The 111,676-nt window shown below is 59.3% G+C and carries 113 protein-coding genes (2 of these 113 cut by a window edge); 59 read left to right on the top strand and 54 right to left on the bottom strand.

The features are described 5' to 3' along the window. Both PH558_RS02160 and PH558_RS02165 read right to left on the bottom strand, forming a co-directional pair. Positions 1-251, bottom strand: partial view of a coiled-coil domain-containing protein gene (locus tag PH558_RS02160; RefSeq protein WP_285201941.1) — the 5' portion only. 961 nt of this gene lie to the left of the window's left edge; the window shows 251 of its 1,212 coding nt (coding positions 1-251); its start codon is at positions 249-251; its stop codon lies off the left edge, out of view. Between the two features lie 186 nt (positions 252-437). Next, entirely contained in the window at positions 438-1,049 is a 612-nt protein-coding gene (locus PH558_RS02165; RefSeq protein WP_285201942.1) for a DUF1134 domain-containing protein, read from the bottom strand. A 301-nt stretch (positions 1,050-1,350) separates the two neighbouring features. Here PH558_RS02165 and chpT point away from each other — a divergent pair, with 301 nt between their 5' ends. Then, complete coding sequence (gene chpT, locus PH558_RS02170; protein ID WP_285201943.1) at positions 1,351-1,998, top strand: histidine phosphotransferase ChpT; 648 nt, start codon at positions 1,351-1,353, stop codon at positions 1,996-1,998. Positions 1,999-2,199: 201 nt separating this feature from the next. Next, positions 2,200-2,562, top strand: coding sequence for a response regulator (locus tag PH558_RS02175; protein ID WP_095435613.1), 363 nt, complete (start codon positions 2,200-2,202; stop codon positions 2,560-2,562). Between the two features lie 135 nt (positions 2,563-2,697). Here PH558_RS02175 and ctrA read toward each other — a convergent pair whose 3' ends face one another. Beyond that, complete coding sequence (gene ctrA, locus PH558_RS02180) at positions 2,698-3,399, bottom strand: response regulator transcription factor CtrA (RefSeq protein WP_069611718.1); 702 nt, start codon at positions 3,397-3,399, stop codon at positions 2,698-2,700. Between the two features lie 441 nt (positions 3,400-3,840). On the opposite strand from ctrA, the gene PH558_RS02185 reads away from it, so the two are divergent. Next, positions 3,841-4,197: a flagellar export protein FliJ gene (locus PH558_RS02185; RefSeq protein ID WP_095435612.1), complete on the top strand. Its 357-nt coding sequence runs from the start codon at positions 3,841-3,843 to the stop codon at positions 4,195-4,197. Positions 4,198-4,430: 233 nt separating this feature from the next. On the opposite strand, the gene PH558_RS02190 is transcribed toward PH558_RS02185, so the two are convergent. From PH558_RS02190 to cysQ, 3 genes are all read right to left on the bottom strand, one after another. After that, on the bottom strand, positions 4,431-4,712 hold the full coding sequence (locus PH558_RS02190) for a GNAT family N-acetyltransferase (RefSeq protein WP_285201944.1): 282 nt from the start codon (positions 4,710-4,712) through the stop codon (positions 4,431-4,433). 240 nt (positions 4,713-4,952) lie between these two features. Continuing rightward, entirely contained in the window at positions 4,953-5,228 is a 276-nt protein-coding gene (gene sciP / locus PH558_RS02195; RefSeq protein WP_004107124.1) for a CtrA inhibitor SciP, read from the bottom strand. A 299-nt stretch (positions 5,229-5,527) separates the two neighbouring features. Continuing rightward, positions 5,528-6,322, bottom strand: coding sequence for a 3'(2'),5'-bisphosphate nucleotidase CysQ (cysQ, locus tag PH558_RS02200; RefSeq protein WP_285201945.1), 795 nt, complete (start codon positions 6,320-6,322; stop codon positions 5,528-5,530). A gap of 329 nt (positions 6,323-6,651) precedes the next feature. Here cysQ and PH558_RS02205 point away from each other — a divergent pair, with 329 nt between their 5' ends. The 24 genes from PH558_RS02205 (at position 6,652) to ureG (ending at position 30,100) form a co-directional block, all read left to right on the top strand. After that, positions 6,652-7,905 (top strand): sarcosine oxidase subunit beta family protein, encoded by a 1,254-nt coding sequence (locus tag PH558_RS02205; protein ID WP_285201946.1) that lies wholly within the window; start codon positions 6,652-6,654, stop codon positions 7,903-7,905. Positions 7,906-7,918: 13 nt separating this feature from the next. After that, positions 7,919-8,194: a sarcosine oxidase subunit delta gene (locus PH558_RS02210; protein WP_285201947.1), complete on the top strand. Its 276-nt coding sequence runs from the start codon at positions 7,919-7,921 to the stop codon at positions 8,192-8,194. Continuing rightward, a complete protein-coding gene (locus tag PH558_RS02215; protein WP_285201948.1) occupies positions 8,191-11,148 on the top strand; it encodes a sarcosine oxidase subunit alpha family protein in 2,958 nt (985 codons plus the stop codon). Before PH558_RS02210 ends, PH558_RS02215 begins: the two co-directional genes overlap by 4 nt. 7 nt (positions 11,149-11,155) lie before the next feature. Then, positions 11,156-11,710, top strand: coding sequence for a sarcosine oxidase subunit gamma (locus PH558_RS02220; protein WP_285201949.1), 555 nt, complete (start codon positions 11,156-11,158; stop codon positions 11,708-11,710). A gap of 217 nt (positions 11,711-11,927) precedes the next feature. Further along, complete coding sequence (locus tag PH558_RS02225) at positions 11,928-14,354, top strand: GcvT family protein (protein WP_285201950.1); 2,427 nt, start codon at positions 11,928-11,930, stop codon at positions 14,352-14,354. 307 nt (positions 14,355-14,661) lie between these two features. Further along, on the top strand, positions 14,662-15,564 hold the full coding sequence (locus PH558_RS02230; protein WP_095435606.1) for a branched-chain amino acid ABC transporter permease: 903 nt from the start codon (positions 14,662-14,664) through the stop codon (positions 15,562-15,564). Positions 15,565-15,568: 4 nt separating this feature from the next. Then, positions 15,569-16,993 (top strand): high-affinity branched-chain amino acid ABC transporter permease LivM, encoded by a 1,425-nt coding sequence (gene livM / locus PH558_RS02235; RefSeq protein WP_095435605.1) that lies wholly within the window; start codon positions 15,569-15,571, stop codon positions 16,991-16,993. Continuing rightward, the gene (locus PH558_RS02240; protein WP_095435604.1) at positions 16,993-17,865 is read left to right on the top strand and encodes an ABC transporter ATP-binding protein; all 873 of its coding nucleotides are present in this window, start codon (positions 16,993-16,995) and stop codon (positions 17,863-17,865) included. Before livM ends, PH558_RS02240 begins: the two co-directional genes overlap by 1 nt. Next, positions 17,865-18,593 (top strand): ABC transporter ATP-binding protein, encoded by a 729-nt coding sequence (locus PH558_RS02245; RefSeq protein WP_069611708.1) that lies wholly within the window; start codon positions 17,865-17,867, stop codon positions 18,591-18,593. Before PH558_RS02240 ends, PH558_RS02245 begins: the two co-directional genes overlap by 1 nt. Positions 18,594-18,617: 24 nt before the next feature. Continuing rightward, the gene (locus PH558_RS02250) at positions 18,618-18,971 is read left to right on the top strand and encodes a DUF6867 family protein (RefSeq protein ID WP_095435603.1); all 354 of its coding nucleotides are present in this window, start codon (positions 18,618-18,620) and stop codon (positions 18,969-18,971) included. A gap of 186 nt (positions 18,972-19,157) precedes the next feature. Beyond that, on the top strand, positions 19,158-20,279 hold the full coding sequence (locus tag PH558_RS02255) for a branched-chain amino acid ABC transporter substrate-binding protein (protein WP_095435602.1): 1,122 nt from the start codon (positions 19,158-19,160) through the stop codon (positions 20,277-20,279). Between the two features lie 145 nt (positions 20,280-20,424). Continuing rightward, entirely contained in the window at positions 20,425-21,393 is a 969-nt protein-coding gene (locus PH558_RS02260) for a 2-hydroxyacid dehydrogenase (RefSeq protein WP_285201951.1), read from the top strand. A gap of 116 nt (positions 21,394-21,509) precedes the next feature. After that, complete coding sequence (locus tag PH558_RS02265) at positions 21,510-22,205, top strand: class I SAM-dependent methyltransferase (protein ID WP_285201952.1); 696 nt, start codon at positions 21,510-21,512, stop codon at positions 22,203-22,205. A 224-nt stretch (positions 22,206-22,429) separates the two neighbouring features. Next, a complete protein-coding gene (locus PH558_RS02270) occupies positions 22,430-23,251 on the top strand; it encodes an urease accessory protein UreD (protein ID WP_285201953.1) in 822 nt (273 codons plus the stop codon). A 31-nt stretch (positions 23,252-23,282) separates the two neighbouring features. Further along, positions 23,283-23,585, top strand: a complete 303-nt coding sequence (locus PH558_RS02275) for an urease subunit gamma (RefSeq protein WP_015340839.1) — start codon at positions 23,283-23,285, stop codon at positions 23,583-23,585. 7 nt (positions 23,586-23,592) lie between these two features. Further along, positions 23,593-23,847, top strand: a complete 255-nt coding sequence (locus tag PH558_RS02280) for a DUF1272 domain-containing protein (protein ID WP_113408153.1) — start codon at positions 23,593-23,595, stop codon at positions 23,845-23,847. Between the two features lie 10 nt (positions 23,848-23,857). Further along, positions 23,858-24,163 carry an urease subunit beta gene (locus tag PH558_RS02285; protein WP_113229972.1) on the top strand — a complete coding sequence of 102 codons (306 nt, stop codon included), beginning with the start codon at positions 23,858-23,860 and terminating at the stop codon, positions 24,161-24,163. A 15-nt stretch (positions 24,164-24,178) separates the two neighbouring features. Beyond that, positions 24,179-24,610, top strand: a complete 432-nt coding sequence (locus tag PH558_RS02290) for a lysozyme inhibitor LprI family protein (RefSeq protein WP_095436337.1) — start codon at positions 24,179-24,181, stop codon at positions 24,608-24,610. A gap of 17 nt (positions 24,611-24,627) precedes the next feature. Further along, positions 24,628-25,251, top strand: a complete 624-nt coding sequence (locus PH558_RS02295; protein ID WP_095435597.1) for a Urease operon accessory protein — start codon at positions 24,628-24,630, stop codon at positions 25,249-25,251. A 3-nt stretch (positions 25,252-25,254) separates the two neighbouring features. Beyond that, positions 25,255-26,967, top strand: coding sequence for an urease subunit alpha (gene ureC / locus PH558_RS02300; RefSeq protein ID WP_285201954.1), 1,713 nt, complete (start codon positions 25,255-25,257; stop codon positions 26,965-26,967). Positions 26,968-27,240: 273 nt separating this feature from the next. Continuing rightward, positions 27,241-28,101, top strand: a complete 861-nt coding sequence (locus tag PH558_RS02305; protein WP_285201955.1) for a GGDEF domain-containing protein — start codon at positions 27,241-27,243, stop codon at positions 28,099-28,101. A gap of 78 nt (positions 28,102-28,179) precedes the next feature. Next, positions 28,180-28,689, top strand: a complete 510-nt coding sequence (gene ureE, locus PH558_RS02310) for an urease accessory protein UreE (protein WP_285201956.1) — start codon at positions 28,180-28,182, stop codon at positions 28,687-28,689. 6 nt (positions 28,690-28,695) lie between these two features. Further along, on the top strand, positions 28,696-29,382 hold the full coding sequence (locus PH558_RS02315; protein ID WP_285202719.1) for an urease accessory protein UreF: 687 nt from the start codon (positions 28,696-28,698) through the stop codon (positions 29,380-29,382). Between the two features lie 106 nt (positions 29,383-29,488). Continuing rightward, a complete protein-coding gene (ureG, locus tag PH558_RS02320) occupies positions 29,489-30,100 on the top strand; it encodes an urease accessory protein UreG (protein WP_095435593.1) in 612 nt (203 codons plus the stop codon). A 38-nt stretch (positions 30,101-30,138) separates the two neighbouring features. On the opposite strand, the gene PH558_RS02325 is transcribed toward ureG, so the two are convergent. From PH558_RS02325 to PH558_RS02355, 7 genes are all read right to left on the bottom strand, one after another. Beyond that, positions 30,139-33,483 (bottom strand): efflux RND transporter permease subunit, encoded by a 3,345-nt coding sequence (locus PH558_RS02325; protein WP_095435592.1) that lies wholly within the window; start codon positions 33,481-33,483, stop codon positions 30,139-30,141. Positions 33,484-33,497: 14 nt separating this feature from the next. After that, complete coding sequence (locus PH558_RS02330; protein ID WP_095435591.1) at positions 33,498-34,688, bottom strand: efflux RND transporter periplasmic adaptor subunit; 1,191 nt, start codon at positions 34,686-34,688, stop codon at positions 33,498-33,500. Between the two features lie 490 nt (positions 34,689-35,178). Beyond that, positions 35,179-36,147, bottom strand: a complete 969-nt coding sequence (locus PH558_RS02335; protein ID WP_095435590.1) for an ABC transporter substrate-binding protein — start codon at positions 36,145-36,147, stop codon at positions 35,179-35,181. Between the two features lie 55 nt (positions 36,148-36,202). Continuing rightward, positions 36,203-37,336: an ABC transporter permease gene (locus tag PH558_RS02340; protein WP_095435589.1), complete on the bottom strand. Its 1,134-nt coding sequence runs from the start codon at positions 37,334-37,336 to the stop codon at positions 36,203-36,205. Continuing rightward, a complete protein-coding gene (locus PH558_RS02345) occupies positions 37,333-38,220 on the bottom strand; it encodes an ABC transporter permease (protein ID WP_095436336.1) in 888 nt (295 codons plus the stop codon). The genes PH558_RS02340 and PH558_RS02345 overlap by 4 nt, the downstream gene beginning before the upstream one ends. A 2-nt stretch (positions 38,221-38,222) precedes the next feature. Beyond that, on the bottom strand, positions 38,223-38,558 hold the full coding sequence (locus tag PH558_RS02350; protein ID WP_095435588.1) for a hypothetical protein: 336 nt from the start codon (positions 38,556-38,558) through the stop codon (positions 38,223-38,225). Between the two features lie 9 nt (positions 38,559-38,567). Continuing rightward, positions 38,568-39,359: an ABC transporter ATP-binding protein gene (locus tag PH558_RS02355; protein WP_095435587.1), complete on the bottom strand. Its 792-nt coding sequence runs from the start codon at positions 39,357-39,359 to the stop codon at positions 38,568-38,570. A 124-nt stretch (positions 39,360-39,483) separates the two neighbouring features. Between PH558_RS02355 and PH558_RS02360 the strand changes: the two genes are divergently transcribed. Beyond that, a complete protein-coding gene (locus PH558_RS02360) occupies positions 39,484-39,897 on the top strand; it encodes a cupin domain-containing protein (protein ID WP_285201957.1) in 414 nt (137 codons plus the stop codon). 132 nt (positions 39,898-40,029) lie between these two features. Here PH558_RS02360 and hydA read toward each other — a convergent pair whose 3' ends face one another. From hydA to PH558_RS02375, 3 genes are all read right to left on the bottom strand, one after another. Next, positions 40,030-41,484 (bottom strand): dihydropyrimidinase, encoded by a 1,455-nt coding sequence (gene hydA / locus PH558_RS02365; protein ID WP_285201958.1) that lies wholly within the window; start codon positions 41,482-41,484, stop codon positions 40,030-40,032. A gap of 208 nt (positions 41,485-41,692) precedes the next feature. Next, positions 41,693-42,211: an endonuclease domain-containing protein gene (locus tag PH558_RS02370; protein ID WP_285202720.1), complete on the bottom strand. Its 519-nt coding sequence runs from the start codon at positions 42,209-42,211 to the stop codon at positions 41,693-41,695. A 119-nt stretch (positions 42,212-42,330) separates the two neighbouring features. Beyond that, positions 42,331-43,584 (bottom strand): Zn-dependent hydrolase, encoded by a 1,254-nt coding sequence (locus PH558_RS02375; protein ID WP_285201959.1) that lies wholly within the window; start codon positions 43,582-43,584, stop codon positions 42,331-42,333. A gap of 309 nt (positions 43,585-43,893) precedes the next feature. Between PH558_RS02375 and PH558_RS02380 the strand changes: the two genes are divergently transcribed. Then, the gene (locus PH558_RS02380; protein ID WP_095435582.1) at positions 43,894-44,538 is read left to right on the top strand and encodes a TetR family transcriptional regulator C-terminal domain-containing protein; all 645 of its coding nucleotides are present in this window, start codon (positions 43,894-43,896) and stop codon (positions 44,536-44,538) included. 93 nt (positions 44,539-44,631) lie between these two features. Here the strand turns inward: PH558_RS02380 and preA are convergent, their stop codons facing one another. The 4 genes from preA to PH558_RS02400 all read right to left on the bottom strand — a co-directional run bounded on the left by preA (position 44,632) and on the right by PH558_RS02400 (position 49,771). Beyond that, positions 44,632-45,945: an NAD-dependent dihydropyrimidine dehydrogenase subunit PreA gene (gene preA, locus PH558_RS02385; protein WP_285201960.1), complete on the bottom strand. Its 1,314-nt coding sequence runs from the start codon at positions 45,943-45,945 to the stop codon at positions 44,632-44,634. Between the two features lie 13 nt (positions 45,946-45,958). Next, positions 45,959-47,317: an NAD(P)-dependent oxidoreductase gene (locus PH558_RS02390; protein ID WP_285201961.1), complete on the bottom strand. Its 1,359-nt coding sequence runs from the start codon at positions 47,315-47,317 to the stop codon at positions 45,959-45,961. A 480-nt stretch (positions 47,318-47,797) separates the two neighbouring features. Continuing rightward, positions 47,798-48,829 carry a sensor histidine kinase gene (locus PH558_RS02395; protein WP_285201962.1) on the bottom strand — a complete coding sequence of 344 codons (1,032 nt, stop codon included), beginning with the start codon at positions 48,827-48,829 and terminating at the stop codon, positions 47,798-47,800. 147 nt (positions 48,830-48,976) lie between these two features. Beyond that, positions 48,977-49,771, bottom strand: coding sequence for a response regulator (locus tag PH558_RS02400; RefSeq protein ID WP_095435578.1), 795 nt, complete (start codon positions 49,769-49,771; stop codon positions 48,977-48,979). A 252-nt stretch (positions 49,772-50,023) separates the two neighbouring features. Here PH558_RS02400 and PH558_RS02405 point away from each other — a divergent pair, with 252 nt between their 5' ends. Next, the gene (locus PH558_RS02405) at positions 50,024-50,230 is read left to right on the top strand and encodes a NepR family anti-sigma factor (protein WP_069611679.1); all 207 of its coding nucleotides are present in this window, start codon (positions 50,024-50,026) and stop codon (positions 50,228-50,230) included. An 11-nt stretch (positions 50,231-50,241) separates the two neighbouring features. After that, positions 50,242-50,793, top strand: a complete 552-nt coding sequence (locus tag PH558_RS02410; RefSeq protein WP_004107036.1) for an RNA polymerase sigma factor — start codon at positions 50,242-50,244, stop codon at positions 50,791-50,793. 96 nt (positions 50,794-50,889) lie between these two features. On the opposite strand, the gene PH558_RS02415 is transcribed toward PH558_RS02410, so the two are convergent. From PH558_RS02415 to hemP, 7 genes are all read right to left on the bottom strand, one after another. Next, entirely contained in the window at positions 50,890-51,294 is a 405-nt protein-coding gene (locus PH558_RS02415; RefSeq protein ID WP_285201963.1) for a hypothetical protein, read from the bottom strand. 9 nt (positions 51,295-51,303) lie between these two features. Next, a complete protein-coding gene (locus PH558_RS02420) occupies positions 51,304-51,654 on the bottom strand; it encodes a glycine zipper domain-containing protein (RefSeq protein ID WP_095436335.1) in 351 nt (116 codons plus the stop codon). Positions 51,655-51,816: 162 nt separating this feature from the next. Next, positions 51,817-52,608 (bottom strand): heme ABC transporter ATP-binding protein, encoded by a 792-nt coding sequence (locus tag PH558_RS02425; RefSeq protein WP_285201964.1) that lies wholly within the window; start codon positions 52,606-52,608, stop codon positions 51,817-51,819. A 7-nt stretch (positions 52,609-52,615) separates the two neighbouring features. Next, the gene (locus PH558_RS02430) at positions 52,616-53,707 is read right to left on the bottom strand and encodes a FecCD family ABC transporter permease (protein WP_483314127.1); all 1,092 of its coding nucleotides are present in this window, start codon (positions 53,705-53,707) and stop codon (positions 52,616-52,618) included. 19 nt (positions 53,708-53,726) lie between these two features. Then, complete coding sequence (locus PH558_RS02435) at positions 53,727-54,662, bottom strand: heme/hemin ABC transporter substrate-binding protein (protein WP_285201965.1); 936 nt, start codon at positions 54,660-54,662, stop codon at positions 53,727-53,729. A gap of 10 nt (positions 54,663-54,672) precedes the next feature. Continuing rightward, a complete protein-coding gene (locus PH558_RS02440; protein ID WP_285201966.1) occupies positions 54,673-55,728 on the bottom strand; it encodes a hemin-degrading factor in 1,056 nt (351 codons plus the stop codon). Positions 55,729-55,737: 9 nt separating this feature from the next. Next, positions 55,738-55,911: a hemin uptake protein HemP gene (gene hemP, locus PH558_RS02445; protein ID WP_285202723.1), complete on the bottom strand. Its 174-nt coding sequence runs from the start codon at positions 55,909-55,911 to the stop codon at positions 55,738-55,740. Between the two features lie 191 nt (positions 55,912-56,102). Here hemP and PH558_RS02450 point away from each other — a divergent pair, with 191 nt between their 5' ends. The 5 genes from PH558_RS02450 to hmuQ all read left to right on the top strand — a co-directional run bounded on the left by PH558_RS02450 (position 56,103) and on the right by hmuQ (position 58,935). Continuing rightward, positions 56,103-56,555, top strand: coding sequence for a hypothetical protein (locus PH558_RS02450; RefSeq protein WP_095436334.1), 453 nt, complete (start codon positions 56,103-56,105; stop codon positions 56,553-56,555). Positions 56,556-56,585: 30 nt separating this feature from the next. Beyond that, the gene (locus PH558_RS02455; protein ID WP_285201967.1) at positions 56,586-57,806 is read left to right on the top strand and encodes a TonB family protein; all 1,221 of its coding nucleotides are present in this window, start codon (positions 56,586-56,588) and stop codon (positions 57,804-57,806) included. A 122-nt stretch (positions 57,807-57,928) separates the two neighbouring features. Further along, positions 57,929-58,327, top strand: a complete 399-nt coding sequence (locus PH558_RS02460; RefSeq protein ID WP_095435572.1) for a DUF2325 domain-containing protein — start codon at positions 57,929-57,931, stop codon at positions 58,325-58,327. Continuing rightward, entirely contained in the window at positions 58,324-58,602 is a 279-nt protein-coding gene (locus tag PH558_RS02465) for a hypothetical protein (protein ID WP_285201968.1), read from the top strand. The genes PH558_RS02460 and PH558_RS02465 overlap by 4 nt, the downstream gene beginning before the upstream one ends. A gap of 18 nt (positions 58,603-58,620) precedes the next feature. Next, the gene (gene hmuQ / locus PH558_RS02470; RefSeq protein ID WP_113395443.1) at positions 58,621-58,935 is read left to right on the top strand and encodes a heme-degrading protein HmuQ; all 315 of its coding nucleotides are present in this window, start codon (positions 58,621-58,623) and stop codon (positions 58,933-58,935) included. A gap of 34 nt (positions 58,936-58,969) precedes the next feature. Here the strand turns inward: hmuQ and PH558_RS02475 are convergent, their stop codons facing one another. The 3 genes from PH558_RS02475 to PH558_RS02485 all read right to left on the bottom strand — a co-directional run bounded on the left by PH558_RS02475 (position 58,970) and on the right by PH558_RS02485 (position 60,877). Further along, positions 58,970-59,347, bottom strand: a complete 378-nt coding sequence (locus tag PH558_RS02475; RefSeq protein WP_285201969.1) for a DUF423 domain-containing protein — start codon at positions 59,345-59,347, stop codon at positions 58,970-58,972. A 7-nt stretch (positions 59,348-59,354) separates the two neighbouring features. Continuing rightward, entirely contained in the window at positions 59,355-59,744 is a 390-nt protein-coding gene (locus PH558_RS02480; RefSeq protein WP_285201970.1) for a group II truncated hemoglobin, read from the bottom strand. A gap of 89 nt (positions 59,745-59,833) precedes the next feature. Next, positions 59,834-60,877: a substrate-binding domain-containing protein gene (locus tag PH558_RS02485; protein ID WP_285201971.1), complete on the bottom strand. Its 1,044-nt coding sequence runs from the start codon at positions 60,875-60,877 to the stop codon at positions 59,834-59,836. Between the two features lie 136 nt (positions 60,878-61,013). Here PH558_RS02485 and PH558_RS02490 point away from each other — a divergent pair, with 136 nt between their 5' ends. The 14 genes from PH558_RS02490 (at position 61,014) to olsC (ending at position 74,567) form a co-directional block, all read left to right on the top strand. Then, the gene (locus tag PH558_RS02490) at positions 61,014-62,054 is read left to right on the top strand and encodes a Gfo/Idh/MocA family protein (RefSeq protein ID WP_285201972.1); all 1,041 of its coding nucleotides are present in this window, start codon (positions 61,014-61,016) and stop codon (positions 62,052-62,054) included. A gap of 7 nt (positions 62,055-62,061) precedes the next feature. Next, a complete protein-coding gene (locus PH558_RS02495; protein WP_285201973.1) occupies positions 62,062-62,955 on the top strand; it encodes a sugar phosphate isomerase/epimerase family protein in 894 nt (297 codons plus the stop codon). Between the two features lie 236 nt (positions 62,956-63,191). Further along, a complete protein-coding gene (locus tag PH558_RS02500) occupies positions 63,192-64,460 on the top strand; it encodes an ABC transporter substrate-binding protein (protein WP_285201974.1) in 1,269 nt (422 codons plus the stop codon). Between the two features lie 71 nt (positions 64,461-64,531). Then, a complete protein-coding gene (locus PH558_RS02505; protein WP_095435563.1) occupies positions 64,532-65,437 on the top strand; it encodes a carbohydrate ABC transporter permease in 906 nt (301 codons plus the stop codon). A gap of 1 nt (position 65,438) precedes the next feature. Then, complete coding sequence (locus tag PH558_RS02510) at positions 65,439-66,314, top strand: carbohydrate ABC transporter permease (RefSeq protein ID WP_095435562.1); 876 nt, start codon at positions 65,439-65,441, stop codon at positions 66,312-66,314. A 92-nt stretch (positions 66,315-66,406) separates the two neighbouring features. Continuing rightward, positions 66,407-67,495 (top strand): ABC transporter ATP-binding protein, encoded by a 1,089-nt coding sequence (locus tag PH558_RS02515; protein ID WP_095435561.1) that lies wholly within the window; start codon positions 66,407-66,409, stop codon positions 67,493-67,495. A gap of 94 nt (positions 67,496-67,589) precedes the next feature. After that, positions 67,590-68,153, top strand: coding sequence for a TetR/AcrR family transcriptional regulator (locus PH558_RS02520; protein ID WP_095435560.1), 564 nt, complete (start codon positions 67,590-67,592; stop codon positions 68,151-68,153). Between the two features lie 19 nt (positions 68,154-68,172). Next, positions 68,173-68,514, top strand: coding sequence for a DMT family transporter (locus PH558_RS02525; RefSeq protein ID WP_285173182.1), 342 nt, complete (start codon positions 68,173-68,175; stop codon positions 68,512-68,514). A gap of 164 nt (positions 68,515-68,678) precedes the next feature. Beyond that, positions 68,679-69,464: a ThuA domain-containing protein gene (locus tag PH558_RS02530; RefSeq protein WP_285201975.1), complete on the top strand. Its 786-nt coding sequence runs from the start codon at positions 68,679-68,681 to the stop codon at positions 69,462-69,464. Between the two features lie 8 nt (positions 69,465-69,472). Next, a complete protein-coding gene (locus tag PH558_RS02535) occupies positions 69,473-70,516 on the top strand; it encodes a Gfo/Idh/MocA family protein (RefSeq protein WP_095435557.1) in 1,044 nt (347 codons plus the stop codon). A gap of 41 nt (positions 70,517-70,557) precedes the next feature. After that, entirely contained in the window at positions 70,558-71,388 is an 831-nt protein-coding gene (locus tag PH558_RS02540; protein ID WP_285201976.1) for a class I SAM-dependent methyltransferase, read from the top strand. A 247-nt stretch (positions 71,389-71,635) separates the two neighbouring features. Beyond that, positions 71,636-73,006: a voltage-gated chloride channel family protein gene (locus PH558_RS02545; protein ID WP_285201977.1), complete on the top strand. Its 1,371-nt coding sequence runs from the start codon at positions 71,636-71,638 to the stop codon at positions 73,004-73,006. Between the two features lie 23 nt (positions 73,007-73,029). Beyond that, positions 73,030-73,419, top strand: a complete 390-nt coding sequence (gene crcB, locus PH558_RS02550) for a fluoride efflux transporter CrcB (protein ID WP_095436332.1) — start codon at positions 73,030-73,032, stop codon at positions 73,417-73,419. 302 nt (positions 73,420-73,721) lie between these two features. Then, a complete protein-coding gene (olsC, locus tag PH558_RS02555) occupies positions 73,722-74,567 on the top strand; it encodes an ornithine lipid ester-linked acyl 2-hydroxylase OlsC (protein WP_095435554.1) in 846 nt (281 codons plus the stop codon). An 80-nt stretch (positions 74,568-74,647) separates the two neighbouring features. On the opposite strand, the gene PH558_RS02560 is transcribed toward olsC, so the two are convergent. The 5 genes from PH558_RS02560 to olsE all read right to left on the bottom strand — a co-directional run bounded on the left by PH558_RS02560 (position 74,648) and on the right by olsE (position 82,953). Beyond that, on the bottom strand, positions 74,648-76,366 hold the full coding sequence (locus PH558_RS02560; RefSeq protein ID WP_095435553.1) for a flotillin family protein: 1,719 nt from the start codon (positions 76,364-76,366) through the stop codon (positions 74,648-74,650). Next, on the bottom strand, positions 76,363-77,016 hold the full coding sequence (locus PH558_RS02565; RefSeq protein ID WP_285201978.1) for an OB-fold-containig protein: 654 nt from the start codon (positions 77,014-77,016) through the stop codon (positions 76,363-76,365). The genes PH558_RS02560 and PH558_RS02565 overlap by 4 nt, the downstream gene beginning before the upstream one ends. 3 nt (positions 77,017-77,019) lie before the next feature. After that, positions 77,020-78,165 (bottom strand): PspA/IM30 family protein, encoded by a 1,146-nt coding sequence (locus PH558_RS02570; protein WP_285201979.1) that lies wholly within the window; start codon positions 78,163-78,165, stop codon positions 77,020-77,022. A 247-nt stretch (positions 78,166-78,412) separates the two neighbouring features. Then, positions 78,413-81,736, bottom strand: a complete 3,324-nt coding sequence (locus tag PH558_RS02575) for a thiamine pyrophosphate-dependent enzyme (protein ID WP_285201980.1) — start codon at positions 81,734-81,736, stop codon at positions 78,413-78,415. A 221-nt stretch (positions 81,737-81,957) separates the two neighbouring features. Further along, entirely contained in the window at positions 81,958-82,953 is a 996-nt protein-coding gene (olsE, locus tag PH558_RS02580) for an ornithine lipid hydroxylase OlsE (protein WP_285201981.1), read from the bottom strand. 130 nt (positions 82,954-83,083) lie between these two features. Here olsE and aac(6') point away from each other — a divergent pair, with 130 nt between their 5' ends. Continuing rightward, positions 83,084-83,524, top strand: coding sequence for an aminoglycoside 6'-N-acetyltransferase (aac(6'), locus tag PH558_RS02585; protein WP_285201982.1), 441 nt, complete (start codon positions 83,084-83,086; stop codon positions 83,522-83,524). 21 nt (positions 83,525-83,545) lie between these two features. Here aac(6') and PH558_RS02590 read toward each other — a convergent pair whose 3' ends face one another. Together PH558_RS02590 and PH558_RS02595 are read right to left on the bottom strand one after the other, a co-directional pair. Further along, positions 83,546-84,208 carry a GNAT family N-acetyltransferase gene (locus PH558_RS02590; protein WP_113408145.1) on the bottom strand — a complete coding sequence of 221 codons (663 nt, stop codon included), beginning with the start codon at positions 84,206-84,208 and terminating at the stop codon, positions 83,546-83,548. 29 nt (positions 84,209-84,237) lie between these two features. Beyond that, complete coding sequence (locus PH558_RS02595; RefSeq protein ID WP_113408144.1) at positions 84,238-84,921, bottom strand: pyridoxamine 5'-phosphate oxidase family protein; 684 nt, start codon at positions 84,919-84,921, stop codon at positions 84,238-84,240. Positions 84,922-85,015: 94 nt separating this feature from the next. Here PH558_RS02595 and pdxR point away from each other — a divergent pair, with 94 nt between their 5' ends. Next, on the top strand, positions 85,016-86,440 hold the full coding sequence (gene pdxR / locus PH558_RS02600) for a MocR-like pyridoxine biosynthesis transcription factor PdxR (protein ID WP_285201983.1): 1,425 nt from the start codon (positions 85,016-85,018) through the stop codon (positions 86,438-86,440). Here pdxR and PH558_RS02605 read toward each other — a convergent pair. After that, a complete protein-coding gene (locus PH558_RS02605) occupies positions 86,430-87,293 on the bottom strand; it encodes a helix-turn-helix domain-containing protein (RefSeq protein WP_095435544.1) in 864 nt (287 codons plus the stop codon). The two genes, pdxR and PH558_RS02605, sit on opposite strands and share 11 nt — an antisense overlap. A gap of 133 nt (positions 87,294-87,426) precedes the next feature. Here PH558_RS02605 and PH558_RS02610 point away from each other — a divergent pair, with 133 nt between their 5' ends. Then, positions 87,427-88,362 carry a phytanoyl-CoA dioxygenase family protein gene (locus PH558_RS02610; protein ID WP_285201984.1) on the top strand — a complete coding sequence of 312 codons (936 nt, stop codon included), beginning with the start codon at positions 87,427-87,429 and terminating at the stop codon, positions 88,360-88,362. 85 nt (positions 88,363-88,447) lie between these two features. On the opposite strand, the gene PH558_RS02615 is transcribed toward PH558_RS02610, so the two are convergent. The 5 genes from PH558_RS02615 to PH558_RS02635 form a co-directional block, all read right to left on the bottom strand. After that, positions 88,448-89,029, bottom strand: a complete 582-nt coding sequence (locus PH558_RS02615; RefSeq protein WP_285201985.1) for a histidine phosphatase family protein — start codon at positions 89,027-89,029, stop codon at positions 88,448-88,450. A gap of 131 nt (positions 89,030-89,160) precedes the next feature. Next, the gene (locus tag PH558_RS02620) at positions 89,161-89,367 is read right to left on the bottom strand and encodes a hypothetical protein (protein ID WP_285201986.1); all 207 of its coding nucleotides are present in this window, start codon (positions 89,365-89,367) and stop codon (positions 89,161-89,163) included. Further along, positions 89,364-90,110: a COG4280 domain-containing protein gene (locus PH558_RS02625; RefSeq protein WP_112415467.1), complete on the bottom strand. Its 747-nt coding sequence runs from the start codon at positions 90,108-90,110 to the stop codon at positions 89,364-89,366. The genes PH558_RS02620 and PH558_RS02625 overlap by 4 nt, the downstream gene beginning before the upstream one ends. Before the next feature lie 121 nt (positions 90,111-90,231). Beyond that, on the bottom strand, positions 90,232-91,131 hold the full coding sequence (locus PH558_RS02630; protein ID WP_285201987.1) for a MurR/RpiR family transcriptional regulator: 900 nt from the start codon (positions 91,129-91,131) through the stop codon (positions 90,232-90,234). A gap of 149 nt (positions 91,132-91,280) precedes the next feature. Beyond that, complete coding sequence (locus tag PH558_RS02635) at positions 91,281-92,318, bottom strand: LLM class flavin-dependent oxidoreductase (protein WP_285201988.1); 1,038 nt, start codon at positions 92,316-92,318, stop codon at positions 91,281-91,283. Between the two features lie 214 nt (positions 92,319-92,532). Here PH558_RS02635 and PH558_RS02640 point away from each other — a divergent pair, with 214 nt between their 5' ends. Next, positions 92,533-92,910 (top strand): cupin domain-containing protein, encoded by a 378-nt coding sequence (locus tag PH558_RS02640; protein WP_095435537.1) that lies wholly within the window; start codon positions 92,533-92,535, stop codon positions 92,908-92,910. Between the two features lie 57 nt (positions 92,911-92,967). Here the strand turns inward: PH558_RS02640 and PH558_RS02645 are convergent, their stop codons facing one another. Continuing rightward, on the bottom strand, positions 92,968-94,647 hold the full coding sequence (locus PH558_RS02645; RefSeq protein ID WP_113408138.1) for a phosphoethanolamine transferase: 1,680 nt from the start codon (positions 94,645-94,647) through the stop codon (positions 92,968-92,970). A 230-nt stretch (positions 94,648-94,877) separates the two neighbouring features. Between PH558_RS02645 and PH558_RS02650 the strand changes: the two genes are divergently transcribed. Beyond that, positions 94,878-95,264: a response regulator gene (locus tag PH558_RS02650; protein WP_095436331.1), complete on the top strand. Its 387-nt coding sequence runs from the start codon at positions 94,878-94,880 to the stop codon at positions 95,262-95,264. An 11-nt stretch (positions 95,265-95,275) separates the two neighbouring features. On the opposite strand, the gene PH558_RS02655 is transcribed toward PH558_RS02650, so the two are convergent. The 3 genes from PH558_RS02655 to PH558_RS02665 form a co-directional block, all read right to left on the bottom strand. Continuing rightward, the gene (locus PH558_RS02655; RefSeq protein WP_285201989.1) at positions 95,276-95,983 is read right to left on the bottom strand and encodes a phosphatase PAP2 family protein; all 708 of its coding nucleotides are present in this window, start codon (positions 95,981-95,983) and stop codon (positions 95,276-95,278) included. Between the two features lie 268 nt (positions 95,984-96,251). Beyond that, entirely contained in the window at positions 96,252-96,629 is a 378-nt protein-coding gene (locus tag PH558_RS02660) for a VOC family protein (RefSeq protein WP_285201990.1), read from the bottom strand. A 323-nt stretch (positions 96,630-96,952) separates the two neighbouring features. After that, the gene (locus PH558_RS02665; protein WP_285201991.1) at positions 96,953-98,353 is read right to left on the bottom strand and encodes an MFS transporter; all 1,401 of its coding nucleotides are present in this window, start codon (positions 98,351-98,353) and stop codon (positions 96,953-96,955) included. A gap of 120 nt (positions 98,354-98,473) precedes the next feature. On the opposite strand from PH558_RS02665, the gene PH558_RS02670 reads away from it, so the two are divergent. Together PH558_RS02670 and PH558_RS02675 are read left to right on the top strand one after the other, a co-directional pair. After that, on the top strand, positions 98,474-99,469 hold the full coding sequence (locus PH558_RS02670; protein ID WP_285201992.1) for a LysR family transcriptional regulator: 996 nt from the start codon (positions 98,474-98,476) through the stop codon (positions 99,467-99,469). Positions 99,470-99,488: 19 nt separating this feature from the next. Continuing rightward, positions 99,489-100,007 carry a GNAT family N-acetyltransferase gene (locus tag PH558_RS02675; RefSeq protein WP_285201993.1) on the top strand — a complete coding sequence of 173 codons (519 nt, stop codon included), beginning with the start codon at positions 99,489-99,491 and terminating at the stop codon, positions 100,005-100,007. On the opposite strand, the gene PH558_RS02680 is transcribed toward PH558_RS02675, so the two are convergent. Beyond that, positions 100,004-100,465, bottom strand: a complete 462-nt coding sequence (locus PH558_RS02680) for a cupin domain-containing protein (protein ID WP_113230043.1) — start codon at positions 100,463-100,465, stop codon at positions 100,004-100,006. The genes PH558_RS02675 and PH558_RS02680 overlap by 4 nt on opposite strands. Positions 100,466-100,854: 389 nt before the next feature. Between PH558_RS02680 and PH558_RS02685 the strand changes: the two genes are divergently transcribed. Next, positions 100,855-101,955, top strand: a complete 1,101-nt coding sequence (locus tag PH558_RS02685) for a porin (RefSeq protein ID WP_285201994.1) — start codon at positions 100,855-100,857, stop codon at positions 101,953-101,955. Positions 101,956-102,244: 289 nt separating this feature from the next. After that, positions 102,245-102,556 (top strand): hypothetical protein, encoded by a 312-nt coding sequence (locus PH558_RS02690; protein ID WP_285201996.1) that lies wholly within the window; start codon positions 102,245-102,247, stop codon positions 102,554-102,556. 409 nt (positions 102,557-102,965) lie between these two features. Here PH558_RS02690 and PH558_RS02695 read toward each other — a convergent pair whose 3' ends face one another. The 6 genes from PH558_RS02695 to PH558_RS02720 all read right to left on the bottom strand — a co-directional run. Next, on the bottom strand, positions 102,966-103,775 hold the full coding sequence (locus PH558_RS02695; protein WP_285202000.1) for a nuclease-related domain-containing protein: 810 nt from the start codon (positions 103,773-103,775) through the stop codon (positions 102,966-102,968). 88 nt (positions 103,776-103,863) lie between these two features. Next, positions 103,864-105,540 carry an ATP-dependent nuclease gene (locus PH558_RS02700; protein ID WP_285202004.1) on the bottom strand — a complete coding sequence of 559 codons (1,677 nt, stop codon included), beginning with the start codon at positions 105,538-105,540 and terminating at the stop codon, positions 103,864-103,866. Positions 105,541-106,058: 518 nt separating this feature from the next. Continuing rightward, complete coding sequence (locus PH558_RS02705; protein ID WP_285202007.1) at positions 106,059-106,607, bottom strand: DUF6538 domain-containing protein; 549 nt, start codon at positions 106,605-106,607, stop codon at positions 106,059-106,061. Between the two features lie 225 nt (positions 106,608-106,832). Beyond that, positions 106,833-108,398, bottom strand: a complete 1,566-nt coding sequence (locus tag PH558_RS02710; protein WP_285202008.1) for an AlbA family DNA-binding domain-containing protein — start codon at positions 108,396-108,398, stop codon at positions 106,833-106,835. Between the two features lie 53 nt (positions 108,399-108,451). Continuing rightward, positions 108,452-111,592 (bottom strand): type I restriction endonuclease subunit R, encoded by a 3,141-nt coding sequence (locus PH558_RS02715; protein WP_285202010.1) that lies wholly within the window; start codon positions 111,590-111,592, stop codon positions 108,452-108,454. Positions 111,593-111,640: 48 nt separating this feature from the next. Then, positions 111,641-111,676: the 3' portion of an SIR2 family protein gene (locus PH558_RS02720; RefSeq protein ID WP_285202012.1), read on the bottom strand. Its footprint extends 990 nt past the window's final position; only the last 36 of its 1,026 coding nucleotides appear in the window; its start codon lies beyond the right edge, outside the window; the stop codon is at positions 111,641-111,643.

Here is a 111,676-nt window from a genome sequence, read left to right on the forward strand (position 1 = left end):
TGGATCTGCAGCGCAACGGTCTTGTCGCGTTCCTGCGTCAGGGCATGTTCTGTCCGCGCGTTTTCAGCCGCAAAGAGTGCGCGCGCCATGTCCTTCTGCGCGCGCACTTCCTGCGGGCTCAAGGGCATCGTCGCCTTCAGGCGCTTTTCGGTGAACCAGACGATACGACGATGGATTGCCGGCGCGATGAGAAAGACCAGCAGAGCGGCCGTCAGAAAGCCCAATCCGAACAAGAGAGCAAATTGAATCACGACGCAGCCAGTATCCTGGAGTTATGTTCGATATCGATAAAATGATTAATCATGGGTTAGCCATGCGGGCAAGCGTTTAACGCGGATATGGTTTATCGGCCCGGTGCCGGTTTTGCGGAAAGAAAAGGCCCGCAACTGAAGCGGGCCAAGGCGTGTGCTGCTTGGGAGATCGTATCAGAAGTCAGTTCAGAAAGGATTCCAGGTCGGGTTCGGCGTGACTTTAAGATAGCCCATGTTGATGCCGAGGCGTGCGCCAAGGCCAGTGCGGATCGGAACGAGCACGATGTTGTTGTTCTTCAGGACGGTCATGCCGAAGCCGGCAACCACGAATGCCTGGCCGCTGACGCCGCCGAAGCGGGTGTAGACGCTGTTGATGCTCGGCAGATCATAGACCAGCATCATGACGCGGGTGCCCTGGCCGCCGTAGTCCAAGCCGAGCGAAGGTCCCTGCCAGTAAAGCGGATGCTCGCCGGCATTCTTGGTGTTGAGCTGGCCTTCACCATAGGTCAGGCCTGCCAGAAACGCGCCGGAGCCTTCCTGGCCGAGGATGTAGCCATTCGGCAGGCCATATTGCTGGAAGGCGCGCTCGACCACCTTAGCAAGACCGCCGCTGGTGGAGCCGAAGAAGGAGTGGCCGGCATCGACGATTTCCTGGGCCGAATATTGATTGGTGGGCGCGGCAGCGGCCTGACGGACCGGCAGCGTGAAACTCACAAATGCGACAATGGCCAGAATCAGGCCGAGGCCGAGCGTTCTGGTGCCGGGGCTTGGCATTCTCTTCAGGAATTCATAGCGCATGGAAGTCTTCCGTTCATCATGGTCGGTGCAACAGGGACGAATAGGCAACGCATTCGCCTGAATGCGCCATGCATGGCACGCCCCCATTTTCAGACCATTTCGCCCATCTCTCGCAGGACGAATCGCGTGCGAAAAAGTCTGATGGTGATGAACGCATTTTGCGTCGATGGTCTTAACAATCGGTTTACCAAATATGGTGTCATTATGGCGCGCGGTACACTGGCTGCGAAACCCTCGGGCAACCTTACCGTGGCAAGGTGGAACTACTCGCTTTGCCCTGTCAGCATTCAGGAGACAATGAATGTCGAAAAATCCCAACCTCACTCTGACCGGACCGGATCTGGCCGCGCTGCTGTGTAGCCGCGTCTGCCATGATGTGATTTCGCCGGTTGGGGCGATCAACAATGGCCTGGAGCTGCTCGACGAGGGTGGTGCCGACGCCGATGCGATGGATCTGATCCGCACCAGTGCGCTCAACGCGTCCGTCCGCCTCAAATTCGCGCGCCTTGCCTTTGGCGCGTCCGGTTCGGTCGGCGCCTCGATCGACACCGGCGAAGCGGAGCGGGCCGCCAAGGATTTCGCCGCCGCCGAGAAGAAGACCGAGGTCAGTTGGATCGGTCCGCGCGCGATCATCGCCAAGAACCGCGTGAAGCTGCTGCTCAATCTCTTCCTCGTTGCCTATGGCGCCATTCCGCGTGGCGGCAATATCGAGGTCACCCTTGAAAATCCCGAATTCGAGGCGAAGTTCACAATCACCGCCAAGGGGCGGCTGATGCGTGTGCCGCCGAAGTTCGCCGAGATTTGCTCCGGTACGCTGGAGGAAGCCGTCGACGCTCATTCGATCCAGCCCTATTACACGGTGCTTCTGGCCGAGGAGAGCGGCATGGAGCTTTCCTACAATGCGACGCCGGAGGAACTGACCTTCGTGGCGGCCATGGTTGCCCAATAGTAGGTCGATCTGTCGACGTTTTCGCCCGCAGTCGACCGTCGGCTGCGGGCTTATTTTTTCGTGTGTCGAAAATTCTGTGCAATCTTGGGGTTGTCCGCTCAATTGATAATGTAGCGGTAACGAATCCTTAGCTTGCTGCTCCTATCGTTTCAATTTGAAGCCGATGTCGGATGATGGCGGCTGATGCCAGGGAGCTCACACATGCAGCGGTTCATGATAACGGATACGTCGGATGTCGTACGCAAGGTCGGCAAACGGATCCTGTCCGAGCTGGATTTTCTCGTGAGCGAAGCCGGGGACGCCCGCGAAGCGTTGATGCGCTGCCAGGCCGAAATGCCTGACTATCTGATCGTCGATGCCGGAATGGAGGGGGCGCTCGAGTTCATCGCCAGTATCCGCGCGATGCCTGAAGGCAAGGACGTGAAGATCTATTACTGCGTCATCGAGGCCGATCTTCGCAAGCTGATGGCCGGGAAACGAGCCGGCGCGACCGATTTTCTGCTGAAGCCATTCGATCGCAAGATCCTGACGGCCATCTTCGGCAATCGTGCCGCGGCCGCCTAATTTCAACGGAACACATCGAAACAAGGATAGCCGCTCTTCGAGGCGGCTATTATTTTGCGCTGCGTTGAGGTCAACAAAAATCCCGCCTGAAAAGGCGGGATTTTTGTGTGTCGGCAGTAAAGGCGGGGAGGCGGCTCAGGCGCTTTCGGCGAAATCGCTGCTGTCGGGCTCGCGCAGCACGTAGCCGCGGCCCCACACGGTTTCGATGTAGTTGGCGCCGCCGGCGGCGTTGGCGAGCTTCTTGCGGAGCTTGCAGATGAAGACGTCGATGATCTTCAGTTCCGGCTCGTCCATGCCGCCATAGAGATGGTTGAGGAACATCTCCTTGGTGAGCGTCGTGCCCTTGCGCAGCGAGAGCAGCTCCAGCATCTGATATTCCTTGCCGGTCAGATGCACGCGCTGTCCGCCGACTTCGACGGTCTTGGCGTCGAGGTTGACGATGAGCTCGCCGGTCATGATCACTGACTGGGCATGGCCCTTGGAACGGCGGACGATAGCGTGGATGCGGGCGACCAGCTCATCCTTGTGGAAAGGCTTGGTCATATAGTCGTCGGCGCCGAAGCCGAGGCCGCGGACCTTGTCCTCGATGCCTGCCATGCCGGAGAGGATGAGGATCGGCGTCTTGACCTTCGAGAGGCGCAGCGTGCGCAGCACTTCGTAGCCGGACATGTCGGGAAGGTTGAGATCGAGAAGGATGATGTCGTAGTCGTAGAGCTTTCCGAGATCGACGCCTTCTTCACCGAGATCGGTGGTGTAGACGTTGAAACTTTCGGATTTGAGCATCAGCTCGATGCTCTGCGCTGTCGCGCTATCGTCTTCAATGAGTAGAACCCGCATAATTGTCCCCTTTACCGCCGCCGAAAGGTCGTCAGCCCCTTAACGCGATACCGATCAAATCACTGCTTGATTTGGAAGCTGCCATGCAATGGTTAACAAATTCTGATTCACTCTGGCAAGTCGTATCGAATTTATTAAATAATTTTTCCATTGCTCTGTTTTCCAATGACAATCAGTAAAATCGACTCCTAAAGTATTGCATTAACAACCAACGCCAAGTGATTCATCTGACTCACCAATGCCGACATGTCGAATTCCGACCACACCATTTACCGAGCCTTAAATCATTGCGCCTATCATTAACGATGCCCGTAAACGAAAGGTTACCAGCGGTAGGCTTTTATTAAGATCGCTGGAAATTTTTTTAACCAAGCCGTCTCAAAGCGGTTCGGCGAACGGGAATATCGAGAGCCGGGGTCTCGCATCACGGGAGTAATGCGTATGAAGTCACGTGAGAGCCTTGTTCGCCTGAAAGAGTTTCAGGTGAACGAAAAACGCCGTCAGCTGCAGCAGTTGCAGATGATGATGGCGGAATTTGACCGCATGACGAAGGAACTGGAAAGCCAGATCGTCGTCGAGGAGAAGAAGTCCGGCATTTCCGATCCGAGCCATTTTGCCTACCCGACCTTTGCCAAGGCTGCCCGTCAACGTGCGGACAATCTGCAGGTTTCGATCCGGGAGCTGCAGGTTCAGGAAGAGGCGCTGGAAAATTCGCTTGAGGAAATGCAGGCCGAATATGCCAAGGCCGCAGCGCTCGAAGAGCGTGATGGTTCGAGTCCGGCGCGGGCACGCGCCTGAGATCGCAATTCCGTCTTCTCCTTCGGATTAAGCATGATTGCGTTCCGGTACGGAGCTTATCTTCGGAATGCGAAGAGTATGACGGAAGAGCATGAAAGCTGCGCATGACTGGCCGTGATGGGGCCGGCCATGCGCAGCTTTTGCGTTTTCGAAGGTAATCCGACCGATTGGACGGATTGTGCCCCGCTTGGTCATGCGATGCGCGCATGCTGCCGTACTTAAAGCACCGCGTTTTAGAGATTGACGACGTCGCGCCAGTCATCATGGCGTTGTGCCTGCGCCTTGAAGAAGGGGCAGAGCGGGATGATTTTCCAGCCGCCGCGGCGCGCCTCTTCGACGGCGTGAAGCGCCAGCGCCTGGCCGACTCCCTTGCCACGCAGGGCATCCGGTACGCCGGTGTGATCGACGATGATCAGCTTGGGAGACGTGCGGGAAAAGGTCATCTCCGCCTCGTAGCCCTCGACCGTTGCAAAATAACGGCCGCCGGATGCATTGTTTTCGTCGCGGATATCCATGATTTTCTCCCTTGTCGCGTCTGATGCAACGAGGATTGCATGCGCTCCGGCGTCTGCCAACCGTCGAGATTGTTAACGGATCGTCTTCGTTTAGGTTGATGTCAAAATACGGACCTACCAAGCTCCTTACCGTTCGGCGGGCTAGACGCTAGGGGCGCACTTCAACAAATAATTCGGGCCTCCTTTTTCAGAAAAGAGGCCCGAACACAAAGTAGAATAAAGGTGGTGCTGTCGCTGCTGTCAGTGGCGATACTGCTGTATGCGGGTCGTCCGGAGGCCAGCCAGGCCATGGGTATTGATGGACGACTGCCAGGAGAGGAACTCTTCGACGGTCAACGTATAACGTTCGCAGGCTTCTTCCAAGCTGAGCAGACCACCACGCACGGCGGCGACAACCTCAGCTTTACGACGAATGACCCAGCGGCGCGTATTCGGCGGCGGAAGGTCTGCTATCGTCAGCGGGCTGCCATCGGGGCCGATGACATACTTCACTCGGGGACGTATCATTTCGGTCATTGGACTCTCTACACACACTCAAGACCACGTGTGGCACTCTAGCTTGCCACATTTAAAAATTGCCTAAGCACCTGGTAAGACTTTGCTAATAATTTTAATCAATGTGGCGAAGTGCTGATTTGCGTATGTTTCGCCTGAGAAAAATGCACAAAAGCCCCTGTTACTTCAGGGAAAATCGTATTCACTCTATGATTTTTCGTCAGTGAAAACTTACGCTTTCGGGCCGAAATTAGCCGGTCCGCTCCGCTACTCGCGCGTTCAAGAAAAGCTGCAGGAATTGTTTTTACTTGCAAATAAACTTACGCGGAGACGCCGTGCTTCTGTCCGCCCCAGCAGATGAAGTGCGGATTGGCGAAGTCGGCGTCCGCGCTCTGGTCGGTCTTGCCGTAGGTCAGAAGGCCACCCTCGGCCGTGACGGTCTTGCCGCCCGCCGCCCGCAATACCGCATCGCCGGCTGCCGTATCCCATTCCATGGTACGGCCGAAACGCGGATAAACATCGGCCTTGCCCTCGGCGAGCAGGCAGAATTTCAGCGACGAACCGATCGACGTGCAGCCGGAGACCGCATTGTCGGCGAGAAAACCTTCGGTTTTCGCATTGCTATTGCAGCGGCTGGCAAGCGCAGTCAGCTTGGCTGGCGGTTCACGCACCGCAATATTGACGCGGCTGGTAATGGCAAAATACTTGTCCACCATCAGCTTGCGCGCCCTGCCGGGCTCGCCGGTAAAGGCGACGCCGAGCGCCGGTGCGTAGACGATGCCGATGACGGGGATGCCGTCCTCGATATAGGCGATGTTGACGGTGAATTCATCACGATGCTCGATGAACTCTCGGGTGCCGTCGAGCGGGTCGACGAGAAAGAAGGCGCGGCCGCGGACATCCGGAATCTTGCCGGCTGAAACCTGCTCTTCGGCAATGGCCGGGATATGGGGAAAATCGCGCTCGAGGTGTCTGAGAATAACGTGTTCGGCCCGTTCGTCGGCCAGTGTTACGGGGCTCATGTCCTGCTTCAAGGCAACGGAATAGCCGGCACGATAGACCTCCAGGATGGCCTTTCCTGCTTCGAGCGCCGCCTTTTCGAATGTTGCAAGCATGTGCTTCTTCGTCTTCCGCGCGCTGTCCGCGCCTGAACTCTCCGGGGATATTATATATAAGAATATATAAGAAGTTGCGATTGCGAAGTTAAGACTTCCGATGCCCCGGCTTTCTTGGCCATAGCGCTTGCGCGAGGGTTTAGCAACAGCGGTCCGGAAAGACAGGCCTTTGGCCGGCCGGCCGTGTATTCCTTCCGCAGCAGATAGCGTCCATCGCTGCGCATTCGGAAAAGATCATGTTCTGTTTGCGAAGCTTTTTCGCTCTTTCGGGACTTGTCGTTTTTATTGCATATGCGAATGTGCGGCCGGGTAATGATCAGGATGAATGCATGCGTTATTCGGCTTATCAGCTTCTAAAACAGGCGTTTTCAGGCAATCGCCAGTGGCAGCCGGTGTGGCGGACGCCGGAGCCGAAAGCACATTATGACGTGATCATCGTCGGCGGCGGCGGACATGGCCTGGCAACGGCCTATTATCTCGCCAAGGAATTCGGCATTACCAATGTTGCAGTGCTGGAAAAGAGCTATATCGGCTCCGGCAATGTCGGCCGCAACACGACGATCATCCGTTCCAATTATCTGCTGCCCGGCAACGAGCCTTTCTACGAGTTCTCGATGAAGCTCTGGGAAGGGCTGGAACAGGACTTCAACTACAATGCCATGGTGTCCCAGCGCGGCATCGTCAACCTCTTTCATTCCGATGGCCAGCGCGATGCCTATGCCCGGCGCGGCAACGCCATGCGCATGCACGGTGTCGATGCGGAGCTTCTAAACCGCGAACAGGTTCGGCGGATGATGCCTTACCTCAATTTCGACCATGCGCGCTTTCCGATCCTTGGCGGCCTCCTGCAGCGGCGTGGCGGCACGGCGCGGCACGATGCGGTCGCCTGGGGTTATGCGCGCGGAGCCGACAGCCGCGGCGTCGATCTGATCCAGCAATGCGAAGTGCTCGGCATCCGCCGCGACGAGGGCGGTGCTGTAACGGGGGTCGAAACCAACCGCGGCTTCATCGGCTGCAACAAGCTGGCGCTTGCGGCCGCAGGTCATACGTCGATTCTCGGCAATATGGCCGGTCTGGAGCTCCCAATCGAAACGCATGTGCTGCAGGCTTTTGTTTCCGAAGGGCTGAAGCCTGTTATCGACAATGTCATCACCTATGGCGCGGGACACTTCTATATATCCCAGTCGGACAAGGGCGGCTTGGTCTTCGGCGCCGATATCGATTACTACAGCTCCTATGCGCAACGCGGCAATCTTTCGACCGTCGAGCATACGATGGAGGAGGGGGTGTCACTCATTCCCGGCCTGTCGCGCGTCCGCGTGCTGCGCACCTGGGGCGGCGTCATGGATATGAGCATGGACGGTTCGCCGATCATCGATCGGACGCCCATCGAAAATCTTTATCTGAACTGCGGCTGGAATTATGGCGGCTTCAAAGCGACGCCGGCCTCGGGCTTCTGCTTCGCGCATCTGATCGCCAAGAACGAGAGCCACGATGTCAGCCGCCTTCTGCGTCTTGATCGTTTCGAGCGCGGCTTTGCGATCGACGAAGGCGGCAAGGGTCCGCAGCCGAATCTGCATTGAGGGCACAATACCAATGGCAAGCTTGATCAACTGCCCGCATTGCGGCGTGCGACCTAAAGAAGAATTCTCTATTCGCGGCGCGTCCGTTGCCCGCCCGGCGCCGACGGCGCCGGATGAGGACTGGAACCGTTATGTCTTCATCCGCGACAACGAGCGCGGCCGGATTGAGGAATATTGGCACCATAGCACCGGATGCCGCCGCTGGCTGGTCGTCGACCGCAGCAATGTCACCCATGAGGTCTTTTCCGTTACCGATGCCGAGGACAAGGCGAAGGAGGCGGCGCGATGACGGCCTATCGTCTGTCGACCGGCGGCCTCGTCAATCGCAGCCGCCCCCTGTCCTTCCAGTTCGACGGCAAGGAAATGAAAGGGTTGGAAGGCGATACGCTCGCCGCCGCTCTGCTTGCCAACGACCAGCTGCTGGTTGGCCGCAGCTTCAAATATCACCGGCCGCGCGGTATCCTCACGGCCGGTTCGGCCGAGCCTAACGCGCTCGTCACCATCGGCAAGGATGGGCGCACCGAGCCGAATACGCGCGCCACTGTCGCCGAGCTCTATCAGGGCATGGCGGCTGTAAGCCAGAACCGCTGGCCGTCGCTGAAGCACGATTTCGGCTCGGTCAACAGCTTGCTCTCGCCCTTCCTCGGAGCCGGCTTCTACTACAAGACCTTCATGTGGCCCGCTGCCTTCTGGGAGAAGGTCTATGAGCCGATCATCCGGCGCGCCGCCGGCCTCGGCAAGGCGGTCATGCAGGCCGATCCGGACCGCTACGAGAAAGCCTGGGCGCATTGCGATTTGTTTGTGATCGGCTCCGGTCCGGCGGGCCTAATGGCGGCTCTGACCGCTGCCCGCGCCGGCTTGCGTGTCGTATTGGCGGATGAGGGTTTCCGGCTGGGCGGCTCGCTCTTGTCGGAAAAGCTGACGATCGGCGGCGCTTCCGCTGACGTTTTCGTGCAGGCGACCCTTGAGGAGCTGCAGAGCTTCGAGAACGTCACCTTGATGCCGCGCACGACCGTGTTCGGCTGGTATGACGGCAACGTTTTCGGTGCCGTCGAGAAGGTGCAGAAACATGTGGCGATGCCGTCGCCCGACTTGCCGGTCGAACGCCTCTGGCGCATCGCCGCCAAGCGCGCCATCCTCGCCTCGGGCGCGGAAGAGCGGCCGCTGGTGTTCGGCGGCAATGATCGCCCAGGCGTGATGATGGCCGGCGCCATGCGTAGCTATCTCAACCGCTATGGCGTGGTTGCCGGGCGGAAGGTAGCGGTCTTTACCAATGGCGGCTCCGGCTACAGAACTGCTGCCGACCTTGCCGCTGCAGGGGTCGAGATTTCGGCAATCCTCGATACGCGAGCCGCGGCGGCCGATGCTGCTCCTCAGGGCGTGCGCGTGATTCATGCGGCAACCATCCACGCGACGAAGGGTAAGTATCGCATCAGCGGCGTCATCGCCGATCGCGGCGGGCTCGATGAGCTGATTGCCTGCGATGCGCTGGCCATATCGGGCGGCTGGTCGCCGATCATCCATCTTGCCTGCCAGCGCGGCGCCAAGCCGGTCTGGTCGGACGAGATGCAGGCCTTCATGGCGCCGATCGTCTCCGGTGAGCTGGAGATTGCCGGTTCGGCTGCGGGCATCGAGAGCGTTTCCGGCTGTCTTGCCGATGGCGCACAGAAGGCGCGGGTGATTATCGAAAGCCTGGGCTGCACGGCTCATGCGGAAGATTTTCTTGAGGTTGAAGGCGAGTACGATCCATCTTTCGCGGCGATCTGGCATGTGCCAGGTGCCAAAGACAAAGCGTTCGTCGACTTTCAGAACGACGTCCACACTAAGGATCTTGGGCTCGCTTTGCGCGAAGGCTTCGGCCATGTGGAACATGCCAAGCGCTATACGACAAGCGGCATGGCGACGGATCAAGGCAAGCTCGGCAATGTCAACGCCGCCGGCATCATCGCCGGCATGCGCGGTGTCAGCCCGGCCGCCGTCGGCACCACGACATTCCGGCCGTTCTATACGCCGGTATCCTTTGGCGCACTGGCGGGAACCGCGCGCGACAAGCATGCGCAGCCGGTCAGGGAATCGCCGCTTCATGGATGGGCGAAGAAGAATGGCGCGGTCTTCGTCGAGGCTGGTCTCTGGTATCGCTCGTCCTGGTTCGCCCGGCCGGGCGAGAAAGGCTGGCGCGACAGCGTCGACCGCGAGGTGCTGAACGTCCGCAACAATGTCGGGATCTGCGACGTGTCGACGCTCGGCAAGATCGAGATTTTCGGCAAGGACGCGGCGGAGTTTCTCAACCGCCTCTATTCCAATGCCTTCCTTAAGCTGCCAATCGGCAAGGCGCGCTACGGTTTGATGCTGCGCGAAGATGGTATGGTTTTCGATGACGGCACGACGAGCCGGCTGACGCCCGACCACTTTTTCATGACGACCACGACGGCAATGGCCGGCGAGGTCATGACGCATATGGAATTCTGCGCCCAGACGCTTTGGCCGCTGCTGGACGTTCGCTTCGTGTCCTCGTCCGATCAGTGGGCGCAGATGGCGATTGCCGGCCCGAAGGCGCGGCTGGTGCTGGAGCAGATTGTCGAGGACGATATTTCCGACGCGTTCTTCCCGTTCCTTGCCGCTGCCGAAGTGATGCTGAAGGGCAGCCTCAGGGCGCGTCTGTTCCGCATCTCCTTCTCGGGCGAACTCGCCTATGAACTCGCGGTCCCGGCCGGCTACGGCGAGGCGGTCGCCGATGCCGTTATGGAAGCCGGCAAGGCGCATGGTATCTGCCCCTATGGCGTCGAAGCGCTCAACGTGCTGCGTATCGAGAAGGGGCACGTCACCCATAACGAGCTCGATGGCCGCACCACGCCTGACGATGTCGGGCTTGGCCGCATGATGTCGACGCAGAAGCCGGATTTCATCGGCAAGCGGCTGTCCACCCGCTTTGGTCTGACCGCCGCCGACCGCGGCCAGCTTGTGGGTCTGAAGCCGATCGATACGGCCAAGGAAATTCTCGCCGGAGCGCATATTTTGAAGGAGGGCGCGAGGCCTTCGACCGTGAACGATCAGGGGCATGTCTCTTCGGCGTGCTTCTCGCCGACGCTCGGTCATTCCATCGCGCTCGCTTTCCTGAAGTCCGGCCGGGAACGCATCGGCGAGCGCGTGGTCGTCTGGGACGGGTTGCGTGGCGAGGAAGTGGCGGCAGAGGTCTGCAGCCCCGTCTTCGTCGATCCCGACAACAAGAAGCTTTTGGGGTGATGGATCGATGAGCGTCGCGTTTCAGAACAGTCATGTGCTGGAAGATCATATTTCCGGCTTCGAAGCTGCCGCAAATCCGAATCATCTCGCCGTCGTGCGTCGTCCGGCGATTTTCTCCGTGCTCGCGAAGGCTGGCGATCAGAATGGCGTTCTGGCAAGCCTGAAGGCGCTGAAGGATGTATCGGTTCGCGATGTCGGGCCGAGGGAATGGTTCGTGGTGTCGGAGACGCTCGGTGCCGATAGCGTGGCACGAGATCTTTTCACGCTCGATCCCGCCCGGGCCTCCTTCTTCGAGCAGAGCGACGGTCGCGTGCTGTTGCGCATCTCAGGCCCGAGCGTTCGTCGCATCCTCGCCAAATGCGTGGCTGTCGATCTGCATCCGCAGGTTTTTGCCGAGGGGCAGTCTGCCAACATGCTGTGCTGCTATGTCAGCGCCAATGTTGCCCGCACCGGTCCGGATCGTTTCGAAATCATCGTGCCGCGCTCCTATGCGGGCAGCGTGTTCGAAGAGATCATGGAAATGGGACGGGAGTTCGCGCTCACGGCCGGCTTCGCCGACTGAAAATCCTGACGTTGCCGCACATGGAATGGCTTGCAGCCGGATTCCGTTGCTAATAGCAGATGGCGCGATCCGAACAATTGCGATGGCGCAAACAGACATATCGGTTTCGCAGTTCGGGCTATTTGGCCTATCGGATAGTCTCTAGGTTTCCTCTCAAATACGGTCGGTCGCGCGGGAAGACACCCGGCGGCTTCGTGCCGAAAACAGGGGATTCCCAATGAAAAGCCATGCCAAGGTCGTCGTCATCGGTGGCGGTGTCGTCGGATGTTCGGTGCTCTATCACCTGACGAAATTCGGCTGGACGGATGTGGTGCTGCTCGAGCGCTCCGAGCTGACATCCGGCTCGACCTGGCATGCCGCCGGCGGTATGCATACGATCAATGGCGATCCGAACGTTGCCAAGCTGCAGAAATATACGGTCGAGCTCTACAAGGAGATCGAGGAATATTCGGGCCAGGATATCGGCCTGCATCTGACCTCCGGACTGATGCTGGCGGCCACCCCGCAGCGCTTCGACTGGCTGAAATCCATTCTTGCCAAGGGCCGCTACAATGGTCTGGAGGCGGCGCTGCTGACGCCGAAGGAAGCGCATGAGATGATGCCGCTCCTCGATCCTGAACAGTTCGTCGGCGCTCTTTACGATCCCGTCGAAGGTCATCTCGATCCCTATGGCACCACGCATGCCTATGCTCGTTCGGCCAAGAAGAACGGCGCTGAAATCTACTTGCATACCAAGGTGGAAGAGCTGGTGCAGCGCGAGGATGGTTCCTGGCGTGTCATCACCAATCAGGGCGAGATCATCGCCGAGCATGTCGTCAACGCCGCCGGTCTCTGGGCGCGCGAAGTCGGCCGTATGGTCGGGCTGGAGCTGCCGGTGCTCGCGATGGAGCATATGTATCTCATCACCGAGGATATGCCCGAGGTCATCGACTTCAACAAGACGACGGGCAAGGAGCTCATGCACTGCGTCGACTTCGACGGCGAGATCTATCTGCGCCAGGAGCGGCAGGGCATGCTGATGGGCACCTATGAAAAGGCCTGCCGGCCATGGTCGCCGGTAACGACGCCCTGGGATTTCGGTCACGAACTGCTGGCCGAGGATATCGAGCGCATCACGCCGGAACTGGAAGTCGGCTTCCGCCATTTTCCGGCGTTCAACAATGCCGGCATCAAGAAGATCATCAACGGCCCCTTCACCTTCTCGCCTGATGGCAATCCGCTCGTCGGTCCCGTACGTGGCTTGAGGAACTACTGGTCGGCTTGCGCCGTCATGGCCGGCTTCAGCCAAGGCGGCGGTGTCGGTCTCGCGCTCGCCAACTGGATGATCTACGGCGATCCGGGCTTCGACGTCTTCGCCATGGACGTCTCCCGGTACGGCGATTATGCGACGCTCGCCTATACGAATGCCAAGGTACGCGAGAACTATGCCCGCCGCTTCTCGATCCGCTATCCCAACGAGGAGCTCCCGGCGGCACGTCCGCTGCTGACGACGCCGATCTACGACAAGTTGAAGCAAGCCGGCGGCGTATTCGGCGCCTATTATGGTCTCGAGCAGGCCCTGTGGTTCGCGCCGCAGGGTGAGGCCGACCAATTCTCCTGGCGCCGCTCCAACGACTTCGATGTCGTTGCCGCCGAAGCCAAGGCGGTGCGCGAGAGCGTCGGCCTGATGGAGACTTCGGGCTTTGCCAAGTATTCGGTGAAAGGACCGGGCGCGGAAGCCTTTCTCGACAAGCTGCTGACCTGCCGCATCCCGGCTATCGGCCGCATGACGCTGGCGCCGATGCTAAAGCATGATGGCAAGCTGATCGGCGATTTCACGCTGGCAAAGCTGGGCGAGGGGGATTTCCTTCTCATCGGCTCCGGCGTTGCCGAAGCCTATCATATGCGCTGGTTCGAAGGCCTGCTGCCGAAGGACGGTTCTGTCGAGCTCCAGGCGCTCGGGCTTTCGCTCCTCGGCCTTTCGATCGCCGGCCCGAATGCCCGCAAGTTGCTGCAGAAGCTGACCCATCAGGATTTCTCCACGGCCGCCTTCCCCTTCATGTCGATCCGCCGCATGGATATCGGCATGGCACCCGCCATCGTCGGCCGCGTCTCCTATACCGGTGACCTTGGCTACGAAATCTGGATGAAGCCGGAGCATCAGCGCTATATCTTTGATTTGCTGATGGAGGAAGGCGCCGAGTTCGGCATCCGGCTCTTTGGGTTGAGAGCGCTGAATGCTCTGCGCCTCGACAAATCCTACGGCAGCTGGGCGCGCGAATACCGGCCACTCTACGGGCCGCTCGAGGCTGGCCTCGACCGATTCGTGGCGCTGTCCAAAGAGGCTGATTTCATCGGCAAGGCGGCGGCTGCCAAGGAAAAGGCGGGGGGCGGCACATTGCGCCTGCGGACCTTCATCCTCTCGGCCAGGGATGCCGATGTCATCGGCGATGAGCCGATCTATCACAACGGTGCGGTCTGCGGCTGGGTGACGTCAGGCGGCTATGCGCACGCTTCCGGTCTTTCCGTCGCTGTAGGTTACGTGCCGAAGGAAATCGCCGACAAGGCGCAAGGCTGGTCGATCGAACTGCTCGGTGAGCTCTTGCCGGCAAGGCTGCAGGCCGAGCCGCTGTTCGATGCGGATGGTGCCAGGATGCGCGCGTAAAGTTGCGGTTCAGACGATCCCTATGGCAGGCCCGACGAGGCCTGCCTCTGACAAGAGCTCTTCAGAGTGCAGGCGCCGCTTGTCGGTTTTGGCTAATTTTGAGCCATAGCCTGCCGCTTTCGTGCCATTTTTGGTCGGATTCGCATCAGCGCACGGCGATTTGAAAAGAATTTGTCAATTTCTCGCCTTTTTGGCTTCACATTTCCTTCGAAACCAGTATGGAATCGCGGCCATAGGCCTCTAGAAGGAACCTAAAAAAGCAATAAGAGATGCGGTCGTATGACGCCGCATCCAGGGGAAATGATATATGGATTATTTTATCCAGCAGCTCTTAAACGGGCTGACTCTCGGGTCGATCTACGGCCTGATCGCCATTGGTTACACCATGGTTTACGGCATCATCGGCATGATCAATTTTGCCCACGGTGATGTTTTCATGCTTGGCGGCTTTGCCGCTCTCATCACCTATCTGGTTCTCGTTTCGCTCTTCGCCGGCCTGCCGGTCGCGATCATGCTGCTTGTCATGCTGATCGTCGCCATGCTGATGACGAGCCTGTGGAACTGGGTGATCGAGCGGGTGGCTTATCGACCGCTGCGCGGTTCGTTCCGCCTCGCGCCGCTGATCACGGCGATCGGCATGTCGATCGTTCTGTCGAACTTCATCCAGGTCGCACAGGGGCCGCGCAACAAGCCGATCCCGACGCTGGTGGGTGATGTCTACAACTTCGGCGGCGTCTCGCTGTCGCTGAAGCAGATCATCGTCTTCATCGTCACCGTGGTGCTGCTCGTCGCCTTCTGGTATATCGTCAACAAGACGGCGCTTGGGCGTGCTCAGCGGGCGACCGAACAGGATCGCAAGATGGCGGCACTGCTCGGCATCAATGTCGACCGCACCATCTCCATCACCTTCATCATGGGTGCCGCTCTCGCTGCTGTCGCCGGCACGATGTATCTGATGTATTATGGTGTTGCCAACTTCACGGACGGTTTCGTGCCGGGCGTCAAGGCTTTCACGGCAGCGGTTCTGGGCGGCATCGGCTCGCTTCCGGGCGCTGTTCTCGGCGGCCTGATGATCGGCTTCATCGAGTCCTTCTGGTCTGGCAATTTTCCCATCGCGTATAAGGATGTCGCCACTTACGGCATCCTTGCCTACGTGCTGATCTTCAAGCCGACGGGTATTCTCGGTCGGCCGGAAGTCGAAAAGGTATAACGCCATGGCAAATTCAAACTTCGTTGCAGGCAAGACCGCGCCCGGCCTTGTCCAGAAAGGGATTACGGACGCCTTCTGGACTGCGATCATCGCCTTCGGCATGTTCGTCCTCTATATCGGTCTCAAGACCGATCAGAATATGGACAACAAGCTGATCATCGTGCAGCGCTGGGGCCTTCTGGCAACCATCGTCGCGATCGCCGCTGTCGGCCGCTTCATCATGACGGTCTTCGTCCAGCCTTATCTGGCGGCGCGAAAGGCAGCCAGGGCCAAGGTCGTGCAGGTGGAGGGCGAGCCAAGCTTCGTCTCCAAGCATTTCAACAAGATTGCCCTTGTGCTTCTACTGATCTATCCGCTGGCGGCGGTGGCAATCCTCGGGCCGCAAGGCGCGCTGACCTATGTCGACAATTTCGGCATTCAGATCCTCATCTACGTCATGCTCGCCTGGGGTCTGAATATCGTCGTTGGCCTCGCCGGTCTGCTCGACTTAGGATATGTCGCCTTCTATGCGGTCGGCGCCTATTCCTATGCTCTGCTGTCGACGCATTTCGGCCTGTCCTTCTGGCTGCTTCTGCCGTTGTCGGGCATTCTTGCCGCGCTTTGGGGCATGATTCTGGGCTTTCCGGTGCTGCGTCTGCGGGGCGACTATCTGGCCATCGTCACGCTTGCCTTCGGTGAAATCATCCGCATCGTGCTGACCAACTGGACCGACGTGACGCAGGGAAGCTTCGGCATCTCCAACATCACCAAGGCATCGCTTTTTGGCCTGTATACCTTCGATATGAAGGACCCGCACAACTTCGTTCGCAGTTTCGGTCTGCCGATCTCGTCGGCCTGGTATAAGGTTTTTCTGTTCTACGTGATCCTGCTGCTCTGCATGCTGACTGCCTATGTCACCATCAGGCTGCGCCGCATGCCGATCGGACGTGCGTGGGAAGCGTTGCGTGAGGATGAAATCGCCTGCCGTTCGCTCGGCATCAATACGGTGACCACGAAGCTGACGGCTTTTGCCACCGGAGCCATGTTTGGCGGCTTTGCCGGCTCCTTCTTCGCGGCGCGTCAGGGCTTCGTCTCGCCGGAATCCTTCGTGTTCCTCGAATCCGCCGTGATCCTCGCGATCGTCGTCCTCGGCGGCATGGGGTCGTTGAAGGGCATCGCGATTGCCGCGATCGCCATGATTGGCGGCACCGAATTGCTGCGCAACATGAGCTTCCTCAAGACCGGGCTGGTCTTCGGCGATACGACGATCATTCCCGGTTTCGGCCCGGACTTCACACCGGAACTCTACCGCATGCTGATCTTCGGTCTTGCCATGGTGGTGGTGATGATCTTCAAGCCGCGCGGCTTTGTCGGTACGCGCGAGCCGACGGCTTTCCTCAAGGAGCGAAAAGCGGTTTCAGGCAGCTTCACCAAGGAGGGCCACGGCTGATGAACGCTGTGACCGCAAACCCCAACGACGTCCTCTTGAAGGTCGACCACCTGTCGATGAAGTTCGGCGGCCTGATGGCGATCAACGACTTCTCGTTCGAGGCCAAGCGTGGCGATATCACTGCGCTGATCGGGCCGAACGGCGCCGGCAAGACGACCGTGTTCAACTGCATCACCGGCTTCTACAAACCGACGATGGGCATGCTTACGCTGCAGCAGAAGAGCGGTAAGGAATATCTCCTTGAACGGCTGCCGGATTTCCGGATCACGCGCGAAGCCAAGGTGGCGCGTACCTTCCAGAATATCCGCCTGTTTTCGGGCCTTACGGTGCTCGAAAATCTGCTGGTGGCGCAGCACAACAAGCTGATGCGTGCCTCCGGCTACACGATCCTCGGCCTGCTCGGCATCGGTCCCTATCGTTCTGAGGCCAAGAATGCCATCGAACTTGCGCGCTTCTGGCTCGAAAAGGCCGATCTCATCGATCGCGCCGACGATCCTGCAGGCGATCTTCCTTACGGCGCGCAACGCCGCCTGGAAATCGCGCGCGCCATGTGCACGGGGCCGGAACTGCTTTGCCTGGACGAGCCGGCTGCCGGTCTCAATCCTCGCGAGTCCCTGGTCCTCAACGAATTCCTTCGCAGCATCCGCAAGGACACCGGCACATCGATCCTGCTGATCGAGCACGACATGTCCGTGGTCATGGAAATTTCCGACCATGTCATCGTGCTCGAATACGGGCAGAAGATCGCCGATGGCACGCCGGATGAGGTCAAGAATGATCCTCGCGTGATCGCCGCCTATCTGGGCGTTGAGGATGAGGAAGTGGAAGAGGTGATTGCCGAAGTCGAGCACCTCCAAGAGGGTGAACATTGATGGCGGGGCAACCACTTCTCAAAGTTGCGGGTGTCGAAACCTATTACGGCAATATCCGCGCTCTTGCCGGCGTCGATATCGAAGTCAATAGCGGTGAGATCGTCAGCCTGATCGGCGCAAACGGCGCCGGCAAATCGACGCTGATGATGACAATCTGCGGCAGCCCGCAGGCGCGCACCGGTTCGGTCACCTTCGACGGCCGCGATATCACGCGCATGCCGACGCATGAGATCGCGCGGCTTCGCATCGCGCAGTCGCCCGAGGGTCGGCGGATCTTTCCGCGCATGACCGTCTATGAAAACCTTCAGATGGGCGCGAGTCTCGACAAGCTCAAATATTTCAATGAGGACGTCGAGAAGATATTCACGCTCTTCCCGCGCCTGAAGGAGCGCCAGTCACAGCGGGGCGGAACGCTTTCGGGCGGCGAGCAGCAGATGCTGTCGATCGGCCGCGCACTGATGGCGCGTCCCAAGCTGCTGCTGCTCGACGAGCCGTCGCTTGGCCTGGCGCCGCTGATCGTCAAAGGCATTTTCGAGGCGATAAAGGTTCTGAACCAGACGCAGGGGCTGACCGTGTTCCTCGTCGAGCAGAACGCCTTTGCGGCGCTCAAGCTTTCCGACCGCGCCTATGTGATGGTCAATGGCCGGGTGACGATGAGCGGTTCCGGCAAGGAACTGCTCGCCAATCCGGAGGTGCGCGCCGCCTATCTCGAAGGCGGTCACCATTGAGTTTCGTTTCGCGGAGAATTTGAGATGCAGGGACTTCTCTTCGACACCGATACCGGCGGGCGCATGGTCATCCGCGCTGTTATCGTCATTCTCGGTTTCTGGACCGCATGGCGCGCTGGCCGCGCCGTTGCCTCCAGCTGGGAAACCTATCCGCTTGTCGTGATCTACAGCTTTCTGATCGGCCTTGGCCTGCAGTTTCTGCACCATGCGCTGTTCAATGGCCCGGTTTTTGACGTCACAATCTACATCATCGATGTCGTGCTTCTGCTTGTTTTTGCGACGGCGGGATACCGGTATCGACGTACCGATCAGATGGTGAATAATTATTACTGGCTCTATGAAAAGACCTCGGCCTTTTCCTGGAAGAAGAAGAATTGACAGTGCGCCTAAACTAGGCACAGTCTGCGTACAACCAAGAGCGTTACCCAGCCCCATAAAAACAGACGGGAACGGGCAGGGGTCATGCTTCCAGAGTTCGGAATGCAAGCGTTACCGGCGTGATGATTGGTGGGTATCGCGCAGGGCAGATCAAACGGAACCCGCTTAAAAATTGGGAGTAATAATATGAAGAAGTATCTTCTGTCGGCGGTGGCCTTGTCGGCGATGATCGCTTTCGGCGGCGTTGCGAAGGCCGACATTATCGTTGGCGTCGGTGGTCCGTTGACGGGCCCGAATGCTGCGTTTGGCGCGCAGCTTCAGAAGGGTGCAGAGCAGGCAGCAGCAGATATCAATGCGGCCGGCGGTATCAATGGCGAAAAAATCAAGATCGAACTCGGCGACGACGTCTCCGATGCCAAGCAGGGCGTTTCGGTCGCAAACAAGTTCGTCGCTGACGGTGTGAAGTTCGTTGTCGGTCACTTCAACTCGGGCGTTTCCATCCCGGCTTCGGAAGTCTACGCTGAAAACGGCATCCTGCAGATCACGCCCGCTTCGACGAACCCGAAGTTCACCGAACGCGGCCTGTGGAACACGTTCCGTACTTGCGGTCGCGACGACCAGCAGGGCGAAGTTGCCGGCAAGTATATCGCCGACAACTTCAAGGGCGCCAAGGTTGCCGTCGTTCACGACAAGACCCCGTATGGTCAGGGCCTGGCCGATGAAACCAAGAAGAACCTCAACGCCGCCGGCGTGACGGAAGTTCTTTATGAAGGCATCACCCCCGGTGACAAGGACTACTCGGCCCTGATCGCGAAGATGAAGCAGGCTGGCGTCGACTTCGTCTACTACGGCGGTCTGCACACGGAAGCTGGCCTCATCATGCGTCAGATGGCCGATCAGGGTGTGAAGGCTCACTTCATGTCGGGTGACGGTATCGTCTCGAACGAGCTGGCATCGATCGCCGGCGACGCTGTCGACGGCACGCTGATGACCTTCGCGCCGGATCCGCGCAAGAACCCGGCTTCCGCCGATCTCGTCGCCAAGTTCCGCGCTGCCGGCTACGAGCCGGAAGGCTATACGCTCTACTCCTACTCGGCTCTGCAGGTTATCGCTGCCGCCGCCAAGGCTGCCGGTTCCAACGATCCGATGGCCGTTGCTGACGCGCTGAAGGCAAAGGGTCCGTTCAAGACCGCTATCGGCGACCTGGGCTTCAACGCCAAGGGCGACATCACCCGTCCGGACTACGTGATGTACAAGTGGTCGAAGGGTTCCGACGGCAAGTACAACTACGCCGAAATTTCGAAGTAAACTTTGCGACGCCGGTTTCCGGCATCGGCAAGCTCAGGGAGCCCGGCCATCGGCCGGGCTTTTTCATATCTGCGATAGCGGTTCTCCATTTCCTTCATGCCGAAGCTGCTTTAAGTCTCCCCTGTATCGGCAGGAGGATCACAGCATGAGCAAACCCCGTATTCTCGTGACCCGGCGCTGGCCATCGGCGGTCGAGGCGGTGCTTTCGGAGCGTTTCGACACCGCTTTGAACAGGAATGACGCAGCACTCGATGCGGGGCAGCTGCGCGAGGCGCTGCTCACCTATGACGCTGTCCTGCCGACCGTTTCCGACAAGCTTCCGGCCGCGCTTTTCGAGGGAGCGATCCGCTCAAAGATCCTCGGTAATTTCGGTGTCGGCTTCAACCACATCGATATCGCTGCTGCCAAGGAAAAAGGCGTAGCCGTCACCAACACGCCAGGCGTGCTGACGGATTGCACGGCTGACATCGCCATGCTGCTGCTTCTTTCCGTTGCCCGACGCGGCGGCGAAGGTGAGCGGGAGGTCAGGGCCGGAGTCTGGACCGGCTGGCGGCCGACGCATCTCGTCGGCACCAAGGTGACGGGCAAGACTGTCGGCATCATCGGCTTCGGCCGTATCGGTCGTGCCTTCGCGCAGCGCTGTCACTTCGGCTTTGGCATGGATGTCGTCTTCTACAATCGTTCCGCCATCGATCCGATGGAAGCTTCGCGCTATGGCGCCATGCAATTGCAGACCGTCGAGGATGTTCTGGAAGTCTCCGACTTCGTCTCGCTGCACTGCCCGGGCGGCGCCGAGAACCGCCATCTGATGAACGCGGCCCGCCTTGCAGCCATGAAACCCGAGGCTTTCCTGATCAACACCGCAAGGGGGGATGTCGTCGACGAAGCGGCGCTGATTTCAGCACTGGAGCAGGGGACGATCCGCGGCGCCGGCCTTGACGTCTACGAGGCTGAACCGCATGTGCCCGAGCGGTTGAGGGCGATGGACAATGTCGTGCTGCTGCCGCATCTCGGCAGCGCCACAGAAGAGACACGTACGGCCATGGGCATGAAAGTCGTCGACAATATCGCCGCCTTCTTTGCCGGGCGGGAGCCGCCGGATCGCGTAGTCTAGGCAGAAACGCAGAAATCCAGACTGCGATAGGACGTTGCCGGACACGCATCCATGAGGTGGCGGCGTCAATCACTTGAAGTGCTGTCATATGTGCCGTTTTCCGGCAAGGAGGAACAGTGTCTGAGAATGACTATGATGCGTTCGCAGCCGCCTATCAGGCAGACAATGAGAACAATGCCTGGAATGCTTACTATGAGCGACCTGCAATTCTCTCGCTCGCCGGTGACGTTGCCGGACTTCGCGTTCTCGATGCGGGTTGCGGAGGCGGGGCTCATGGGGCCGCCCTCGTCGATCGGGGAGCGGTTCTGACCGGCGTCGATGCGAGCGCGGGCTTGCTCGAAATCGCGCGTCGCCGCCTGGAAGGGCGGGCGCGATTGTTGCTGGCCGATTTGAACGAGCGATTGCCTTTCGAAGACGGCGCTTTCGATTTGGTCATGGCGTCATTGGTCATGCACTATCTGCACGATTGGTCGCGGCCTCTTTCGGAGTTCAGGCGTGTCTTGTCCGATGGCGGCCGCCTGATTTTTTCGACGCATCATCCGTTCATGGATCATGATCCGGCCAGCGGGGAAAGCTATTTCGAGACCTATAATTTCAGCGAGACGTGGCACCGCGGCGGCAAGAACATCACCATGCGATTTTGGCACCGGCCGCTCCATGCCATGTTCGATGCGCTGAGATCGGCCGGATTTCGGATCGATGTCGTAAGCGAGCCGCAGCCGGATCCCAGGGGCAGCACTCTTTTCCCCGACGCATACAAGAGCCTGACGACCAAGCCGCGCTTCCTGTTCTTCTCGGCAGTGAAGGGGTAAATGCGCTTTGCAGGCAGAGCTTTCTGTAGACGGCTTCCGATACCTGTTCGACCCACTGAAATTTACCGCCTTTCTTTTCGGCATTTGATGAAAAATCCAGCTCATATGGCTGGTGTAGGGTCGATATCGCGCCGCGTCGAATAAGGCACAGGAATTGCTTGCATTTATTCCTTGCCGGGCTTCAATGGCCCGGGCTTGGCAAAGTGCAATGCGTGGAGAGGCTGATGGCAATGATGGCGGCAGGCACGAGACCGCAGAGGGCGCGGGGTCGCGGCCATCTTGCGGCGAAGTCGCTTGGCGGCCGCACGCGTCTGGCCGAGCTCTTCCAGGAGGGGGCAGCAAAGATCCGGCTGCCGGAAACCTTCGATCATTCGATGGAGGCAGTTATCATCAACACCGCCGGCGGTCTCACCGGCGGTGACCGGATGGATTGGAGCGTCGTTGCCGGGCCGGGCACGCGCATCGATGTAACGACACAGGCCTGCGAGAAAATCTACAAGGCTTCGATGGGTACGGCCGAGGTTGAAACTTCGATCAAGGTCGGTAGCGGTGCTCGAGTCGATTGGCTGCCGCAGGAGACCATCCTGTTCGATCGCGCCTCGCTTTCCCGTGCATTGAATGTCGAGCTTGACGAAGCGGCCGAATTCCTTGCCGTAGAGGCGATCTTGCTCGGCCGGAAAGCCATGGGCGAGGCGATGGAGCAGGGGCTGTTTCGCGATCGCTGGCGCATCCGCCGCGGCGGACGGCTGGTTCATGCCGAGGAGCTGCGTCTGGACGGCGATGTGGCTGCGTTGACGGCGAAAATGGCGGTGCTTGACGATCAGGTGGCCTTTGCGACCTTGCTCTATGTCGGCCCGCTGGCCGAAACCTATCTCGGCCGGATCAGGCCGCTCCTCGAAAACCATATGGCAGGCGCCAGCCACTGGGGCGAGAAGCTCGTCGTGCGGCTCGCCGCCGCCGATGGCTTCGCGCTCAGAAAAATTCTCATTCCGATCATTTCCGCCTTGCGCGACGGAGCGCCCGTGCCGAAAGTCTGGAATCTGTAAATTGAGCAAACAGCAATCACATAGGTAGGCGATGAACCTCACTCCGAGAGAAAAAGACAAGCTGCTGATTTCGATGGCGGCGATGGTGGCGCGGCGGCGGCTGGAGCGTGGCGTCAAGCTCAATCATCCCGAAGCCATCGCGCTGATCACGGATTTCGTGGTCGAAGGTGCGCGCGACGGCCGCCCGGTTGCCGAGCTGATGGAGACCGGCGCCCATGTCATCACCCGCGATCAGGTTATGGAGGGAGTTGCCGAGATGATCCATGATGTTCAGGTCGAGGCGACGTTCCCCGACGGCACCAAGCTCGTGACCGTCCACGAGCCCATCCGGTGAGGCTGAAATGCTGGAATTGAGACCCAATTGCGAATGCTGCGACAGGAATTTACCGCCGGATAGCGAAGAGGCGATGATCTGCACCTTCGAGTGCACCTTCTGCGCCAATTGTGCCAATACGGTGCTGGACGGTGTCTGCCCGAACTGTGGCGGTGACTTCGCGCGGCGTCCAATCCGCCCGGCAGCCTTGCTCGTCAAATATCCCGCTTCGACCAAGCGTGTTCTGAAAGCTGAGGGATGCGCGCCCGTCCGGGCCGCATGAGGAGAGAACCATGATTCCAGGTGAAATCATTGCCGTAGGCGGCGACATAGAACTCAATGCCGGAGCCCCGACCGTGACGCTTGAGGTTTCCAATACCGGCGATCGGCCGGTGCAGGTCGGGAGCCATTATCATTTTGCCGAGACCAATGCCGGGCTTTCCTTCGACCGCGACCAGGCAAGGGGCATGCGGCTCGACATTCCCGCCGGAACAGCCGTGCGCTTCGAGCCAGGGCAGACGCGCTCCGTCACCCTAATCCCGCTGTCGGGCAAGCGCGAGGTCTACGGCTTCCGTCAGCAGGTCATGGGCAAGCTTTAGTTCTGGGGGATGTCGATGAAATTGCTTGCGTCCGCCGCCGCTCTTGTCGCCGTTCTCGTTTGCGGCCCAGTTTTTGCGCAGAAAACCGTGAGCAGATCCGGGGGCGATTGCGCCAATGCACAGACGCAGACGGACATGAACGTCTGCGCTGTGCTCGAATTGGGTGAGGCCGACAAGGCGCTGAACGCGCAATACAAGAAGACCCGGGCAGCAATGGTTGCCATCGACGCGGATCTCGACAACGACATGAAGGGCGCCGAAAAGGCGCTCATCAAGGCGCAGCGCGCCTGGGTGGATTATCGCGACGGCGAATGCGAGGCCCAAGGGTTCCTGGCGCGGGGCGGCTCGATGGAGCCCATGCTCGTATCCGGCTGCAAGGCGGACCTAACGAAGAAGCGGACGAAGGAATTGAAGAACCTCGCCGATGGACCGGAGGGCAACCAGTGAGTCCCAGGCGTAGCGTGATGATCGTCGGTAATGGTGAGATTGCGGCAGGTGCCGCAGCTGTCATCGATGCCGCCGACCTTGTGATCCGTTTCAACGATTGCCGCTCGATGGGGGCCGGCGGCACTCGGACCGACGTCGTTGCGGTGTGCAACACCGGCCGGCCGGCGCGCGCCATGCTCGGCTCGGCAGAATGGCGCAAGAGCCCTGCCGTTGCTTCCGCATCCGAGATCTGGAGCGTGCGCGATCCGGTCAAATTCGCGGCGCTGCGTGCGCCGCTTGCGATCTCGCATCCGGAACTCGACGATTTCTGTGACGATTATACCGACCAGTTCACCGCCTTCTGTCAGGCAACCGGCAAGCGACATGTCGTGATCGGCCGATCCATTCACGAAGGTGTCGATGCTGCACTCGCAGAACATGAGCCCGGCTCTTACGTGGTGCCGAGCAGCGGCCTGATCGTGATTGCCGAGGTGATGGCGCGCCATCCTGACGACGATATCGCCATTACCGGTTTCGGCCACACAGGCTGGGAAGAGCATCCCTTCGCCGCCGAGAAACGGCTGGTGGACGCCTACATATCCCTCGGTCGCCTGAGGCGACTTGCCGACACGAAACTCCTCTCTGCCTCCCAAGGAGATTGATTGATGCCCTACAGGATTTCCCGCGCCGCCTATGCCAGCATGTTCGGACCGACCGTCGGCGACAAAGTGCGTCTGGCCGACACCGAATTGTTCATCGAAGTGGAGAAGGATTTCACCACCTATGGCGAGGAGGTGAAGTTCGGCGGCGGCAAGGTCATTCGCGACGGCATGGGGCAGAGCCAGGTGACGCGAGCAAATGGCGCCGTCGATACCGTCATCACCAATGCGCTGATCCTCGACCATTGGGGGATCGTCAAGGCGGATATCGGTTTGAAGGACGGCCGCATCGTCGCGATCGGCAAGGCCGGCAATCCGGACATGCAGCCCGGTGTCAACATCATCGTCGGACCGGGCACGGAAGCAATCGCCGGCGAGGGCAAGATCGTAACTGCCGGCGGCATGGACAGCCACATCCATTTCATCTGCCCGCAGCAGATCGAGGAAGCCCTGATGTCGGGCGTCACCACCATGCTCGGTGGAGGCACGGGGCCGGCGCATGGAACGCTGGCAACGACCTGCACGCCGGGGCCATGGCATCTGGCACGCATGATCGAATCCTTCGATGCCTTTCCCATGAATATCGGTCTTTCGGCCAAGGGCAATGCATCCGTTCCAGCCGCTTTGGAGGAAATGGTGCTTGGCGGAGCCTGCTCACTCAAGTTGCATGAGGATTGGGGCACGACGCCGGCGGCGATCGACTGCTGCCTCAGCGTCGCTGACGAATACGATGTGCAGGTGATGATCCACACGGATACGTTGAATGAAAGCGGCTTCGTGGAGGATACGATCGGTGCCATCAAAGGTCGCACCATTCATGCCTTCCACACGGAAGGCGCGGGCGGCGGCCATGCGCCTGATATCATCAAGATCTGCGGCCAGTCGAACGTCATCCCGTCTTCAACCAATCCGACGCGGCCCTATACGGTTAATACGATCGCCGAGCATCTGGACATGCTGATGGTCTGCCATCACCTGTCGCCGTCGATTCCTGAAGACATTGCCTTTGCCGAAAGCCGCATCCGTAAGGAGACAATCGCCGCGGAGGATATTCTCCACGATATCGGCGCCTTCTCGATCATTTCATCCGACAGCCAGGCCATGGGCCGCGTCGGCGAAGTGGCGATCCGCACCTGGCAGACTGCCGACAAGATGAAGCGCCAGCGCGGCCGCCTGGCGCAGGAGACCGGCGACAACGACAATTTCCGTGCGAAGCGCTACATCGCCAAATATACGATCAATCCGGCGATCGCGCACGGCGTCAGCCATGAGGTCGGTTCGATCGAGGTCGGAAAGCGTGCAGATCTGGTGCTCTGGAATCCAGCCTTTTTCGGCGTGAAGCCGGAGATGGTATTGATCGGCGGTTCCATCGCGGCTGCTCCCATGGGCGATCCGAATGCCTCGATTCCGACGCCGCAGCCGATGCACTACCGGCCGATGTTCGGCGCCTATGGCAAGAATCGGACGAATTCCTCCGTGACCTTCGTTTCACAGGCGGCGTTCGATGCCGGGCTTGCCGGCAAGCTCGGCGTCGCCAAGGCGCTGCTGCCCGTCAAGAACACGCGCGGCGGCATTTCTAAGGCATCGATGATCCACAACAGCCTAACGCCGCATATCGAGGTGGATCCGGAAACCTATGAAGTGCGGGCCGATGGCGAGCTTCTGACCTGCGAGCCGGCAACCGTGCTGCCGATGGCGCAGCGCTATTTTCTTTTCTGAGGATATTTCGGACGCCGATCATCAGCAGATATGAAAGCCCCGGTTTTTCCGGGGTTTTCTCATGTTGCGTACTGGGCGCAGCAATATCAATGACATGAGAGGGTGGCGCCCCCATCGCGCATTTCTGCCGGCAATCCGGATTTGTGGATGTACCTTCCCGGCTGTTCACAACTTGGGAAATGCACCGCATTTTAATCATTCCATTAAAGGCCTGGAAGCGTCTTCACCCCTATCTCACATGATTGAAATAGTGGGCTGAGGAAGGTGAATCGCATGAAGCAATGGATTTCGCTGCAAGCCGAACTCGGTAACTTTCAGCAGCGACGTGCGATTTTTATTTTCGCGCTTAAGATGAGTTTCGTCGCCGTCATCATGTCGCTTGCCATCATCCTGGTGCTGCTTTTGGTAATGCAATGGCTTGATCTTCTGCCGCTGCCGATTTTCGAGGCGATGCGTTTTGGTGTCTTGCTGGCATGGATCATCGGCGGCACTGTGTCCGGTGCGCTTGCGGTGCTGGCAGGTTTTTCCATCCACAGGCTCGCCGTCTCTCGTGCCGAATTCGAGCGGTTGAGCCGCACCGACATGCTGTCCGGTCTGCTCAATCGCCGTGCCTTCACCGAGGCGTTGAATATGGCTGGAGATGGCACCTCGCTGGCGATTTTCGATCTGGATCGGTTCAAGGCGATCAACGATCGTTTCGGGCATGCATCCGGCGATGCGGTGATCGTTGCGGTGTCGCGGCTATTTTCCGATGCCTTCACCGGAGAAGACGTGATTGCACGGCTTGGCGGTGAGGAGTTCGGCGTCATCATCCATGGCGGTGATACGGCGGAGCGTATCGCGCGTGTTGAGGGAATCAAGGAGCAGATCGCCGAACATTCGATCGCCATTGAAGGCGGGTCGGTCAAGATCACCATTTCCGCCGGGATTGCGGACATCGGCGCGGATCGCAAGACGGAGACCGTCTACGCCGCCGCCGACAAGGCGCTTTATCTTGCCAAGACGCTCGGCCGCAACCGTGTCATGCACGAGCGCGAGCGTCTGTCGCAGGTCTGGCATCGCTGCGCCACGGAGCAGGAACAGGAGGCAACGACGGATGTCAGGGAACTGCAGCGCTATATGCAGCGGATGTGAAGCGTTCATGCGCCATTGATGCTTGCGCGGGAGGCGACTATTTTGCATGGTCTGACAAAGTATTAAACTGGAACAGTCATGCTACGCGTCACTTCCTATCTGCCGGCCGGCACTCCTTCTTCCAATCCGATCGATCGTGTCGTCCTGCCGCATGATCTCAGGCATCTGCGCCGCAAGCTCCTACATCTTGAAAATGGCGAGATGGTCATGCTCGACCTCAAGGAGCCAGTTTTGTTTGCTAGCGGCGATCTGCTGGTGCGCGAAGATGGCGAGCTGATCGAGATCGTCGCCGCCGACGAAAAGCTTTTCGAGATCCGCCCGCGCGATCGCAAGCATCTGATCGAGCTTGCCTGGCATCTCGGCAACCGGCATCTTTCCGCTCAAATCGAGGAGGAGCGTATCCTGATCCTGCGCGACCATGTGATCCGGGCCATGCTTGAGGGGCTGGGGGCCGTCGTGACCGAAGTCAGCGAGCCTTTCCAGCCGGCGCGCGGCGCCTATCACTCCCATGGCAGCCATTCGCATGGCCACGACCATCATCATGGCCATGACCACGGGCACGATCATCACAACCATTCGCATGATTGAACCGTGATGACCAACGCGGTGGTTTCGGATGATGGCGACCTGCAGGCCCTGCTGCGGCTGATGGCATGGCTGTCGCCGGCGTTTCCTGTGGGATCGTTCGCCTATTCCGGCGGTCTGGAGCGTGCGGTGCATGACGGCCTGGTGCGCGACAGCACCGGCCTCAGCAATTGGATTGCCGCGCTCATTGAGCATGGCTCCGCGTGGAATGATGCAGTGCTGCTTGTGGAGGTGCACCGGGCGGGCGCAGATGCGCAGCGGCTTGCGACCGTTGCGGAACTTGCCGAGGCGCTGGCTGGCTCGAAGGAGCGGCATAACGAGACCATGCTGCTTGGAGATGCCTTTTTTTCGGCCGCCGCCGCCTGGCCGCATGCGATCTTTTCCATGCTTCCGGCAAGGACGGCTTATCCGGTTGCGGTCGGCGCCGTCGCAGGTGCGCATGGCATTGCTGCCAAGAAGGCGGCTGCCGCCTTCCTGCATGCGCTGGCATCGCAGATGGTATCCGCCGGCATTCGGCTTGGCGTCGGCGGCCAGAAAGATGGTGTCGCCATTCTGGCGCGGCTGGAAGGTCTCTTTGCAGACGTCGCGCAACGAGCCGCTCAATCCAGCCTCGACGATCTTGGCGCTGCGACCGTACAGGCCGATATTGCGAGCCTGCGGCACGAAACCCAGGGCACGCGGCTCTTCAGGTCATGATGGGCGTTACAAGGAAGATATTGAAATTGAGGCATCGCCTACGTCATTCGCCTCTGTGCGGCCGCCCGACGCTTAGCTATGCTATCACTTTATCGGAGTTGCGAGCATGAAATCGAGACATGGACCCTTGCGCGTTGGGATCGGCGGCCCGGTCGGTTCCGGCAAGACGGCGCTGACGGAGAAGCTGTGCAAGGCGATGCGCGAGGACTATTCCGTCGCCGTCGTCACCAATGACATCTACACGACCGAAGATGCGGAAGCACTGGTGCGCATGCAGGCGCTGCCTTCGGATCGCATTGTCGGCGTCGAAACGGGCGGCTGCCCGCATACCGCGATCCGTGAGGATGCGACGATCAATCTGCAGGCCATTGCCGGCCTGAACGAGCGCCTTCCTGATCTTGATGTGGTCTTCATCGAATCCGGCGGCGACAATCTGGCGGCAACCTTTTCACCCGATCTCGCCGATATTACCATCTACGTGATCTCGGTATGCCAGGGCGAGGAAATCCCGCGCAAGGGCGGCCCTGGCATTACCAAATCCGACCTTCTCGTCATTAACAAGAAGGATCTGGCGCCTTTTGTCGAGGTCGATCTCGAGGTGATGGATCGCGATGCCACCCGCATGCGCCAGGCACGCCCCTTCGTCTTTTCCGACATGAAGCGGGGGGAGGGCGTCAGCAGGATCGTTGACTTTCTAAAGGAACAGGGCGGCCTTTGAGCCGCCCTGTCATTATCCACACGTCTGCTGAGGCTGTTCTATTCTGCTGCGAATGGCGGCAGCTTTAGTACGTTGGTGCCCACAGCCCTGTTTCTTCCATCCTTGTTTTCGATGGCCTCTAGCCGCTCTTCCAGATTGGTGAGCGACTGGCGGTTTTCGTTGACGGCGACAGCCAGGCCTTCCTTGGTCACGACCTCGTCGTCCGCATCCTTCTTGCCGACAAGCCTACCGAAGAGGTAGCCGAGCAGGCGGGACAGGTCGTCCATGATCAGGAAGAAGGACGGCACGACCACCAGGCTGAGTACCGTCGAGACAATGATGCCGCCGATCACGGCAATCGCCATTGGTGCGCGGAAGGAGCCGCCTTCGCCGACGCCGAGAGCTGATGGCAGCATGCCGGCCGACATGGCGATCGAGGTCATGATGATCGGGCGGGCACGCTTGCGGCCGGCTTCGACCACTGCTTCCAGCCTCGGCATGCCCTGGTGCATCATCTCGATGGCGAAATCGACGAGCAGGATGGCGTTCTTCGTCACGATGCCCATCAGCATCAGAATGCCGATCATCACAGGCATCGAAAGCGCGTTGCCGGTCATGATCAAGGCCAGCGCCACGCCGCCGATCGCCAATGGCAGCGACAGTAGAATGGTGAAGGGCTGGATCACATCCTTGAACAGCAGGATAAGCACGGTCAGGACGAGGAGAAGGCCGAGCAGCATGGCATTGCCGAAACTCTGCTGCATTTCCTTCTGGACCTTGGTATCGCCGCTTTCGGCCAGATGCACGGTTGCCGGTATCTGGGCGCTGTTGACGATATTGAGGAAATGTTCCGATGCCGTATCCAGCGCCACGCCCTGCGGCAGGTCGGCGCCGATGGCGACGACACGATAGCGGTTGTTGCGCTTGATGGAGGAGAGGCCCTCCGAATAATCGATGTCCGCCACACTCGACAGCGGCACGGTGGTGCCGGTGGACGCCTGTCCGGTGGTGCCGGTGGATGTCTTGATGCGCAACGCACGGATCGCGGCCAGATCTCGGCGCATGCCGAGTGAGGCCTGAACGCGGATCGGGATCTGGCGGTCGTCGAGCGAGATCTTCGCAAGTGAAGCGTCGATATCGCCGATGGTTGCCACGCGAATCGTATCCGAAATCATCTGTGGCGTTATGCCAAGGCGTGCCGCCTCGTCCTTGCGCGGGAAGATCTGCAGCTCGGGCCGCGGCAGGGCGCCGTCGGCGCTGACATTGGCAAGGGCCGGATCGGCGCGCAGCTTGGCTTCCAGAATGCCGACTGCCTGATTGAGATCCTTTTCGTTGCGCGAGAGGAAGTTATAGGTCAGGTCGCGGTCGCCACGATCGTTCAGCTTGGTGATGCGGACGTCGGGTATCGAGCGCAGCTTGGCAAAGACTTCCTTTTCGATCTCCCATTGCGGGCGTACGCGGCCATGGACGGCAACCTTCGGCAGATGGGGACCGATGACCGGGATCGCGCCGAGAACGTCGTTCACGAGCTTCTTTGTCAACGACTGATCGAGCTTGCCGAGTGTCAGCGTCACGGTGGCGCGGCGCAGTTCCAGATCGCCCTTCGGCGAGGCGCCGCCGAGTACGAAGACGCTTTCAACGCCATCGATACCCTTCACGCGCCGATAGATCTCGTTGGTTGCCTGTTCCGTATCATCGAGCCGGGCGTTCGGCGGTAGTTCCGCCGACAGAACGATACGCGAGGAGTCTTCTGGCGGGATGAAGCTGCCGGGGACGAACATGATAAGAGCGAAGACCGAAACGACCGAGAAGGCGAAGGCGGCCAGCAGCGTCGGATAACGCGTGTACCACTTCTTCGTCGTCAGCCGCACCAGCCAGCTATAGCCACGCATGAAGCGGCCGTCATTGTCGTGGTGGTCCTCGACGCCGTCTTCGGCACGCATCAGATAGGCGGCCATCATCGGCGTGATCAGACGCGCCACCAGCAGCGAGAAGAACACCGAGAAGGCGACGGTCAGGCCGAACTGGATGAAGTACTGCCCCGGAATGCCCGGCATGAAGGAGACGGGCACGAAGACCGCGATGATGGTGAAGGTCGTCGCAATGACCGCCAAGCCGATTTCGTCTGCAGCGTCGATGGCGGCGCGATAGGGCGTCTTGCCCATCTTGATGTGGCGCGCGATGTTTTCGATTTCGACAATGGCATCATCGACGAGAATACCGGTTGCCAGCGTCAGCGCCAGGAAGCTGACGAGGTTCAGCGAGAAGCCGATCTGGTTCATGATCCAGAATGTCGGGATCGCGGAGAGCGGCAAGGCAACCGCCGATATGAGCGTCGCGCGCCAGTTCCGCAGGAACAAGAAGACGACGATGACGGCCAGTATGGCGCCTTCGATCAGCGTGTGCATCGCGGATTCGTAGTTGCCATAGGTGTAGTAGACGGCATCGTCGATCATCTCGATCGAAACGTTCGGGTTCTCGGCCCGCACCTTGTCGAGCGTATCGCCCACCGTCTTGGCGACCGTCACTTCGCTGGCGCCCTTGGCGCGGAAGACGCCGAAGGTGACGACGGGCGTGCTGTTGAAGCGGGAGAAGGATTTCGGTTCCTGATAGGTATCCTTGATGGCGCCGAGATCGGAGAGTTTTACGAAACGGCCGTTGGTGAGCGCGATCGTCGTATCGGCTAGCTGGGCGACATTGCGGGCATCGCCGAGCACGCGGATCGCCTGCTCGCTACCGGCCACCTGGCCACGGCCGGAGCCTAAGTCGATATTGGTGCTGCGCAGCTGCTGGCTCACGGAAAGCGCGGTGATGCCATAGGCATTCAGCTTGTTCGGATCGAGCTCGATGCGCACTTCGCGGTCGGCGCCGCCGTAGCGATCGACGCGGCCTATGCCTGCCTGACCCTGGAGGGCACGCTTGACCGTGTCGTCCACGAACCAGGACAGCTCTTCCAGCGTCATGTTCGGAGAAGAAACCGCAAAGCTCTGGATCGCCTGTCCCTCGACATCGACCTTGGAGACGATGGGCTCATCGATCGTCGAGGGCAGGTTGCCGCGAATGCGGTCGATAGCATCCTTGGTATCCTGAACCGCCTGCTGCGTCGGCACTTCCAGGCGGAAGATGACGACCGTCTGCGATTGACCGTCGGTGACGGTCGACTGAATCTCGTCGATGCCGTTGATGCTGGCGACAGCGTCTTCGATCTCCTTTGTCACCTGCATTTCGAGTTCGGCCGGGGAGGCGCCGCTCTGCGTCACTGTGACGTTGACGACAGGCACGTCGATATTCGGAAACCGGGTGATGGGCAGATTGAAGAAAGCGTGCGCGCCCACGACCATCAACAGGAAGAAGCCGAGGAGCGGGGCGACCGGATTTCGGATGGACCAGGCGGAGAAGTTCATCTTGTCGTTCTCGCTCAGTTGGAGGCTTGCGACGCGTCGCGCACAGGCGTGATATGGTCGCCGTCGCGAACATAGGCACCGGCCTTAGCGACGACCTCGTCACCAGCCTTGAGGCCCTTGAGGATCTCGACATAGCCTGCGTCCTGAATGCCGGTTTCGACGCTCACGAACTTGACCACGCCGTTTTCGACCTTGCGGGCGGAAGAACCGTTTTCCTCGCTGTTGACTGCCGTCAGCGGCAGCGCAACGCCATCTTCCTGGCGAATGATGATCTCGGCGCTGCCATACATGCCGGCGCGAGCCTTCTCGCCTTCGTCGATCGTGATATGCACCGCGCCAAGGCGGGTGACGGGATCGACGATCGGAGCAACGAGACGGACCGTTCCGGCAAGCTTTTCGCGGCGGCCTGAAAGCGCGATCAAGGCCTTCTGTCCGCTCGTGATCTTGGTGATATCGCTCTCGGACACATCGACCACCAGTTCGAGCTGGCTGTCGCGGATGATGGTGAAAAGTGGATCGCCATTGCCGTTGGCGATGGCGCCGACGCGGGCATTGCGCGAGGCGACGGTGCCGGCGACGGGGGTCTTAATGCCCGTTCTGGCAAGCTTGAGGTCGGTATCGGCGATCTGACTGTCGGTAACCTTCAGATCGGCCTCTGCAACGGCGATCGCCTGCTCGGCGGAAACGACGCGCGCCTTGTTGGCAGCGGCTGCGGCATTCGCCTGTTCCACCGAGGAGGTCGACATCGTGCCCTTGGCGCCCATCGTGACGGCGCGAACACGCTGCAATTCCGCCTCTTCGGCATTGGCGCGGGCTTCGGTGAGCTGAGCGTGCAATTGCGCAAGGCTTGCTTCGCCCTTGGCCCGCGTCGCCTGCATCTGGCTCTTCTGCAGAATAAGAGCATCATCGTTTAGCGTGGCAAGCGTGCTGTTCGCGCTCACCTTGTCGCCGACATCTGCGTTGAGTGAGCGAATGGAGAGGCCATCCACCTGCGGCTGGATGTAAACCTCCTCGACGGCCTTCACCGTGCCGGTCGCGACGACCTTGTCGGTCAGGTGGCGCATCGTGGCTGTGGTGATGACGATTGCGGGCAGGTTCTGTTTCGGCGCGGTAACCGGGGGCTCTTCTGCCAGGGCGGCCGGTGCGGCCAGCAGGGAAAGCAGGATGGCAGTCGTGCTCAGAAGTCTAAACGGCGTGAAGGCCATGCGTTCAGTTCCAGTTCGGCATTGATCAAAGGGATTTCGCTGTTTTCCGTCGCGAACAAGGGGAATTACTGCATGCGAGCCGGCTTCCCCGGCGGATGACTGCATAATTCCTTAAATCGATTCGATTTAAGGAATTATGCAGCAAATTTAAAGTGTTACAGCGACCTTTGCGCGTCATATCTGACGCGCGGCGCTGTAATATCCGTCCGTCATGCCTTGCAGATCCTCATCCTAAAATTGCCTTTGTAGATGGGAGCGGTTTTCAATTCTCGCAAGATCACGAGAAAATGATTTCGCGGGCATTTCTATCGTTTACAACCATGCGAAGCAATCACGGCATTGTGATGTCAGTATTCGAATAATTGATAGCCGAGGGCTTTTCAGGCAATTGCTGCGAGAAAGCCAGCCTTTTGTTGCCGCTGTTACAAAATGAAAAAAACGCGCGAGGCCGGAAACCTCGCGCGTTTTCGTCTCTGTGAGTGCTCCGAGCTTATTTCAGAGCAGCGTCCGTGATCTCATGCGTATAGGCGCCGGACGGCTTCTTGTTGATGATCTTCTGATCGAGCAGGGCTTCGACGGTGCGGTCATAGGTCTTCATGTCGAGCTTGCCGTTGCCGATCAGCTTGGCGACTTCGCCCGCCATGCGCTTCTGGTGGTTTTCATCCTGGCCACCATTGTCCATGACGATTTCGGCGGCTTCATCCGGATGCTCGACGGCATATTTCCAGCCCTTCATCGAAGCGCGGACGAATTTCACCATGTCGGCCTTGAACTTCGCATCCTTCAGCTTGTCTTCCTTGACATAGAGGCCGTCTTCCAGAAGGTCGTTGCCGAGCTTCGTATAGTTGAAGACGGTCAGGTCTTCGGCCTTGAAGCCGGCATCGATCGCCTGCCAGTATTCGTTATAGGTCATGACGGAGATGCAATCGGCCTGCTTCTGCACGAGGGGCTGCACGTCGAAGCTCTGCTTCAGCACGTTGACGCCATCCTTGCCGCCGTCGGTCTTGAGGCCGAGCTTGTGCATCCAGGCAAAGAAGGGATATTCGTTGCCGTAGAACCAGACGCCGAGGGTGTGCCCCTTGAAATCCTTTTCCGTCTTGACCGGACCGTCCTTCGGGCAGATCAGCTCCAGACCGGATTTTTCGAAGGGCTGGGCAATATTGATGAGCGGCACGCCCTTTTCGCGGGCGACCAGCGCTCCACCCATCCAATCGACGATCACATCGGCGCCGCCGCCGGCGATGACCTGCTCCGGAGCAATATCAGGCCCGCCCGCCTTGATATCGACATCGAGGCCTTCTTCCTTGTAGAAGCCCTTGTCCTTGGCGACGAAGTAGCCGCCGAACTGAGCCTGGGCCACCCATTTCAGCTGCAGGGTCAACTTATCCGCCGCCATTGCGCCCTGGGTGGCGGCAAGCGTCATGGCACTTGCCATCAATGCAAACATTATTTTTTTCATGTCTTCACCCTTTCCCTCTGAAGTTATGCCTTGATCCCTTGGAAGGGATCCTGGATTACGTCTGCCCACCACGGATAGACGGATGCCAGAACGTCACCATTCGTTCAACGATGGCGACGATACCGTAGAAGACCGAGCCGGCGATCGCGGCAACCGCGATCTCAGCCCAGACCATATCGAGGTTCAACCGGCCATTTTCGGTTGAAATGCGGAAGCCCATGCCTGACATAGGCGTGCCGAAGAACTCCGCCACGATGGCACCAATCATCGCCAGGGTCGAGTTGATCTTCAGCGCATTGAAAATAAACGGAGCGGCGGCCGGAAGCCGCAGCTTGAAGAGCGTCTGCCAATAGCTCGATGCATAGGTGCGCATCAGGTCGCGTTCCATGTTGCCGGCAGCGGCAAGGCCAGTCACCGTGTTCACCAGCATCGGAAAGAAGGTCATGATGACGACGACGGCCGCCTTCGACTGCCAGTCGAAGCCGAACCACATCACCATGATCGGCGCGACGCCAATGATCGGCAGGGCCGAAACGAAATTGCCGATGGGCAGCAGACCGCGGCGCAGGAAGGCGAAGCGGTCCGCGAGAATGGCGACGATGAAGCCGCTGGCGCAGCCGATGATGTAGCCGATCAGGACAGCGGTGAGGATCGTCTGGCGGACATCGATCCACAATGTCGGAATCGAATTGGCGATCCTGGAGCCGATGGCACTCGGCGGCGGCAGCAGAACCAGAGAAACGCCGGCGCCGCGGGTGACGGCTTCCCAGATGATCAATATCCATATGCCGAAGATCGCCGGGATCAGCAGCCGCAGCGTATAGTTGCCGGCGACCGAATGCGAACGCATCGACGACAGGACGGAAACGCAGCGCCACGCCAGCAGCCATGAAGCGGCAATCAGAATGAAGAAAGATAGCTGTGCTTTGCCCTCATTGCCGGAAATTCCCGCGAGCAGCAGCCATGCCGCCGCATGCGCGCCGAAGAAGAGGGTCGCCGCGCTCAGGTCCGCAGATAGGCGCATGAAGGAAAGGGCGGCCGCTGCGGCAATCAGAATGAAGATGACGAAGATTGTTCCGCTGCTGACTGGTGGCGCGGCATCCGCTGCAAGCAGCGGCAATGCAGGGATGGCGGCAAGACAGAGAAGAAGTGCAAGAATGCCCTGCCAGGAGAAATGGAAGGATCTCATGCGGTTCTGCCTCCCATCGAACGGTCGACGATGCGAGCGGCGATGCTGACGATACCGACGAGAACGGCCGCGAGCACAGAGCCGGCGACCAAGGCGGCCCATATGTCGATCGTCTGGCTGTAATAGGAGCCTGCCAGAAGCTTCGCGCCGATGCCGGCGACCGCGCCCGTCGGCAGCTCGCCGACGATCGTCCCGACCAGACTTGCGGCGATGGCGACCTTCATCGAGGTGAAGAGGAAGGGGATCGAAGCCGGCACGCGCAGTTTCCAGAAGGTCTGCCAGCTGCTGGCATTATAGGTGCGCATCAGATCGAGATGCATGATCTCCGGCGAGCGCAGGCCCTTCGTCATGCCGACGGTGACAGGGAAGAACGACAGATAGGTGGAAATCAGCGCCTTGGGGATCAGCCCGTCTATCCCAAGCGCACTGAAGACGACGATGATCGTCGGCGCGATGGCGAGGATCGGAATTGTCTGCGACGCGATGATCCAGGGCATCAGGCTGCGGTCGAGTGCGACGAGATGAACGATGCCGACTGCAAAGAGGACGCCGAGAATCGTTCCGAAGGCAAAACCGACCGCCGTCGGCGCCAGCGTCACCCACGCATTATAGACGAGGCTGCGATTGCTGGTGGGTACTCGCAGGAAGGTGTTTTCGAAGACATTCTGCGCAACCTGATGCGGAGCCGGCAGGGTCGGCTTCGGCTGCGCCAGCGTCTTGCCGATGAATTCCAGCGTCGTCGGGCTGACATTGCCGCGCCGGTCGAGATCGCGCTGGAATGGTGCGTTGAGGATAATAGCGAAGACGTACCACAGCAGGATGATCGCCAAGACGATCGTCGTGACCGGCAGGAATTTGTGCCTGAAGAACTGTTCCCTTTTCATGTTCATGCCCTTCCTTGCGCGGGAAGCAGCATGAGGATCATGGCGACGATGCCAAGACCCACGCCGGCAAGCTGCTGCAGGCTCAGCCGTTCGCCGAAGACGATGAAGGCGATGACATTGACGACGACGAGCTGCGCGATGGAGGAAGCGGAGATCGCCAGGCCAAGCCCACCCTCGCGCATCAACCGCACCATCATCAGATTGCCGACGCAGTAGAGCGCCAGCGACAGGATCAAGACCAACATATTGTTGTTGGCGATATAGGCACGCGATGCTGTGGCACCACCAATGAAGATCGCCATCGCACCGAAAAGCCAAAGGAGGAATTGCGGGTTCATGACCTGATCCTATTCCTCGTAGCTATGTCCGGCCCGCAAGCCTTCCCGGACGCGGTGGGCGATTTCCAGGAATTCCGGCGTTTCGCGAATGCCGAGCGGCCGCTCCGTCGGTAGCGTCGATTCGATGACATCGGTGACGCGGCCCGGCCGCGGCGACATGACCACGATCTTCGTCGAGAGATAGACTGCTTCCGGTATGGAGTGGGTGACGAAGCAGATGGTCTTGTTCGTTTGCTTCCAGAGTTTCAAAAGCTGTTCGTTCAGGTGGTCGCGGACGATTTCGTCAAGAGCGCCGAAGGGTTCGTCCATCAGCAGCAGATCGGCATCGAAGGCCAGTGCACGGGCGATCGAAGCGCGTTGCTGCATGCCGCCGGACAGCTGCCAGGGGAATTTGTGTTCGAAGCCGTTGAGATTGACGAGTTCCAGCGTCCGGGCGATGCGCTTGGCCTGCTCCTGCTTGTCGTAGCCCATGATTTCAAGCGGCAGGGCGATATTCTTCTCGATCGTGCGCCAGGGATAGAGCGCGGCTGCCTGGAAGACGTAGCCGTAGGCGCGGGCCTTGCGCGCGTCTTCCGGCGACATGCCGTTGACGGAGATGTCGCCTGATGTCTTGCGCTCGAGATCGGCAATCACCCGCAGGAAGGTGGTCTTGCCACAGCCCGACGGACCGATGAAGGAGACGAAATCGCCCTTACGAACATCGAGATCGACATTGCTCAGCGCATGCACCGGCCCGTCATTCGTATTGTAGGTGAGACAGAGATTCCGCGCGGAGACGACGGAGGAAGCGGATGACGTCATTAACACCTACCAGTCCTGTTTTCGCCGCATGTTTGAGGCGGATTGCGTGTTATTCTGTTTGGCATTGCCGCAGTCCGGAGAGGCGAGAACGCCATGCGGCTGCTGGACAGAGGGGAGCAATGCCATGAGTGTCTCATCGAAGCCTACCTGCCATATCGTGAGGCCCGGCAGCACCTATGCCGGGAAACAGGGCTTCAGCTATTTCGAAGGGATTGCCGCCGAAACAGTGGGCTCGACGGGGATTTGCATGCATCTTTTGACCATCCCGCCGGGTGCCCGCGCCAAGGCGCATCTTCACGCCTTGCATGAGACGGCGATCTACGCAATTTCCGGCGAGACGCATTGCTGGTTCGGCGATCGGCTGGAGGAGCATGTCATCGTGCGCGAAGGCGAGATGTTCTATATTCCGGCCGGCGTTCCGCATCTTCCAGCCAATCTCAGCGATCGGCCGGCGACAGCGATCATCGCCCGCACCGATCCGAACGAGCAGGAAAGCGTCGTCCTGCTGCCGGATCTGGAGCGATATGTGCCGCGCTAGAGCCGTTTCGCTTTTCTTCGAATTGCGAAAATGCTCTATCTCTTTTTTACGCAGTTCCGGACGGAAAACCACTACGCACTTTTCCTGAAATTGCTCTAGGCGGCCGATGAGCCGAAGCGCCGGGCCCAAGCGTCATACCCCGCTTGCGGGGATGCCGCCGCGCTCGACCTTGCGCGGCGCAGTGACTTCTTTCCAGGTCGAAAGCGCACGGTTGACGGCGGTGAAGGGATCGCGCCTGACGAACTCGCCGTGGCCCTCCTTGGTCTTCACCGTGCCTTCCTCGATGGCGACGACGCCGCGCGTCAACGTGTAGCGCGGCAGGCCGGTCACTTCCTTGCCTTCGAAGACGTTGTAATCGATGGCTGACTGCTGCGTCTTGGCGGTGATGGTCTTCGAGCGCTTCGGGTCCCAGACGACGATATCGGCATCGGCACCGACGAGGATCGCGCCCTTCTTCGGATAGACGTTAAGGATCTTGGCGATGTTGGTGGAGGTGACGGCGACGAATTCGTTCATCGTCAGGCGGCCGGTGCTGACGCCATGGGTCCAGAGCATCGGCATGCGGTCTTCGAGTCCCCCGGTCCCGTTCGGGATCTTGGTGAAGTCGTTGAGACCGAAGCGCTTCTGCTCGGTCGTAAACGCACAATGGTCAGTCGCGACCACCTGCAGCGAGCCGGAGGCGAGGCCGGCCCAGAGGCTGTCCTGATGCTGCTTGTTGCGGAAGGGGGGCGACATGACGCGGCGGGCGGCATGATCCCAATCCGCATTGGCATATTCGCTTTCGTCGAGCGTCAGGTGCTGGATCAGCGGCTCGCCATAGACGCGCATACCCTTCTGGCGGGCGCGGCGGATGGCTTCATGCGCCTGTTCGCAGGAGGTATGGACGATATAGACGGGCGAACCGGCCATATCGGCGATCATGATGGCGCGGTTCGTTGCCTCGCCTTCGACTTCCGCCGGGCGGGAATAGGCATGCGCTTCCGGGCCGTTATTGCCTTCGGCCAGCAGCTTTGCCTGCATCTGCGCGACCACGTCACCGTTTTCCGCGTGGACGAGCGGCAATGCGCCAAGCTCGGCGCAGCGCTGGAAGGAAGAGAACATCTCGTCGTCATCCACCATCAGCGCGCCCTTATAGGCCATGAAGTGCTTGAAGGTGTTGATGCCCTTGTCACGGACGATGGCTTCCATCTCGTTGAAGACCTGCTCGCCCCACCAGGTGATCGCCATATGGAAGGAATAGTCGCAGGTCGCGCGGGTGGACTTGTTGTCCCACATGGTCAGCGCCTCGAGCAGCGACTGGCCGGGCGAGGGGAGCGCGAAATCCACCACCATCGTCGTGCCGCCGGCAAGGGCCGCGCGCGTACCGCTCTCGAAATCGTCGGAGGAATAGGTGCCCATGAACGGCATTTCGAGATGCGTGTGCGGATCGATGCCGCCAGGCATAACGTAGCAGCCGGACGCATCCAGCACTTCGTTGCCCGAGAGATTCTGCCCGATTTCGACGATCTTGCCGCCTTCGATCTTCACATCCGCCTTATACGTCAGGTCGGCCGTGACGATGGTTCCACCCTTGATGACTGTGCTCATGGTGTTTGTTCCCTGTTTTTGAGATTCTGACATCCTCGGCGCCCCCTCATCCGACCCTTCGGGCCACCTTCTCCCCGAGGGGAGAAGGAGATTTCTGCCGTACCTTCGATGTCAAACAAGAGCCGATCAGCGAAGACCGTTGTTCCCGCCTTCTCCCCTTGGGGAGAAGGTGCCCGAAGGGCGGATGAGGGGGCATGGTTCGAATATGTCACTCGCTTATTTCCCCCGTCGGCTTGATCGCAGGATAGAAGCGCAGAATGTCGTCTCTTTCGAATATCCGTCCGTCAAGTGCAGCCAAAATCGTCTCAAGAACCGCTCGCCGCTCGCTGGTGATCTCATGATTCCAAAATCTCAGCACCGAATAGCCATGCATGTTGAGCCCACGCGTACGAATGGCGTCAGAAGGGGATCTGGCATGTTGGAAGCCATCGATCTCGACGATCAGCGATTTATCGCGACAGAGGAAATCAACCACATAGGGACCGAGCGGAATCTGTCTTGCAAATTTGTGTCCATTCAGTCGGCGGTCACGCAGATCGCTCCAGAGGCGATATTCTTCCTCGGTGTTGGTTTTTCGAAGGCGGCGGGCTTGCTGGGTTTTGCCGGGGCGGCGTTTGGTGATGTCATTGTTGTCCGGCATCGGTAGTGCCCCCTCATCCGCCCTTCGGGCACCTTCTCCCCGAGGGGAGAAGGGGATTTTTGCAGCACCTTCGATATGAAACAACAGTCTTTCAGCTAATCTTGCGTGCGTGAAGCTGACAATCGCAGCAAATCCCACCTTCTCCCCTCGGGGAGAAGGTGCCCGAAGGGCGGATGAGGGGGACTGTTGCGCGAGGGGCATCATTCTCACGCCACGATCTCCGCCGTCTCAACGACTGCGTGGAACAGCACATCCGCTCCGGCGGCTGCCCATTCCTTGGAGATTTCTTCGGCCTCGTTGTGGGAGAGGCCGCCGACGCAGGGGCACATGACCATCGTGGCCGGAGCGACCTTGGCGGTCCAGCAGGCATCGTGACCGGCGCCGGAGATGATGTTCATGTGGCTGTAGCCGAGTTTTTCAGCGGCGTTGCGCACGGAGGTGACGAGCTTGGGATCGAAGGTGACCGGCTCGAAATGGCCGATGGCTTCGATCGAGCAGCCGACGCCAAGAGCATCGGCGATCTTCTTGCCTTCGGTTTCGATCTTGGTGCGCATACGATCGAGCTTTTCCTTGTCCGGCGTGCGGATGTCGACGGTGAAAACCACCTTGCCGGGCAGGACATTGCGCGAATTCGGCGAGAAAAAGACCTGGCCGACACCTCCGACGGCGCCCGGCTGGTTTTCCATCGCGACGCTCTGCACCATCTCGACGATCCGCGACATAGCAAGTCCGGCATTGACGCGCATGGCCATCGGCGTCGAGCCGGTATGGGCTTCCTTCCCGGTCAGCGTGAATTCCAGCCACCAAAGGCCCTGACAGTGTGTAACGACGCCGATCGTCTTGTTCTCGGCCTCCAAGATCGGGCCCTGTTCGATATGATATTCGAAATAGGCATGCATCCTGCGCGCGCCGACTTCTTCGTCGCCGAGCCAACCGATGCGCTTCAGTTCCTCGCCATAGGTCTTTCCGTCGGGATCCTTGCGGCCATAGGCATAGTCCAGTGTGTGCACGCCGGCAAAGACGCCAGAGGCGAGCATGGCCGGTGCGAAGCGCGCGCCTTCCTCGTTGGCCCAATTGGTGACCACGATCGGATGCTTGGTTTGGATGCCGAGGTCGTTCATCGTGCGGACGACTTCGAGCGCAGCGAGCACGCCGAGGACGCCGTCATATTTACCGCCGGTCGGCTGGGTATCGAGATGCGAGCCGACATAAACGGGCAGCGCATCCGGGTCGGTGCCGGCGCGGGTGGCGAACATCGTGCCCATCTTGTCGATGCCGACGGTCAGGCCGGCCTTGTCGCACCAGCTCTTGAAAAGGCTGCGTCCTTCGGCGTCGGCATCGGTCAGCGTTTGACGATTGTTGCCGCCGGCAATGCCGGGGCCGATCTTCGCCATGTCCATCAGCGTATCCCAAAGGCGATCGCCATTGATACGCATGTTTTCTCCTGGCGCTGCCACCATGATGCAATCCTCACCTGTTTGTCCTGGGGCACGCAAGGTGCATGCCCAAAATTGTTCCCGTTGGTCTTATTCCAAATTCCCGAGCGTCGTCTTGTTTTTCTTGCCCGGAAAATCGCCAGTTGCCTTTAAGAAACATCTGACCGATAATTTGACCGATTGGTAAACATTACAACTTCCGTGGCGCGGCTCAAGACGAAAAGCACGAAAATTTCCGATAAAATTTCAGACGATTGCCTAAATCCGATGCATCGACAGGGTGAATGAGAGCTCGGCCGAAAGGCTTGGATTTCAAGGAGAAACAGAGCAGACATGGCCATTCCCAGAGCCGCCAAGACACAGCGCCGCACCCGTATCCAGGAAGAGAAAGAGGAAATTATACTGGAAGCCGCGCTGGACGTATTTTCCGTCAGCGGTTTCCGCGGCTCGACCATCGATCAGATCGCCGAAGTTGCCGGCATGTCAAAGCCCAATCTGCTCTACTATTTCCGCACCAAGGAGGCGATGCATCGGGCCTTGATCGACCGGGTGCTGTTTACCTGGCTGGAGCCGCTGCGCGCCTTCGACGCCAACGGCAATCCCGAAAGCGAGATCCGCTCCTATATCCGTCGCAAGCTCGAAATGGCACGCGATTTCCCGCGCGAAAGCCGGCTTTTTGCCAATGAAATGCTGCAGGGCGCGCCGCATGTGGAGGACGAGCTGCGCGGACCGCTGAAGGCGCTTGTCGACGAGAAGGCCGAGGTCATCCGCGCCTGGGCTCAGGCAGGCAAGATCGTCAAGTGCGATCCCTATCACCTGATCTTCTCGATCTGGTCGACCACGCAGCATTACGCCGACTTCGACGTGCAGGTGCGCGCCGTGCTCGGCGACGAGCATTCGGGCGAGGGGCGCTTCGAGGACGCTGCCCGCTATCTGGAACAGCTTTTTGTCGACGGGCTTCGGATTCGTCAGGGCTGAGCGGTGGCTCATCCTTCGAAAGTTTGCGCCTAACATAAAAGGCAGCCGCAGCAAGCTGCGGCCGCCTTTTGAATGCCTGCGGATATACCGTTATTATTCTGCCGCCTGACGCGCCATCGGATTGTTTGGATGGGTCGTCCAGTTGGCGTAGTTCGGATCGACCACCTTGCCGGTGCGTTTGTCGAGGGCGCCAGCGGGCAGTTCTTCCATGGTGATGCAGTTCTCGACCGGACAGACGTTGACGCAGAGATTGCAGCCGACGCATTCCTCTTCCATCACCTCGAAGCGCCTGACGCCATCGACCATGTTGGTGATCGCCTGATGTGAGGTGTCCTCGCAGGCGATGTGACAGCGGCCGCACTTGATGCAGGCATCCTGGTCGATCTTCGCCTTGGCGATATAGTTGAGGTTGAGATACTGCCAATCGGAAACATTCGGCACGGCACGGGCGATGATATCGTCCAGGCTGCGATGTCCCTTCTCGTCCATCCAGTCGGAAAGGCCGGTGATCATCTCTTCGACGATCTTGAAACCATAAGTCATGGCAGCGGTGCAGACCTGCACGTTGCCGGCGCCGAGCGCCAGGAATTCGGCTGCATCGCGCCAGGTTGTGATGCCGCCGATGCCCGATATCGGCAGGCCATAGGTTTCAGGATCGCGGGCGATCTCGGCCACCATGTTGAGCGCGATCGGCTTCACCGCCGGGCCGCAATAGCCGCCATGGCTGCCCTTGCCACCGACAGTCGGGTTCGGAGCGAAATTGTCGAGATCGACCGAGACGATCGAATTGATCGTGTTGATCAGCGAGACCGCGTCGGTGCCGCCGGCCTTGGCGGCGCGGGCGGGCTTGCGGATATCGGTGATATTGGGGGTCAGCTTGGTGATGACGGGCATGCGCGTGTACTGCTTGCACCAGCGCACGACCATTTCGATATATTCCGGCACCTGTCCGACCGCGGAGCCCATGCCGCGCTCGGACATGCCGTGGGGACAGCCGAAATTGAGTTCGATGCCGTCGGCTTCCGTTTCCTCGACCAGCGGCAGGATCGCCTTCCAGGCATCCTCGACGCAGGGGACCATGATCGAGGCGATCAATGCGCGATCCGGCCAGTTCTTCTTTACCTGCTTCATTTCGCGCAGATTGGTGTAGAGGTCGCGGTCGGTGATCAGTTCGATATTGTTGAGGCCGAGCAGGCGTCGGTCGGCGCCCCAGATCGCGCCGTAGCGTGGGCCGTTGACGTTGACAACAGGTGGTCCTTCTTCGCCGAGCGTCTTCCAGACGACGCCGCCCCAGCCCGCCTTAAAAGCGCGCTCCACGTTGTAGGCTTTGTCGGTCGGCGGCGCGGAGGCCAGCCAGAACGGGTTCGGAGACTTGATGCCAACGAAATTATTGCGGAGATCAGCCATATCGGTTCTCCTTTCAGGCGACTGCAGCGGCCGGCGTGGCGGCAGCGAGCGCACGGTTGATGGATTCGGCCGCGTCGCGGCCCTGTGCCACGGCCGAGACCGTCAGGTCATCGCCGCCAAGCACGCAGTCGCCGCCGGCCCAGACGCCTTCGATCGAGGTGCGGCCTTCGCCATCGATGGCGATACGGCCGGATTCCATGCGCAGCGCGCCGAGGCCTGAAGCCTCGAACGTCTGGCCGATCGCCTTGAAGATCTGGTCGGCGGCGATGACGCCGACATCGCCGGTGCCAACGAGCTTGCCGTCACGCAACTCGGTATATTCGACCTCGATCCCGGCGACCTTGCCATCCTTGTCGAGGATACGCTTCGGAGCGAGCCAATGGCGGATGATGACGCCCTTGGAGGCGGCCAGATCCTGCTCGAATTCCGAGGCGTTCATGTGTTCCTTGCCGCGGCGATAGCAGATCGTCACCTCTTCGGCGCCGAGCAGTTTTGCCTGCACGGCTGCGTCGATCGCGGTCATGCCGCCACCGAGAACGACCACGCGGCGCCCGATGGCGATATCGGCCTTGTTGCCGGCCTGACGTAGCTCGGCGATGTAAGCAACGGCATCGGCAACGCCCTCGAGGTCCTCGCCTTCAGCCCGCAGCGCGTTGACGCCGGCAAGGCCGAGGCCGAGGAAGACGGCGTCATATTGCTGGGAAAGGTCGGAGAGGCTGAAATCGCGGCCGAGAGCCTGGTCGTTCTTCACCTCGATACCACCGATGGCGAGCACGTAATCGACTTCCTTCTGAGCGAAATCGTCGACCGTCTTGTAGGTGGCGATACCGTATTCGTTCAGACCGCCGGCCTTCTCGCGGGCATCGAAGATGGTAACGTCATGCCCATTGACGGCGAGACGGTGCGCGCAGGCGAGACCGGCTGGGCCAGCGCCGATGACGGCGATCTTCTTGCCAGTGGATTCGGCACGAGAATAGAACTGCTTGTTCTCCGCCATTGCCACGTCGGTTGCATAGCGCTGCAGGCGCCCGATCTCGACCGGGCGCTCTTCGGCAGTGTTGCGCACGCAAGCCTGCTCGCAGAGCTGTTCGGTGGGACAGACGCGGGCGCACATGCCGCCGAGGATATTCTGATCGAAGATCGTCTTGGCCGAGCCGATGGGATTACCCGTCGAGATCTGACGGATAAACATCGGAATGTCGATGGAGGTAGGACAGGCCGTCATGCACGGCGCGTCGTAGCAGAAATAGCATCGGTCGGATGCGACCAGCGCCTCGTGTTTGTTGAGGCGCGGGTGAAGATCGGAAAAGTTTGCATCATATTCAGCGGGCGTGAGCCTGCCTTTATGAATCCCAGTTTCCAGTCGTCCCATTGAAGTTCCCTCTTATAGTAAACGGCTAGGACTGGAACGGTAACTCAGCTTAAAAAATTTATCAAACGGTAAAATTTTGATGGCAAAGCGTGCTTCGATAGGCTCTCCTGTGGGGGAATGAGAACATTTCGATCACTGGAATTTTTATATTAACCATTTGATTTAAATAGTTTTTTCTTCTTTTCCGTAGGCGGTTCGGAAAGGTCTGAAACATCACAATGACTGAGAGCGTCTGTCTGCGATTGGAGGGACGCCATGTCAGAGGTTGTGTTGAAATGTAAAAAGCTGATGAATTTTTTTGGATCTGGGTGGAACCAAGGCTTTCCAGCATCGTTATGTCGATGTCCTGATGATGATCGCATCTCCTGATGCACGCCCAATACGTCTCAGGACTCTACTCACGGTCCCCTCCCGATGAGTGCAAAGCAGCCAGTGCGCCGCCCTCGCACTGGCTGTTTTATTTTGTTCTCGCCGCCCGCTTCAGCGGCGTCTCAGGATTTCATACTCAGTTTCGGGAATGGTGAGCCGATAGCCGATGCTGCCGTCGTCAATGGCGAAATCTGCGCGGCCATTCATGGACGTCGGCACGACGCGCTCGAGCACCGTGCGGCTGAAGCTATTGTCCTCGAATTCATGGTCAATGGGCGCGTAGAAACGCTCAGACCAGGCAACCTCAATCGCCTTCTTGCCGTCGAGCTCGGCTTCCTTGCAATTCAGCGTGATGCTGGTGGCGCCGGTCGAGATGGCGCCATGCGAGGCGGAGTTGACGATGAGCTCATGCAGAGCAAGCCCCAGATGCACGGCAGCATTGGGCGTCAGATGCGCATTGATGCCGTAGATCGGCATGGGCACGCCTGCATCGGGCCAATAGGGGGCGAACTGCTTTTCCGCCAGTTCGAACAAATATGCACCGCGCCAGCTGGAATCCGTGATGAGATCCTGGGAATTCGACAGGGATTGCAGACGGCCGCGGAATTTGATGAGGAAATTGTCGACTGAAAGTGTGTGGCGGGCGGTCTGCGTGGCGATACCCTGTATGATGGCCAGCAGGTTCTTGGAGCGATGCGACAGTTCACGCAGCAGCGACTTCAGCACTTTTTCGCGATGGCGGCTCTCGGTGATTTCGGAGATGACGGACAACACGCCCTGCGGCTTGCGCCCGCCGATGCGTTCCATTTTCAGCTCGTAGATCCGTGCGCCGTCGCCGCTGGCGATCTCGACCTCGGCGGTTGCTGGCTTGCCGCTTTCGAGCACCCCCCGTTTCAAACGCAAAAGGTGCTCGCCATCCTTTTCTCCGAAGAGATGCGAGTCATTGCCGCCCATGACGACAGACGACTGCAGGTGTTCCGGCAGATTGTCGGCATAGCGGATCGAAAGATTTACATCCTGGAACAGGATGGACACACTGGCGCTCGCAAGCGCCCGCTCCATCAGAGCGGCTTTGCCTTCCAAGCTCAAAGGCGCGCCGGGTAATGGTTCAGACGTATTCACCGGCTTGCCTTTCACACGCATTTCGAGAACCCCGCCGATAGGGCATTCTCACTCGTAACAACTTGAACCGACCTATAGAATCGCCCCGGATAACAGTCGGTAAACCGGCCGTTTCGAACCCGAACGCCCGGTTAAAGTCTTTGTTCCGCCACGGGGTTTTCACTTGAATCAGGCGGCCACCTTTGTGGTTTCGTTAAAGAAGAGTGCCTGGCTGATGAGAGCCTTAACCATGTCTGGATTGAAAGGCTTGGTCACGAGGAAGGTTGGCTCCGGCCGCTCACCGGTCAGAAGCCGCTCGGGGAAGGCGGTGATGAAGATGACGGGTATGCTGGCGGTCTTGAGGATATCGTTGACGGCGTCGATGCCTGAGCTGCCGTCGGCGAGCTGGATGTCGGCAAGCACCATGCTCGGCTTCGTCGCATTATAGAGCGCGACGGCTTCGGCGTGGGTGCGGGCAATGCCGGTGACGCGGTGCCCGAGGCTCTCCACCATTTGCTCGATGTCCATTGCGATCAGCGGCTCATCCTCGATGATCATGATATCCGTTGCCACCTGGCGCGAGATTTCGTGGGAGGCGGTATCGAGCAGGTGCATGGCATCGCTTTCGGAGACATCGAGGATATCGGCGATCTCGCCGAGGCGGAAACTTTCGACAGATGCGAGCAGGAAAGCCTGACGCGCAAGCGGCGAGACCTTGGAAAGGTTTACGGATGCGCGCTGTTCCCAGGCGAAAGGAGAGGCTGGTTCAGGAATCTGAAGTGTCACGGAACCGAACAGCTTCGTGAACAGTTTATAGAGGGCGACACGGTCGCTGTCCGTGTCCGGAAAGATGGATATGTCGGCGATGATGGCTTCCAAAACCGCAGCAACATAGGCGTCCCCCGACGTCTGCGTTCCGGTCAAAGCACGTGAATAACGCCGCAAATACGGAAGATGCGGCGCAATGCGTGTGGAAAGTGTCATCAATGGCTCCCGCCTTTATCAAATTCTAATTAAATACAGCCCAGAGGCCGCAATGACTAACAAACGTCAGTTGAGTAAAAAAGTTCCTCTTTGCCGGAACTTTTTTTAGGCAGTCGCATTACAATGCTTACAATCGGTCGACCTCAACCTTTACGATTCGTTAGGCAACTGTTTTGAATGAGGTCAACCGCTCTCCCAAACGGGGCGTGCCTTATCCATGAACGCGAGACAATTGAGAAGCGAGCAGGCCAAATGACCATCCAGAATCACGAGGACGCAGACAAGAAGGCATCGGACCTGCGTGCGATGGATATCCTCGACCCCAACAATCAGATCGGCAACCGGCTCCGTTCGTTCTATGCCGCCATGCAGGACGAAGCCATTCCTGATCGCTTCCTGGATCTTTTGGAGAAGCTCGATCAAGCCGAACGCTTGGCTTCCGCAAAGGTCTCCGAATAGGAGGTGGCGCCATGGAAACGCAAACGAGCTTCAAGCGCGAACTTCTCGCCGCCCTGCCTAGCCTCCGAGCCTTTGCCATTTCTCTGACGGGCCGCCACGATCGAGCCGACGATCTCGTTCAGGACACGATCATGAAAGCCTGGGCGAAGCAGGATCACTTCGAGATGGGCACCAATATGAAGGCCTGGCTCTTCACCATCCTGCGTAACGAACTCTACAGCCAGATGCGCAAGAGTGGCCGTGAAGTGCAGGACAGCGACGGCGTATTCACTGAATCGATGGCGACACATCCCTCGCAATATGGCGCCGTCGACCTGCAGGACTTCCGCAAGGCATTGGATCAGCTGCCGCCCGATCAGCGTGAAGCCATCATCCTGGTGGGCGCATCCGGATTTTCCTATGAGGAGGCGGCCGAGATTTGCGGCTGCGCAGTCGGCACCATCAAGAGCCGCGTCAACCGCGCGCGCCAACGGCTGCAGGAATTGTTGGATATTTCCGGTGAGGCCGATTTCGGCCCGGATGCCACTTCGGCGCCGCTGACCTCCAAGGCATTCGCCTTCTGACAAAAAGCCCGGTCCTCCGATCGGGCTTTTCATTTTACACTCCGTGCAACTTCTCTTTTTCAGTCGCGGCCGCTTTCGTGCGGCACGCTCAGCGGCTCAATCGTCTTCGTCGCTCGATGAAAACAGGTTGCCGAAGAGGAGGGCAGCAGCAACGGCGGCGGTCATCAGCGGCTGCTTGCGTACGAGGCCGAGGGCAGCGGCTGCCATCGATTCCATTGCCAGCCGACGTTCGCGGGCTCTGCGCTGTTCCTGCCTGTCGATGATTACCATGATGACGAGCACGATCAGGCCGAGCAAGAGCGCGCCTGCCGCTATCAGCAGCGCCGAAACCGCAGCTCCATAGATCGTCGCAAGCCAGATGGCAGCCGCGACCAAAGCGAAGGCATAGGCCGTCAGCAGCAGGAGGGTGGCGATGGCAATGAAAATACCGTTGCGCTTGGTCCGCGCAACGGTGCGGTTGAATGTGCCTGACAGAAGCAGGCCGAGGATCGGAGCGATCATCCCGCCACCCTAGCGGCGAGACAGAAGCAGAGCGACGGCAAGGCCGAAGGCGGCAGCCGCGCCGATGGTGGCGACTGGATGCTGGCGCACGGTTCGGCGCACTTCACGCGAGCCCCTTGCATAGCCGCGCTGCAAATCCTGCAGCAATTCTTCGCCGCGGACCGTGAGATCATCAAGTCCCGATTCGGCACTTGCGCGCCATTTCTTGCCGTGCTTTGCACCATTCTCGCCGATCAGCTTGGCAAAGGCCGCAACTTCTTCGCGCAGCGACTCGATCTGTTCTTCGATGGTTGCTTCGACATCGTGCAGGCTGCCGCCATTGCGCTTGCCGCGCGTCGAATGGAGGAAGGATGTGGCCATGTTCAGCTCCCTTTCGCTTTGGGCGCCCTTGGGCACCTGTTTTCGTGGTGATCGGGAATTCTCCGACACACCAGAACATTCCACGCTCGGAACATCGATTCCGACCGCGTCATCTCAACGCGCGGATGCAATAAAAAGTTCCGGATGTGCGGAGGTGCGGCGTCAGTCGAGCAGTGCGCTATGGGCGAGAACGAAGGGGGCGCCATCGGCGGGAACGCGGTTGACGCTCAGGTTGCAGCCGAAGACATGCTGCAGGTGCTGGTCCGTCAGCACGTCCTTGATCGATCCCGTGGCCTGCAGCCGACCGTTCTTTAGCAGGATCATCCGGTCGGCAAAAAGCGCGGTCAGGTTGAGATCGTGCATGACGGCGATGACGCCGCCGCCACGCCGGCAGAATTGCCGTGCAAGCGTCATGATGGTGAGCTGATGGCTGATGTCGAGGCTGGAAACAGGTTCGTCGAGCAGCAGCCAGCAAGGCTTGCCGTCGATGACGGGCTCGGAAATCTGGCAGAGCACGCGCGCGAGCTGCACGCGCTGCTGTTCGCCGCCGGAAAGCTCCTGATAGAAGCGGCCTTCGAATCCGCCGAGATCGACGGCGGCAAGCGCCTCCGTCGCGATACGATTGGCCTGCTCCGGTTGGCTGTTGCGGCCGCTTGTCAGGCCCATGCGTACGATCTCGCGGACGGTGAAGGGAAAGGATATCGCGCTTGCCTGCGGCAGGACGCCACGCATTTCAGCAAGCTGCCATGGCTCCAGGGCCTTGACGTCGACGCCGTTCATATGGATGCCGCCGCTATAGGCGAGCTCGCCTGAGATGGCTTTCATCGTCGTGGTCTTGCCGGAGCCGTTCGGCCCGCAAATGGCGGTCAGCGTGCCAGCCTCGGCTGTGAAGGATATATCCTGCACGACCGGTTTACCGGCAAGCCGGACGCTCAGATTGGAGACATCGATCATCGCGAACTCACAGGCTGAGGCGCGAGCGCTGCCTGAGCAGCATCCACAGGAAGAAGGGACCGCCAACACCGGCCGTCAGAATGCCGATCGGCAACTCAGCCGGAGAAACGATGGTTCGGGCAACCACATCGGCAACGACCAGCAGCGAGCCGCCCAGCAGCGCTGAGGCCGGCAGCAGGAAACGGTGGTCGGGGCCGATGACCATGCGCAGGATATGCGGTACGACGATACCGATGAAGCCTATGCCGCCGCTGACGGCGACGGAGGCGCCGACCGCCGCAGCTACGCTGACGATGGCGATATTCTTCAGCCGCTGCACAGATATCCCCATGTGGAAAGCGGCCGCCTCGCCGAGCGTCAGCGCATTCAGCCCGCGCGCCATGAAGGGAAGGGGCAGAAGCGAAAGGAGGATGATCGGGCCGGCACCTGCGACCTTGCTCCAGGTCGAGCCCGCCAGCGATCCCATGCTCCAGAAGGTCAGGTCGCGCAGCTGCCGGTCGTCGGCCATGTAGATGAGGATTCCGGTTGCCGCCAGTGCAAGCGAACCGAGCGCGATGCCGGCCAGCAGCATGGTCGCGATCGAAGTCTGCCCGTATCGGGTCGCAACCTTATAAAGCAATATCGTCGTTGTCAGACCGCCGATGAAGGCGGCGATCGGTAGGGAAAAGATCCCGAAGAGATGCGCGAGAGGGGCAAGCGCGCCTGCGCCGAGGACGATCATGGCAACGGCGCCGAGGCTGGAACCCGCAGATACGCCGATCAGGCCGGGATCGGCCAGCGGATTGCGGAAAAGGCCCTGCATGACAGTACCCGAAACCGCCAGCCCGCCGCCGATCAGGAAGCCGAGGACGGCGCGGGGCAGACGAATGTCGAAAATGACGATGCGGTCGCGGATGCCAAGCGTGCTTTCCGTGCTGCCCGTCAGTATGCCCGTTACGACATCGATGACCGAAGCATTCGACGCCCCTGTCGTGATCGAAAACAGAAAGGCCGCTGCCGAAACCACTACGAGGCTGGCGATGACGAAGATCGCAAGCGTGCTGCGATCCCCCTCGCGTCGGCGTGCCGTGGTTTGCGACATCTGCTTCAGCCCGGCCATGGCATCGTTGAATGCCACGTCAGCCCCCGTAGATCGCCGCGTTCAGCTCGCGAATGGCGCTGGCCGTCCGTGGTCCGAAGCCGAGCAGGTGCAGGCCGTCCATGCGCACGACCGCCTTGTGGCTCGCGGCGGGCGTCAGTGAAATGGCTGGCTGCTTCAGGAGGTCCTCGTTCGACATCGACAGCGGCCCTTCGCGATCCATGATCAGGATCACGTCCGGCTTGGCTTCGATGATCGCTTCATCCGTCACCGATTTGTAGCCGGAGAAGCCGCTGATCGCGTTGGTGGCGCCCGTGAGCTTGATAATGCCGTCGGCGGCCGTATCGGTGCCTGAGGCCATGATCTTGCCGTTCTGGTTGCTGAGCACGAAAAGGACGCGCTTGCGCTCGGCCTCCGGACGCTTGGCGGAATCATTGATGGCCGCGTCGAGATCGGCGGCGACCTTGCCTTCCAGGACCTTGGCCTTATCCGGCACGCCGAGCAGCGCGCCGACGACTTCGATCTTCTTCAGAATGCCGTCGCGATCGTAGGTCTGTGGTACGGTCTCGAAAGGCAGGCTGGCATTGCGCAACACGGCCAGCGCTTCCGGCGGGCCGGAGCCTTCGACGGCAATGATGGCGGTCGGATTGACGGCCAGGATGCCTTCCGGCGATAGCGCGCGCATATAGCCGACATCGGGAAGCTTGGTCGCTTCCTTCGGATAAAGGCTGGTGGAATCGCGGGCGATGAGCCGCTTTTCTTCACCGAGCGCATAGACGATCTCTGTCACATCGCCGCCGATGGAGACGAGGCGCGAGGTATCCGGCGCCTTGGCCGTTTCGGCGGCGTGCGCGTGACGCACGAAGCCGCCGAGCCCGGCGATCGGATTGGCAGGCACAAGCGGCAGAATCATCACCACCATGGTGAGTGCGACCTCGCACGGCCTGATGCGCTTCAAGTTCTTAAACATCGTCATGAACCATCTCTCACGCGGCAACGCTGGTGCCTGATCTCGTCAGGCTCTCCAGGATGGCGCGCCAATCTGGGCGCTCATCGAAGCCTTCTTTCCGCTTGCCGAAGAACTGGATAATCATCTCGCCCTGGGCGTTGTAGGCCTCGAGCGAGGTGACGTGGCCGTCCTTGGTCGGCTTGCGCACCACCCATGCCTCAGCAATGTGATCCAGCCGCAGGTGCAGATGGAAGGTCGGGTCCATGACATTGATCCAGGGACCCATGGTCTGCACGTTGTAGATCGGGCCGGAGTGGATCTGCACCGTTCCTTCATTGGCGACGAAGCACATGATCGGCAGGCCCTCGCGCACGCAGGCGTGCATCATCTCTGCGACGGCGCCGGTATCCAGCTTCCACGCATAATCGTCGCCGACGGTGCGGATCGCGTCCTGGCGGCCGATCTTCAGTTTCTTCAGCATACCGAAGAATTCGTGCGTATCGGTCATGCGACTCCAGTGGTCGCGCAGCTCGTCGCGGTTGACATCGCCATCCGTCGCGCCGTTGTCGTAACCGGAACGATCTTCGACGAATTCCTGCGACTGGTCTTCGATGCGCAGCTCTGCGACCATGGCGTGATAGGCTTCGACATTCGAATCGGGGCGCAGATGCACCTTGTGGACGGCATCGCCGGCCTTGTCGAAGAATTGCAGGCTGAGCCTCTTCTGATCGCCATCGGTCTTGGTGACGGCAAAGCCATGGACCCAGCGTTTGGGAAAGATGCGCAGGTCGATATTCTCGCCAAGCACGATCGCCGCCTGCGCGCCGAATTTCATGTTCTCATAGACGCCGATTTTCTCATGCACGGCGCTTTCGTTGCGCGACAGCGCCATGATTTCGCCGAGCGAGGCGATCCGCTCCAGGAAGCGATCGACGCTGGCATCGATGCGGAGGGCCGAAATGCCGACTTCGGCCGCGACGAGCGCCGCTTCGGAAATCTCGAGGCGGGCAGCGATGTCGCGTTCGCGCATCTTCGGGTTCTCGGCGCGGAAAGCGCGAATTTCGGCGGGGGTCGGGCGGCTCGTCTTATTCATCTGTCATGCCTATTTGTTGAGTATGAGTTTGCCTTGGCGTGTAATCTTCATGCGGTAGATGACGCCCTCGTGCTTGATCATGATTTCGGTCTGGCCCCGGAAAATATCCGTGCTCTCGACAACTCGTATCTGCGGTGCGGCCATGCATTGCACCGGCGGCGTAGGGGTCTTCTCAGCAATCATCCTGTTTAATTTTGCCTGAAAATTCATCGGGGGCCGAACCGTCGTGCGGCCAAATTTATCTTGACTCTCTTACTCATGGTTTCATAAACACACAATAGGAGACCTATAGAGTCAAGTTTAAAATTTCGACGATACACGCCAAGGCCACGCTGGTCGGGCGAGCGGCGTCAACACATACAGGAGACATGTCGATGCTGACGAAAACGATCTTGGCGCTCGTCGCCTCCGGGCTATTTGCCGCGGCATCTTCTGTTTCTGCTTTCGCTCAGGATGCAAGTTCCGCGGCACCCACATCGACTGCGCACAAGCTCACCGTCGAGCTCAATGCATTGGCTCCCTCGCCGAAGGGATGCATGATGACATTCGTTGCCGAAAACGATATGGCGACGCCGATCACCAAGATCTCTTTCGAGCTTGCTTTCTTCAACGACAAGAATGCCGTCGACCGGGTTACGGTGCTTGATTTCCGCGACCTGCCACTCGGCAAGAAGCGGGTGCGGCAATTCGATATGCCGGGCGTCAAGTGCGAAACGGTTTCCCGCATCATCATCAATGACACGCCGGTCTGCGATGGTCCGGCGGCGGGTGAGTGCAAGGCCGCTCTAGCTACGCGCTCGCAGACATCTGTTCCTTTCGAAGGCTGAACCATGGCAATGCGCTCGGCGAAAGTTTCCATGGAACGCCGTGCCAACGGCGGCTTGAATGACAACTATCCGAGCGTGCTGCCGGGCCACGAACTGACCGGCCTCGAGGGCGTGCCCCGACCACCGGCGGCCGAGGTTGTGGCGCATTACAGTCGTTTCACTCAGATCAGCTCCTATCCGGATCATCCGGCGGAGGCTTCGCCGGTTGAGGCGGCGGAGCACCTGCCGATGGACGCGCTGCCTGAGAGGGCGCGAGAAACGGTTGCCGAGCGCAAGACGTCGCTGCTTTTCTCCGGCGTGGGATCCTGCCTGTTCCATGCCGTTATCGTTATTGCGCTGCTGTTTACCTTCGTCGCCACGCCGGAAGAAGCGCAGGAAGAGGCGGGCGATACCGTCAGTGTCATCATGATCGGCAATTCCGATGCCGATCAGATGGCTGCGGGTGAGGAAACCCCGCAGACTGAGCCAGAACAGGTGACCGCCGAAGCCGTGCAGCCGCAGACGGTGCAGCCGACCGAAGTCACGCCCGAACAGGCGCAACCGCCGCAGCCGGATGTCGTTCAGCCGCAAGCAGTGGAGACGCAGCAGGTTCAAACGGCCGAGCCCGTCGAGCCCATTGAGCAGACCCAGCCCACTGCAGTCGCACCCGAGCAGCCGCAGATTTTGGCGACGCAGGCGCCGGCCGAGACGGCGGTCATCCAGCCCGCCGAACCGGTGCAACCTGTTGATAGTCAGGTTGCCGAAGCTCAGCCGATAGAGCCTCCGCCTGAGGTTGTGACGCCGGTGGAGAAGCCAAAGCCAGTTGAACGGCTGAAGGAAGTGAAGAAGCCGGTCGCAAAAGTCGGGAAGGTGAAATCGGGATCGCAAGGCGAGAGCGCCGAGAATTCGAAGAAGGGCTCTGTCGACGGGACCGAAGCGGCGCAATCGGATAATAATTCACAGGCAAGCGCGCGGCGTGCCGGTGCAGGTAACGCTGCCAGATCCGACTATGCGGGCAAAATACAAGCTTGCATCAGGCGCGCAATCAGAGGGATTTCAGCCAGAGGCAACAATGCGACGGTGGTAACGCGCTTCAGGGTTGATGCATCTGGTCGCGTGTCGTCTCCCACAATTTCAGTCAGTTCGGGCAATTCGAATGTCGACCAGGCGGTGCTCGTCGCGTTGCGGGGTGTTGGGTCGTGCTCTCCCATTCCTAGCGAGTTTGGTGTTTCGAGCATGCCATTTACGATCCCATTCTTGATACGTGGCTGACTGGCCATAAAATATGATAAAAATTCTCAACTTTATACTTTACTACAAAACTCATGTTTACTAAGGTCGCCTCACGCTCGGTGGAATCGAGCGTGGAAGAGCAACCAGCAAACGGGTGATGCATGGCGCGTAAGGGGAAGAGGGATTCTGGTCGCGAGAGCCGCGAAGCGCAGACAACGGTGCAGGTTTCCGGGAAATCCACTCTCGATGTGCGTAGCTTCCTCTATGTGGGCGGTCGCGATTGTCAGGTGGCGCATCTTCGCCAGATTGCCAGCAATTTCGGTGCCGAACTGATCCACCACGATGGCGGTCTTCGTGAAGCGGTTTCTCGCATCGACACGGTGCTACCATCGGTCGACTGTGTGTTCTGCCCGATCGATTGCATCAGCCATGATGCTTGCCTGCGGGTGAAGACGGGCTGCAAGAAGTTCGGCAAGGCGTTCATTCCCTTGCGCAACGGCAGCAAATCCAGCCTCGAGCGGGCGCTGCAGACCATGAAAGAACGAGACGCTTCAAGATGATCGATGATGGCCCTGACGGGTTCATGCTGATCGGCCTGCACAAGCTGGCCGCACAGAACAGCGATGGGCTGGTGCCCGAACTCTATGAATTGCTGATGCGCCGCGCCGAGGAGCAACGGCGGGCAGCAAATGTCGCGACATTTCCCGCCTGGAAGACGCGGCAGCCGGGAGAGGCACCGGAGCAGCCATTCGATGCAGCGAGCCGCAATGGCGCAAATGTCGTTGCCTTTGCGCCTGCCGTGGATAAGACTGTCGCCCGTCGAAAGAAGGTCTGATCGCCGAACGAGGTTGCCATGTACATCGCCATGAACCGCTTCAAGGTCGTCATCGGTTTGGAGGGCGAATTCGAAGAGGTCTGGAGGGGCCGCGATTCACGCCTATCGGAAGTGCCTGGTTTTCTTGAGTTCCGTCTCCTGCGCGGTAAATCCAGCTTGGAGGAGGGCTATACGCTGTTTTCCTCGCACACGACCTGGCACAGCGAAGAAGCTTTCATCAACTGGACGAAATCCGAGCATTTTCGCATGGCGCACCGCAATGCTGCCGATAACAAGCGCCTCTATTGGGGGCCGCCGCAATTCGAAGGCTTTGCTGTCGTTCCGGGGATTTGAGACAGCGTCGCCTACCTCGGTAAAATAGCTTTTCTCAGGCCTTGGTTGCACCGGTTCTGAAGAAAGCGCCGAGCGCAATCGCCGCCCAGCCGGCGATCATGCCCATTCCGCCCGTCGGAGCGGCCATCGGAAACAGCGAGCCGCCGCCGAAATGCCTGTTGATGAGATCACCGGCGAAGATCAGCGTTCCCAATCCCAGCAGGACAGCCGCAATCGGCGCGGTGCGGATACGGTCATAGCCGGCATAAAGCGCCAGGAGGGCAGGGGCGTGGGCGAGGCTCATGGTGGAGGCTGCACCGAGGAAATGCGTGTCGCCGCCATGAGTCGCTGCTGCGGCCAGTGCCACACCGCCACCGCCGAGAATGCCGGCGATAAACAGGGTGGCCGGACGGATTAAGGCGCCGATGCTCATGTTTTCCTCATTCCCTGTTCTGCATGTGGAAAGCCAAACGCTCGACCGGCTCCCAGATGATGGTCCGCAGCTTTTCGTTTTCGATGGTTTCGTCCATGGCGCGGCGGAAGCACAGCAGCCATTCGTCGCGCTCCTTCGGGCCGATGGCGGCGACGAAATGCCGGCTGCGCAGGCGCGGATGGCCGCGCTTCTCGATGTAGAGCTGCGGCCCGCCGAGATAACCGGTCAGATATTCATAGAATTTCTCCCGCGAGCCTTCGAGGCTCGGCGGGTGCACGGCGCGGCAATTGGCCGCCTCCGGCAGCGTATCCATCAGTTCGTAAAAGCGCGCAGTCAACGCCCGTACGGTTCGGTCGCCGCCGATCGCTTCGTAGAGTGTGATGGTTTCTTCGCTCAAGCCCAAGCCCCTGTTTGCGATGTCCTACATGGCAACTCACGGGCAAAGCCGCAACCGCCGAAGCGGTCAGTGCGGCGTTTCGGCGCTGGTTATTTTGCTGTTGTCAGCTGGAATGCGTCGCTTTCGCCGGGAATGAGTTCGAGCGGCCACACCGTCTGGTGTGTCTTCCTGGGGTATTCGTGGCTATAGGCGGGCATGCTGGAGAGCAAAATTTCCGCCAACTCGACGCCAAGATCGTGCACAGAGGTGCGGAAGCAGGTCAGCGCCGGCTGCAGGAATTTGGCGCGCGGCGCCTCGCGGAAGCTGACGACGGCAATGTTGCGACCTGGAACGATGCCGGCTTCCATGAGGCGGCGATAGAGGCCGATCGCCATCAATTCGTAGATCAGGATCACTGCGGTCGGCCTATCTTGCAGCTTCAGCAATTCGTCGCCAACCTGGTAACCACCCTGTTCGCTCGATTTGGCGCGAAGGACCAGTGCAGGGTCATAGGCGATGCCGTGCCGCTCCAGCGCCCGGCGATAGCCTTCCACGAAGATGATGCCGAGATTGATGTCGCTTGCCGGCGCGCTGATGGCGATGCGACGATGTCCATGCGCGACGAGCCGGTCGACGGCGGCATTGGCGACGCCATCAAAATCGAGGTCGGCCCAGGGGTGCTGCGTGCCTGACAGGCTGCGGCCAAGCGCTGCGAAGGGAATCTTGGCCTTGGCGAGCAGATCGAAGCGCTTGTCGACGCGTTGTGTCTCCGAAATGATGAGCGCATCCACGATCCGTCTCGCCACCATGCGCTTCAGATATTCGTAAGGGTCTTCGTCATGCGGGCAAGGGAGCATGATGAGATCGAGCTTGTGGCGCGAGAATACGCTCTGCAGCCCACCCGTCACCGTCAGAAAGAAATTGTCGCTGTTTTCAACTGTTTCCCGGCTGGACTGGATCATCAGGCCAATAACATTCGTCGTGCCCTGCCGCAGGCTGCGGCCGGATTGGTTGGCGACATAGCCGAGCTGCTCGGCAGCGGCGAGAACGCGCTTGCGGGTCTCCTCATTGACATCAGGCTTGCCGTTCAATGCGCGTGATACCGTGCCGATCGAAATATCGAGATGCTCGGCAAGCTGACGAATTCCCTTCATCGGCCGCAGTTTTCCTCCATGCGCCATTTTCCATAGTCCTCCTCTATTGACACAGGAAAATCTTTTCGCATAGTATCGTAAACGTTTACGGAGCGCGTGTCGTGAGGGGTTTACGCACCGCCCGCTGGAGGACATCGTGAAATTTAATGCCATTTTGTGCGGGTGCGGAGCTATGTCCAAGGGCTGGCTCAGGGCCATCACCTCGACGGCGGCGCTTGTCGAATCTATTCAGATTGTCGGCCTGGTCGATCTCAATCGAGCGACCGCTGAAAATCTTGCGAAAGAATTCTCACTCGACGGGGCCGTCATCGGCTCCGACCTCGCGGAGGTCATTGCTGCGACCAAGGCGGATCTGGTCTTCGATATCGTCATTCCGGCTGCGCGCTTCGGCGTCGTGTCCACGGCGCTGAAGGCTGGCTGTCATGTGCTGAGCGAAAAGCCGATGGCGACGTCGCTCGCCGAGGGCGCAGCGCTGATCGATCTGGCTGCTGAAGCCGGCAAGATCCATGCCATCATCCAGAACCGCCGCTTTATCTCCGGTATCCGTCGGCTGCGACGTTTCGTGGAGGAGGGGGCGATCGGCGCGCTGACGGGCGTTCATTGCGATTTCTTCCTGGGGCCGCATTTCGGCGGCTTCCGCGAAGAAATGGACAATGTGCTGCTACTCGATATGGCGATCCACACCTTCGATGCCGCCCGCTTCGTCTCCGGCAAGGTGCCGCTTTCGGTCTATTGCATCGAAAAGAATCCGGGAGGCTCCTGGTACAAGCATGGCGCCTCGGCGCATGCGCTCTTCGATTTCTCCGATGATGTCGTCTTCAGCTATCGCGGTTCCTGGTGTGCCGAAGGCCGGCGCACGAGCTGGGAAAGTGAGTGGCGGCTTACCGGCAGCAAGGGCATGCTAACCTGGGATGGTGAAGAGAATTTCGAGGCCGCCGTTGCCGGCAACGAGCCGGGTCTGCTGCACGGCTTTACGCCGATCGAGGTTCCCGGACCGAAGCATGAGGAGGAGACGCATGGCCATGCCAGTGTCATTGCCTCCTTCATCGAAGCGATCAAAACGGGCAAGCCGCCGGAAACGGCGAGCTCTGACAACATTCGCAGCCTGGCGATGGTCTTAGGCGCGATCGAGAGCGCCAAGACCGGCCGGCGCGTCGACATTTCAGCACAAGGATAATGACATCATGACAAATCCGGCAAAGGCCATCCGCATCGGCACGATGATCAGGGCGACGAACGAGGATGCAGCCCAGAATATCGCCAAGATCGCTGATCTCGGCTTCGAGAGCTTCGAGCCCTTCTTCTGGCAGACGACCAACGGTCAGAACCTTGCGGAGCTCGGCAAGCGCTGCCGCGAGGCCATCGGCGACCGCGACATCACGATCTCGACTCTCGGCATGTTCGGCAATCCGCTCGAAGAGCGCGAGATGGACCTGCAGACGCTGCAGGGCTGGAAGGATTGCATCGACAACGCCCATCATTTTGGCGCGACCTGCGTTGCCGGCTTCACCGGCCGTATCCGTAACCAGCCGCTCACCGACAGTCTGCCGCGCTATAAGCAGATCTGGAGCGAACTTGCCAAGCGTGCTGCCGACAAGGGCATCAAAATCGCCTTCGAAAACTGCGCCATGGACGGCAACTGGGCGACCGGCGATTGGAACATCGCGCATAATCCGGATGCCTGGGAACTGATGTTCAACGAGACTCCGGACGACAATCTCGGCCTGGAATGGGAGCCTTGCCATCAGATGGTCTATCTAATCGAGCCGCTGCCGCAGATCCGCAAATGGGCGAAGAAGATTTTCCACGTCCACGGTAAGGATGCAACTATCCGTTGGGACGTCATCAAGGAGCACGGCATCTTCGGCAAGGAGAAGTTCGTCTTCATGCGCACGCCGGGCTTTGGTGACAGCAACTGGACCGACATCATTTCCGAGCTGCGCTTGGCCGGCTGGTCCGGTTCCATCGATATCGAGGGCTGGCATGACCCGGTTTATCGCGATGCGCTCGAAATGACTGGCCAGGTTCACGGCCTGAACTATCTCAAGAGAAGCCGGGGTGGTGATTTCGTCGAGTAAAGCGCGCATTTGCGAATCTGCATCGATTTAGGAAGCGAGTTGTGCGTTAATGAAGTGCCCGGAGCGTCTGATGTTTCGGGCAGGACGGGTACCCAAACGGAGGAACTGCCGAGCGTCCGCTCCTTGTCCCATGTGACAGGCGGGCGCTTGGTGCAGATAAGAGGAAAACGCCGATGGCAGCGCGGGCCATGTCATCGGACAGATACCGTCACGGTTCGCATGGTGGAGGAGAATATATGAATATTTTTTCGAAGCTGGCGATCACAGCCGGCATGTCGCTTCTGTTGGCTGCCGGTGTGGCGCAAGCCCAGAGCAAGACATTTAACGTCTGGTGGTTCGAACTGCCGGACACTTCGCAGGCCAAGGCATGGACCAAGGCGCTCGAAGAGCTGAAAGCCAAGCATCCCGACGTCACGATCAATTTCGAACAGAAGACATTCGAGCAATTGCAGAAGGCTGGCAGCCTCATCCTCAATTCGGATCAGGCGCCGGATGTGCTTGAATACAACAAGGGCAATGCCACTGCAGGTCTCGTCGCCTCGCAGGGCCTGCTGACGCCGCTCGACGATCAATTCAAATCGCGCGGCTGGGACAAAATCCTCAACGAAACCAATAGCCAGCTCAGCAAATACGATGGCAACGGCATCTACGGTTCAGGCCCGATCATCGGCATTCCGGTCTATGGCGAATTCGTTTCGGTTTTCTACAATATCGACATGTTCCAGGCCAACGGCGTGAAAGTGCCCACCACGCTGGACGAGTTCGAAGCTGCGCTGGACATTTTCAAGAAGAAGGGCATTACGCCGCTTGCCTATGGTACGGTGGATTCCAACGCACAGCATCTGGTCTATACGCTGGCGCTGACGCAGGCTGACGACACCTGGGTCAAGAACTATCAGGGCCTCAAGGCACCGCTCGATACCAAACCCTTCCTGTTCGCCGCGCAGAAGATCGCCGACTGGGTGAGCAAGGGTTACATTTCAAAGGATTCGACCGGCCTGAAGGGTACCGGCGGCGCCGACAATCTCTTCTCGTCGGGCACAGCGCCGATGTTCGTCAGCGGCACCTGGAATAACGGCAACTTCGCGAGTTCGATCAAGACCTTCAAGTGGAGCCAGTTCATCTTCCCGACCCCGAAGTACAGTGTGGGTTCGACCGGCAACCTGTTCATGGTGCCGAAGAGTGCCAAGAACAAGGACCTCTCCTACGAGTTCATCGATCTCGTCCTGAGCAAGGAAAACCAGAACCTGCAGGCCAATCTCGGTGGCGTTGCCATCGCCGCCGATCCGGCCACGGTTACCGACGAAGTCGGCAAGCGCAATGTCGAACTCTTCAACCAGATCTCCAGCAAGGGCGGTCTTGGCTTCTACCCGGACTGGCCGGTGCCCGGCTATTACGAACTGCTGATCCAGGCGACCACGGGTCTTGTCAACGGTTCGACCACGCCTGATCAGTTCGCGGAGCGTCTGAAGAAGGCCTACGACGACGTGCAGGCGGCGCAGTAACACCATCGGCGACAATCACAACGGCAAGACGGCTTTCATGCCGCCTTGCCGTATCGGACTGGAGGATTTCGATGGATAAGTCGAAGAGCGCCGGCAGGGCGGGGTACTATCTCTATATGATCCCCGGCGTGCTGGGGTTTGTTCTTATCGTGCTCGTTCCGCTGATTGCCAATTTCGCCATCAGCTTTACGACATGGAAGGGCGGCGTCATTCCGCCGCGATATGTTGGCTTTGAGAATTACCAGCGGCTGCTTCACGATGCGGCTTTCTGGGGTTCCATCCAACATACGCTGCTGTTCATCATCTCGATGACGATCGTGCCCATCATATTGGGGCTGGTGCTGGCGGCGGTGCTGTTTGATTATATCAGTGCGCAATTCAGCCAGACATGGTCGAGTTTCTTTCGCGCAGGCTTCTACCTGCCGCAGATCCTGCCGCTGACAGCAGCCGGCGTGCTTTGGGCGTGGATTCTCAACCCCATCGGCATCATCAATGCGGTGCTGAAGGCAATCGGCCTCGATTTCATGGCGAAGAACTGGCTGGGGGATGCCACTTATGCGCTGTGGGCAGTTTCGGCCGTTATCGTCTGGGTGCAGGTGGGCTATTGCCTGGTCGTGTTCATGTCCGGATTGGCTCGCGTCGATCCTTCTCTCTACGAGGCTGCCGAGCTCGACAATGCGAGCTGGTTCGCGCGTTTTCGCGCCATTACCATTCCGATGCTGATGCCTGAAATCTTTGTCGTCGCGCTGACGACGCTGATCGCGGCGCTCAAGGTCTTCGCGCCGATCTATGTGCTGACGTCAGGTGGGCCGGACAATGCGACGACGGTTCCATCCTATCTGTCATACTACCATTTCTTCACGACGAACCGCGTCGGATACGCGGCAGCCATCGCGACGTTGCAGACGGTGATGACCATCATACTCGGCATCGTTTTCCTGCGTATGCAGTCGAAGCAGGCCGAAGGAGGGCATTGAGATGGCAACAGCATCCTCGATTTCCACACACACCGTTTCGACGGAGCATCGCGTAAGAAGCGGCTTCGGCCGCTGGGTCGTTCTAGGCATTCTCCTGGTTTTCCTCGCCGGCACGCTCTTTCCGTTCTTTCTCGCAGCAGTCAACGCCATCAAGACGCCTTCCGACTATGCCGCCAACGGTCCGCTTGCTCTTCCGCGCAGCTTCGACCTGACGGCGCTCAAGAATTTCTGGGCGACCGTCGATTTTCCCCGGAAGCTCTTCAACAGCGTTCTCATCAGCGGATGCACCGCCATTCTGGCCGTCGTCCTTAGCCTGCTGAATGCCTATGCCATCGGCATAGGGCGCGTGCGAGGAGGGCAAGGGGTTCTCGTCCTCCTGTTGATATCCATCATGGCGCCGCAGGAGGCTTTGGTCTATCCGCTCTACTATATGTCAAAGCAGGTCGGACTGTTCGACTCGATGCTCTCGGTTATCCTGATCATTGGCGTGCTGCATACCGCATTCGGGACCTATCTTTTGTCTTCGGTGCTGGCGACCTTCCCGCGGGAGATCATCGAGGCGGCACAGATCGACAATGCCAGCCGCTGGCAGATCCTCTGGATGGTGATCGTGCCGGTGCTCAGGCCGACGCTTGCAGTGCTCGCGACCTTCTTCTTCATCTGGACCTGGAACGAGTTTCTGATCCCGCTAGTATTCCTCGTTTCCAACAACAATCAAACCATCTCGGTTGCTATGGGCGTGCTGACGGGCGCCAATACGCAGGACCCGACGGCAATTGCCGCGGCTTCGCTGCTCGGCATAACGCCTACGATCATCTTCTTCCTTATTTTCCAGCGGACCCTGACGCGCGGTGTCGCGGTCGGTGCCGTCAAATAACCAATGCGGAAGCCCCGTTCGGCGAAAGCCGCCGGGCGGGGCGCGATGAATGGCAAGTTCGATGAATTCGATTTTTCCGCAGGAGGCGTAAAGTGGCAGGTATCAATATCAAATCCCTCACCAAGCATTTCGGTGCGGTGCAGGTTCTGAACGACATCGATCTGACGATCGAGCGCGGCGAGTTCGTTGTCTTCCTCGGCGGTTCGGGCTGCGGCAAGTCGACCTTGCTCCGCATGATTGCAGGTCTCGAGACGATCACCAGCGGCGAAATCTGGATCGGCGGAAAGCGGGTCGACCAGCTGCCGCCGGGCGAGCGTGGTGTGTCGATGGTCTTTCAGTCCTACGCGCTCTATCCGCACATGACGGTTCGCGACAACATGTCCTTCGGTCTGAAAAATATCAAAACGCCCAAGCACGAGATTGCCAGGCGCATCGAAGAAGCCGCAAAGATCCTGGAAATGCCACACCTTCTCGATCGCAAGCCCTCGGCACTCTCCGGCGGCCAGCGCCAGCGTGTCGCAATCGGCCGCGCTATCGTGCGTGAGCCGGATGTCTTCCTGTTCGACGAGCCGCTCTCCAACCTCGATGCCGGCCTGCGCACCCGTACGCGAGTCGAGCTAGCGCAATTGCATGAGCGGCTGGGCGCAACGATGGTTTTCGTCACCCACGACCAGGTGGAGGCGATGACGCTTGCCGACCGTATCGTGCTCTTGAACAACAAGAAGATCGAGCAAGTGGCGACTCCTGTCGAGATCTACACGCGCCCGGCGACGCGCTATGTCGCCCAGTTCGTTGGCTCACCCGGCATGAACTTTATCAACATAGCCGGCCTGGATGAAGCGGGCGGGCTAGCAACGGCGACCTTGCCGGATGGCTCGGTCATCAAAACGGCTGTCGCGCTTAACGGCCTTTCGAATTCCGGGCTGACGCTCGGTATCCGCCCGGAGCATCTGGTCGTGACGACGGCGGAGAAGGGCGATATCGGCGGCCAGGTCGAGACCGTCGAACGCTTGGGCGACCGTTCGCTCGTTCACGTTCGGCTCAAGGATGGCTCGAAGATCATCGGCACGGATCCCGGCATGACGACGATCACGACCGGCTCGCCGATCGCCTTCGCCGTAGAGGCAACCAAGGTCAGCATCTTCGACGAGAAGGATGCGGCTCATCATTCTGTAAACTGAGGAGGCAACAACACGAGATCACCATAAACAATTAGGCCTAGACACTACCGATTAGAGCGTTGACGAAACCGTCCAACTGGTATGTTATGTCGCCATGTCCACCGCCCACCATAGAAAAAAGCAGCCGTTGTTCGTTCGCCAGCAGTTGCTGGAGGTAGCGGCGCGACTTGCTTCCGAAAAAGGGATGACTGCGGTGACGCTGGATGCCGTTTCTGGCGCCTCCGGTGTCAGCAAGGGCGGATTGTTGCATCACTTCCCCAGCAAGAACATGCTGCTGGAAGCACTGTTCGACAGCCTGCTGGAGCGGCTGGACGCTGCGATCGAGGAAGCGATGCGCGCCGATCCGTTGCCGCATGGCCGCTTTACCCGCGGCTACCTGCATGCCTGCCTGGCGCTGCGCGATCAGCCGCAGGGTACGAAGGACTGGGCACAGGTGACGATGGTGCTGCTCACCGAGCCGCAATTGCGGCAGCGGTGGCATCAGTGGGTGCGCGAGCGCAGCGAGGAATATGTCGGCACGGACTCCTCGGTGGATGCGGCAATCGTCAGATTGGCGGCCGATGGGATCTGGCTTGCCGACCTGCTCGGCAGCCACGACTTGGACGAGAGTGCCCGTCAAAGGCTGATCGACCGGTTGATCGAGCTGACACAGCTCTAGCCCTATCGGAGATAATGGAATGGCGAACGCATCGGTCTATGCAATGCTGCTGGTCGCGATCGTGCTTGAAGTGATCGGCACGACGGCATTGCAGATGTCGCAGCAGTTTACGCGCCTCGGCCCGACGGTCGTTCTGGTGATCTGCTATACGGCGGCGTTCTATTGCCTTTCGGTAACGTTGCGGGTCATCCCGGTGGGCATCGCCTACGCCATCTGGAGCGCGCTTGGCATCGTGCTGATTTCGATGGTGGGCGTGGTGCTTTTCCGGCAAAAACTCGATCTCGCCGCGATCATCGGTCTCGCATTGATCATCGCTGGCGTGCTCGTCGTGAACCTCTTTTCAAAATCCGTGTCGCACTGAAAACAGAGGTGTTGTTCATGGTTGCTTTTGGCTTTGTCAAATCGCTTTGAACGCATTATGTCTTGCGCTGGATAGGCTGATGGAGGCTTGAAATACGGCGCTTTCCCAAAGCGCTTTGGATCGCATAACCTATTCAATCCTAATGGTATTAGAGGAGTGCCGTAATGACTATTCGTGCCGTCGTTTGGGGCGAGAACATTCATGAGCAAACAAACAAGGTCGTCGCCGAGATCTATCCGGAGGGCATGCATAACACCATCGCCAAGGCGCTGAATGCCGATGCCGGCATCGAGGCGACCGCTGCAACGTTGCAGGAGCCTGAGCATGGCCTCAGCGAAGCCCGCCTGAAAGACACCGACGTCCTTCTATGGTGGGGCCACAAGGATCACGGCGCCGTCAAGGACGAAATCGTCGAGCGCGTCGCCAAGCGGGTGTGGGAAGGCATGGGCCTCATCGTGCTGCATTCGGGCCATTTCTCCAAGGTCTTCAAACGCCTGATGGGGACGCCCTGCGCGCTGAAATGGCGCGAAGCCGGTGAGCGCGAGCGTCTCTGGGTCATCAACCCCCGCCATCCGATCGCAGCTGGGCTCGGCGAGCATTTCGAGCTTGAGAATGAGGAAATGTATGGCGAGCAGTTCTCCGTTCCGGAGCCGCTGGAAACCGTGTTCATCTCATGGTTCCAGGGCGGCGAAGTCTTCCGCTCTGGCATGACCTGGCGTCGCGGTGCCGGTAACATCTTCTATTTCCGCCCCGGTCACGAGACCTATCCGACCTATCACAACGGTACGGTTCAGAAGGTTCTGATCAATTCCGTAAAATGGGCCTACAACCCGCTCGGCACTCAGGCCAGCATCCATGATGCGCCGAATGTGCCCGTCGAAAAGGCGTTGGAGCCGATCGTCGAACGCGGCCCGAAACTGCATCAAGCCGGCGAAGCCGGTTATCGCTGAGGTATCAGATGCGTCTCATAGTAGTTGGCACGGGCGGCATGGCGAAGAACCATGTGGAGCATTTCGCCCGCATTCCTGGCGTCGAAATCGTCGGCGCCGTCGATACGGATGCGACGAGGCTCACCGCCTTTTGCGATACGTTCGATATCAAGAAGCGCTTCTCATCGCTGGACGAGGCGCTAGCCTGGGGTGAGTTCGATTCCGTGACCAACGTCACGCCGGACAAAGCTCATAATCCGACGACGCTTCCGCTGCTCGCTGCCGGCAAGCATGTTCTCTGCGAGAAGCCTCTCGCGGAGAATTATGAAAAGGCTCTGGAGATGACGGAAGCTGCCGAAAGGGCAGGGGTCGTCAATATGGTCAACCTGACCTACCGCAATGTCGCGCAGCTGCAGAAGGCGCGCGAGATGGTGATTTCGGGCGAGATCGGCACGGTCAAGCATGTGGAGGCGTCCTACCTCCAGAGCTGGCTCGTCTCTAAGGCATGGGGCGACTGGCGCAGCGAGTCCAAGTGGCTGTGGCGCCTGTCGACGGGCCACGGCTCGAATGGTGTTCTCGGCGATATCGGCATCCATATCCTCGACTTCGCCGCCTATGGCGCCGCGACCGATATCGATCACGTCTTTGCCCGTCTCAAGACCTTCGCCAAGGCTCCCGGCGAGCGCATCGGCGAATATACGCTCGATGCGAATGACAGCTTCTCGATGTCGGTCGATTTCGCCAACGGCGCGCTCGGCGTCGTGCACGCGAGCCGCTGGGCGACGGGGCATCTGAACGAGCTGAAGCTCCGCATCTATGGCGAGCGCGGCGGCCTGGAAGTGTCCCATAGCCCCAACGGTTCCGAACTGCGCGGTTGCCTGGGCGATGATACGGAAACGGCGACGTGGAGGGTGCTTGAAGTACCGCCGGTTCCGACCAACTATCAGCGCTTCGCTGACGCTGTCATGACCGGCAGCAGCCAGGACCCGAGCTTCAGACACGCTGCGAACTTGCAGCGTGTTCTGGATCTTGCCATGGTGACTGAAGTTGAACGGCGCGAACTGAAGGTCTGACATCATAGTCAGCCTTCAGACAAGGCCTTGGGAGTGCACGCATGTCTACCGAGGAAAAAGTTGCCAGCCACTACACGCACGGATCGCTGGAAACGGCGATCCTGCAAACGCTTGCGGCCGACGGCAAGGATGTCGACAATCTTCGCATCCGCGATCTGGCTGACGTCGATGAATTCCATTTGGGGCGACATGCCGCAACGGTGGATTTCGCGAGGGATCTCGATCTTTCTGCAGGCCTGCGTCTTGCCGATATCGGCTCCGGCCTTGGCGGGCCTGCCCGCCATTTTGCCGACTCCTACGGATGCATCGTATCGGGCATCGATCTCACCGAGGAATTCGTTCAGGTCGCCAATTTGCTGACGGCCCGCTGCGGTCTGGAGAATCTGGTTTCCTTCCGGCAGGGCAGCGCGTTGGCATTGCCTTTCGAGAGCGGCAGTTTCGATCGTGCGACGCTCATTCACGTCGGCATGAATATAGAGGACAAGGCGAGACTGTTTTCCGAGGTCAGGCGCATTCTCAAGCCCGGCGGCCGTTTCGGGCTTTATGAGATCATGCAGATGCGCGAGGGAACGCTCTCCTTTCCGATGCCCTGGGCTATGGAGTTGGAAACGAGCTTCGTCCGCAGCCCCGATATATATCGCCATCTGCTTGACGAAGCCGGCTTCACAGTGGAGATCGAGCAGGATCGTAGTGCTCTCGCAATCCGATTGGCACATGAAGCGCGCGCCAGGGCCGCTGCGGCGGGCGAGGTGCGAGACCAGGGTGTCCGTACGCTGATGGGTCCGCGGGCCGGTGAGCGCATGAGCAACGTCAACGTGTCGGTCGAGGGCGGCCTGCTTGCGCCGATCGAGATGATTGCGCGGGCGGTGTGACGGCCGCTGCCCGTTGACAGCGATGGGCCTGTTTCTGTATGGAAAATATAACGGTAATGGATTTCTGCCGGGCCTTGGTGGCCGAACCGCCGCTCTGATTTTCTCAGGGAAGCTGATGACTCCTACTCAATGCGCCTAAAAGGCGAAGGAGTAGAGTCATGCCTATTATCTTACCGTTGTCCCACTTCTGTTTCTTGTTCACTGTCCCCGGAAGACCGTGTGTCGGCTTCGCGGGAGGGGCAAACTGATGTCCGCATCCGCCTATTTTCATCATCGTTTTCAGCAATTTCGCAGTCTTTTCAAATGGATCGTTCTCGTGGTGCCGATGGCTGTGGTCGTCGGCTCGCTCTGCGCGCTGTTTCTCTGGAGCCTCGACAAGGCGACGGCCGCGCGCTTCGATCATCCCTGGCTGATTTTCCTGATGCCAGTTGCCGGTTTCCTCATGGTGCTGGTCTACCAGCGCTTTGGCCGAGGCTCGGAAGGCGGTAACAATCTGATCGTAGACCAGATTCATGAGCCCGGTGGCGGCGTGCCGCTGCGCATGGCTCCCTTTATCCTGGTCTCGACGGTTCTGACGCATCTGGTCGGTGGTTCGGCGGGACGCGAAGGGACAGCGGTGCAGCTCGGCGGCAGCATTGCCAGCGCCTTTGCAAAGGTGTTCCGGCTCACCCACGCCGAGATCCGCATCCTCCTCATGGCGGGAATCGCCGCGGGCTTCGGCGCGGTGTTTGGCACGCCGATCGCCGGTGCTGTCTTCGCTCTCGAAGTTTTGACGATCGGGCGGATACAATATGAGGCGCTGATCCCGAACCTCGCTGCTGCGATCGCGGCCGATTGGACGTGCCATGCCTGGGGCATCGAGCATATCCAGTATCACATCGGCTATCTCTCAGGCACGCCGGTCAGCACGTTCCATCTCGATGCGCTGCTGCTCATCAAGGTCGGGCTTGCCGGCGTCATCTTCGGTTTGGCCGCACGTTGCTTCAGCGAGCTCTCGCATGCTGCGTCGGCGGCGTTCAAACGGTTCTGCGCCTATGCGCCGCTGCGGCCGGTCATCGCCAGCGCGGTCCTGATCGGCCTCGTTTACCTGCTCGGCACCCGGCAATATCTCGGGCTTGGTGTCTGGTCGCCCAACCCAAGCGATGCGACGATCCTCGGCTTCTTCGATCCCGCCCATGTCGACTACTGGAGCTGGTTCTGGAAAGCGCTTTTCACGATCGTGACACTCAGCTCCGGCTTCAAGGGCGGCGAAGTGACGCCTCTGTTCTTCATCGGGGCTGCACTCGGCAATGCGCTTGCCGCCATTCTTGGCGCACCGGTCGACCTCTTTGCTGCGTTGGGCTTCGTCGCCGTCTTTGCCGGTGCCACCAATACGCCGCTTGCCTGTATGATCATGGGGATCGAGCTGTTCGGCGCGACGCATGCCGGCTACCTCGCTGTCGCATGCTTTCTTGCCTACATCTGTAGCGGCCACACCAGCATCTATCTCTCGCAGAGGCTCGGCGTCGCCAAGAGCGCGGCTTCCGATAACATCCCAGCCGACACGCCGCTTCGCCATATTCGCGAGCGCAGCTTGAAGACGCGGCGGGAAAATGCCCATAAGGTCGGAAAGGTTTGACGCAAGGACGGCTGGAGGTTGTCGTGCTCTATCTTGTCGTGTTTCTCGGTGCCGGATTGGGCGGTGCATTCCGTCTCGGTGTCAACGAGGTCGCCGCCCGCCTGCTCGGGATCGAGTTTCCATTCGGCACGTTGATCATCAATGTGCTTGGTGCCTTCATCATGGGGCTGCTGACGGAGTATTTCGCTTTTCGCGGCGGTATGTCGCAGGAGATGCGGTTGTTTCTGACAACAGGCCTTCTAGGTGGATTCACGACGTTTTCGACCTTTGCGCTGGAGAGCGTCGTGCTCTGGGAACGCGGCCAATGGATGCCGGCCATCGTCTATGTGGGCCTGTCCGTTTTCCTGTCGATTACAGCCGTGATAGCAGGGCTTGCAATTGTCCGGCTAATAATTCAGGCTCAAACAGCTTAGTGATTGGAGATCGGCAGATCTCGCCGCATTTTTGCCGATTCTGAGGTGAATCCCTCTCGAGAATCGCAGAGATTTATTCCACGACAAACCACCGCTCGCTGCGAACGGACTCTCTTGCGAAATTCGACTAATCAACTCATATAATCGCCTATTAAGATCACCGCATAACACAAGGAGTCGGGCGTCGATCAGGATAAGCACAGGCAAGGCATTCCCAATGACAAGCCTGTTCTCGCTCCGGGATTCGCATGTGGATTCCCCGCGCAACTTCCTCCCGGACCGCACCGCCCCAAAAGACAGACATGACGGAGAGTCCCTTGAGCGCACCTGCTCCCACTTCCAACCAATCTCCTGCTCCGGAACAGACCTTCGGCACCGCCGGCATTGCGCCGATGGACCGCCCGAGCGCCATGACCCGCTTTTTCATGAGCATCGTAGCCTGGGCCGAAAGCCTCAACCTGAAATATGCCAAGCTCGGCAATCCGCCGGTCTATGACACAGCCACTTTCCCCTGGGCCGCCGAGATAGAAAAAGATTTTCCGGCCATTCGCGCCGAGCTCGAAAAGGTGCTGCTGCGCCAGAGCGAGCTGCCGACCTTCCAGGACATCTCCACCGACGTGAAGACCATTTCGACGGATACGCGCTGGAAGACCTTTTTCCTCCTCGGTTTTGGCGTGAAGTCGGAGCAGAACATCAAGGCGTGCCCGAATACCTGGGCAGCCGTGCAGAAGATCCCCGGCCTGACGACGGCCATGTTCTCGATCTTCGAGCCCGGCAAGCATCTTCCCGCCCACCGCGGCCCCTATAACGGCGTGCTGCGCCTACATCTCGGCCTCATTGTGCCGGAGCCGAACGAGAAGCTCGCCATCCGCGTCGACAAGCAGGTTTGCCATTGGCAGGAAGGCAAGGCGCTGATCTTCGACGACGCCTATGAGCACGAAGCATGGAATCATACCGACAAGACGCGCGTTGTGCTCTTCGTCGATTTCGTCAAGCCGCTGAAATTCCCGGCTCGTTTCGTCAACTGGGCCCTGATGAACCTGGCGATCTTCACGCCCTTCATCAAGGAAGGTCTCGACAACCACAAGGAATGGGAAAAGAAGTTCTACGCCGAAGCCGAGGCGTTCAGAAATCGGCCGAAGCCCTGATCTGATCGGCTGATTGATTTAACAAAACCCCGGAATCCTCGTGGATTCCGGGGTTTTGCTTTGAGCGATCAGGCTAGCCCTCAGGCAGGCTTATCCGTCTCTTCGGCATCGTCGTAATATTCCTCTTCCTCGGGCTGGGCGGCATTGGTCTTGCCATCGAGATTGCCGAGCAGGGCCGAGATGGCATTGTCGCCGTCGAAGCCGGCCTCCTTCAGCAGGCGGTCGAGGATCGGCTTGTTGGCCTGGTAGGAGAGTAGCTGGCCGGCAAGCCCTTCGCCGAGGCCGACGCCACTGCCGCCGCCCGTACCGTTGCCATTGCGGCCGAGCATGCCGCCGGTGTCGAAGATCCGGATATCGGAGATCTTTTCGATCGGCTTGACCGCTTCGGCAAGGGCGGCGGGCACGATGCGGATGCGCTCGCGGGTGATCTCGAATTCGATGATGGCCGGGCTGAGCTTGTTGCGCGCTTCGTTGAGCAGCGCTTCGCTCTCGGCTGTTGCCTTGCCGGTTTCTAGAATACCCTTGGCCTTGATGATCGCAGCGTCGGCTTCTGCCGTTGCCAATGTCTTGATGGCGTCGGCCTGGTCGGTCGCGGCCTGCTTTTCGGCTTCTGCAGCGATGGTGACGGCGGTTGCCTGGGTTTGGGCGCGCTTCTGCGCGTCGATCACGGCGATCTGCTTCTCGCGTTCGGCGATCTCGACTGCCTTGGCGGTGCCGACCTTTTCCTCGGCTGCGATAGCGAGTGCGCGAGCGGCTTCTGCCTTTGCCTTGGCTTCAGACTCTTCGCGGCTCTTGTTGGCAACCGCGATGGCGCTTTCCTGCGCGACGATCTGAATATCGCGGCGGGCTTCGGTATCGCGTTGCTGCACGGCGCGGGTCGAGTCGATGTTGGCGGATTCGCGAGCCTGTTTCGCAGCTGCCTCGCGTTCGGCGATCGCCTGTTCGGCGGCGATACGGGCTTCCTCCTCCGCACGCTTGGCGGCCTGTTCCTGCTGTGCGGTCTCGGCGCGGGTGGCGGCGGACTTGTTGGCGATGTCGCGCTGCTGGTTCAGTTCGGCCTCGCGCTTCGTCCGCTCGATGGCGAGCGACTGCTGGCGCGCTTCCAGGTCTTTCTGGGCGATCGCGACTTCGGTATCGCGAACGACTTCGTTGCGCTCCTTCTTGCGCGCCTCGGTGACGCGGGTCAGAGCGGCCAGACCATGGGCGTCGAAGAAGTTGTTGGCGTTGAAGTGCTTGATATCGGTCTGGTCGAGGCGCGTCAGTGACACGGATTCCAGTTCTAGACCGTTAGACTGCAGGTCGGAACCGACCGCATCCTGTACGGCCTTGACGAAATCCATGCGCTGTTCCTGCAGGGCATCGAGGCTCATCGTGGCCGCCACCGAGCGCAGGCTGTCCACGAACTTAGCTTCGATCAGCTGACGCAGCTGTTCGCTGTCGTTGGTGCGGTTGCCGAGCGTCTGGGCGGCGAGCGCGATGGAGGAGCTGTCCGGCTTGACGCGGACGTAGAATTCGGCGCCGATATCGACGCGCATGCGGTCCTTGGTGATCAGCGCGTCGTTCTCGCCGCGCTGGACTTCCAGGCGCAGCGTCTTGAGGTTGACGCGGGCGATCGAGTGGAAAATCGGCAGCACGACGGAACCGCCGTCGAGCACGACTTTCTGGCCGCCGAGGCCGGTGCGCACATAGGCTTCATCGCGGCTCGAGCGCACATAAAGCGAGGCAAGGACGAAGCCGATCCCGAGGATCAGGACGAGACCTATGCCTGCGGGGAGAATAAGGTCGTAAAGGCCGTTCATGAAGGTTGCTCCGTAGAGGATTTGTCATCGGACCTCACAAGGTCCGAGGGGGCGGAAACTGCGATGAAGATGTCGGCCTTGCGGTCGACAAGCAGAACTTGGGCGCCGATCGGCAAGGGGCTTTCACCCTTGGCGGCGCTGGCGCGCAACTGATGCCAGTTGCCATGCGCATCTTTGACGCTGACGCGGCCGGGCAGACGCTGATCCAGAGGACCGATGGAAACCGTGCCGGTACGGCCGACGAAGTCGTCGGCCTCGACGACGTAGGTCTCGTCGCGCGGCACGATCCTGGCGATCATTCGCGTCGAGCCACGGACGAGAGGGATCGTGACGGCGAGGGCCGGCACTGCGGCAGCGATCGCCGGCAGCGGCACCCAGATCACGTCGGCCACGGTCTGGATGGCAAAGCCCGTCACGGCGAAGATGCCGAGGGCCAGCATGATGAGGATCAACAGCGGCACGCCGCCAATATTGATCCAGGACAGCAGGTCGGCGAGCACTCCGTCATGACCTTCGAAATGCGGCTTGCCGATGAGTTCGCTCAGCGAGAAGCCAAGCAGCATCGACAGGATTTCGACTGCCGTCAGTCCGATCAGGATCATTGCCGCGATGGCAAAGGGCGCACATTCGGGTGCGAGAAACAGGTGCATTGGTTACTGGCCGTTGGCCTTGAAGCGGGCAAGGCGTGCTTCGATCGCCTGCTCCCGGTGCAGGCGATCCAGCTCATCGAGTTCGGCGCTGGTTGCGGGCTCGCCCGATGGAACGCCGGTCAAGCGGGAAACGGCGGCTGCCGCGCGGGCTGCACCGGCGGCCGGTGTCGGCCGTGGATTTCCGCCCGTTGCCTCTTCGGGAGCATGGCGGGCGATGCTGCGCTTGAAATCGACAAGCCGCGCTTCCGCCTCGCGACGCGCGGCTAGAACAGCCTGAAGCGCCTTCTGACCCTCGTCGATCTGTGCGTTCGCATCCGCAAGCGCCTTGTCGAGGGCCGCAATCTGGGCTTCGAGATCGATCTGGCGCGAGACGCCGGCCTTGGCGAGATCTTCGCGGTCGGCAGAGATCGCAAGCCGGATCTTGACGTCGAGCGCGTCGAGATCGGCGACAATCTCGCTGCGGCGGCTCTGGATGCGGTATTCCTCGGCGCGCGCCTTGCCGAGATCAGCGCGCGCTTCATCGGCGGCGGCGTCGATCTCGCGCAGCGCCTGCTCGATGACGGCAACCTTGTTGGCGCCTTCTACGGTGTCGAGCGCAGCATTGGCGAGGCCTGCAATCAGTCGCCCCATGCGGGAAAGAATGCCTTCATGCATCGTCATGTTATCCTCCGTTCGGGGAGAGTTTGGTGTTACCCCGATGTGAATCGCGTAATGGCCTCCATCGGCGACCAGGTAGGCGGGGATATTGCTATCCCAGCCTTTGAAATAGCCGGCCACGTCGAAGGGCACGGCAACACGGCCGCGCACCGTCGAGATTGTCAGGTCTGACGGACCCTTGATGGCAAAGAGCTTTTCGTCGAGAGGTAGCCGGTTCCAATCGGCAAGCCCGCCTCGATTGGCCGCAAAATCACGCAAGCCCAGCGTCACGAGGCGCGCGGGCAAAGCGGTTCGTTCGCGGATCGTTTCATAGGCAAGATCGTGAAGCGTGACGAGATTTGCTCCGGCTCTGTCCGGAACGATTTCGCCCAAGAGTTTCATCATCTGCCCGTATGCGGCAAAGGTCTCGTCCAGAGCCTGCCGCGCTTCGTCATTGGGAGCGAGGTCATATCGCAGACGAGAGCGGTGCGTTGGTGCGTGTGTCTTTGCCATGGCCTTCAAGTAAAGCACCGCTACGGTGCTTTTCAAGGGAGCATGGCGTCAAACATGAATGAATTGTAATGAATGATGGGCCGCATAGGTTGCAGAAATTTGATACTTCTCTCCGCCTATGGGCGATCATGCAACTCATGAGCTCGCGTATATGTAGTGATCGGGCGCGAAAAAACCATATGAAAAGCGCGGCCAATCGGCCGCGCTGTATGGAATCTTTGAGTGGAGCGTTGGGGAGGAACCGCGGTTACTTCACGGTCCGTACGATTGCAGCGCCTGCCGTCATGCCGCCGCCGAAGGCCACCAGGCCGAGATTGAGCGGCTCTGAGTGTTCGTTGGCGACATGCAGCATGGCAAGCGGAATGCTTGACGAGCTGGTGTTACCGTAGGTCTCGATGACGCTGAGGGCCGGGCGGCCGCTGCGTTTGGCAATCGTGTCGATGATGCGCTGGTTGGCCTGGTGCGGCACCAGCAGATCAAGATTGGCAAGCTCGATGCCGGCATCGACGCAGGCGTTTTCGATCGAACGGGTCATCGAATGCACCGCTTCGGTGAAGACCGAGCGGCCGTTCATCGCGATGACGCCATTGTCCGGAAGCGGAACATAGAGCAGATCGCCCGGCTCCGGCCGGCCGCTGACGATCGGGCGGCTCGCGGTGAAGAGCGGGTTGCGCGCCATGTCGCGGCTGGTCACCAGGCTGGCAGTCGCGGCATCGCCGAAGAGGATTGCGGTGGAGAAATCGTTCATGTCGAGCAGCGGCGACAGAACTTCCGAGGTGATGATGAGCACCTTGGCGTCGTTCTGCTGTGCAATGAAATCATAGGCTTGCTGCAGCGCGTAGAGATAGCCGGAGCAGGCGGCACCCATGTCATAGGCAGCCAGCGACGGCCGCACTCCATCCTCCGCGACGGCAACCGCGACGCGGCTTGCAAGCGACGGTGTGGCGATGTCGGGCGTTCCGGTGGCGGCGATCACCAGATCGACATCGTGGATCGACATCTGGTTCTGCTTGAGGAGATCGCGCGCGGCCTTTGTGGCTAGGCTCAGCGTGCCTTCGTCTGGCCCGACCCAGAAGCGACTCTTGATGCCCGTCAGCGCCAGGATTTCGTCGGCGCGGCGGTTCGGCCAGTTATGGATGATTTCTTCGTTGGTGACGCGGCGGGCGCCGGTCGCGATGCCAATGCCGTTGATGACGACTTCCGAGAAGCTGCCGGTATGGCGGCGCAGCGTCGGGATGACATGCGACTTCAGGCGCCGTAGCACGAACTTGTTCTGAATCTCCGAAGCGAGCGCAAAATTCTGTTCGCTGAGATCACGGTTGGCATCGACGGTCAGAAGCGGGCTGTCAGTGGCGATCTGGTCGCCGATCTTGGCGAAGACCTCCTGCACGATGCCACCGATATTGGCGCAGATTTCGACGGAGGCTTTCGTCGCCTCGACGACGGCAACGAGCTGGCCGACTTCGATCTTGTCGCCAGGCTTGACGAGCAGATCCGTCACGAGGACGTTCTCGTCGGCGGGGCCGGAGCCGATCGCCTTGATCGCTGCCGTCGGGCCGCTGTCGTCCTCTTCGTGCCAGGTAACCTCGCATTCGAGGACTTCGGCCATCAGGTCGACCAGCTTGCGATAGGAGGGCAGAGTCTCAAGCTGATTGCGGAAGTTGAAGGGAATGTGAGCGTCCGAACGGGCCAGCCGGCGCACGACGACCGGCACATCGGTCTTTTCGGTGACGGTCGCGATGATTTCCGCGCCCATGCCAACGGTGCGATTGTCTTCGTGGACGACGATCAGGCGGCGGGTGCGCCGTGCACTCGCCAGCACTTCCTTCTCATCCCAGGGCGAGATCGAGCGCAGATCGATCACCTCGACGGAGAAGCCCTGCGCCTCGAAGGCGCTTGCAGCATTGGCGCAGAGCGAAACCGTGTTGCCGTAGCTGACGAGCGTGATGTCGCGGCCACGGGCGACATGGCGCGACAGGCCGGGATGGACGAAGTGCTTGTCCAGATCCTCGGAGGTACGGCCGTCGGAGTTGTTGAGCACGGCCTTTGGATAGAGGAAGACCGTCGGGCGCCGCGATTCGAAGGCGGCATTCAGCAGACCGGCGGCATCGCCGGCGCTAGAGGGCATGACGACGTCGATGCCCGGCGTGTGCGCCAACATTCCCTCGAAGCTCTGGGCATGGAACGGGCCAAGGCCGGGCTTATAACCGCCGCAGCTCACCATCAGGATGACGGGCGCTTCCCAGGCGCCATTGCTGCGCCAGAACATGCTGCCCATTTCAGAGACGATCTGATTATAGGCGAGCGGCAGGAAGTCGGCGAACTGCAGGAAGGCGACGGGGCGCTGGCCCGCCAGCGCGCGGCCGACCGCCGTGCCGACGATTGTCGATTCGGTGAGGGCGGCGTTGCGCACGCGGTCGGGATATTTCGTGCTGAGGCCGCGCGTCACACCAAAAACGTCGCCCTTCGGATCCTCTATATCCTGGCCAAAGAGAACGACTTCGGGATTTGCGGCCAGCTGCTTGTCGAGGACGACATTCAGCGCCTCGCGCATCGTCAGTGTCAAGGCGTTCTCGTTGCCGCGATATTCTGCCTTCTTATCGAAGGAAGCGGGGTAGGGAGCCTTCGCTTCCGGCTCGACCTTCGGGGCGTCTTCCTTGCGGGCAAGGGCGGCTTCCGCCTGCACCTCGGCAATCAGTTCCTGTTCGATCTTCCGAAGTGCATCGGCGTCGACACCGGCTTCGTGCAGCATTGCCCGCAGGTTCGGCAGCGGATCGCGCGAAGAGCCCGCCTCGATTTCGAGCAGGGTGCGATAGGTCTTCTGATCGTCGGCGTTGGTGTGGTCGGAAAGGCGCTCGACATTCAAAAGCACGATGCTCGGCGCGCGATTGTTGCGGCTATGGCGGACGGCCTTGCGGAAAGCGTCGCGCGATGCGGTGAGATCGTCGCCATCCGTGCGGATGATATCGATGCCGTAAAAAGAGGAAGCTTGGCCGGCGGGCAGATCGAAGAAGGTCTGTTTGCTTGTGCGCGTCGAGATGGAGAAGCTGTTATCCTCGATGACGAAGACGACGGGATATTGGCTGCGTACGGCCTCAGCGACCGCTTCCAGGAATTCGCCCTGCTGCGTGGTGCCATCGCCGACACAACAGATGGCGATCGGCATGCCGGGCTTTTGCTTCAATGATGCCGCGACGCCGACGGCATGCAGGGCATTGTTGCCGACGGGACCGACGATCGACGTGATGTTGAGAGCGCGGGAAGACAGATGCGCGCTCATCTGCCGACCGGCGGAATGAGAATTGGCTGTCGCAAGCAGGCTGGAAAAGAACTCACGAATGGGCATGCCGCGTGCCAGCATCAAGGCCTTGTCGCGATAATGGAGATGCAGCCAGTCGTCGTCCTGAAGGAATTCGTTGAGAAGCGCCGTGGACTCGTGGCCGGCGCCGGAAACGTGAAAATGTGCTATGCCCTGCTTGATGAATTCTCGCTCGAGCCGATCTATTTCTCTGGAAATGAAAAATATTCTGTGAAGTTGCTTAAGGTATTCTGTTGCAAACCTCCCTTCCATCTCAATGATTTTCCTGATCTTTCGTCTCAATTAAATGCTGGGAGTTAGGTAAACCCCCAGCCTGCCTTTTTCAATACACGTTAAATGACAAGATCTTCTCGGATTGAAACCGAAATACGTATATTGCGGGGCTGCAATTTTTCACGATGTTTCTGTCCACAAGGCATGCGCGACAATGCACCCGCCTAAACGCGAAACGGGTGCGCCTTTCGTGCATCTCATCAGCCCGAGTTGCGCATCGAGGCGGCGGCACGTTGTCTTTCGGCGGCGGCCTTTGCGGCCTGTTCTTCCTTGAGAATCAGCTCCTTGGGTTTCTTGCCGATAATCTCCTTGCGGCCTTTCCGGGAGAAGGGCTGAACGAGCTGAGCGAGAAAACCCTTGGCTACCTTGCCCGTGATGCCGATATCGGTAGAGGACGGACGCGGCGGGTTGTAGAAAGTGCCGAGAAGCTGATCCCAGATCACGAGGTTTTCCCCATAATTCGTATTTCCTTCGGCAAGAATCTTGGAATGATGCCAGCGATGGAGGCGTGGAGTCGAAAATATGAGGTCGAGTGGGCCGGTGCGCATGTCGACGTTACAATGCGTGAGCAGACCGATGAAAGCCGTAACCGCGCCGATCCAGAGGAAGACAGGCAACGGCGCGCCGAGCAGATAGAGCGGAATCTGACCGAGCGCGATCTTGAACAGCGTATCGATGACGTGAAAACGGCCTGTGTTGATGACCCATAGCCGCTCGACGCTGTGATGCAGGGCATGGAAGCGCCAGAGGGACAGATGCTCATGCGCCAGGCGATGCGCCATATAGAGGCCGAACTCGGCGATGACGAGGCCGAGCACAACCTGGAACGCCATAGGCCATTGATCCGGCCAGAAATGCGAATGGTAGCTCAGCGCCGGCTGCGCGACGGTCGCGACCGCCATCGGGAAGGAGGTGCCGATCGCAGCGGCGATCTGTACGCCGCCCTTGTTCAGCAGCGTGTGGGCGATATCGTTGAATGTCTCACCATCGCGTTTCTGCCAGGTCTTCTCGTAAGGCATCAGCCGCTCGAAGAGGGCAATCACCGCCACCGTCGACAGATAGACAACGTTGAACCAGAGCAGATGCATATTCGATTCGAAGGCGAAATATGCACCGGTCAATCCGGCACAGAAGATGGCGGGCCACAGCAGGGAGGAAACAGCAGCGTAAAGACGCGAACTGCTTTGAAATGTCATTCCTTCAACCTCAGATTCTAATCGGCGAAATAGCGCGTGAATATGTGCGATATGTAGCGCGATGATTGTGGAGTCGAAAGCGAAATTTTTCCATTGGCTGGCAACAGGCAGTTGGACAGGAGATCAAGACGTGCGGATAGAGCAGGCAGCAGACGAATATCTGGATGAGTGGACGCGATTGCGCGTCGAGCTTTGGCCAGATAGTTCGTACGAACATCATCGCGCGGAGCTGGCACAATTTCGCGCCAATGAAAATGCTGTTGCGTATCTCGCGATCGATTCTGCCGGTCATGTCGCCGGTTTTGCTGAAGCGACATTGCGGCACGATTACGTCAATGGCTGCAAGACGTCACCGGTTCTCTTCCTCGAAGGCATCTATGTGCGCCCTGAACATCGACGCGGAGGGATGGCGCGCGCGCTCTGCGATGCAGTTGGCGCATGGGATCGGGCCGCCGCCTGCATGGAGTTTGCCTCGGATGCGCTGATCGACAATCTTGCGAGCCATGCCTTCCATGCGGCGCTCGGCTTTATCGAAACCAGGCGCGTGGTCTATTTCCGAAAGCTGCTTTAGGCCGGAGCTACAGGACTGTGCCTAGGCAAATGTCAATTTCGTTTTCTGCTGGCCAGCCTCATCGAAATTCTCCGGGGCCAGCCAGTGCTCGTAACCGGCCTTCAGCCGCGGCCAGTCGGCGTCGATCATGGCAAACCAGGCGGTGTCGCGGTTCTTGCCCTTGGCGACCATGTGCTGGCGGAAGATGCCTTCGAAAACGAAACCGAAGCGTTCGGCTGCCCGCTTCGACGGTTCGTTGAGGTTGTTGCATTTCCACTCGAAACGGCGATAGCCGAGCGTGTCGAAGACGTAGGATGCGAACAGATAGAGCGTTTCGGTCGTCACGCGGCTGCGGGCGATGGCGGGTCCCCACAGGATGCTGCCGATCTCGATGACGCCATGCGTGTTGTCGATGCGCATCAATGCCTGCCGCCCTTCGGCGCGTCCGGTGCGCTTGTCGATCGTCACGAAGAAGAGCGGATCGGCAGTGGATGCTGCTTTCTCGAGCCAGGGCGAGAAGGCGGCACGATCGGCCGGCGCGTCTTCGAAAAGATAGCGAAAGCGATCTTCCGCGCCGGGTGCGCGGGCCGAGGCATAGAGATCGTCGCCATGATAGGCCGTGTCGAGCGGCTCGATCCTGACGTAGCGGCCTTCAAGAGTAATACGCTCGGGGCGGGCGACACCCTTCCAGTTGGTCAGATCCATATCAAAGTCCTTTGGTCATCAAATATAATCTAGCGGAGCCGGCCGGATTGTATCAGCTCTGCAAGAGATTGTGGCAGTTCCATTCCGTCGGGCAAGCCGGGGGCGGGCTGTGGTGATGCCAGGCGGCTTTCGATAGGCAGAACGCCAGCCCAGACAGGATGATCCGCCTCGTCCATATCGCCCGGCGGACCGTTGCGGACCTTGGCCGAGGCTTCTTCGATTTTCATCCGCATGACCGAGGTCGCTTTTACTTCCTGCGTGGTCATCGGCCTCAAACTGTCCCAGCGGCCGGGAAACAGGTCTTCGATCAAGTGGCGCAGCGCATCGGTCTTTTCCTCGATATCGTCGACCAGACGGGCCATACCGAAAACCATAGCTGAGCGATAGTTGACGGAATGGTTGAAGGCCGAGCGGGCAAGCACATAGCCGTCGATGATGCTGCAGGTCAGGCAGACAGGCATGTCTTCGGCGGCGCGCAGGAAGCGGCTGGCAGACGAGCCGTGCCAGTAGACATAATCGTCCTCGCGCCAGTGCAGGGTCGGCGTCACATAGGGCGCTCCGTCAATGACATAGCCGACGTGACAGAGCGGGGCGGCATCCAGAATGGCGTGGACATCGGCATGGGCGTGGCTGCCGCGCTTCGGGCTGCGCCGCACGCGGGTACGCTCGGTGGTCGGATAGGTCTTCGTATGGGGCGAATAGTGATCGGCCATGTCTTCCTCACAGATCGGGTGTTGATCTCTGCCAGCAAAGAGGTAGGCTATAAACAGCCAGTTTTTTGATTTTTAGCAGACCAGTTGAGGTTTTATGGTATCGGTTGCGCAGTGGCCGGCACTCGACCGGACTTCGGGCGATCTGGAGGGGCAAGTCTATCGCCTGATGCGCGACCGCATCCTGCACGGGCAGTTGCCGGCAGGGCAGCGCGTGCCGTCGACGCGGGCGATGGCCGTCTCGCTCGGCGTTGCGCGGTCGACCGTGGTGAATGCCTATGATCGGCTCAAGGCTGAAGGTTATCTGCGCTCGGCATCGGGTGCGGCGACACGCGTTGCGACTTTCCCGACGACGCCGTTGTCGGGTCAAGCTGCACCATCGCTCCCAAATCTGCCGCGCGTTACGGAATTCAAGACCGGGGGATTGTATGAACCCGGCGTGCCCGATGTCTCGACCTTTCCCCATGCAGCTTGGGCGCGTTGTCTCGGCGCTCGCGGCCGCTCTTTGCGGGTGCATGATCTTGGTTACAGCGATCATGGCGGCGTTCGCGAGTTGCGCGAGGCCATCCTCGAACACATCTCGGCGACGCGTGGCGTGGTTGCCCGCCCCGAGCAGATCGTGATCGTCCCGTCCACCGGTGCCGCGATCGGGTTGCTCGCGAGCGTGTTGCTTCAGCCCGATCATGCGGGCGACATCGTCTGGATGGAAGACCCGGGCTATGCCAGCGCGCAAGCGATCCTGCGGATGGCTGGAGCCAGCCTCGTGCCGGTGCCTTGCGATGCCGAGGGTATCGATATCGCGCAAGGGGCCGAGCCGTCGCCGCGCCTGATCTATGTCACACCCTCGCATCAATATCCGACCGGAGTCACCATGAGCCTGCCGCGTCGGCTCGCCTTGCTGGAATTCGCCCGCGCCAACGGCGCGATCGTGCTGGAAGACGATTACGACAGCGAGTTTCAATATGCGTCGCGGCCGATCGCCGCCCTGCAGGGCATCGATCACGGCGAAGTGGTCGCCTATATCGGCACCTTTTCGAAGACGCTCGCGCCCGGTCTGCGCCTCGCTTATGCCGTTATTCCCTCGCGGCTTCTGGCGGCGACCGAAGCGGCCCAGCGGCTGAGGGGGGCGGTCGTGCCCGTTCATATCCAGGCGGCCTTGGCCGATTTCATGCGTGAGGGGCGGTTTCGTGCGCATCTCAGGCGGATGAACGCTATTTATGCGGAGCGCATGGCGGCAACTGTCGAGGCGCTTCGTCGCCATTGCGGCGATTGGCTGGAGGTGGGCGAGGGAGCAGGCGGATTGCAAGTGGCGAGCTGGTTCCGGGACGGAAAGACCGACGACGTCGCCGTCGTGCGTGCAATTAACTCCAATGGTTTCGCTGTTCGGCCGATATCGGCGCTGTATCTGGGACCTGCTCGACCCGGGCTGCTGCTTGGTATCGCGCGCATGGAAGCTCGGGCTGCGGATGCTGCAGTGGCAAGGATCGCCAGGCTGCTTGCGACGATGCCCGTCAACGCCTGACGAACAATCGCCGGTATTCCCGTGGCGTCATGCCTTTCAGGCTTTTGAACTGCCTGTTGAAATTGGCAAGCGAGGCATAGCCGACGGAATCGCTGATATGGTGGATCGCCTGGTCGGTAGAGGAGAGGCGGGCGCAGGCGTCGCCGATGCGCATGCGCATGAGATAATCCGATATCGTCCCGCCGGTATGGCGGCGAAACATGCGGTGCAGGCCGGAGACGCTCAGCGCCGCGATATCGGCCAGTTCATCGAGGCTGATCGCACGGGCATAATGAAGATGCATATGCGTGAGAACACGGTCGATACGCTCGCGGCTTTCCTTGAGATCCGGAGCCTGCGCCGGCGCGCTGGCAAGCGGCGTCGCTTGCCGATCTTCCGCGACCGTCACCAGGATGCCCAGCAAAGCCAGAAGGCGCTCGACGGGTGGCTTTTCGAAAATGGTTTCGAACGAGGAGCGGACGGCGGCGGAAGTTGTCTGCGAAAAGCGCAGGCCGTTATCTCCACGCTGCAGCATCGCTTCGATCGACCGGAATTCGACGGTGGCGCCCGTCATCTGCAAAAGCCAGTCGCGATTGAACCAGAGCACCAAGGCAATATGCGGCTTTTCTTCTTCGAGCTTGGCACGCGAAACCCAGCTGTGTGGCAGATTGGGGCCGACGAGAACGAGATCGCCGTCATTATAGTCGCCACTATGATCGCCGATGAAGCGCTGGCCGATGGAGTTCAGCGTCAGCGTCAGTTCGAATTCCGGATGATGATGCCACTGGAACGGAATGCAGTCGTCAAGCCGACGGTTCAGCATGCTCCAGGATGCCTCCGGCGAACGGGGTAAAACTTCGAGATAGGGCCTCATGGGGCGTCCATAGCATGGTAGAAGCCAAAATAGTATCAGAATTGGCCAGAGCCAGGCAACATGAGCGTGAGCTTCGGCGCTACAAGTTTTCCGTCACCCGAAATCAAAAGGGCCAGCGAGATGGAGGAAACCGATGCAGCCTGCCTTGAAACGAGACGCGCACCCGACCGCATCCGCGGTCACGACGCAATTGAAGGATATCCAGAAGACATTGCCGCTCAGAGTGCTGTCGAAGGACGATTGGCAGCATTGGATCACTAGGGGTTATGTGATCGTGCGTCAGGCCGTGCCTGCGGCGAATGTCGAGCGGCTTGTCGAGCTCTTGTGGCGTTTTGACGAGAAGGACCCGAACGACCCCTCCACCTGGTATGCGCCGCAGCGGCGTGAGCACAAGATGAAAGAGCTCAACAATACCGGCATGCTGGAGATCTATAATCACCAGTATCTCTGGGACAACCGCATGGAAAAGCGGATCTACGATGTCTTCGTCGACATCTGGGATCGCGAGGATCTCTGGGTCACGATCGATCGTGCCAATCTCAACCCGCCGAAGAAGGTAAAGGGCAATCCGAACGGCTTCATCCATTGGGATGTCGATACTTCGATCCGCCCGCTGCCGATCGGCGTTCAGGGTGTTTTGAGCCTTAAGAAGCAGGATGGCGATGTCGGCGGATTTCAGTGCGTGCCTGAGCTCTTTGAGCATTTCGAGGAGTGGGAAAAGACGCAGCCAGCCGATCGCGATCCGATGCATCCGGACATGACAGGATTGTCGGTCGTCAATATCGACATGGAGCCCGGCGACCTGATGATCTTCAATTCGCTGCTCGCGCACGGCGTCCGTCCGAACCATTCGGATAACCGTGTTCGCATGGCGCAATATATCTCCATGCATCCGGCGGAATACGACAATATCGCTGAACGCGAGGAACGCATTCGCCTGTGGAGGGAACTGGACTCTCCGAAGCGCGACGCCTTTCCCGGCGATCCCCGCGACTGGGAAAAGCACAATGCGACGACGGCCGAACTGACACCGCTCGGTGAAAAGCTGTTGGGTCTCAAGGCCTGGTAAACGGCTGAAAGCACACTCTCGAAGACATCGAGCGGCCATGGCCGCTCGAAATTCTTAGACAGATGTGATGGTAAATACGCGGCCGTCAGGTCTCATTCCAGCGACGAATGACCGGCTCGGTCAAGTCATGCTCGTAGCCGAGCACGCTGATGCTTGTGGTGTCGAGGATAAAATGCTCACCGCCTTCCGGCGGTAGGCCAACCCAGCGAGCGGCGAAGACGCGCAGGAAATGGGCGCTGGAGAAGATCAGGATGGAGCCATTGATGCCGCGAAGTTCGCCGATGATCCGGTCGGCGCGCGCACCGACATCTGCTGCCATCTCGCCGTTCGGGCAGCCGTCGCGAAAGACCTGCCAGCCGGGGCGTTCGGCAAGGATCGCCTTCGTAGTGATGCCCTCATAGGCGCCGTAGTCCCACTCCGCCAGATCCTCCTTGACGACGCGGCGATCGCCGAAGCCCGCCAGCGCGCAGGTGTTTTGCGCGCGCTGCGAGGGGCTCGACCAGACGGCGGCGAAATTGATTAGGGGTAGGCGGCCCGCGAGTTTGCGGGCGGCTTCCTCGCCTGCAGCGGTCAGGGGAATATCGGTCCGGCCGGTGTGCCTGCCGGAGAGGCTCCACTCCGTCTGTCCGTGGCGTACCAGATAGACTTCGGGATAGGCGCTGCTCATGCCGTTTCTCCTTTGCATTTGCCGTGCGAAATTCTTCGCATCTGCGAAAGGCTCTGTCGAGGGTTAAGGTTGTTCGGTAAGTGTCGCGACAACCCTCTGCAAATCCAAGCTCTTGTAGAGGGTTGTGAATCTCATCGTTTCACGGCGCGACGGACGCTGTAGAGCAGAATGGCGAGACAGCCGATCAACAGCAGAAGGCCGCCCGCGAGCGGCGGCATGGCGAGAAACTTCACCGCTCCGGCAATCACGAGGATGAGGATGAGGCAGAGCGTGGCGAGGCTGCCGTCATCGATGAACATGCCGATGAGCTCGGACAGGGCGATGCGCACGATGGTCATTGGGCTGCCTTTGCTGTTGGGTTGCCGCGCATGGCGCGGATGATGGCGTAGGAGGCGAGCGAGACGATCGCGAAGATGGCGATCAGTGCGAGATCCTCGCCCGGCCAATGCGCGCCGATGCCTTCACCGGTCCAGAAGATGCCGAAGCTTGTCAGCATGAGGCCAACGACGAATTTGAGGGTATTTTCCGGCACGGTAGCAAGCGGGCGATGCACCAGCAGCCCGATCAGCATGACGAGCACGAAGGCGGCGAGCGCGCCGAGGCCGGCATAGAGTGTCAGGCCATGCGCACCGCCGACGGCGATGACGATGAAGACCACTTCGACACCTTCAAGCAGCACGGCCTTGAAGGCGGCAAGGCCGGCGAGATAATCGGCACGGCGATCTGTGGACTGTGCCTGTAATGCTGCCGTCTCCTTGGAAAAGGCTGCTTCCTCGTCGTGCAGGGCGATGACGCCGAGGGAGCGAAGTATGGCTTTGCGCAGCCAGCGCATGCCGAAGAGGATCAGCAGAACGCCGACGACGAATTGCAGGATTTCGATCGGGATCAGCGCCAGCAGCGGTCCGAAGATGAGAACGAGGGCCGCCAGCACGGCAAGCGCAAGCGCGGCACCCGTGAGGGCCGGGCGCCAGCTTCGTGTGACGCCGACGGCGAGGACGATGGTGAAGGCTTCCACGACTTCGACAAACGAGCCGAGGAAAGATGCCGTCACGGTGGAGAGAATGGGTGTGAGGCTGTTCATGAACTGATTCCCGAATGACGGTTAGGGCCTTGAATTCGTGCGGTATTTTCCGGACTATTCTTCCTCATGTGCCAAGTGAGCTCACGCGTGAAGCACTCCGGCTTGGCGGTCTGGTTGCCATTCACTTGCGTTTCCTCGTGCCGCGTTTGCTCCATGATTTATCGAGCGCGCCGCGCAGCTGGCTGAGCTGGTCGAGGCTGTCGATGGCAGCATCCTTGCCCTTCGCGGCGAGCGCGACGATTAGGGATTCGATCAGCACCAGCGTACCGGCATGCATGGCGAGGTGGCCGGCATTGCCACGCGGCACTGGCAGGACCTCAGCCACCTTGTCGGCCGTGAGCAGGCCGAGATCGTCGCTGATGAGGATGACCGAAACGCCATGTTTGCCCGCATGGTCGAGAAGCACCTCGACCTCACGATAGAGCGGCGCATAGGCCATAACCAGCACCGCGTCACCCTTGCCGATCCGGAGCAGGCGATCCGCAAGCGCTATGCCGGAGACCGAGAGTGCGGTGGTCGGCAGGCCTATGCGATTGAACTGCAGGCTGGCATAATCCGCCATGGCGCCCGAGGGGCCGATGCCGAAGACATGACGTCGGGCTGCCTTGGCAAGAATATCGACGCAGCGTTCGAAGCTTGCGGCAAATTCCTCGCGTCGCAGAACATCCAAAGCCTGCTCGTGCATACCGATGACATGGTGAAGCGCATCGCCGGCTTGGCTGCCCGTTTCAGCCAGCGTGCGTTGCATCCGCATTCCGGGTGATGGCGTTCCCGTCAGCTCCTCAAGCAGGGCGGCCCGTAACATCGACAGGCTTTCGAAGCCGAGGGCGCGGGCGGTGCGGACGACCGTCGCGTCGCTGGTGCCGGCGAGCTGCGCGATCTGGGCAGCCGAATTCAACAGTGCGGCCTGCTTTTGATCGACGAAGAAACGTGCGATACGTTGCTCTGCGGGTGCGAGGGTCTCGATCACATCGAGAACGCGGTCTTCGAAAATGCGAGGTTTCTGCGTCGCTTCTGCCATCGGATATCTTTTGTAGTAAATGCTACCAATTGCATTATCTGTAGCATTTACTGCAAAAGAATGACAGCACAAAACAAAAGGCGCTTTGCTGTGTCGCAAAGCGCCTTTTTTGATCGCGTTGAAAGGCAAGCGCAGAGAGCTTGTTGCGACTATTCCGCCAAGGCCGCGCGCACAGCCGGGATCACCTTCCGGCCGTAGAGTTCGATACAACGCAGCATCTTGTCATGGCCGAGTGCGCCGGCGCTGTATTTCAGCTGAAAGCGGCTGATGCCGAGCGTCTTGACGACCGGGGCGAGCTTGTCGGCGACCGTTTCCGGCGAGCCGACATAGAGCGAACCCTTTTCGATCTCGTTGTCGAATTCCGCGCGCGTCATGGGCGGCCAGCCGCGCTCGCGGCCGATGCGGTCGCGCATCGCCTTGAAGCAGGGCCACAGCTCCTCGCGTGCCTGTTCATCCGTCTCGGCGATATAGCCGGGCGAATGGATGCCGATCGGCTGCACCGGCTTGCCGAGTTGCTCGTAGGCGCGGTGGTAGAGATCGACATAGGGCTGGAAGCGATAGGGGCTGCCGCCAATGATCGCCAGCATCAGCGGCAGATCGTAGTGAGCGGCGCGCACCACCGATTCCGGGCTGCCACCGACGCCGATCCAGGTCTTCAGCTGGCCGCTCTCGATGGTCGGGAAGACCTTCTGGTTGCGCAGCGGCGGGCGGATGCTGCCCTGCCAGTTCACCGGCTCATTCTTGAGCAAGGCCGCGAACAAATCCAGCTTTTCCTCGAACAGCTGCTCGTACTGCGACAGCTCGAAGCCGAATAGCGGGAAGGACTCCGTAAACGAGCCACGGCCGAGAATGACTTCGGCGCGGCCGTTCGAAACAGCGTTCAGGCTGGAGAAGCGCTGGAACACGCGGATTGGGTCGTCCGAGCTCAGCACGGTGACGGCCGATCCCAGATGGATTTTCGATGTGCGGCTGGCGATGGCGGCCAGGATCGTTTCGGGCGAGGAGACCGCAAAATCCTCGCGGTGGTGCTCACCGATGCCGAAAAAGTCTATTCCAAGCTGGTCGGCAAGGACGCCTTCCTCGACGACATTGCGCAGCACCTGCGCATGGGGCAACGGCGTGCCCTTGTCGTCGAAGGTCACGTCGCCGAAAGTATCTAGGCCGAATTCGACATTGTTTGTCGTCATGATTTTTCCCGTCATGTGTCGAAATGATAATGTTGAGACAGCATGTAGTGTCGCTTCCGACCATCCACTACCCGGAAAGTTTCGGCTGAAATCTTCGAAGAATTCGATATGCCGATGGCAACCGGCGATATTCGTCAGTGCCGGCGTTGCGATCGGTAGCACTCGCGCCAATATTAGCTTGGACCTGAGCGCAGTTGGATGAAGGAGGAAACATATGGTCGCACTGAAAAAGGTTAATCTTACCAAAGCCTTTGCAGCCTTCGATGAAACTTGGAGTCCGCACATCGGCGGCGATATCAACGATTTCCAGGTCAAGCTCACGAAGCTGGAGGGTGCCTTCCATTGGCACCATCATGAAGAGGAGGACGAGCTCTTCCTGGTCGTCAAGGGAACACTGCGCATGAAGCTGCGCGAGGAAAACGGCGGCGATATTGTCCTTGGCCCTGGCGAATACATCATCGTTCCGCATGGGGTGGAGCATTGTCCGGTCGCCGAGCCGACCTGCGAAGTCGTGCTGTTCGAGCGCAATACGACGCTCAATACCGGCAATGTCGAAAACGAGCGGACGATCCGCACGCCCAAGCGTCTTTAAACGATCCCGATGGTCCGGCGGCCCGTCAAAAAGGGCTGCCGGACATTGACCAGTCCATCAGTTCAGCGCCAGCTTGTTCGACGGCGTGCGGCAGGCCGCGAAAACATCCAGCTTCGGATCATAGACCTTCGTCGAGACGTCCATCATGCCAAGAACGCTGTGGAAGATGTTGTCGTGAGAGTAGGTGCCCTCGGCGGCCTGCTTGGCAAGACAGGCCATGTCGAAGCCGGCGGCCTTGGCAAGATCGTCAGCCATCCATACCAGCATCGGCACATGCGTCTGCTGTGAGGGTGCGATGATATAGGGCGTGCCGTGCAGATAGATGCCGTTTTCGCCGAGCGACTCGCCGTGATCGGAGAAATAGAGCACGGAGCCGGACACCGAGTTCGAACGCTGCTTCAGCTTGTCGATCACCATGGCGACGATGTGATCCGTGTAGAGGATCGTGTTGTCATAGGCATTGGTGATTTCCTCCTGGGAACAGGAGCTGAAGTCATTGGAGCGGCAATCCGGCTGGAACTGGCGGAATTCTTCAGGGTAGCGCTGATAGTAGGCCGGACCGTGACTGCCGAGCTGGTGCAGCACCAGCACGCTGTCGCCCTTCACCTTATCCAGCCAGCCGTCGATCTTATCGACGAGGATTTCGTCCCTGCATTCGCCGTCCTTGCAGAAACGCGGATCGGCAGAGGGAGGCAGGTAGGTATAGGAGACGCGATCGGTGACGTTGTAGCTGCCGGTGTCATTATCCAGCCAGGTCACATCCACCTTGGCATGGGTCAGGACGTCGAGCAGGTTCTCCGTCTCAAGTCCCTTGCGGTGGGTATACTGCCCGCGCGTATAGACAGAGAACAGGCAGGGTATGGAGGTCGCCGTTGCCGTTCCGCAGCTGCTTGTATTCGGGAAATAGATTACGTTGCGTTTTGCCAGCTCCGGATTGGTCATCTTGGCATAGCCGCCCAGCGAAAAATTCTGTGCGCGGGCCGTCTCTCCGGCGACGATGATCGTGACGCGCGGCCTGCCCTTGTCGACGACGCCGACCCGATGGGCGTCCGTGCCCAATGGCTGTGCGACGACGTTTGCGTTTCTTTGCGTATCTATGACGTAACGCACCGCGCTTGTGATCGGCATCACCGGATTGAGGGTATCCATCAGGTCGCGATGAGCGCGGCCGACGCCCGCATAAGTCTTATAGAAGGTCGTCCCGGCGATGACGAAGATCGCCGAACAGGCGAGGATGACGGCGGTATTGTAGGCGAGTTTCTTGAAGATCGGGCGATGGACGATCCGGATCCATGCGACGACAAGCGACGGCAAGACGCCCGTCAGCAAAACATAGGTGATGAAGCGCGTCGTGATCAGATGGCCACTTTCCGCGCCTGTCGAAACAGCCGCATTGCGGATCATCTCCTTGTCGATAATGACGCCGAACTGGTCGTTGAACCAGGACGATACCGATGCCACCAAAATGAAGAAGATCAGGACCGGCTTCGTGACGTATTTGGCGGAGAAGAGCGTGAAGAGCGCCATGATGGCTGCGGAAATACCGATGACGAAGGCGGCAAAAGCGGCCCGGTCGGCGATAAAATAGCCATAGGACTTCGTCCAGAACATCTTGTTTGTCACAAGAAGTACATAAAGCGTGGCTATAAGGCACAGTGTGACACTGCCGATTGCTGGCCTGAATATCTGTCGGCCAGATGATGCGTTTTCGCTGGTCAATGGTTGTCTCCGAGGCATGGGCTATCGGCTGGGCGCCTGTAAACCCATCACTGCAGGATGGCGCTTGGGCTGTTGAAGCCGACGACCATGGTTACCAATCCTGACATTTACCTGAACGACAAGCTTTTGTGCAGGGCTATTTCGGGCCTGATTCCGATTGTCGTCTTTTTTGCCGGCTTCATATCGGAGTTCAGGTCGCCGTCAGAAATAGGCATCATAGCTGCTTGATTGCAACTGGGGATGCAATCGTGCGGCTTCTATTGGTCGAAGACAATGTACTCATAGGCAATGCCGTACAGGATCATCTGCATGCGGAGGGCTGGTCAGTCGACTGGTCCATGGATTTGGAATCTGCCAGGGGCGCTGTCGCGGCCGAAGCCCACGACGTGATGCTGCTTGATCTTCGCTTGCCCGATGGCAGCGGCCTCGATCTGCTCAAGCTCATGGAAGCGCGCGGCGAAACGACCCCAGTCATTATCATGTCGGCCTATGATCAGCTGTCGGACCAGATGGCGGCCATGGATATCGGTGCCGTCGACTATCTCGTGAAGCCCTTTGCGCTAAGCGAGATGGCGGTTCGCGTGCGCAAGGCGGCAAGACGCCGCCGCTTGATCCGCATGCGCAACGCTGGCTGAGGCGACGGCTTTCAGGGCCGGGCTGTCGTTCCCGACCGCAGGAGATCTAGCACAGCGATGGCTGCGGCAAAGACCACCAAGGACAAGAGCCAGCCCAGGACCGCGTCGGACAGATAGTGTGCTCCGGTCATCACGCGCATGATCGGCATCATGATCGAGACGGCAGCAAGGGGAATGCCGAGCGGAAAACGCAGGCGCGGCGGCAGCAGCAAGATGAGGCAAAGCAACCAGCCGCCAGACGACGCCTCACCGGAGACGAAAGAACAGTTTCCGAGACATCGGCCGGCAAACGAGCCTGCCTGGACGAAATCCAGCGAGCCGCCGAAAAGATCCGTGCTGCGCGGTCTCGGCCTGCCGCTGTAGCTCTTGAGCAGCGTGTTGACGATGAGGCCGCAGCCGATGACAAGCGATATCAATGCAGCGATGTACCGATCCGTTTTCAGCGTCCGCCAGCCTGCGCCGAATTTGCGCCAGGAGGAAATCAGGTTGGCAATCAGGACAACGACGGCGACATAGGGCAGGGCGAGCGTCACACCTCGCACGATCTCGAAGACAGGGTTTTTGGCCAGGGCAAAGGCGCCGCAGACTTCACCCGGAATGACGGCGGATGCGCAGGGTGTAGCAGCGAAGACACTCTTCGCGACGACGAGATCGATATCGGGAAATCGATAGAAGACGAACAGCAGCACCCACCAGAGGACGAAGAGCGAGAGAAACACAAAAAAGGATCTGCTGATGGGAGCAGTCCGTTTTGTGTAAGCAATGGAGTTGTCGTACATCGTAGACGCTGGCCACTGTCCGAACAGGTTCAAAACAAGTGCCCGTCCGCGTTGTGCAAACGCCCAAAGGCCACTATCGGGCGTCTTTTATGACAGAAGCCTGACAGTAACCTGAAAGATCAAACGGTTAAGAACGTCCTTGAGGCTCGGTAACCCGGTAAAGCGACTGCGGCGGTTGACCGTGCCTTACTATGTTGTGCGCGGTGACTTATTCACCGGTCTTGAAATAGGCTTCCAGCCGGTAACCATCAGGATCGATAACGAAGGCGGCATAATAGAACTGGCTGTAGTCAGGCCGGATACCTGGCTTACCGTTGTCTTCGCCGCCGTTGGCGATGCCGGCGGCATGGAAGGCGTCGACGGCTGCCTGGCTTGGCGCCACGAAACAGAAATGCAGGCCGGAACCGCGATCGGCGGGAACGGGACGTTCCACCTCACTGACCCAGAACTGGGCACGCTCCGCCCCATATCCGACTGTGCCGTCGAAATTGGTCAGACGTTCATAGCCAAGCGGTGCCAATGCAGCATCGTAGAACGCCTGTGCCCGCGCCAGATCTTTGACGCCGATCGAGATATGGTCGAACATGAAAACTCGCTCCGTGTTGTCTGCGGAGTATTGCGAAGCCGCCCCTGGAAGATGCCAGCTTTCGAAGCCCGCAGGTTCAATTGGGCCTCACCATCTTGCAATGGTGATGGGAAGTCAACAAAGCGAAGCGGTCGGTTATCGGGTCGTTCGATCCAAATTTCCAATCGCAAATCGTCTGGGCGCCGCCGATCTTGATGAGCCAAGCCAGCGGCCGCACTTGCTGAAAATCGGAGAGAGCATGATTTCCTGATGCGCCGTGCCGCCGAAGCCGCTGACGCAGGGAAGGATTGACCCGCCGGAGAGGCGGGTCATCTTGCTTTGAACTATTCTGCAGCCTGATAATTCGTGGCCCTTGCCGCGGAGGAACGCGGGCCGACGGCGGCGAGCAGCGTGATGGCGGCGGCGAGGATCGTCACGAAACCGATGCCGGCAATATAGGGGTTCCAGCCAAAGCTCGGAGCCGCACTGAAGACGGCTGATGCCGCCGCCAGGATGATGCCGCCGCCGATCTGGAAGGAGGCAAACAGCATGCCCGAAGCCAGGCCGGATTCATCGTCGCCGACGTCGGAGAGGGCTGCAACCTGGATCGACGGATAGGTCATGGCGTAGCCGACGCCGAGCAGGAGCTGCGAAATGGCGACGAGTACCATCGTATCGATATGCCCGGCCGACAGCACCCAGAAGAGATAGCTGATGGCCTGCAATCCCACGCCGAAGGTCATCAGCAGGGTCGTACCGCGGTTCTGGCCTATCGTTGCAAAGCGCGGCGCCAGGAACATCACGCAAGTCCCGCCGATGGCGAAAGCGAAGCCGGTGGCGAAGGCCGACCAGCCGACGACGGTCTGGTAGTAGAGCGTCGCAATGAACTGGAAGCCGACATAGGCTCCTTGGTATAGCGCAGCGACGGCATTGGCATGGCTGAGCTTGGTGCGGCGGAACATGGCAAGCGGCACCATCGGATCATGATGGCGCGACTCCACGACCAGGAACAACAGGATCAGGACCAGCGCGGCAAGGAGCGCGCCCCAGGTCGCGAAGGCCTGCCAGCCATCGGCGGCGGCATTGGTGACGCCGAAGACGAAGAGCAGCAGGCCGGGGGTGATCGTCAGGGCGCCGGCCCAGTCGAAGCGGACGCGCTGGCCGCTGCGCTTGTGGTCGGCTGGAAGGACGAGCGGAGCAACGATCAGCGCCAGGATAGCGATGGGAGCACCCATGACGAGGGTCGCGCGCCAGCTGATGAGGGTCGCCGCTCCACCCAGCACCATGCCGAGCACGAAACCGGCAGCACCGGTGGATGAGAAGACGCCGAGCGCCTTCGCCCGGGCATTGCCTTCGCCGAAGACGGAGAGAAGGAGGGCAAGCGCTGCCGGCGCGGTGAAGGCGGCCGCAATGCCCTTGATCAGACGGGCGGCGATCAGGGTCGGAGCGCTATCGACGAAGCCGCCGGCGATGCTGGCGGCGGCGAAGACGCCGAGCGACCAGAGGAAGACGCGACGGTGGCCGAAGAGATCGGCAACGCGGCCGCCAAGCAGCAGAAAGCCGCCGTATCCGAGCACATAGGCGCTGACGGCCCATTGCAGCGAGGTCGCCTGCATGCCTAGCTCTTTCTGGATTGCGGGCAGGGCCACGCCAATGGTGGAGACATCCATGGCGTCGAGGAAATTGGCGGCGCATAGCAGCAGCAACGCCAATCCCGCCCCGCTTCGGGTTTGGGAAGAAGTCATCGGGATCGTTCCTTTCTAGGCTGCCGGTTCTTGGGAGGGTGAAAGCGGCAGGGAACGAGAAAATGTACATCTTCAAACCCTATTGCAAATTGATAGTAACCATGTCAGGTATTACTGGCGATGATGAATGATGCGACGCTTCGAAAAATCGATCTCAATCTGCTGCTCGCTTTCTCCGTGCTGATGCAGGAGCGGAATGTGAGCCGCGCGGCGGAACGCTTGTTGCTCGGTCAGCCTGGTCTTTCCGCGGCCCTTCGCCGGCTGCGCGAGACGCTGGATGATGAATTGTTCGTGCGCGTCGGGCGCGGCTTGCAGCCGACGCCGCGGGCGCTGTCTATCGCGCCGGCGATCGAAGATGCGCTTTCCGGTATCGAGCGTGCCATTCGTCCACCGGCAGCCTTCGATCCCGCGAACTGGCATGGCGAGTTCCGCGTCGGCATGTGCGATAATCTCGAATCGTCCTTCTTCGGCCCGCTGGTGGCAAGGTTGCGCCAGCAGGCACCACATGCCCGGCTGGTGAGCGTAGCGTTCGACCGGCGGGATGCCGCGCGTTTGCTCGACGAGGGAGCTTACGATTTCAGCATCTCCGTGCATGACGAGCCGGCTTCCTGGCATGTTCGCGCGCCGCTGTTCGAGCAGGCCTCGCTCTGCGTTTACGACAGCCGCCATCTGAAATGTGCCGCGCCGCTCAGCCTGAAGCATTTCACCAGCGCGCCACATGTGATCGTATCCATTGAAGGGACCATATCGACGAATGTGGATGCTGCCTTGGCGCGGCTCGGTCATAGCCGTCAGATCGTGGCGACCGCGCCGCGCTTTTCGGCCCTGCCGACGACGTTGCAAGCGATCCCGGCGATCGCCACCGTTCCGGAATCCATTGCCCGCTGCATGGCGCAGCTGCACAATCTAACGATTTCGAAGCCGCCATTCGAATTGCCGGCCGACCCGGTGACGATACTCTATCGGCGTGTCGATCAGGCCGATAGCCGCTCGGTATGGCTGCGCCGCCTTACGGTGGGGGTCGTGCAGGATGCGCTAGCGGCAAGCGGCTGCACTACAGGTGTGTCAAAGGATGCCTGCTGCTACGATCCGCCCGAACTTGCTAAGGCGGTATGATGCTTCAAGGGAAGGGACGATGATCCGGCATACGCCGCGCCTGTCCCTGCGCATGCCGGAGGAGCGCGATCTCGACTTCGTCACCGCTTTGTTCTCGCGGTCGGAACTGGTCGCCCATCGGCCCGATCCGACGCCGGATTCGCCTGTGGAAAGTGCCCGGCGTCTCGCTCGGGATCAGGCGCACTGGCGCGTGAACGGCTTTGGGCGTTGGGCGATCGAAACGAAAGGACGTCTGATCGGTTTTGGCGGCGTTACCGTCTCGACGGAATTCGAGGGGCTCAATCTCTCCTACCATCTGCACCCCGATTATTGGGGAAGCGGCTATGCGACGGAATTGGTGACGGAGGCATTGGCCTTCGCCTGCCATGATCTGCGGGCGAAACGCGTTATAGGGCTGGTGCGGCCCGTCAATGTTGCCTCCCGGCGCGTTCTGGAAAAATGCGGCTTCGGTTTCGAGCGGGAGGTCATGCTGCATGGAGCGCCGACCCATCTCCTGTCCTTCAAGTTACCGGTGGCAAGCGACGGCGAACAGGGCTAGCCGTCCGGATAGGGCATGCCATCCTTATGCACGAAACGGCCGTCCGTGCTGGAGCTCATCATGTCGACGTCCGAGCAGGTGATGAGATCGGTCGGGGAGCGCGTGCCGGCCTCGAGATAGATTGCCGTGCTATTCGATTTGTTGATCATATGATGGCCGTTGCCGGAGCCCTTCGGGAAGGCCGCGCAATCGCCGGCGCGCAGCACCGTCTCGCCCTCGTCCTCGATCAGCGTCAGCTCACCTTCCAGCACATAGACGAATTCATCCTCCTCCGAATGCCAATGCCGCTGGCTCGACCAGTTGCCCGGCGGCAGCCGCATCAGGTTGACGCCGAAATCCTTGAGGCCGCCTGCATCGCCCAGTCGCTGCCTGACGCGCTCGGCGGAGTGATCATTGAAGGGAGCGGGATAACGCGTGCCCTTGATTTCCGGCACGGCTGCAACATCGATCTTCGGCATGATGATCCTGCCTGCGATTTGCCAAGGGTGGATATGCTGCTTGTGTGGTTTCAAGTCTAGCAAGACTCAGTGCTGTCAGTCCAGCATCCGATCCCGCATTATATCCTTGCGATATCCTCAGTAAGTGCCTGGCAAACAACCTCTATTTGCCGTTTCTTGTCATGTATCTGTCATCGTCCGTACACATGTGCGTCGTTTGGGCAACAGAGTATATGTACATGCTGTCACATATATCGGGTCCCTCATTTCGATCCTTGTAAAAGCAAAATACTAAATGCAGCTTACTATTCGGAAGCGAGGCCTTGTGCTTCGAGTTAGGCACTGGAACTTGATGTCGAGCACCCCCAGGTTCGTATCTCGCGCAAGTTCGTTTGAAGAATGGAGTTAGCATGAACATCAAGAGCTTGCTTATCGGCTCGGCTGCGGCCCTCTGCGCCGTATCTGGCGCTCAGGCGGCTGACGCTATCGTCGCCGCCGAACCGGAGCCGCTGGAATATGTGCGCATCTGTGACGCGTTCGGCGCCGGTTACTTTTTCATCCCTGGCACCGAGACCTGCCTGCGCGTCGGCGGCAAGGTCCGCACCGAAGGTCAGTGGAAGGATCCTTACAATCGCGACAGCAACTTTGGTACCAAGTGGCATACCCGCGCCGAGCTCAACCTCAATACCGCGACGGACACCGAATATGGTCCGCTGAAGACCGAAACCATCGTTCGCTGGGATTGGAACGACGGCGGCTCCACCGGCACGAACCTGCTGTGGGCCTATATCACCCTCGGCGGCTTCACCGTCGGTAAGACGGACTCGCAGTACAACCAGTTCGTCGGCTATGCCGGCGACGTGATCCAGGACGACGTCATCTATGACGGTCCGTACGAATTGAACCAGCTGACCTATAATTACGACAGCGGCACGGGCTTCACGGGTGTCATCTCGCTCGAAGACAGCAATTCCGGCACGACCACAAGCGCCTATGGCGGAAGCTGGCAGCTTTCGAAGGCTGATCACTACGCTCCGAACGTTGTCGCCGGTCTCGGCTACAAGGCCGGCGCCTGGCAGTTCCGCGTGGTCGGCGGTTATGATTCCATTGTCGAAGAAGGTGCCATCAAGGCGCGTATCGATGCCGATTTCGGCGTCTTCTCGGCCTTCCTGATGGGCGGGTGGAATACGGATGGCGACAAGCTCAACCAGTATGCCGGCTCGAACCAGAACGTCTCGGCCTGCACGACATCCGACGGCGTCGTTCACGGCGCGGATTGTGGTTGGGGTGACTGGGCCGTCTGGGGCGGCGTCGGCGTTCCGATCAACGACAAGCTGAAGTGGAATGTTCAGCTTGCCTATACCGACTCCAAGATCTTCGAAGCGACCACGAACGTCAAGTTCAACCCGGTCAAGAACCTGCTGGTCGAGCCGGAGTTCACCTACGTTCACTATGATCTGCCGAGCGACGATACCTTCTCAGGTATCCTGCGTTTCGAACGGACCTTCTGAGGCTTTTGGCCCAGCTGATCTTCACAGAATGAGGCCCGGTCTTCCTATCGGGCCCTATCTATCTTGACGGACGATTTCTAAATCTCCGTCCGCATCGCGTCCTGCCGACAGGCACCATGCGATGCAGCATGGTGACCTCCAGCGCAGACGTATCCAGACGGGCGCCAGGTCGTCCTTGGCAGTGGTCAAACAGCCGATAAGGGAAGTCGGCTCACTGTCACAAATCCAATGCTAATCAACGACTATCTCATTTTCGATAGCGCCCTTCGGCGCGACCAAAGGAAGCCCCATGAAGACGATCATCATACTTGCCGCAATTGGAATGTTCTCCACGAACGCGATGGCCATGTCGGCCTACAATTCCAAATCGATGACCTGTGCCGCCGTGCATGAAAAGATGGCTCAGGAAGGGTCTATCGTGCTGAGATATCCCTCACACCATCCAGGCCTGATGATGTACAGCCGCACGGTCTCGAATTCGATGGCTTGCCTCGGACAGGGCTCGATGGCCAGCGCCAGCGTGCCCACGAGTGACGACCCCAGCTGCAAGATCAAGACCTGCAGCTTCGCGACCGGCAAGGGGCCGAATAAGAATCATTGAGGTGGTGGCATAAGGCGGACCAGCTCTTACAGGCAGAACATTGGCACGGCAGGATACCTCCTGCCGCGTATGATCGCGGGCTGATCAGGATGGCGAAGTTAACCGGATAGCGGTGTTGCTTCTTATCCGGGCTTTCGGATGCCGGGCCGACTTAATGTTTGTCGGTGAACCATTTACTTGATCGCTTCTTGGATAGGCTTGCAAGCTGGGTCGTGAACGCGAAAGCGGCAATAGCCTTGATCTCCAGAACCGACCCAGAAGAGGGTGGCGCACGCGAGAGGAGACGCCCAACGGCCTAACAAGAGGCCTCCTAAAGGCTTGAAATCAAAGCCATCTCGCCGTGACCTAAGCAAAGCGATGTGATGCAATGTGAAGGAGAGGAGGGCAGTTGGCAAGTGCGTAGGGCGATTTATCCCATTCCGTATTTGGCGAGGAGCGCGTTAATCTCAAAATAACGAACTTCTACAGTCAAACGCCCGAACATCTCCTCAAAAACCATGTCGGCATGGTGCTTACTCGGGCCATCGGGACCTCCAACAAAGCATGCAACGAACCTAGCATTGGGAAACGCGCCTTGCAGTGCTGTAATCTTTCCAATGGTTCGCTTCGCGCGACTCCGAAGTACCGACACCGAGGGTACAAAGGCCACCTCAACCACATAGGTAGATTCGGGTGTCCTGATCACTCCATCAACCTCAACGATGCGATCCGGAAATTTTATAGAAAGGTTTCTTTCCACTGCGCCTTTGAACTCGTTTTGCAGCTCCTGGAAGACAAGGCTTTCTGCGGAGTAGGCTGTCAATATAGAATCAGGTGGAACGCGAGATGTATTTGCTGGGGGCGCTTCCACAGGAGCTTCAATGTGTTCGCCAGAAGGCTCCGGAGTACCTACGTCATCTTCAATTGTTTCTTCCACAAGGCGCTCACCAACTCGTACAGGCTCCCCTGTGTTGGCGGCTGATAAAAAACTTTCGTCTGAGCGGAAATCGCCGGGACCATAAAGCTTCTTGTGATGGCCGGTTACAAGCCACGCGAAGACGCCGAGGATTGCAAAGGGGAACACGACGATAAAGAGGACCAGAACCGTCTCATTGGTTTTTGTAAGAAGCCCTACAGAGCCGCCCAAGAGAAGGGCTGCGATGCCGTAGATGAGCGAAATGAACAATGCGATGGTGCCCAGTGGATTTCTGTGGGACCAGCTTGGCAATTCGAATTGCATAACAACGCTCGTTACTAGTCATATCCGGTTACATTGGTGAAGTATCCCGTCCCCGACGAGACTTTTCCTGGCTAATCAATGTCTTCAATCAAAGCGGTATTCCGCGCCTGTTCTTGGCCATTAGCCATATTCCAATGTTTCCAACGAAGTCCCAGACATCACCTGCTCCGGGTCTCACGTAGGTAGCCGCAGTTGGGTCACTTCCCATCTTGGAAAAAATGTCTCTAAGCCACGTATGTTTCGCCCTGCCGATATCCAAATCTGAGAGCCAATTTTCGACCTCGCCTCCCGGTACAACAAATAGGCCGTAACGCGCGAGGTCCTCGATAAGATTACTGGCAGTCTCCAACTCTGACCCCGTCAGTAACCCGACGCCACCCTCCGTTTTGAAGTTTTTATTCGTATTCTGTAGGAAAGAGAGCACGGATGCGCGGCGGTTCTGGTACGCTTGAAATTCAGCTGAAGGTAGCCCTGAAGCTTTAAGTTGGCGGGTCCACTCCTCACCCCCATCCTTAAGAACATCAAGATCGGTCACGCTTGCCGCCGGTAGACCTAGTTTTCTCAGTGGTTCAACTATCCGAGGTATCGTCTGCTTATTGTCTGCATTTAGGAATAATGCGTGGGGAATACCACGTGCGTCGCCTTGGGCGAGAAGCCGCTCGTTGACCTCCTGATAGAAAGCTCGGTCAGCATTAGCCTCGCCTACAATGACATGGCTGTAAAACAGCCCGTCGAGTACACCCACCGACCGCAAGAGGGGATCTTGCATAAGAATACGGAGCTGGTTGTTGCTCAAAAGCCGAGCTGTCGCAATGCCGCCGGTATATGTTAATCGGACAATATTCACCAAGGCACCCGAACTGATTGCGCCCATGAGAAACTGAGCGCTGTGAGTGGATGCAAAAATAAGCTTCCCTTCTTCTACGGCTCCTCGCGCAAGCTCTTTGCCAAGCTTGAATGCTAACCCGGGGTGGAGAAAAGCTTCGGGCTCATCAATAGTGATAACCTTGTGGTCTCCGGCATGGAGTTGCACCAAAATCCCCGTGAATGCTTTGATACCATCACTAACCCGATCTACACCCGCAGCTGCTCTCATGTAGTCCAAAGTGGCATCTTCTAAGGAGCGCTCGTTTGGGGGCTGGGCTTCGGAAAATCGGACCTGCAATTGATCTCCTGCAGACGCATCTAGCGCGAAATACAGCCCTGTCGATTCGTAGATAATTTTGCGCAATCTCTCCCTTCTCATATCGTCGGTTAAAAGCCTTGCGAAAGGCAGCTCTGGATACTTTAGGTCACCGCGAGGTTGCTGGCTTATAAGGGTAATTCTCGACGGACCATCAAGCGACAGGATTTGGTGAGTTGCGTAAAGTTCAGCAAATTGCTGCATCAGATGCCGCTGATGTGCAACCTGCGGTGCTTGCAATGCTGCTAAGTAGATTGAAGTGTGGACATGTTGCCTGCCGCCGGTCGAGCGTGTCTTGATATACGCATAGTCTTGCTGCTCTATTTCACCTGGACGAAGGGTGTCTCGCAATTCTGTTAAAAGCGCTAGGGCACCTTCGGCATCGAAGCCAATGAACGAGGCATCTTTAAGGATATTGCCGGAGCAACTGCCCCTGGCAAAGGCTGCGCGAATTTCGTTTAAGGCTTGGCTTTTGCCGGAATTGTTTGGCCCCACGAAGATTGTCACCGAAGGAGGAGTTGGTAACTCAAGAGGCTCTTGGCCTACGGCTGATCCGAATTTGAAGCTTATAGAGTTTAACATGCTATGTCCTAAGCAAGCTTGATTCTCCATTTACTAAAACTGCAACTAATTGGCGAGAGAAATTTTGATTTTCTATAGTAAAATTACCCGCTAACCTCGTCGAATGTGTAATTCTACTCGATAAGTTTCCTTTTCACCGATTCGTTGGAGCTTCCTAGCCGACGATTTATTTGATGCCGTCGGCGGCCCGAAGGCGAAACTCGAAGTGTTTTCCGGTGGTTGGACTTTTGGTTCTCGAATGCTTTGGGGAGGGCGCAAGGGTCTGTGAACTGGTAATTTACTTTTATAAATTGTGGGTCAGATATCTCAGAGGTATGCCATGTAGCAGCGGCGGTGAGGTTCCCCCCGTGGGGGATAGGGATGTCGGCACCTGTCCCCCTCTCTAGCATTGCCTTATAAGCCTTGATGTGGCCCCGAAGCGCCGCAAGGCCAGCCTGATGATATTCTGGAGATGCTGGGTCTATCGGAGCTTGCTTCGAAGTAAGGTAGCTATGGAGCTCTGGCTTAATGATCTCCGTTCAGCGCTTAGCGTAGGCTCTACGGTAGTCGCTCAACAACTCCGCATGCATATCAGCGCCTTGCTCCAGATGGCCGTCGGCCATGCCCATCTCTCCAATGCGGGCATCGTCAAGGTCTGGCCACTGTGACCGCTCTGCTCTGGTCTGGAGGTAACGCCTAATGTCGCCCTCGTTGCGTTCCCTCTCATCAGCTTCGAGCAGAGCATGAAGAAAATGCGCTTCGATTTCCTCAGGGGAGGGCATCAGGTTTTCTGAGTGGGCGGTTCCGGTCGGGGGCTGCCCATTCTGCACAAGCTTAAGACCCCAATCGAACAGATCGGTTACACGGCGGGCTTCGTCTAGGTCCCGGCGTTTGGCCAGCTTCTGGTCATGCGTGCGGAGAGAGACGGAAAGGTATTGCTTGAAGTTCCCGGTGGTCGGATTGATCAACTCGGAGAGCGGCCCTTTGACGTGCTCCGGGCCTGGTTTGCCGGCAAGCGCCTGCGGGAGTCGCCTGCGAAACTCGTAGATACCGGATGGTCTGCGCTGCATGAAACTCAGTCCTGCCATCTAATGTGTCCAACCCTTGTGCTCTAGCCATGTGAAGTAGCGGGCTATTGCTAAGGTCCTGGAAGCTTAGATGTTTTGAGCTTTCAATGCATTAGGAAAACGGTGGCGCACCCGACAGGATTCGAACCTGTGACCTTTGGAATCGGAATTGGAAGATATTGGTTCTAACTATATGATTTTTATGGCGCGATAATAAGACTGCGCTAGAACTGCGCTTGGCTGCTTTTAGCTCAAAGGTAGGATTCGATCCATCGTCGGTTGAAATGAGCCACTCACCTTGGCTTTGTACAATAGCTCATCAAGCCGGCATGCGGCCCTGAAAACTGCGCTCCGGAGGTTGCGTTGCTGGGGAGTCTGACCGTTGGAAAGTTCATAGCACTTCAACAGAAGCTGCTGAAAAAGATCGAGGTTTTCTTGGCCGTCGGGAAGCCCTTGAACGGCGAGAGCGAACTTGTGTGCGCTCGGTACATCCGCAGGTTCATCTATCTCGCCTCTCGCGAATGCCGCGACCAAATGCTTCGGCTTCCCTTGGTTGATGTTAAAAGCTGCTCGTTTTCCGGTCAGGCGAGCAATAACGCCGTCTCGGTGACTGGGTTGGCTCGCTTCCTCTTTCCGCATTAGCTCAATCGCTTGTTCGGTTGTCAGGCCAGCCACATGCAAGTAGTACCAAATCGGCTGCCATTCACGATTGGAGTGTGCCGAGTGAAGGAGATACTGGCGTGGTTCTCTGACCACGATATTGTTCAGAAAATTCCGTATCGTTGCGTCAGGAGTTATATTGTCTCGGACGACCTGAGGTTGGTCTGAGGTCGCTTCGACATCTCCGATCAATCTCAGCGCTGGTGCGCCTTCTTTTTCGGTGAACTGCCCTTCGCGAATAAATTGGATTTTTGGCAAAAGGTCTTCGCCGATCATGAAGCTGCCGACGCGGCCTTCCACCTTGCCGGTGTCCAGATCAAGCGTCGCCGCTGCTCCCATTGCGACGCGAGAAATCCGGTTTGAGAACTCGGCTATTGCTTTCTGTTCGCGATAAGCAATGATCTGCTGCAACTCACCCGGCTTGATCGTCCGGGTTTCGCCGACATAGCGATAGTAAATCGCGCCTTCCTTGAATTCGTTGTTCACATTTTTGATCGCAACAACCGGCGGTAGATCGTGCTTCTGAACGTGGACGACGCCCACAAGTCGCCCGTCGAATTCGAGACTGAGCATCGTGAAAACGGGGATGGGATTCAGCGAGCCCGCCAGGCTCCGGTTCAGATCGGCGGGGTCAGTCAACGCAAATGTCTCGTCATTCAAGCCGACCACGTTCAAGCTGCCGTCTGGTAGTTCCTTAACTCCGAAAAAGACGAAGCCACCATTGTTGTTGGCAAGACCTGCTATCGATCGCAATGGATCAGCGAAACGATGCTCCGGCTTAATGCAGAAGGATTCCTTGCATTCGGTTGTTTCCGACTCATGCGCCTTCAAGAACCAGCCCGATCGCCCACGCCTTTCGAACAGCGATTTTGCACGTTCCTCCAATGTGGGCTCAGAGGCCACGACGGAATGAGTGACGACTGCACCAATGGCAGCCGGTTTGAAGGTGGACAGGAAGAGATTCAGGTCATCCTCCGATGCTTGTGGCACCTCGGGACCATAGCTCTTGTCCCGAATCTGCGTGATACGCCCCGAATTTACGGCACGATCCTGGCGGTTGAAGTAGAACTGAATGTCCTTATTTTTCATCTCACGCGCCAACATCGCCTTGATCAAGCCTATCTCTCGATCGGTGATGCTGCGCTTTGCCATTTCAGACCTCGAACACTGTTGATTATCCTAACGCAGGTCGGGTTTAGTTTCAGCTAAACTGACCATGCGGCAGAAAGTGCTTCCGCCTGCCGTAGCACTGTTTGAACAGCCGCATCCTGAAGATCGGGCGGATAGCCGTGCTTCCGCAGGATTCGTTTCACCAGCACACGCATCCGCGCCCGGGCACTTTCGCGGTGCGACCAATCTACCGAAACGCTGCCCTTGAGGCTGACGAGGAGTTCGTGCGCGATCAGTTTGAGGGAATCGTTGCCCATCAGTTCAACCGCGCTCTCGCTTTCGGCGAGGGCGTCATAAAAAGCGATCTCGTCTTGGGACAAGCCTTCATTTTCGCCCCGCCTGCGGGCAGCCCGAACTTCCTTCGCGAGGTCGATTAACTCCTGCAACACCTCGACGGTGCTGATCGCGTTCGTGTGGTAGCGGGAGATCGCCGCTTCCAGGCGCTCGGAAAAGCGTTTGGTCTCGACGACATTCGTCTTGCTGCGCGAGCGGATTTCATCGTTCAACAGCTTGCGCAGCGCTTCAAGCGCGAGGTTTTTCTTTTCTAGTTGCTGAACTTCGGCGAGGAACTCGTCCGACAGGATCGAAATGTCCTGCGTTGTGATGCCCGCGGCAGCGAGGATATCGACAATCTCCGTTGAGACAACCGCCCGATCCAGGATTTGCTGGATTGCGAACTCGCGATCGGCAGCGTCCCTTCCTGCACCGTCTGCCGACTTCACCAACGCAGCTCGCACCGTCTGGAAGAAGCCGACTTCATCGCGGATGTCGCGTGCCTCATCGCTTGCAGAGGCCAAGGCGAAAGCCTTGGAAAGTGCAAGGACCGCATCCTGATAGCGGCGGTTCTCGCGACGCTTGCCTTCCTCGCTGGTTTCCTTTGCCGCAGCTTCATGCTGGCCTGTCAAAACCCATTCGATCGCCTCAGCAAGCACAATCAGCCTTTCATGCGGCGTGCCTGCCAACCCTCGGGCATAGTCGAAACCGTGATACATCGTCTTCACGACTTCGTACTTCTCAAGAAGAACGGCGACCGCTTCGGCTTCGTCAATTCCGGCCTGACGCTGGTCGGAGCCGGAATACTGGCCGAGAGCGTCTTTGAGGTTCTGGGCGATGCCGATGTAGTCGACGACGAGGCCGGCCGGCTTGTCGCGGAAGACACGGTTCACGCGGGCAATGGCCTGCATCAACCCGTGGCCCTTCATCGGCTTGTCGATATACATCGTGTGCATCGACGGTGCATCGAAGCCGGTAAGCCACATGTCGCGGACGATCACTAGCTTCAGCGCATCTTTCGGGTCTTTCGCGCGCTTCGCCAAAAGATCACGCCGGGCCTTGGTGCCAATGTGCGGTTGCCAGCCCTGGGGATCGGCAGCCGAACCGGTCATCACAACCTTGATCGCGCCCGCCGCGTCGTCATCGCTGTGCCAATCCGGCCGGAGCGCAATGATCTGGTTATAGAGCGCGACACAGATGCGACGGCTCATGCAAACGACCATCGCTTTGCCATCCATGGCCGCGACGCGATCCTCGAAGTGCCGCACCAGATCGACCGCGACCATTGCGAGCCGCTTTTCCGAGCCGACGAGCGCTTCGACGGTGGCCCACTTCCGCTTGATCTTCTCCTGCTCGGTTACCGCCTCGTCTTCAGTGAGTTCCTCAATCTCCGCGTCGATTTTCGGCTTCTCGTCGTCGGGAAGCTCAATTCGTGCAAGGCGGCTCTCATAGTAGATCGGCACCGTAGCACCATCTTCTACCGCCCGGCTGATGTCGTAGACGTCGATGTATTCGCCGAACACCGCAGGCGTGTTCACGTCGTCCTTTTCAATTGGCGTTCCGGTGAACCCGATGAAAGACGCGTTCGGAAGAGCGTCCCGCAGATACTTCGCGAAGCCATAGGCGATTTCGCCCGTCTTCTGTTCGATCCGTGCCCGGAAGCCATATTGGCTTCGATGCGCTTCGTCCGCGATCACGACAATATTCCGGCGATCCGACAACATCGGGTAGATCGCTTCGCCTGTTGCCGGTGAGAACTTCTGAATAGTCGTGAAGATCACGCCGCCCGAGGCACGGCTGAGCGCCGATTGCAGATCATCCCGGCTGTCGGCCTGGATAGGCGTTTGCCGAATCAGATCGCGGCACATGGAAAACGTGCCGAAAAGCTGGTCGTCCAGATCGTTGCGGTCTGTGATGACGACGATTGTCGGGTTCTCAAGCTCAGGACGCCGCACAAGCTGCCCGGCATAGAACGCCATCAAGAGGCTTTTACCGGAGCCCTGCGTGTGCCAGATCACCCCGACCTTTCGGTCGCCCTGCGGCGCCGATGCCTCAACGGTCTTGTCAACAGCGTGGCGAACGGCGTGGAATTGGTGATACCCTGCGATGACCTTCGCAAGGCCTGATCCCGTCTCGCCGAACACCGTGAAATCGTGCAGCAGATCAAGCAGGCGGCGGCGATCGAAAACGCCTTCTATCAAAATATTGAGTTCTGGTTGGCCTTTCGCAGCAATGACTTTCCCGTCCGTGGTGCGCCACGGCATGAAGCGCTCTTGATCAGCGGTTAGCGAGCCGAGACGCGCAGTGATGCCATCCGAGGTAACAAGGACGGCGTTCGTCCGGAAGAGCGACGGGATTTGCGCCTTGTAGGTCTGAAGCTGGTTGTGCGCGCCGGCGAGCGTCGCGTTCTCGCCGCCGGGCGCCTTGAGCTCGATCACGCCCAGAGGCAGGCCGTTGATGAACACGACGACATCAGGACGACGATTGGTGCTGCCCTCGATCACAGTGAACTGACCGGTCGCCAGCCAGTCGTTCGTGCCTAGATCGTCGAAATCGATCAGGCGAACCTTGTCGCCACGGATCGTGCCGTCCTCGCTATAGAACTCGACATCGACGCCCTCGACCATCAGCTTGTGGAGGCGGCGGTTCTCTTCCACGAGCGAAGGCTTCTCGGTGGCCAGCACCTTGCGGAGGGCATCACCGCGTGCCTCTAACGGTATCGCTGGGTTGAGCCTTTCGATGGCCGCTGTCAGGCGCTTGGCGAGCACAACATCGGCATAGGCTTCCCGCTCGGGCGTCTTCCCGTCCGGGCCGATTTCAGCGTCGCTCACGATCGTGTAGCCGAGACCAGCAAGACTATCGAGCACGACCTTTTCAACGGCGGCTTCCGAAAGATATGCCATCAGGCGATCCTCCCAACGGATTTGAAACTTAGAGCAACGCCGAACACTCTAGTCATGAAAACCACCTTCCATGAGCGCGATGAG

Origin of the sequence: Rhizobium pantanalense (assembly GCF_030182525.1) — a bacterium.
Taxonomy (GTDB): Bacteria; Pseudomonadota; Alphaproteobacteria; order Rhizobiales; family Rhizobiaceae; genus Rhizobium.

What these genes read in the sequence shown, in the direction of transcription:
- PH558_RS02335 (WP_095435590.1), bottom strand. Translation starts at nt 36,147, where the DNA reads ATGAAAAAAATAATGTTTGCATTGATGGCAAGTGCCATGACGCTTGCC.
- PH558_RS02610 (WP_285201984.1), top strand. Translation starts at nt 87,427, where the DNA reads ATGCAGCCTGCCTTGAAACGAGACGCGCACCCGACCGCATCCGCGGTC.
- PH558_RS02245 (WP_069611708.1), top strand. Translation starts at nt 17,865, where the DNA reads ATGGCGGGGCAACCACTTCTCAAAGTTGCGGGTGTCGAAACCTATTAC.
- PH558_RS02420 (WP_095436335.1), bottom strand. Translation starts at nt 51,654, where the DNA reads ATGGCCACATCCTTCCTCCATTCGACGCGCGGCAAGCGCAATGGCGGC.
- PH558_RS02440 (WP_285201966.1), bottom strand. Translation starts at nt 55,728, where the DNA reads ATGAATAAGACGAGCCGCCCGACCCCCGCCGAAATTCGCGCTTTCCGC.
- PH558_RS02640 (WP_095435537.1), top strand. Translation starts at nt 92,533, where the DNA reads ATGGTCGCACTGAAAAAGGTTAATCTTACCAAAGCCTTTGCAGCCTTC.
- PH558_RS02620 (WP_285201986.1), bottom strand. Translation starts at nt 89,367, where the DNA reads ATGACCATCGTGCGCATCGCCCTGTCCGAGCTCATCGGCATGTTCATC.
- PH558_RS02210 (WP_285201947.1), top strand. Translation starts at nt 7,919, where the DNA reads ATGGCAAGCTTGATCAACTGCCCGCATTGCGGCGTGCGACCTAAAGAA.
- PH558_RS02525 (WP_285173182.1), top strand. Translation starts at nt 68,173, where the DNA reads ATGGCGAACGCATCGGTCTATGCAATGCTGCTGGTCGCGATCGTGCTT.
- PH558_RS02220 (WP_285201949.1), top strand. Translation starts at nt 11,156, where the DNA reads ATGAGCGTCGCGTTTCAGAACAGTCATGTGCTGGAAGATCATATTTCC.
- PH558_RS02645 (WP_113408138.1), bottom strand. Translation starts at nt 94,647, where the DNA reads ATGCCTCGGAGACAACCATTGACCAGCGAAAACGCATCATCTGGCCGA.
- PH558_RS02435 (WP_285201965.1), bottom strand. Translation starts at nt 54,662, where the DNA reads ATGACGATGTTTAAGAACTTGAAGCGCATCAGGCCGTGCGAGGTCGCA.
- PH558_RS02495 (WP_285201973.1), top strand. Translation starts at nt 62,062, where the DNA reads ATGACAAATCCGGCAAAGGCCATCCGCATCGGCACGATGATCAGGGCG.
- PH558_RS02340 (WP_095435589.1), bottom strand. Translation starts at nt 37,336, where the DNA reads ATGAGATCCTTCCATTTCTCCTGGCAGGGCATTCTTGCACTTCTTCTC.
- PH558_RS02540 (WP_285201976.1), top strand. Translation starts at nt 70,558, where the DNA reads ATGTCTACCGAGGAAAAAGTTGCCAGCCACTACACGCACGGATCGCTG.
- PH558_RS02670 (WP_285201992.1), top strand. Translation starts at nt 98,474, where the DNA reads ATGATGAATGATGCGACGCTTCGAAAAATCGATCTCAATCTGCTGCTC.
- PH558_RS02575 (WP_285201980.1), bottom strand. Translation starts at nt 81,736, where the DNA reads ATGGAAGGGAGGTTTGCAACAGAATACCTTAAGCAACTTCACAGAATA.
- PH558_RS02520 (WP_095435560.1), top strand. Translation starts at nt 67,590, where the DNA reads ATGTCCACCGCCCACCATAGAAAAAAGCAGCCGTTGTTCGTTCGCCAG.
- PH558_RS02230 (WP_095435606.1), top strand. Translation starts at nt 14,662, where the DNA reads ATGGATTATTTTATCCAGCAGCTCTTAAACGGGCTGACTCTCGGGTCG.
- PH558_RS02565 (WP_285201978.1), bottom strand. Translation starts at nt 77,016, where the DNA reads ATGCACCTGTTTCTCGCACCCGAATGTGCGCCCTTTGCCATCGCGGCA.
- PH558_RS02175 (WP_095435613.1), top strand. Translation starts at nt 2,200, where the DNA reads ATGCAGCGGTTCATGATAACGGATACGTCGGATGTCGTACGCAAGGTC.
- PH558_RS02505 (WP_095435563.1), top strand. Translation starts at nt 64,532, where the DNA reads ATGGATAAGTCGAAGAGCGCCGGCAGGGCGGGGTACTATCTCTATATG.
- PH558_RS02375 (WP_285201959.1), bottom strand. Translation starts at nt 43,584, where the DNA reads ATGGTGGCAGCGCCAGGAGAAAACATGCGTATCAATGGCGATCGCCTT.
- pdxR (WP_285201983.1), top strand. Translation starts at nt 85,016, where the DNA reads ATGGTATCGGTTGCGCAGTGGCCGGCACTCGACCGGACTTCGGGCGAT.
- PH558_RS02190 (WP_285201944.1), bottom strand. Translation starts at nt 4,712, where the DNA reads ATGGATATCCGCGACGAAAACAATGCATCCGGCGGCCGTTATTTTGCA.
- PH558_RS02715 (WP_285202010.1), bottom strand. Translation starts at nt 111,592, where the DNA reads ATGGCATATCTTTCGGAAGCCGCCGTTGAAAAGGTCGTGCTCGATAGT.
- PH558_RS02350 (WP_095435588.1), bottom strand. Translation starts at nt 38,558, where the DNA reads ATGAACCCGCAATTCCTCCTTTGGCTTTTCGGTGCGATGGCGATCTTC.
- cysQ (WP_285201945.1), bottom strand. Translation starts at nt 6,322, where the DNA reads ATGCTTGCAACATTCGAAAAGGCGGCGCTCGAAGCAGGAAAGGCCATC.
- PH558_RS02255 (WP_095435602.1), top strand. Translation starts at nt 19,158, where the DNA reads ATGAAGAAGTATCTTCTGTCGGCGGTGGCCTTGTCGGCGATGATCGCT.
- PH558_RS02240 (WP_095435604.1), top strand. Translation starts at nt 16,993, where the DNA reads ATGAACGCTGTGACCGCAAACCCCAACGACGTCCTCTTGAAGGTCGAC.
- olsC (WP_095435554.1), top strand. Translation starts at nt 73,722, where the DNA reads ATGACGGAGAGTCCCTTGAGCGCACCTGCTCCCACTTCCAACCAATCT.
- PH558_RS02665 (WP_285201991.1), bottom strand. Translation starts at nt 98,353, where the DNA reads ATGACTTCTTCCCAAACCCGAAGCGGGGCGGGATTGGCGTTGCTGCTG.
- PH558_RS02500 (WP_285201974.1), top strand. Translation starts at nt 63,192, where the DNA reads ATGAATATTTTTTCGAAGCTGGCGATCACAGCCGGCATGTCGCTTCTG.
- PH558_RS02450 (WP_095436334.1), top strand. Translation starts at nt 56,103, where the DNA reads ATGCTGACGAAAACGATCTTGGCGCTCGTCGCCTCCGGGCTATTTGCC.
- PH558_RS02535 (WP_095435557.1), top strand. Translation starts at nt 69,473, where the DNA reads ATGCGTCTCATAGTAGTTGGCACGGGCGGCATGGCGAAGAACCATGTG.
- PH558_RS02560 (WP_095435553.1), bottom strand. Translation starts at nt 76,366, where the DNA reads ATGAACGGCCTTTACGACCTTATTCTCCCCGCAGGCATAGGTCTCGTC.
- PH558_RS02685 (WP_285201994.1), top strand. Translation starts at nt 100,855, where the DNA reads ATGAACATCAAGAGCTTGCTTATCGGCTCGGCTGCGGCCCTCTGCGCC.
- PH558_RS02390 (WP_285201961.1), bottom strand. Translation starts at nt 47,317, where the DNA reads ATGGGACGACTGGAAACTGGGATTCATAAAGGCAGGCTCACGCCCGCT.
- ureE (WP_285201956.1), top strand. Translation starts at nt 28,180, where the DNA reads ATGCTACGCGTCACTTCCTATCTGCCGGCCGGCACTCCTTCTTCCAAT.
- PH558_RS02675 (WP_285201993.1), top strand. Translation starts at nt 99,489, where the DNA reads ATGATCCGGCATACGCCGCGCCTGTCCCTGCGCATGCCGGAGGAGCGC.
- PH558_RS02345 (WP_095436336.1), bottom strand. Translation starts at nt 38,220, where the DNA reads ATGAAAAGGGAACAGTTCTTCAGGCACAAATTCCTGCCGGTCACGACG.
- PH558_RS02215 (WP_285201948.1), top strand. Translation starts at nt 8,191, where the DNA reads ATGACGGCCTATCGTCTGTCGACCGGCGGCCTCGTCAATCGCAGCCGC.
- PH558_RS02680 (WP_113230043.1), bottom strand. Translation starts at nt 100,465, where the DNA reads ATGCCGAAGATCGATGTTGCAGCCGTGCCGGAAATCAAGGGCACGCGT.
- PH558_RS02545 (WP_285201977.1), top strand. Translation starts at nt 71,636, where the DNA reads ATGTCCGCATCCGCCTATTTTCATCATCGTTTTCAGCAATTTCGCAGT.
- PH558_RS02625 (WP_112415467.1), bottom strand. Translation starts at nt 90,110, where the DNA reads ATGAACAGCCTCACACCCATTCTCTCCACCGTGACGGCATCTTTCCTC.
- PH558_RS02250 (WP_095435603.1), top strand. Translation starts at nt 18,618, where the DNA reads ATGCAGGGACTTCTCTTCGACACCGATACCGGCGGGCGCATGGTCATC.
- PH558_RS02285 (WP_113229972.1), top strand. Translation starts at nt 23,858, where the DNA reads ATGATTCCAGGTGAAATCATTGCCGTAGGCGGCGACATAGAACTCAAT.
- PH558_RS02455 (WP_285201967.1), top strand. Translation starts at nt 56,586, where the DNA reads ATGGAACGCCGTGCCAACGGCGGCTTGAATGACAACTATCCGAGCGTG.
- PH558_RS02360 (WP_285201957.1), top strand. Translation starts at nt 39,484, where the DNA reads ATGAGTGTCTCATCGAAGCCTACCTGCCATATCGTGAGGCCCGGCAGC.
- sciP (WP_004107124.1), bottom strand. Translation starts at nt 5,228, where the DNA reads ATGACCGAAATGATACGTCCCCGAGTGAAGTATGTCATCGGCCCCGAT.
- ureC (WP_285201954.1), top strand. Translation starts at nt 25,255, where the DNA reads ATGCCCTACAGGATTTCCCGCGCCGCCTATGCCAGCATGTTCGGACCG.
- PH558_RS02380 (WP_095435582.1), top strand. Translation starts at nt 43,894, where the DNA reads ATGGCCATTCCCAGAGCCGCCAAGACACAGCGCCGCACCCGTATCCAG.
- PH558_RS02510 (WP_095435562.1), top strand. Translation starts at nt 65,439, where the DNA reads ATGGCAACAGCATCCTCGATTTCCACACACACCGTTTCGACGGAGCAT.
- PH558_RS02695 (WP_285202000.1), bottom strand. Translation starts at nt 103,775, where the DNA reads ATGCAATTCGAATTGCCAAGCTGGTCCCACAGAAATCCACTGGGCACC.
- PH558_RS02595 (WP_113408144.1), bottom strand. Translation starts at nt 84,921, where the DNA reads ATGGCCGATCACTATTCGCCCCATACGAAGACCTATCCGACCACCGAG.
- PH558_RS02295 (WP_095435597.1), top strand. Translation starts at nt 24,628, where the DNA reads ATGATCGTCGGTAATGGTGAGATTGCGGCAGGTGCCGCAGCTGTCATC.
- PH558_RS02225 (WP_285201950.1), top strand. Translation starts at nt 11,928, where the DNA reads ATGAAAAGCCATGCCAAGGTCGTCGTCATCGGTGGCGGTGTCGTCGGA.
- PH558_RS02400 (WP_095435578.1), bottom strand. Translation starts at nt 49,771, where the DNA reads ATGACACTTTCCACACGCATTGCGCCGCATCTTCCGTATTTGCGGCGT.
- PH558_RS02615 (WP_285201985.1), bottom strand. Translation starts at nt 89,029, where the DNA reads ATGAGCAGCGCCTATCCCGAAGTCTATCTGGTACGCCACGGACAGACG.
- PH558_RS02460 (WP_095435572.1), top strand. Translation starts at nt 57,929, where the DNA reads ATGGCGCGTAAGGGGAAGAGGGATTCTGGTCGCGAGAGCCGCGAAGCG.
- PH558_RS02410 (WP_004107036.1), top strand. Translation starts at nt 50,242, where the DNA reads ATGGAAACGCAAACGAGCTTCAAGCGCGAACTTCTCGCCGCCCTGCCT.
- PH558_RS02270 (WP_285201953.1), top strand. Translation starts at nt 22,430, where the DNA reads ATGGCAATGATGGCGGCAGGCACGAGACCGCAGAGGGCGCGGGGTCGC.
- hydA (WP_285201958.1), bottom strand. Translation starts at nt 41,484, where the DNA reads ATGAGCACAGTCATCAAGGGTGGAACCATCGTCACGGCCGACCTGACG.
- preA (WP_285201960.1), bottom strand. Translation starts at nt 45,945, where the DNA reads ATGGCTGATCTCCGCAATAATTTCGTTGGCATCAAGTCTCCGAACCCG.
- PH558_RS02465 (WP_285201968.1), top strand. Translation starts at nt 58,324, where the DNA reads ATGATCGATGATGGCCCTGACGGGTTCATGCTGATCGGCCTGCACAAG.
- chpT (WP_285201943.1), top strand. Translation starts at nt 1,351, where the DNA reads ATGTCGAAAAATCCCAACCTCACTCTGACCGGACCGGATCTGGCCGCG.
- PH558_RS02690 (WP_285201996.1), top strand. Translation starts at nt 102,245, where the DNA reads ATGAAGACGATCATCATACTTGCCGCAATTGGAATGTTCTCCACGAAC.
- PH558_RS02700 (WP_285202004.1), bottom strand. Translation starts at nt 105,540, where the DNA reads ATGTTAAACTCTATAAGCTTCAAATTCGGATCAGCCGTAGGCCAAGAG.
- PH558_RS02260 (WP_285201951.1), top strand. Translation starts at nt 20,425, where the DNA reads ATGAGCAAACCCCGTATTCTCGTGACCCGGCGCTGGCCATCGGCGGTC.
- PH558_RS02630 (WP_285201987.1), bottom strand. Translation starts at nt 91,131, where the DNA reads ATGGCAGAAGCGACGCAGAAACCTCGCATTTTCGAAGACCGCGTTCTC.
- olsE (WP_285201981.1), bottom strand. Translation starts at nt 82,953, where the DNA reads ATGACATTTCAAAGCAGTTCGCGTCTTTACGCTGCTGTTTCCTCCCTG.
- PH558_RS02275 (WP_015340839.1), top strand. Translation starts at nt 23,283, where the DNA reads ATGAACCTCACTCCGAGAGAAAAAGACAAGCTGCTGATTTCGATGGCG.
- PH558_RS02590 (WP_113408145.1), bottom strand. Translation starts at nt 84,208, where the DNA reads ATGGATCTGACCAACTGGAAGGGTGTCGCCCGCCCCGAGCGTATTACT.
- PH558_RS02305 (WP_285201955.1), top strand. Translation starts at nt 27,241, where the DNA reads ATGAAGCAATGGATTTCGCTGCAAGCCGAACTCGGTAACTTTCAGCAG.
- PH558_RS02315 (WP_285202719.1), top strand. Translation starts at nt 28,696, where the DNA reads ATGACCAACGCGGTGGTTTCGGATGATGGCGACCTGCAGGCCCTGCTG.
- PH558_RS02205 (WP_285201946.1), top strand. Translation starts at nt 6,652, where the DNA reads ATGCGTTATTCGGCTTATCAGCTTCTAAAACAGGCGTTTTCAGGCAAT.
- PH558_RS02405 (WP_069611679.1), top strand. Translation starts at nt 50,024, where the DNA reads ATGACCATCCAGAATCACGAGGACGCAGACAAGAAGGCATCGGACCTG.
- PH558_RS02165 (WP_285201942.1), bottom strand. Translation starts at nt 1,049, where the DNA reads ATGCGCTATGAATTCCTGAAGAGAATGCCAAGCCCCGGCACCAGAACG.
- PH558_RS02475 (WP_285201969.1), bottom strand. Translation starts at nt 59,347, where the DNA reads ATGAGCATCGGCGCCTTAATCCGTCCGGCCACCCTGTTTATCGCCGGC.
- PH558_RS02395 (WP_285201962.1), bottom strand. Translation starts at nt 48,829, where the DNA reads ATGCGTGTGAAAGGCAAGCCGGTGAATACGTCTGAACCATTACCCGGC.
- PH558_RS02530 (WP_285201975.1), top strand. Translation starts at nt 68,679, where the DNA reads ATGACTATTCGTGCCGTCGTTTGGGGCGAGAACATTCATGAGCAAACA.
- hmuQ (WP_113395443.1), top strand. Translation starts at nt 58,621, where the DNA reads ATGTACATCGCCATGAACCGCTTCAAGGTCGTCATCGGTTTGGAGGGC.
- PH558_RS02705 (WP_285202007.1), bottom strand. Translation starts at nt 106,607, where the DNA reads ATGGCAGGACTGAGTTTCATGCAGCGCAGACCATCCGGTATCTACGAG.
- PH558_RS02605 (WP_095435544.1), bottom strand. Translation starts at nt 87,293, where the DNA reads ATGAGGCCCTATCTCGAAGTTTTACCCCGTTCGCCGGAGGCATCCTGG.
- PH558_RS02710 (WP_285202008.1), bottom strand. Translation starts at nt 108,398, where the DNA reads ATGGCAAAGCGCAGCATCACCGATCGAGAGATAGGCTTGATCAAGGCG.
- PH558_RS02660 (WP_285201990.1), bottom strand. Translation starts at nt 96,629, where the DNA reads ATGTTCGACCATATCTCGATCGGCGTCAAAGATCTGGCGCGGGCACAG.
- PH558_RS02430 (WP_483314127.1), bottom strand. Translation starts at nt 53,707, where the DNA reads ATGGCCGGGCTGAAGCAGATGTCGCAAACCACGGCACGCCGACGCGAG.
- PH558_RS02485 (WP_285201971.1), bottom strand. Translation starts at nt 60,877, where the DNA reads ATGAAGGGAATTCGTCAGCTTGCCGAGCATCTCGATATTTCGATCGGC.
- PH558_RS02280 (WP_113408153.1), top strand. Translation starts at nt 23,593, where the DNA reads ATGCTGGAATTGAGACCCAATTGCGAATGCTGCGACAGGAATTTACCG.
- ureG (WP_095435593.1), top strand. Translation starts at nt 29,489, where the DNA reads ATGAAATCGAGACATGGACCCTTGCGCGTTGGGATCGGCGGCCCGGTC.
- livM (WP_095435605.1), top strand. Translation starts at nt 15,569, where the DNA reads ATGGCAAATTCAAACTTCGTTGCAGGCAAGACCGCGCCCGGCCTTGTC.
- PH558_RS02330 (WP_095435591.1), bottom strand. Translation starts at nt 34,688, where the DNA reads ATGGCCTTCACGCCGTTTAGACTTCTGAGCACGACTGCCATCCTGCTT.
- PH558_RS02325 (WP_095435592.1), bottom strand. Translation starts at nt 33,483, where the DNA reads ATGAACTTCTCCGCCTGGTCCATCCGAAATCCGGTCGCCCCGCTCCTC.
- hemP (WP_285202723.1), bottom strand. Translation starts at nt 55,911, where the DNA reads ATGATTGCTGAGAAGACCCCTACGCCGCCGGTGCAATGCATGGCCGCA.
- PH558_RS02290 (WP_095436337.1), top strand. Translation starts at nt 24,179, where the DNA reads ATGAAATTGCTTGCGTCCGCCGCCGCTCTTGTCGCCGTTCTCGTTTGC.
- PH558_RS02425 (WP_285201964.1), bottom strand. Translation starts at nt 52,608, where the DNA reads ATGATCGATGTCTCCAATCTGAGCGTCCGGCTTGCCGGTAAACCGGTC.
- PH558_RS02635 (WP_285201988.1), bottom strand. Translation starts at nt 92,318, where the DNA reads ATGACGACAAACAATGTCGAATTCGGCCTAGATACTTTCGGCGACGTG.
- PH558_RS02185 (WP_095435612.1), top strand. Translation starts at nt 3,841, where the DNA reads ATGAAGTCACGTGAGAGCCTTGTTCGCCTGAAAGAGTTTCAGGTGAAC.
- PH558_RS02415 (WP_285201963.1), bottom strand. Translation starts at nt 51,294, where the DNA reads ATGATCGCTCCGATCCTCGGCCTGCTTCTGTCAGGCACATTCAACCGC.
- PH558_RS02570 (WP_285201979.1), bottom strand. Translation starts at nt 78,165, where the DNA reads ATGGCAAAGACACACGCACCAACGCACCGCTCTCGTCTGCGATATGAC.
- ctrA (WP_069611718.1), bottom strand. Translation starts at nt 3,399, where the DNA reads ATGCGGGTTCTACTCATTGAAGACGATAGCGCGACAGCGCAGAGCATC.
- PH558_RS02355 (WP_095435587.1), bottom strand. Translation starts at nt 39,359, where the DNA reads ATGACGTCATCCGCTTCCTCCGTCGTCTCCGCGCGGAATCTCTGTCTC.